Genomic DNA, 113,713 nt, shown 5'->3' with positions numbered 1-113,713 from the left:
ATCGACAAGCGGCTCGACAAGATCGGCAGCGACGAGGCCAAGGCGCTCAAGGGCAAGGCGGCCATCGCCAACGCCCAGCTCGCCTACGAGGCGTACGAGGAAGTCTTCGGCACCGACCGGTGGAAGGCCCTCGCGGCCGCCGGCGCCCAGCCGCAGCGTCCGCTGTGGGCGTCCACCTCCACCAAGAACCCGGAGTACAAGGACACCATCTACGTCGAGGAGCTGGTGGCTCCGGGCACGGTCAACACCATGCCCGAGTCCGTGATCCACGCGTTCGCCGACCACGGTGAGACCCGTGCCGACGCGGTGACCGGCTCGTACGCGGCCGCCAAGCAGGTCTTCGCCGACCTCGGCACGGTCGGCGTCGACCTGCCCGACGTCTTCAAGGTGCTCGAGGACGAGGGCGTCGACAAGTTCGAGGCCAGCTGGAAGGAGCTGCTCGAGGGCGTCGACAAGTCGCTCAAGGCAGCGGCCAAGGGCTCGAGCAACCCGAGCGACGCGGCCTGATGACATGAGAAGGGGACTCGCTGACGCGAGTCCCCTTCGCCTTGTCCCTGCTAAGACACTTGCTCGACACCGAAAACTGGCAGGATGGACCACGTGGGCAATCCGCTGCGTACCGCACAGGACCGCAGGCTTCCCCGGATCCCGGAGCCGTGCGCTCTGGTGATCTTCGGAGTCACCGGTGACCTGTCCCGAAAGAAGCTCATCCCGGCCGTCTACGACCTGGCCAACCGCGGTCTGCTGCCGCCCGGTTTCGTGGTTCTGGGCTTCGCCCGCCGCGACTGGGGCGACGGCGACTTCGAGTCGCTGGCGTACGAGGCGGCGAAGAAGGGCGCCCGGACCCCGTGGCGCGAGGACGTCTGGCAGCGTCTGGCCAGCCAGTTCCAGTTCGTTCCGGGCTCGTTCGACGACGACGCCGCGTTCGACAGCCTGGCCGAGACGCTCGACGACCTGCGCGAGCGCAACGGCATCCCCGGCAACGCCGCCTTCTACTTCTCCATCCCGCCCGCCGCGTTCCCGCTGGTGCTCAACCAGCTCGCCCGCACGGGGATGGCCGACAACGCCAAGTCCGGCGGCTGGCGCCGGGTCGTGGTCGAGAAGCCGTTCGGCAACGACCTGCAGACCGCCATCTCGCTCAACCAGCTGGTCGACGAGGTCTTCACGCCCGGCGACGTCTACCGCATCGACCACTACCTGGGCAAAGAGACGGTCCAAAACATCTTGGCCCTGCGCTTCGCCAACAGCCTGTTCGAGCCGGTGTGGAACTCCAAATACGTCGACTCCGTGCAGATCACGATGGCCGAGGACGTCGGCATCGGCACCCGCGCCGCGTTCTACGACGCGTCCGGCGCCGCGCGCGACGTGCTGCAGAACCACCTGCTGCAGCTGCTCGCCCTGGTCGCGATGGAGGAGCCGACGAGCTTCGACCCCGACGACGTACGGGCCGAGAAGTTGAAGGTCCTCAAGGCGATCGCCATCCCCAAGGACATCTCCCAGGGCTCGGTGCGCGGGCAATACCTGCCGGGCTGGGTCGCCGGCGAGCGCGCGGTGGGCTACCTGGAGGAGAAGAACATCCCGGCCGACTCCACCACGGAGACGTACGCGGCGGTTCGCCTCGGCATCCAGAACAGGCGCTGGGCCGAGGTCCCCTTCTACGTGCGCGTCGGCAAGCGCATGCCGCGCCGGGTGACCGAGATCGCGATCCTCTTCAAGAAGGCGCCGCACCTGCCGTTCGACCCGGCCGACGTGGAGATGCTGGGCCACAACCAGCTGGTCATCCGCGTGCAGCCCGACGAGGGCGTGGTGCTGAAATACGGCTCCAAGGTGCCCGGCACCACGATGGAGGTCCGCGACATCGCGATGGACTTCCAGTACGGCGAGGCGTTCACCGAGTCCAGCCCCGAGGCGTACGAGCGCCTGGTCCTGGACGTGCTGGTCGGCGACCGGACCCTGTTCCCGGACGCCGCCGAGATCGAGCAGAGCTGGCAGGTCATCGACCCGCTGGAGGCCGCGTGGGCGGGCACCAAGCCCGAGCCCTACCGGGCCGGCGAGTGGGGCCCGCGCGCTTCGGACGAGATGCTGGCCCGCGAGGGCCGGGCCTGGAGGCGAGCATGATCGGCTTGTGGGACACCACCGGCAACGAGGTGGTCAAGGCGCTCGCGGCCGAGCGACGCAGCGCCGGCGGGGTGGCCTCCGGGCTCGCCCTGACCCTGGTCGCCGTGGTCGAGGAGAAGAAGGTCCGCGAGGCCGAGGCGGCCGCCACGATCGCCGCCGCCGCGCACCCGTGCCGGCTGCTCATCGTGGTGCGCTCCGACCTCGAGGGCCGCAGCCGCCTCGACGCCGAGATCGTCGTCGGTGGCCGGCTCGGCCCGGCCGAGGCGGTCGTGATGCGCATGTACGGCCGGCTCGCGCTGCACGCCGAGTCGGTGGTCATGCCGCTGCTCGCGCCGGACGTCCCGGTCGTCAGCTGGTGGCATCAGGAGCCGCCGGACACCATCGCCAACGACTTCCTCGGCGTGGTGGCCGACCGCCGGATCACCGACTGCGCGCAGGCGCCCGACCCGGTGGCCGCCCTGCGGCAGCGGGCCGCCGACTACGCGCCCGGCGACACCGACCTCACCTGGACCCGCATCACCCTGTGGCGCACCCTGGTCGCCGGGGCCTTCGACACCACCGAGGAGCGCGTCGTCGGCGCGACCATCGTGGCGCCGAGCAAGGACCCGACGGCCTGGCTGATGAAGGGCTGGCTGCAGTCCCGGCTGGGCATCGTGCCCGAGCTGCAGGCGGCCGAGCGCGCCCCGCGGATGCACTCGGTACAGCTGCTCTGCGCCAACGGCGACACGGTGACGGTGACCCGCGAGGAGAACACCGCGCTGTTCAGCCGCACCGGCCAGGAGGACCGCTACATGCCGCTGCCCAAGCGGCCGGTCGGCGACGAGCTGGCCGAGGAGCTGCGCCGGCTCGACGCCGACCAGATCTACGCCGACGCGCTCGGCGCGATGGCCGGGGTGTCCGGTCTCGACCACCGGCCGCCGATGCGCGTGCACGTGTGGAAGGACCCGGCGCTGGCGGCCAAGGCCGACGAGGAGGGCGCCATGGCGGGCCCGGGCGGATCAGCCGCATAACAAGTTCGTTCAGGGGCCGTCCGCCGAACCGGTGGGCGGCCCATCGTCTTTGACGCGACAGGAGAACCCCCAAGTGAGCAAGACCCTGGTCGTGGTGGTGCCGGACGTCGACACCCTGGCCGCGACGGTGGCGTCCCGCCTGGTCGCAAAGATCGTGGACGCGCAGGCCGAGCGCGGCTCGGCCGGCGTGGTGCTGACCGGCGGCCGCATCGCCAAGCGGGTGCTGGCCGCGCTGCCGGGCCTGCCCGAGGCGGCCGCGGTCAACTGGTCGCAGGTGGACCTGTATTGGGGCGACGAGCGGTTCCTGCCCGCGGGCGACCCCGAGCGCAACGAGACCCAGGCCCGCGAGGCCCTGCTCGACGCGCTGCCGCTCGACCCGGCCCGGGTGCACGCCATGCCCGCCGCGGACGGCCCGGACGGCGAGGACGCCGAGGCGGCCGCCGCCCGGTACGCCCAGGAGCTGCACCTCGGCGGGGCCGACCTGCCCCCGTTCGACGTGCTGATGCTCGGCGTCGGCGAGGACGGCCACGTCGCTTCGCTGTTCCCCGAGCACCCGGTGCTCAACGAGACCGCGAGCACGACCGCGGCCGTCCACAACAGCCCGAAGCCGCCGCCGACCCGGATCACGCTGACCATGCCGGCGATCCAGTCCGCGTACGAGGTGTGGCTGATCGCGGCCGGCCCCGACAAGTCCGACGCGATCGGCCGGGCCCTCAACGGCGACAAGCTGCTGCCCGCGGCGCAGGCCACCGGCACGGTGAAGACCTACTGGCTGCTCGACAAGGCGGCCGCGGCCGCGGTCAACTAGTCCCCGAGCTCGGGTGCACCCCGGATCATAGAATTCCGGGGTGCACCCAGAGATCCGCGCTTACCGGCCCACCGACCTCGACGCCGTCTACGACATCTGCGTCCGCACCGCCGACGCCGGGGGTGACGCGCGCGGGCAGAACAGCTCCGACCGGCTGGTCGGCGACATCTTCGCCGCGCCGTACGTCGTGCTGGAGCCCGAGACCGCCCGCATCCTGGACGACGGGCACGGCAACGCGGTCGGCTACGTCGTCGGCACCACCGACACGGCCGCCTTCGTCAAGCGTTACCGCACCGAGTGGCTGCCCGTGACGGCCGGCCGGTACGGCGACGACCCGCGCGACGAGATGTGGCTGGGCCTGCACCACGACCCCGAGCGCATGCTCGTGCCCGAACTGGCGGGCTATCCCGCGCACCTGCACATCGACCTGTTGCCGGAGTGGCAGGGCCGGGGGCACGGACGCGGGCTGATGTGGTCGTTCCTGGCCGGCCTGCACGCGGCCGGGGCGCCACGGGTGCACCTGGGCGTCGCCCCGGCCAACACCGCGGCGCAGGCCTTCTACGCCCGGCTGGGCTTCCAGACCATCCCGGTGCCGTCCGAGCCGCACGCGCTCTATCTAGGGCGCGAGACGGCCGTCTAGCCGCGTCCGCGACGCTGGCGCAGCTTGGCCAGCGCCTCCTCGAGGATGCGGGCACCGTCCTCGTCGGACCGTCGCTCCTTGACGTACGCCAGATGCGACTTGTAGGGCTCGGCCCGCATCCGGCCCGGCGGCTTCTCGCGGTCGAGGCCGGCGGGCTGGCCGCAGCGCGGGCAGTCCCACGCGTCGGGCGGCGACGCCTCGGCCGCGAACAGGATCTGACTGGCGTGCCCGGCCGCGCAGAAGTAGGTCACCTCCCGCCGTGGGGCGGGCTCACTGCGCTCGTCGGGGCGGACCGGGGACGAGCCGACACGGCTGCCGCGGATCGCACTGCCACTGGACACGGACGCAACTCCTGTCTCGAGGGGCGCTGGTTGTCGAGGGCCGGAAATCAGGCCGAAACAGAACATAAAAACGCCGCGCGCCCGGCAGAACCGGACGCGCGGCAGAGTCTACGACTATTACGCTCCGTAAGAAAGAACGGGGACGTAAGGAAAATCAGGAGCCCGGAAGGGACACCCGCATCCACAGGCCGAGGCCGACGATGCAGGCGAACCAGACGATGCCCACCAGCACGGTGTAGCGATCGAGGTTCTTCTCCGCGACCGAGGAACCGGCCAGGCTGGACGTCACGCCGCCGCCGAACATGCTCGACATGCCGCCGCCCTTGCCGCGGTGCAGCAGGATCAGCAGGGTGAGCAGGAAGCTGGTGAGGACCAGCAACGAGATCAGCGTGTACGCGAACCACATCGGCATGGTCGGGTCATTCCTCTCGAAGGGCACAGGAGCCGTCCAACAATAGCTTGTGCCCGGGCGCGTGGTGCGCCCGGGCACGCGCAGTTGCTAGCGGGCTACGTGCTCGCGGAACCGGGCGATCGAGGCGAACTCCTCGGCGTCCAGGCTCGCGCCCCCGATGAGGGCGCCGTCCACGTCGGGCTTGGCCATGATCGAGGCGATGTTGGCCGCCTTGACCGAGCCGCCGTAGAGCACCCGTACGGCGTCGGCCACCTCGGCCCCGTACGACTTGGCCAGCTGGGCCCGGATCTCCCCGCACACCTCCTGGGCGTCCTCGGGGGTCGCGGTCTTGCCGGTGCCGATCGCCCAGACCGGCTCGTACGCGATCACGATCTGCTTGACCTGCTCGGGCTTGAGCCCGGCCAGGCCGGCGTCGACCTGCGACGTGCAGTGCGCGACGTGCCCGTTCTCCTCGCGGACGGACAGGCCCTCGCCCACGCAGAGGATCGGCGTCAGGTTGTTCGCGAAGGCCGCCTTCACCTTCGCGTTGACCAGCGCGTCGTCCTCGTTGTGGTATTCGCGGCGCTCGGAGTGGCCGGCCAGCACGTAGGTGCAGCCCAGCTTCTCCAGCATCGAGCCGGCGATCTCACCGGTGTAGGCGCCGGACTTGTGCTGCGAGATGTCCTGCGCGCCGTAGACGATGTTCAGCTTGTCGCCGTCGACCGCGGTCTGCACGGTGCGCAGGTCGGTGAACGGCGGCAGCACGGCCACCTCGGTGTCGGTGAGCTGCTGCTCGCTCAGGCTCGCGGCGAGCTTCTGCACCAGAAGGTTGGCCTCGAAGTGGTTGAGGTTCATCTTCCAGTTACCGGCCATGAGGGGCCGGCGAACGTCCGCCATTTACTTCTCCAGTGCTTCGATGCCGGGGAGGGTCTTGCCCTCGAGGTACTCCAGGGAGGCGCCGCCACCCGTCGAGATGTGCCCGAAGGCGCTCTCGTCGAGGCCGAGCGTGCGCACGGCCGCGGCCGAGTCGCCGCCGCCGACGACCGAGAAACCGTCGATCTTGGTGATCGCCTCGGCCACGCCCCGGGTGCCGGCCGCGAACGGGGCCAGCTCGAACACGCCCATCGGGCCGTTCCAGAACACGGTCTTGGCGCCACCGATGGCCTCGGCGAACAGCGCCACCGACTCGGGGCCGATGTCGAGACCCAGCCGGTCGGCCGGGATCTCCGACGCGGGCACGGTCACCGAGTCGGCGTCGGCCGAGAACTCGGTCGCCGCGACCACGTCGACCGGCAGCACGATCCGGCCCTGGGCCTCGGAGAGCAGGTCGCGGCAGGTGCCGACCATCTCGTCCTCGAGCAGCGACTTGCCGACCTCGTGACCCTGGGCCTTGAGGAAGGTGAAGCACATGCCGCCGCCGACGAGCAGCTTGTCGACCTTGGGCAGCAGGGCCTTGATCACCGCGAGCTTGTCGGAGACCTTCGAGCCGCCGAGCACGACCACGTACGGCTGCTCGGGGTTCTCGGTCACGCGCTTGAGAACCTCGACCTCCTTGAGGACGAGTCCACCGGCGTAGTGCGGCAGGATCGCCGGCACGTCATACACCGAGGCGTGCTTGCGGTGCACAGCGCCGAACGCGTCGTCGACGTAGAAGTCGGCGAACGCCGCCAGCTCGCCCGCGAATGCGGCCCGCTCGGCGTCGTCCTTCGAGGTCTCCCCTGCGTTGAACCGCAGGTTCTCCAGGAGCAGCACCTGGCCGTCCTCCAGCGCGCCGACGGCGGCCGAAGCGGAGGCGCCAACGGTGTCGGTCGCGAACACGACCGGCGAACCGAGCAGCTCACCCAGGCGGGTGGCCACCGGCTCCAGCGTGTATTTGGGGTCGGGCGCGCCCTTGGGGCGGCCCAGGTGCGACATCACGATGACGCGGGCGCCCGCGTCACGCAGCGCGATCAGCGTCGGCAGCACCGCGCGGGCGCGGCCGTCGTCGCTGATGACGCCCGGGTTGGCCTTGTCGAACGGGACGTTCAGGTCGGTGCGCACGAGCACGCGCCGACCCGAGACACCCTCGCCGAGCAGGTCGTCGAGAGTCTTCAAGATGATCAGGCTCCGACGAGCTTGACCAGGTCGACGAGGCGGTTCGAGTAGCCCCACTCGTTGTCGTACCAGCCGACGACCTTGACCTGGTTGCCGATGACCTTGGTCAGGCCGGCGTCGAAGATGCAGGAGGCCGGGTCGGTGACGATGTCCGACGACACGATCTCGTCCTCGGTGTAGGTCAGGATGCCCCGCAGCGCGCCCTCGGCGGCGGCCTTGATCGCGGCGTTGACCTCCTCCACCGAGGTCTCCTTGGCGGCCTGGAAGGTCAGGTCGGTGGCCGAGCCGGTCGGGATCGGCACGCGCATCGCGAAGCCGTCGAGCTTGCCCTTGAGCTCCGGCAGCACCAGGCTGACGGCCTTGGCGGCGCCGGTCGAGGTCGGCACCACGTTGAGGGCGGCGGCCCGGGCGCGACGCAGGTCCTTGTGCGGGCCGTCCTGCAGGTTCTGGTCCTGCGTGTAGGCGTGGATCGTGGTCATCAGGCCACGCTCGATGCCGATCGTGTCGTTGAGGACCTTGGCCATCGGCGCGAGGCAGTTGGTCGTGCAGGACGCGTTCGAGATGATCGTGTGCTGCGCGGCGTCGTACAGGTTGTCGTTGACACCCATGACGACGGTGATGTCCTCGTTCTTGGCCGGGGCCGAGATGATGACCTTCTTGGCGCCCTTGTCGACGTGCGCCTTGGCCTTGGTGGCGTCGGTGAAGAAGCCGGTCGACTCGATGACGACGTCGGCGCCCAGGTCGCCCCACGGCAGGTTGTTCGGGTCCTTCTCGGCGAACGCCTTGAAGGTCTTGCCGCCGACGGTGATCTCGTCGGCGGTGGCCTTCACCTCGGAGCCCAGGCGGCCGAGGATCGAGTCGTACTTGAGCAGGTGCGCGAGCGTCGCGTTGTCGGTGAGGTCGTTCACGCCGACGATCTCGATGTCCGCACCCGAGGCGGCAGCCGCCCGGAAGAAGTTGCGGCCGATACGGCCGAAGCCGTTGATGCCAACCCGGATGGTCACAGGTGGATCTCCTCGTTTCGGTCCGCCGGATTATGCGACCGGCGGAGGGTCTGCGTTGCCGACCATGTCGAGGGCCGGCAGAAGGGCGTCCGGTCGCCGCGCCTGAGCTGAGGGAGGCGCCGCGAAAAGACTGGCGGCGCCCAGCGCGGTCGGCCGAGCTGCCGGCACCGTCGCCGTCGGTAAGACCCTATCCGAGAGCCGTCACGAGTTTTCCGAGGGGTCGCAACCCAACCGTGACAGTGTCTCCCCGTTAACCTGCGCTTCTTCTGATTGAAAACCCATTTCCCGTACGCGACGTGGCCGTCACCAAAAGCAACGGGATCGCACCGGGCTCTTCGCCACGCTGGGTGCCACACCGGGCCGTAGCGCAGCTACCGGCCCGGTGGGTGGCTGGGGCGCGCCCTCGAACGCCGGCGGGCCGCCGTCCGGCCCTCAGCAGGCCATCATCTCCGGGGTGACCGCGGCCTCGGTGTCGGGGATGCCCAGGTCGCGGGCGCGCTTGTCGGCGAGGGCGAGCAGACGCCTTATACGGCCGGCGATCGCATCCTTCGTCAGCGGCGGATCGGCCAGGGCGCCCAGCTCCTCCAGCGAGGCCTGCCGGTGCTCCAGGCGCAGCTGACCGGCCGAGGTGAGGTGGTTGGGGGCCTCGTCCGACAGGATCTCGAGGGCCCGGGTGACCCGGGCCGCCGCGGCCACGGCGGCGCGGGCCGAGCGGCGCAGGTTGGCGTCGTCGAAGTTGGCCAGGCGGTTGGCCGTGGCCCGCACCTCGCGCCGCACCCGGCGCTCCTCCCAGGCCAGCACGCTGGCGTGGGCGCCGATCCGGGTGAGCAGCGCGGCGATCGCGTCGCCGTCCTTGATCACGACCCGGTCGACGCCGCGCACCTCGCGCTCCTTGGCGGTGATGCCGATGCGCCGGGCCGCGCCCCGCAGGGCCAGGGCCGCCTCGGGGCCGGGGCAGGTGATCTCGAGCGCGCTCGAGCGGCCGGGCTCGGTCAGGGAGCCGTGCGCCATGAACGCGCCCCGCCAAGCCGCCACCGCGCAGCACACGTTGGCCGAGACCACGTGCGGCGGGAGCCCGCGCACGGGCCGGCCGCGCACGTCGAGCAGGCCGGTCTGGCGGGCCAGCGCCTCGCCGTCCTTGACGATGCGCACGATGTAGTGGCTGCCCTTGCGCAGGCCGCCGGAGGCCAGCACGTGCACCTCGCTGGGGTAGCCGTAGACGTCGGCGATCTCGCGCCGCAGCCGCCGCGCCACCGCGCCCGTGTCGAGCTCCGCCTCGACCACCACCCGGCCCGAGACGATGTGCAGACCGCCGGCGAACCGCAGCAGCGCCGCCATCTCCGCCCGCCGGCAGCACGGCTTGGGCACGTCGACCCGGCTCAGCTCGTCCTTGACCGCTGCCGTCATCGCCATCGTGATGTCACCTCATGCGCCGGATCTGACCATTTTGTACCGATTACGCGTGCTTAACGAGCGGCGCCCAGTACGGGAACCAGGGCGACGCCCAACGACTCAGGATCATGCTTGGGGCGGCCGTCCGCAACGGCCACGGGTGCCAACACCAGACGGGCCCCCAAAGCTTCCGCGGCCCGCCGCACCGGCTCCGGTTCGCCCACCCACCGGCCGTCGGCCAGCACCACGTCGACCCGCAGACCGGGCAGATAGAGGTGCAGGGCGGCCAGGTGGTCGGCCACCGAGAGGCCGAGCGTCTCGTTCTCGGTGGCCAGGTTGAGCGTGACCAGCCGCCGGGCCGGGCTCTTCATGATGGCCTCGGCCAGCTGGGGCACCATCAGGTGGGGCAGCACGCTGGTGAACCAGCTGCCCGGCCCGAAGATCAGCCAGTCCGCCTCGTCGATCGCCGCCACGGCCTGCGCGCAGACCGGCGGGTCGGCCGGGTCGATCCGCACCGCCTCGACGTGACCGTGGGCGACCGCCACGGCGTGCTGACCGCGCACGGTGACGACGTCGTCCGGCCGCTCCGGGTCGGCGCCGCGCATGTCGGCCTCGATGCCGATCGCGTGCCGAGCCATCGGCAGCACCCGGCCCCGCGCGCCGACCATGGCCGCCGCGTGATCGAGCGCCTGCACCGGGTCGCCCAGCATCTCCATCAGGCCGAGCAGCAGCAGGTTGCCGACGGCGTGGCCGACCAGCGGGTCGGGGCCGCCGACGCCGGGGGCCGGGATCTCGGCGAAGCGATACTGCAGCAGCTCGGCCGTGCGCTGGGTGATCTCCCGGTCGTCGGCCAGCGCGGCCAGGGCCTGCCGCAGGTCACCCGGGGGCAGCAGCGCGTCGCGTTCGGCCAGCAGGCGGCCGCTGGAGCCACCGTCGTCGCCCACGGTCACCACGGCCGTGATGTCGAGCTCGAGGCCGTCGGCGGCGCGGCTGCGCAGGGCACGCAACGAGGCGCTCAGCCCGTGCCCGCCACCGAACGCCACCACCCGTACGGGCATCGTCACTCCCGCCCGAGATCGCGGTGCGAGGAATGGGCGGCCAGGCGCATGTCGCGCAGCTGGGCGGTGAGCTCCTCGGAGATCGCGACGCTGCGGTGCTTGCCCCCGGTGCAGCCGACCGCGACGGTCAGATAGCGCTTGCCCTCCCGCTCGAAGCCGGGGGCGGTGGCCGCGATCAGGCTCGCGTACGTCTTCACGAAGTCGCTCGCGCCCTCCTGATCGAGCACGTACGTGCTGACCGCCTCCTCGAGGCCGGTGTGGTCGCGCAGGTCGGGCACCCAGAACGGGTTGGGCAGGAACCGGGCGTCCATCACGTAGTCGGCGTCGGGCGGCAGGCCGTATTTGAAGCCGAACGAGAGCACGGTTATGCGCAGCCGGCGCACGTCCTCGCCGCCGAACAACTCCTCAGTCCGGCGGCGGAGCTGGTTCACGTTCAGGTGGCTGGTGTCGATGATCACATCGGCCTGCTCGCGGGCCTCGGCCAGCAGCTTGCGCTCGGCCGCGATGCCGTCGGAGAGCCGGCCGTCGCCCTGCAGCGGATGCGACCGGCGGACCGACTCGAACCGGCGGATCAGCACGTCGTCCTCGGCGTCGACGAACACGACCCGGGGCGAGAAGCCGCGCTCCCGCAACGCGTGGATGGCGGCGGCCAGGTCGGTCGAGAAGGCCCGGCTGCGCACGTCGAGCACCATGGCCGTACGCCGGGCGGCGCCACCGGCCTGAAAAGCGAGCTGCGCCATGTCGAGCATGAGCGCCTGCGGCAGGTTGTCGACCACATAGAAACCGACATTTTCCAGCGCGCGGGCGACCGTGCTGCGCCCACCGCCGGAAACGCCGGTCACGACCACCAGATCGGTGGTCACCTCGTCACGATCGGTCGCGTCGGACACGAACTCCGGCATCGACTCCGTCAACGCACACGCCTCCCAGCGTCGCTTCGCCCGGCCCCCTGGCGGACACAACATCCTAGGCCGAACCCATCAACCCGATCCTTCCGGACGAGTGTCGTCCATCCGATCGGTGGTCCCCGGCCCGGGTCATCCCAACAACGCCACCCCGCCGCCGGTTCCCCGCACACCCCCGGCCCGGCCGAAGTCACACTCCACCGAGCCCCCTGCCTACCCCCGCGCGCCCGCGGCCGGGCGTGGCCCCTGAGAACGATTCGCGCCCGCCTTCGTCCGCCCGGCGCCACCAGCCGGAGCCGCACCCGGCTCCGCCGCTTCCGCCGGCTCCGCTGTTTCCGCCGGCCCGGCCGTCTTGGCGCCCTCAGGGTTGAGGGCGGCCAGCAACGCCTCGGCCGTGCGGCGCCCCACGCCGGGCACCTCGGTGATCTCCTCAGGGGTGGCCGCCGACAACCGCTTGAGCGAGCCGAAGTGGCGCAGCAGCGCCTTGCGCCGGGTCTCTCCCAGGCCGGGCACGTTGTCGAGCGCCGACGCCGTCATCCGCTTCGAGCGCCGCTGCCGGTGGAACGTGATCGCGAACCGGTGGGCCTCGTCGCGGACGCGTTGCAGCAAATAGAGGGCCTCGGACGTGCGCGGCAGGATGACCGGGAAGTCGTCGCCGGGGAGCCACACCTCCTCGAGCCGCTTGGCCAGGCCGCACAGCGCGACGTCGGTGATGCCGAGGTCGGACAGCACGGCGGCCACCGCGTTGACCTGGGGCTGGCCGCCGTCGACGACCACCAGTTGCGGCGGATAGGCGAACCGGCGCGGGCGGCCGGTGAGCGGGTCGATGCCGGGCAGGTTGTTGGTGGCGACCTCGTCGGCGGCGCTGTCGTCGCCCGGCTCGTCCTCCCCGGCCGGAACTCCGGCGGCAGCGTCGGCCCAGGCGGCGCCGGTCCGGCCGCCCTCGTCGCCGGTGCCCTCCGCCACCGCCCCGGCTTCAAGCGCGGCGCCGGCCCCGGTGTCGGTGTCGGTGTCGGTGCCCAGCATCTCGACGGCGTCGTCGGCCGCGTCGGACTCGGGCTGGTCGCGGGGGGCGTCGGCGCCGGGCTGGGCGCGGAAGCGGGCGAACCGCCGCCGCATCACCTCGCTCATCGCCGAGAGGTCGTCCATGCCGCTGCCGTCGGCGTTGCCGCGCACGGCGAACCGGCGGTATTCACTCTTGCGGGCCAGGCCGTCCTCGAAGACGACCATCGAGGCGACCACGTCGGTGCCCTGGATCTGGGACACGTCGAAGCACTCGATGCGCAGCGGCGCCGAATCGAGCCCGAGCGCCTCGGCGATCTCGTCGAGGGCCTTGCTGCGGGTGGTCAGGTCGCCCGCGCGGCGCAGCTTGTGCCGCTGCAGGGACTCGCCGGCGTTGCGGGCCACCGTCTCCATCAGGGCGCGCTTGTCGCCGCGCTGGGGCACGCGCAGCGCGACCCGGCTCGTGCCGCGGCGCGCGGAGAGCCAGTCGGCCAGGGCCGGGGCGTCGTCGGGCAGGGCCGGCACGAGCAGCTCGCGCGGCACGTCGCTCTCGCCCTCGGACTCGCCGTACATCTGCGTGCAGAAGTGGTGGACCAGGTCGCCGGTGGTCAGGTCCTCCACCTTTTCGACGACCCAGCCGCGCTGACCGCGGACCCGCCCGTCGCGCACGTGGAAGACCATGACGGCCGCCTCGAGCGGATCCTCGGCGAAGGCGACCACGTCGGCGTCGGTGCCGTCGCCGAGCACGACGGTCTGCTTCTCCATCGCGCGGCGCAGGGCGGCGATGTCGTCACGCAGCCGGGCCGCCCGCTCGAACTCGAGCTCCTCGGAGGCGGCCATCATGTCGCGCTCGAGCCGCTTGACGAACGTGTCGGTCTTGCCGCCCATGAAGTCGCAGAAGTCGTCGACGATCTCGCGATGCTGCTCGGCGGTGACCGTGCCGACGCAGGGGGCCGAGCACTTGCCGATGTAACCCAGCAGGCAGGGCCGGCCGATCTGACCGGACCGCTTGAAGACGCCGGCCGAGCACGTGCGGGCCGGGAAGACGCGCAGCAGCAGGTCGAGCGTCTCGCGAATGGCCCAGGCGTGCGAATAGGGCCCGAAATAGCGGACGCCCTTGCGCTTGGCCCCGCGCATCACCTGCAGCCGGGGGAACTCCTCGTTCAGCGTCACCGCGAGGAACGGGTAGGACTTGTCGTCCCGATACTTCACGTTGAACCGCGGGTCGAACTCCTTGATCCAGGAGAACTCGAGCTGCAGCGCCTCGACCTCGGTGCCGACGGTCACCCAGTCCACACAGGCCGCCGTGGTGACCATCTGCTGCGTGCGCGCGTGCAGCGACCACGTGTCGGCGAAGTAGGAATTCAGCCTGTTCCGCAGGTTTTTCGCCTTGCCGACGTAGATGACGCGGCCGGCCTGGTCGCGGAAGCGGTAGACGCCCGGAGCCTCCGGAATGGTGCCGGGTGCGGGGCGATAGCTAGAGGGGTCTGGCACAGGCTCAACAGTAGTGCGGGGGACTGACATGATTACCCGACCGGAGGTCCGTCGCCGCCGCCACGGCTTCGGACCTCCGGCCCGGTCGCGTCACCAAGAGGGCCGGAAAAAGCCCGGATCAGGCGGCGACGATGTTGTCGCCGTCCACCTTGACCTTGGTCTCGGGCAGGGCCTTGTTGGCCGGGCCCGAGGTCGGCTCGCCGGTCTCGATCGAGAACTTGCTGTTGTGGCAGGGGCACGAGATCTGCCCGCCGTCGATCTTGTTGACGTCGCAGCCGGCGTGGGTGCAGACCTTGCTGAACGCCTTGAACTGGCCCGCCGTGGGCTGGGTGATCACGTAGTCGCCCTGGATCACGCCGCCGCCCTCGGGCACGTCACCCACGGCCGCCAGCGTCGCGCCGCCGGAGCCGCCGTTGTTGCCCGAGCCGCTGTCGCTGCCGCCGCCGGGGGCCGCCGCGCTGCCGGCCGGGCCGGGGTTGTTGCTGAAGTCGGTGCCGTTGCTGTTGGTCGACGAGCTCGTGCCGCACGCCGCGAGGACAGCGGTGGCGCCCGCCGCGCCCGCGCCGAGCAGGACCGCGCGGCGCGTCGACGCCGTCTGACGACCGGGCTCCTCAGCGGAGGTCTCGGCGTCGGTCTTGATCTGCACGTCTGTCATCGTGTGTCCTCCAGTGCCTGGTCCGCGCCAATGGTCACGCGGCGTCGCCTCTACATACGCTGCTGCGGCCCACCGGGTTCAGGCGCACCGCGAAATTATCCGCCGTTGCCGCGGCGGTCGATCGTGGTTTGCGGGCTTTCGCCCGGCGCCGCCGCCCGCTGTTAACCCGGACGGCAACGCCCGGTCGAGGCTATGTCCCCGACCGGGCGTCGTAGCTATGTGTCACCTGTGATGTTGCTGAAGAGTCACGCCTGGGAAGCGGCCTTGGCCCGCGACCGCGCGGCCCGCGGCTTGGCGACCGTGCCGTTGGCCGCCGCCTTGGCCGGCGTGGCCTTCCGGGCCGGAGTGGTCTTCTTCGCCGGTGCCGCCGTCCGGGCCGAGGCGCCGTTCGCCTTCGAGGCCCGGGCCACCGCGGCCGGCGCCCCCTGCCCCTCGCCCTCGAGCCCGAGCATGTGCCGCAGGAACTGACCGGTGTGGCTCTCGGGCACCTCGGCCAGCTCCTCCGGCGTGCCGGTGGCCAGCACCAGACCGCCCTTGCTGCCACCCTCGGGACCCATGTCGATCAGCCAGTCGGCGTTCTTGATCACGTCGAGGTTGTGCTCGATCGTGATCACCGTGTTGCCCTTGTCGACCAGGCCGTTGAGCACCAGCAGCAGCTTGCGGATGTCCTCGAAGTGCAGGCCCGTGGTGGGCTCGTCGAGCACGTAGACCGTCTTGCCGGTCGACCGCTTCTGCAGCTCGGAGGCCAGCTTGACGCGCTGCGCCTCACCGCCGGACAGCGTCGGCGCGGGCTGGCCGAGCCGCACGTAGCCCAGGCCCACATCGACCAGGGTCTTGAGGTGACGGTGGATCGACGAGATCGGCTCGAAGAAGCCCGCCGCCTCCTCGATCGGCATCTCCAGCACCTCGGAGATCGTCTTGCCCTTGTAGTGCACCTCGAGCGTCTCGCGGTTGTAGCGCGCGCCCTTGCACACCTCGCACGGGACGTAGACGTCGGGCAGGAAGTTCATCTCGATCTTGATCGTGCCGTCGCCGGAGCAGTTCTCGCAGCGGCCGCCCTTGACGTTGAACGAGAACCGGCCGGGGCCGTAGCCGCGCACCTTGGCCTCGGTGGTCTCCGCGAACAGCTTACGGATGTTGTCGAAGACCCCCGTGTACGTCGCGGGGTTGGACCGCGGGGTGCGGCCGATCGGCGACTGGTCGACGCCGACGACCTTGTCCACTTCCTCCAGGCCGGTGATGCGCGTGTGCCGGCCCGGCACCATGCGGGCGCCGTTGATCTGGTTGGCCAGCACGGTGTAGAGGATGTCGTTGACCAGCGTGGACTTGCCGGAGCCGCTGACCCCGGTGACCGCGATGAACTGCCCGAGCGGGAACGGGACGGTCAGCCCGCGCAGGTTGTGCTCGCGGGCGCCCTGCACGACCAGCTCGCGGCCCGGCAGCTGCGGGCGGCGCCCGGCCGGGGTCGGGATCGACTTGCGGCCCGACAGGTAGGCCCCGGTCGGCGAGTTCTTGTTTTTGAGCAGGCCCTCGACCGAGCCGCTGTGCACGATGTGACCGCCGTGCTCACCGGCGCCGGGGCCGATGTCGACGATCCAGTCGGCCGTGCGGATCGTGTCCTCGTCGTGCTCGACCACGATCAGCGTGTTGCCCAGATTCTTCAGCCGCACGAGGGTCTCGATGAGCCGGTGGTTGTCGCGCTGGTGCAGGCCGATCGACGGCTCGTCGAGCACGTAGAGCACGCCGACCAGGCCGGAGCCGATCTGGGTGGCGAGCCGGATGCGCTGCGCCTCGCCGCCCGAGAGCGTGCCGGCGCCGCGGTCGAGCGACAGGTAGTCGAGGCCGACGTCGACCAGGAACTGCAGCCGGGCGTTGATCTCCTTGAGGACCCGCTCGGCGATCATCTTCTGCCGGTCGTCGAGCTCGATGCTCGCCAGCATCTCGGCGCAGTCGCCGATCGACAGGTTGCAGACCTCGGCGATGCTCTTGCCGTCGATCGTGACGGCCAGCACCTCGGGCTTGAGCCGCGCGCCGCCACACGTCGGGCAGGGCACGTCGCGCATGTACCCCTCGTACTTGTCGCGCGACCAGTCGCTCTCGGTGTCGTTGTGCCGCCGCTCGATCCACTGCACCACACCCTCGAAGCCGGTGTAGTAGGACCGCTCGCGACCGTACTTGTTGCGATATCGGACGTGCACCTGGTCTTCCGACCCGTGCAGGATCGTCTTCTGCGCCCGGGACGGGAGCTGGCGCCACGGGGTGTCGACGCTGAACTTCTCGGCCTTGGCCAGCGCCTCGAGCAGCCGCAGGAAATACTCCTGGGTCTGGCCGCCCGACCAGGGCTGGATCGCGCCCTCGCGGATGCTGCGCTCCTCGTCGGGGATGAGCAGCTCGGGGTCGACCTCTTTCTTGGTGCCGAGGCCGGAGCACTCGGGGCAGGCGCCGTAGGGCGCGTTGAACGAGAACACCCGGGGCTCGAGATCCTCGATGGCCAGGGGGTGGTCGTTGGGGCAGGCCAGGTGCTCGCTGAAGCGGCGCTCGCGGGCCGGGTCGTCCTCCGGCAGGTCGACGAACTCGAGCAGCACGATGCCGGCGGCCAGGCCGAGCGCCGACTCGATGGAGTCGGTCAGGCGCTGCTTGCTGCTGGCCTTGACGCTGAGCCGGTCGACCACCACCTCGATGGTGTGCTTCTCCTGCTTCTTGAGCTTCGGCGGCTCGGTCAGCGGGTGAACCACGCCGTCGACCCGGGCCCGCGCGTAACCCTTGGCCTGCAGCTCGGCGAAGAGATCGACGTACTCCCCCTTGCGGCCGCGGATGACCGGGGCGAGCACCATGAACCGGGTGCCCTCCTCCATCGCCAGCACCCGGTCGACGATCTGCTGCGGCGTCTGCTTGCTGATCCGCTCGCCGCAGACCGGGCAGTGCGGAACGCCCGTACGCGCGAAGAGCAGGCGCAGGTAGTCGTAGACCTCGGTGATCGTGCCGACCGTCGAACGCGGGTTGCGCGAGGTCGACTTCTGATCGATCGACACCGCCGGGGACAGGCCCTCGATGAAGTCGACGTCGGGCTTGTCCATCTGCCCGAGGAACTGCCTCGCGTACGACGAGAGGGACTCGACGTAGCGCCGCTGCCCCTCGGCGAAGATCGTGTCGAACGCGAGGCTGGACTTGCCGGACCCGGACAGACCGGTGAACACGATCATCGCGTCGCGGGGCAGGTCAAGGTTGACGTCACGCAGGTTGTGCTCGCGCGCGCCTCTAATAGTCAAACGGTCGGCCACAGCCAGCCTCTCCGTACAAGTGTTTGAGTCAGAAGAGCCGCGGCCACTCTAGCCATGGGGTACGACAAGTTTTGCCGCCGCGGGCGCCAAGAAGGTGTAGCGCCTGGCACATCGCGCACATTCCCGCAGTTCAGGCGAGGGCAAACTCACTCGGACGAGGGAACCGGAAGAGAGCGTACGTCCCAGACCTGAACTCCGCCGATCAGCTGCGGGCGGCCCAGGGCGGCGGTCAGCGTGTCGAGCTGCGGGCCCTCGTTACGGCCGCCGGGCACCATGATCACCACGGCGGCCCGCCAGAAGATCAGGTCTTCGGTGATGCGGGCCTTGTCACTCTCGCTCAGCTGCGGGCGCTGGCCGAACTCGCGGACGCGCCACAGCAGGTCGGAGGTGAACCGGCGCGGGGCGTTCCAGGAGCCGGTGTGGTCGCCGGGCGGGTTGACCGGGCCCATGAAATAGCCGCGCGGGGTGCGGTAATCCAGGTGTGACAGCGCGGCCCAGCGCATGCCCGTACGCCCGGTGGTGACCTCGGGCAGGGGCACGGTGACCAGGGTGCGGTCGTCGGTCACGTACTGCCTCCAGGTGCCCTGGGTCAGGAACGGCGGCAGCGGGTCGCCCTGGACGACCGGCAGCGGCTTGGGGAACAGCGGCACCAGGGCCAGCACCAGGCCGACCTGCCACAGGCGGCGGCCGCGCGGGGTGAACTCGCGCCGCCGGTCGGTGGCCAGGGCGAGCAGCACGCCGGCGATCGTGGCGGGCACCATGGCGAATCGCGTCACACTGACCAGGTCGATGATCGGCACATGGCTGATCAGGCCGAACGGCAGCGGGATGCCGGTGCGCGAGCCGAACACGACCAGCTCGGGGCCCATCGACATGATCAGCAGCACGAGCGCGGAGATCGCGGCGGCGCGGGCGGCCACCGAGCGCCACAGCACGACCACCGAGGCGGCGATCATCACGAGGCCGATCGGCCCGAAGAACATGTTGTCCTCCGTGCCGCTGACGCTCATCTGCCGGGTCAGCTCGGCGTTGCCGGCCAGCGACTGGCGGGCGAAGCCGGCGATCGACGCGAGGTCGGTCGCATACATGTCGGGGGCGAACGGCTGGCCGTGGTAGTTGCCCTTGGCGAAGAACTGATACCACAACGGGTAGGCCAGCAGGGTCAGCGCGATCAGGGCCGCGACCCCGAGGCCGGCGGCCATCGGCCGGGCCACGCTCCGCGCGCGGGCCGGGGCCATCACCGCGTACGCGATGACGAAGACGCCCAGACCGAGCGCGGTGAACAGCAGGCTCTCCTCGTTGATGAAGACCTGCAGCACGATCAGCAGGCCCAGGATCACCCCGCCACGCCAGGCCCGGCCCGGCTCGCGCAGCCGCAGCGCCTGCCAGACGATGAACGGCAGCACCCACTGGCTGACGAAATTCACGTGGCCGTTGGCGTGGGAGATCATCGTGGGCGCGAACCCGCACCACAGGCCGCCGATCCACGCGGCCAGGCGGCTGCGCACGAGGTGGCGCGAGAGCACCCAATACCAGGCGGCGGCCGTGCCGGCGAGGCCCAGCGTGATCAGCAGCGCCACCGAGAAGCCGGGGCCGAACCAGTGCGTGACCGGGGCCAGCGGCAGGCTCAGGGCCAGGATCGACGTGTTGGCCATCATGTTGACGCCGTCGGGCACGTTGAGCCGGTCGCTGAAGAACGGGTTGTCGCCGTGGAACAGCACCCGCTCGCCGTGGGCCAGCACGAACAGGAACACGCCGTGGTCGTCGTCGTTGCTGGCGAGCACCCGCCCGTTCGGGTCGCGCCAGAGCTGGACGGTGACCAGCAGGGCGAGCACCGCGTAGTTCAGCAGGGACCAGAGATCGGCCCGCGAGCGCCGTGGCACGGGTGTCTCGGACCGGGACTCGGCCTCGGCCTCGACGACTTCCTCCACTGCACGCACCGGAGCATTGTGTCAGAGGGGTCTGTCAGGAACGCCTGCGGCGGTGACCGGCCGCGCCCGCCAGCCGGGCCGCTTGACGTGCCGATTCCACCTCGATCTCCTGCCGGAGCTTGCGCCAGCCGGCCAGCCGCCGCGGCGCCAGCGACCCGTCGGCCGCGGCCGGCACGACCGCGCAGCCGGGCTCGGCGTCGTGCCGGCAGTCGTCGAACCGGCACCCGGCGGCCAGCTCGGTGATGTCGGCGAACGCGCGGCTCAGCCCCTCGGCCGTGTCGAGCAGGCCGACCCCGCGGATGCCGGGGGTGTCGAGCACCGCGCCGCCCTCGGGCAGGAGGACGAGATTGCGGTACGCGGTGGTGTGCCGGCCCTTGCCGTCCACGTCGCGGATCTGCTGTACCGGCATGACCGGGGTGCCGGCCAGGGCGTTGACCAGCGTCGACTTGCCCGCCCCGGAGCGCCCGAGCAGGGCCAGGGTGCGGCCCTTCCCGGCGTACGGGGAAAGCAGTTGAAGGTTTTGACCCCGCCGGACGCTCAGCGCGAGCACCGGGACGCCGGGCGCGATCTCCTCGACCTGGCGGCGGATGGCCTCGGGATCGGCCGAGGTGTCGGATTTGGTCAGCACGATCAGCGGTTTCGCGCCGGACTCCCAGGCCAGGGCGAGCAGGCGCTCGATGCGGGCGTCGTCCGGTTCGGGGTGGATCGGCTCCACCACGGCCACGGTGTCCATGTTCGCGGCGAGCACCTGACCCGTGCTGTCCTTGTCGGAGGTGCGGCGGATCAGACACGTACGCCGGGGCAGCACCGCCTCGGCGGTCACGCGGCGATCGGGCCAATGTCGCAGCACCACCCAGTCGCCGGCGCAGGGCAGCAGGGCGGGATCGCGGGCGGCGCCGAGCAGCACCCCGCCGCTGAGGCTGGCCCGGGTGACCCCGCCGGAGCCGAGCACGGTGCAGACGCCGCGGTCGGCCCGCAGCACGCGGCCCGGGGTGGCGTCGGAACGGTCGTAGGGGCGATATGCGGATGCGAGGGACTCGTCCCAGCCCAGCTGGGACAGCTCGTGTGCCATGGAAACTCGATTCGCCGAACGGGGAGACAGCCGGACCGGCGAGGTCAGGCGGCAGCCTCCGGGTGAAGGGACGCCAAGACGAACAGCACGCTCCCCACCTCCTCCGCGGGATCTGATCGGCGCGTCTCGACCGACGGTACGGCCGCGCCTACGCGAGCGAAAGCGAATTCCGACCCACTAGGGTTCTCCGGGTGACTATGGATCCGCTCGTCATGTTGACCGACGTTGACCGGGCGACCGAAGACCTGCTGCGCACGGCGGCCGACCTCGACCCGGCCGCGGTGGGCACGCCGTCGCGGCTGCCCGGCTGGACGGTCGGCCACGTGCTGACCCACGTGGCCCGCAACGCCGACGCGCTGACCAACCTGCTGACCTGGGCCCGCACGGGCGTCGAGACCCCGCCGTACGCGTCCCCGCAGGCGCGCGACGCGGGCATCGAGGAGGGCGCCGGCCGTCCCCTGCGCGAGCAGCTCGAAGACATCCGGGCCGCGCACGACCGGTTCGCCGACGCCGGGGCGGCCATGCCCGCCGGGGCCTGGGCGTTCCCGCTGCCCTGGCTGGGGCAGTCGGCCGCGGCGGTGCCCTGGACCAGGCTGCGCGAGGTGACCGTGCACCACGTCGACCTCGGCGCGGCCTACACGCCCGCCGACTGGACCGACGCGTTCGCGCTGCGCCTGCTGCGCGAGGTCGCGGCCGGGGCCGGCGCCGACTGGCCCGTCATGCACCTGCGGCCGTACGGCATCGACCACGTGCTGCCGATCGGCGACGGGCCGGAGCCCCCGGTCGTCGGCGGGCCCACCAAGTCGATCGCGGCCTGGCTGACCGGCCGGGGCGACGGCACCGACCTGACCGTCTCGCCCGACGGCGAGCTCCCCAAACCGAAGAGGTGGAAGTAATGGCCTACACCGGAGAAGTCACCAAGGGCGGCGCCCCCGACGTCCGCGAGCTGGGCGGCCTGACCATCACCAAGGTGTCGGTCGGCCCGATGGACAACAACGCCTACCTGCTGCGCAGCGGCGACGAGCAGCTGCTGATCGACGCGGCCAACGACGACGAGACGCTGACCGCCCTGGTCGGCGAGGCCGGCCTGAGCACGATCGTGACCACCCACCGCCACGCCGACCACTGGCAGGCGCTCGAGGACGTGGTCGCGGCCACCGGCGCCGAGTCGCTGGCCCACATCGACGACGCCGCCGAGATCCCCCTGGTCAACCGCACCCTGCGGGACGGCGAGCACATCACGGTGGGCGGGGCCACGCTCGAGGTGATCCAGCTGGTCGGCCACACGCCGGGCTCGATCGCGCTGCTCTATCAGGACCCGAACGGCTCGGCCCACCTCTGGACGGGCGACAGCCTCTTCCCCGGCGGCGTCGGCAACACCCGGAAGAACAAGGCGAACTTCGAGTCTCTGATCACCGACGTCGAACGCAAACTCTTCGACCGCCTCCCCGACGACACCTGGTTCTACCCCGGCCACGGCAAAGACTCCACCCTCGGCGCCGAACGCCCCCACCTGGCCGAATGGCGCTCCCGCGGCTGGTAGCCCCGGTCAGTCGAACGGGTTGACCACGGTGACACCGGTGCGGGACACGTCGGCGACGTTGCGCGTGACCAGGGCCAGGCCGTGAACGCGGGCCGTGGCGGCCATGAGGCCGTCGATGATCGGCGGCGGTTCCGGGGTGGCGCTCATCCGGCCCCACTCCTCGGCGATCTGCGCGGTGACGGGCAGCAGCCGGTCACCGTATGAGGTGGTCAGTCCGCTCAGCCAGCGCTCCAGGACGTCGGCCTGCTTCGGATCACGCGGGCGGACCCGTTCGATGCCGCGCCGGATCTCGCCCACAACCATGGTGCTGAGATAGACGACAGCGCGACTGTGAGCGGCCTGCCACCCCAGAACGCGAGGATTCGGGGAGCTTTTTCGCAGCTCGGAGACGACGTTGGTAGCGAGCAGGAAGGCCACGGTCAGCCGGCCAGGTCGACGTCGCGCGGTTGCTCGGCTGACCGGCCGATCTCCGCGTCGAGATCGATGTCGTCGACCGGGTCTGCGATCAGGTAGTCCATGAGTCCTACCGACTCGCCTCGGAGCCTCCGATACTCGGCGATGTCGATGACGACGGCGACTTCCTCGCCGTGTTTGGTGACGATCTGCGGCTCTCCGTTCTCGGCCGCACGCAGCACTTCACTGAACCGCTGTTTGGCCTCTTGGACTTGCCAACGCATCGGGGCCTCCAAGGTATTGTCTAGACAGACTAGACAATACCTTGCCGGGACCAGACTGAGCGATTCTCTACGACCGGGCGCCGGGGGGCCGATGGGCAGCATATGAGACGTGTGCCGGCCCTGCTCGTGCCCGCGTTCGCGCTGGTGGCCGGGGCGGTGCCGGCGGTGGCGCCCGGCACCGCGGCGGCGCACTGGTCGTATCTGCTGGCCTTCGCGGTCATCGTCGGGCTGGCCTGGGTGCGGTTGCGGACGCTGCGCGGCCCGACCCGCTCCGGGTACGCCCTCATCGTGGGCGCGCTGTCGGTCTGGCTCGCCGGTGACGTGCTCTACGACGTGCTGAGCCGGGTCACCACCCTGGGCGAGGTCAGCCCGTCCGACCTGCTCTGGATCTCGGGATATCCGCTGCTGGCGGCGGGACTGATCCGGCTCACCCAGCTGCGCGCGCCCGGGCGGCTGCGGGAGGGCCTGCTCGACGGGCTCGTGATGGCGATCGTGATGGCCTGGCTGTGCTGGCAGTTCATCATCCTGCCGGCGGCCGAGCACGAGCGGCTGTCGCTGCAGGTGGCGGTGGCCGCGTTCTATCCGTTCGGCGACGTGCTGCTGTTCGCCGCGATCGCCGTGCTGGTGCTGGCCCCGGGCACCAAGCGCGGCCCGACGCCGTACCTGATGGCGGCGCTGGCCCTGACCCTGATCGGCGACGTCGGCATCTCGACGCTGCCCGAGCTGTTCCCCAGCCTGTCCCGCTCGCTGCAGGCCGAGCGCCTCGACGGGGTGCTGCTGCTGGCCAACAGCCTGCTGGTGGCGGCCCTGGTGCATCGCGACGCGGGCCGGATCGCCGACCGGGCCGCCCGGGAGCAGCGGCTGCACCCGGCCCGCGTGGTCTTCCTGGGCGCCGCGCTGCTGGTGCTGCCGACGATGGCCGGGCTGCGCAGTTTCGAGAGCACGCTGAGCCGGGTGTCGCTGATCGTGTCGGTGGTGCTGATGACGACGCTGATCCTGGTGCGGTTCGTGTTCGTGGTGCGCGAGCAGGAACGGATCCGGGCCGCGCTGGCCCATCAGGCCGAGCACGACCAGCTGACCGGGCTGGCCAACCGGCCGGCGCTGCGCTCGCGGCTGGAACTGCTGCTGTCCGGGTCGCGCGAGGACCCGTACGGGCCGGTGTTGTTCTATCTCGACCTGAACGGCTTCAAGCAGGTCAACGACAAGTTCGGGCACGCCGCGGGCGACTTCGTGCTGGTCGAGTTCGCCCGCCGGCTGGTGGCCGCGCTGCGCCCGGGTGACGTGGCCGCGCGGCTCGGCGGCGACGAGTTCGTGGTGCTGGCCGAGGAGGTGCCGGGCGAGCCGGGGGCCCGGGCCCTGGCCGAGCGGCTGCGGGCGCTGGCCGCCGAGCCCGTACGCCGGGGTGAGGAGAGCTATCCGATCGGCGTGAGCGTGGGCTGGGCCGCCGCCGCGCAGCACCCGGAGGCGGAGGCGCTGCTGGCGGCGGCCGACGCCGAGATGTTCGCCGACAAGACCCTCACGGCCGCCCGAACTGCCGCAGCAGGCCTGAGTAGCTCTTCGCCGGCGGCGGCGCTAATTCTCCCCGAGCCGACGTCCGCAGCCCCAGCGTGAGCAGCGACTGCACCAGGACGGTGGCCGCGGCGACCCCGTCGATCACCGGCACGCCGAGCTCGTCGGAGGCCTGAGCGGCGAAGCCGGCCATGCCCGCGCAGCCCAGCACGATCACGTCCGAGTCGTCGTGCTCGAGGGCGTGCCGGGCGAGCGCGACGACCTCCTTGCGCGCGGCCGGGTCCCGATCGAGCTCGAGGACGGGGATGTCGCAGGCGTGCACCCCGCGGCAGGCGCCCGGCGACACGTAGCGCGCGGCCAGGTCGAGCGCGCGTCCCCGCGTACGGGAAAGGGTTGTCACCACGCTGAAACCGCGCCCGACCATCGTCGCCGCATGCATCGCGGCCTCGGCGATGCCGACCACCGGACCGGTCGCCACCTCGCGTGCGGCGTCCAGGCCGGGGTCGCCGAAGCAGGCCAGCACGTAACCGTCGGCCCCCGCCAGCGCGGCCAGGATGCCGGGCACCGCGAGCGCCTCGTCGTAGTGGCTCTCGATCGAGGCCGGGCCCATGGCCGACGTGACCGCCTCGACGACGGTGCCCGGACCGGCCACGGCCCGGGCACTCGCCGCGATCAGCGCGGTCATCGACTCCGTGGTGTTGGGGTTGACGACCCGGATCCTCATGCGCCGCGGGTCCGGCGGGTCAGCCCGAGGTAGACGAGGAAGCCCAGCCCCATCCCGATGAACCAGCTGTACTGAGCCGTGGTGTGCATGCCGGGCCCGCCGGTCCACAGCACCGGGATCATCGCGATCACCGCGCCGACGGCCGTGGCGATGATCGCCGGCGGGTGGTATCCGCGCCGATAGTGGTAGCGGCCCTCGGGCGACATCGTGAACATGGCGTCGACGTCGACCTGCTGCTTGCGGATCAGGTAGTAGTCGGCGATCAGCACGCCGAACAGCGGCCCGATGAAGGCGCCCAGCGTCTCCAGCGTGTAGTGGATGACGTCCGGGTTGTTGTAGAGGTTCCACGGGGTGAGCAGCACCGACCCGACCGCGGCGATCATGCCGCCGGCCCGCCAGCTGATCCGCTGCGGGCTGACGTTGGAGAAGTCGAACGCGGGCGAGATGAAGTTGGCGACGATGTTGATGCCGATGGTGGCGATCGTGAAGGTCAGCGCGCCCAGGGCGATCGCGAACGTGCTGTCGATGCGCGACACCGTCTCGACCGGGTCGGTGATCAGTTCGCCGAAGACCGGCAGGGTCAGCGACGCGGTCACGACGACCAGGATCGCGAAGAACAGGAAGTTCAGCGGCAGGCCGAGCAGGTTGCCCCGCTTGACGGCTTGGAACGACTTGCCGTAGCGGGAGAAGTCGCCGAAGTTGAGCATCGGGCCGGAGAAGTACGAGACGACGAGAGCGATCGCGCCCAGCATGACCGGCACCGCGTCCCAGCCGTGATATTTCACGTCGCCCAGGTTGAGGTCGATCTGATCCCAGCCCGCCTTGTAGATCAGGTAGCCGCAGAGCAGGATCATCACGACGTAGACGGCCGGGCCGCAGAAGTCGATGAACTTGCGGATGGTCTCCATGCCGGTCCAGAACACGGCCGCCTGCAAGACCCAGAGCAGCGCGTACGTGCACCACCCGAGCAGCGGCAGGCCGAGGAAGCCGTACTGGTCGACATCGGCGTACGGGGCCAGGCCGGGCCAGAACTTGAGGACCACGACGTCGAGCGCGGCCGAGGCCAGGTAGGTCTGGATGCCGTACCAGGCGACCGCGATCGCGCCCCGGATGATGGCGGGCACGTTCGCGCCGAGCACCCCGAACGCGGCCCGGTTGATCACCGGATAGGGCACGCCGGTGACCTGGCTCGGCTTGGCCACGAGGTTGCAGAAGAAGTAGACGATCGTGATGCCGACGACCAGCGAGACGAGCACCTGCCAGCTCGACAGGCCCAGCGCGAACAGGCTGCCCGCGGTCACGTAGCCGCCGACGCTGTGCACGTCGGACATCCAGAACGCGAAGATGTTGTACGAACCCCAATGCTGTTTGCGCAGGGGCGCGAGATCCTCGTTCGTCAGACGGGGATCGTACGAGGGTTTGATGACGCCGCTGCCCACCGGCATGCCGGCGGCTTCGACCACGTCCTGGGGCTTGCTCGCTGTGATGTCGGCCATAGCGTGACGCTAGGTATCGGCTGTTTCACATAGATGAGCGGAACTGTATATCTTCCGGCTCGAACAGCCCCGTGTCGTGCGGCAGGGCCCCGATCGCGGTCTGCAGCCGGTGGTGATGGGCGGCGAACACGGTGATCAGCGCCTCGGTGTCGCGCGCGCAGAAGGCGGCCAGCATGCCGGCGTGGTCGGCGTGCAGCTGCTCGCGCTCGGAGCTGTCCAGATGCGACATCGGCTGCAGCGGCTCGGTCTGGTTCCAGGCCAGGTCGAGCATGTGCAGCAGCCGGCGCATCCGGCACGGCCTGATCAGCGCGAGGTGGAAGCGCCGGCTTTCCCGGTGATAAACCCTTCCGTCGTACGCGGTGATGGCCTCGTCCAAGGCCCGCAGCGCCGACCGCGCCTGGTCGTCGTCGTCCGCGCCCGCCCGTTCGACGGCCACCCGCAGCCCGGCCGTCTCCAGTGCCTCCCGCACCAGATAGATCTCCGCGAACTCGTGCGCCGTCATCATGGCCACGCGATACCCGCCGTTGGGCCGGTGATCGACCAGCCCCTCCCCGATCAAGGTCATCAGAGCTTCCCGTACGGGGATCCGGCTCACCCCGAACGCGGCCGCCACCGCGTCGACGGGGATGGCCGACCCCGGCGGCACCTGCCCGTCCAGGATGATGCGGCGCAGCTCGTTCTGCGGGCCGCCCGGGTCGTGCGGTGCTCGTGACCGGTCCGTCAGCAGCGAGATCAGGATCGATCGGCGGCGGGGTCCTGGCATGGCCGGAATCTAGACGGCGTCCGTTACAGGGCCTTTACCACTTCGGTCGATTCCATCGGCAACGAGAACATCGGGAAGTTGTACGCGATGGCGTTGTCGTGCTCCTCGGGCGAGGTGGCGGCCATGCAGTCGGTCAGCGTGATCACCCGATAGCCGTTCTCGTAGGCGCTGCGCATGGTCGATTCGACGCAGCAGTTGGTCAGGAAGCCGCCGAGAATGACCGTGTCGATGCCCTTGCTGCGCAGAATGAAGTCGGTCTTGTCCATCACCGCCGACACGGCCGGATGCAGAACGCCCCCCTCAGAAGTGAACTCGTTCTGATACTCGATCAGCACAACCGCCGTCCTGCCCGGCTCCACCCGCAACGCCTCGCTCATAGCCCTGCCCTTCCGCTGTGGCCCGCATCACTCCCACGCAAGCACTTCCCCTCGACCAGGGCAACCCTTCCGCGCCAGCTCCACCTCACTCGCACGCGCCCCTTGGCCCTTCGCCCGCGTAGGGCAGGCCTCGCTCAGCGCGGCCGGCCCGCCAACCCGCCCGGCCGCGCTCTCAGCCCTCAGCGGAAGGGGAAGTCGAGGCCGGAGGGTCTGATTAGGCTGGAGGGCACTCGGCCTGGGAGGTATGTCGGTGGAGATGCGCCACGATCCGATGCGATGGGGTCAGCCGCAGTCGCCGGAGCCCGCGCAGCCGGGGTTGCCCGGCTGGCTCGAGGAGAAGCTCTTCGACCAGCGGATCGTGATGGTCCGCGGGCAGCTCAGCTCGGAGGCCGCCTCGGGCATCGCCGCGGCCCTGATGACGCTCGACGCGCACGGCCCGGCCCCGGTTCAGCTGCATGTGGCCAGCCCCGGCGGCGAGCTGGGGGCCACGCTCTCGGTCATCGACGTGATCGACTCGATGGCCGCTCCCGTGCAGGCCATCGTCACGTCGCAGGCCGGTGGCGCCGTCGTGGCCCTGCTGGCCGCGGCCGAGCGCCGCGCGGCGTACAGGCATGCCCGGTTCAAGCTCAACGAGCCCCGCTCGGCCGGCGTCACCGGCACCGCCGACGAGGTGGCCCGGGCCGCCGGGCAGCATCTGCGGGAGCTCGAGGAGATCACGCTGCGGCTGGTCGAGGTGACGGGTCAGTCCCGCAGCCGCGTCGAGGACGACATGTCCGCCGGCCGCAGCCTGACCGCGCAGGAGGCCCTGGAATACGGGCTGATCGACGAGATCCTCGGCAAGGCGTAATCCTCGGCAAGGCATGAAAAAACGGGCCCCGGGATCACCCCGGGGCCCGTTCTTCAAAGCCTGGATCAGACGTTGACCTTCACGCCCATGGAGCGGGCGGTGCCGGAGACGATCTGGATCGCGGCGTCGATGTCGTTCGCGTTGAGGTCGGGGAGCTTGCGCTCGGCGATCTCCTTGACCTGCGTCGCGCTCAGCGTGCCCACGGTCTGGGTCAGCGGGTTGGACGCGCCCGACTGGATGCCCAGAGCCTTGCGGATCAGGAAGCTGGTCGGCGGCGTCTTGTAGGCCAGCGTGTGGCTGCGGTCCTCGTAGACCGAGACGATGACCGGGATGATCTCGCCACGGTTCTTCGAGGTCGCCTCGTCGTACTCCACCTTCACGGCACGCATGTTGGCCCCGGTCGGACCAAGCATCTTGCCGAGGTCGACCATCGCGGCGTTACCCGCCTCAAGCGCGAGGGTTACCTCATGAGTCTTTTTCTTGGGCGGCATTGCGTAGGGCTCCTTAGGGTGAGCTGCAAGCTTAATGACGCAGCTCGCCAGCTACTAACACACGACAACCCCGAGACCTTACACTCGCCGCGATAAGCGGGTCAAAATGGGCCTCGGGTACTGCCCACTAGTGTATCTCGACCCTCAGAACTGGTCGCACTCGCACCGGCTCATCAGCGAGCGCACCGCCGCCACGTACTCCGGGTTGGGCAGGGTCTTGGTCTCGGCGGCGGCCTCGATCGCGCCCTGGCCCGCGTTGTAGCCCGAGATCACCACGTTGAGCAGGCACCACGAGGTGTGCGACTTGCACTTGCTCGTGTTCAGGTTGTAGTTCTCCTTGAAGTAGTTCTGCCCCGCCCAGCGCGTGAACCAGGCGATGTAGTTGGCCCCGGCATACGCGTTGTCCTTGTAGTCCTTGGCGTCGTACTCGAGGCCGAACCGGTTGTTGACGAAGTCGACCGTGTCCGGCATGACCTGCATGACCCCGGTGCCGCCGTCACAGTTGTGGATGTTGGTCTGCCAGCCGCTCTCCTGCCAGGCAATGGCCTTGACCAGCGGATAGTTCAACTTCAAAGACGGCGCTTCCGTACGCCAGTAGACGCGCGACGAGGCCGATTTGAGCGCCTTCTTGACCGTCTTCTTGGCGACCGGCTTCGTCTTGTCGTAGTGCGCGCACGCGGGCAGCTCGCTCCAGAACGCGGGCTGGGTCGGCTCGGCGGCTTTCGGGGCTTTTGTCGTCTTTTTAGGCTTCGGCGCGGCAGTGGTGACCGTGGGCGAAGGCGTGGGCGACTCGGTGATCGGCTCGAACTCGGGCTCCGCGGCGACGGCGGTCGTCTCGGACACCACCGGCGCGGCCGCCTCGTTGTCGTCACCGCCGACCAGTCCGCAGCCGCCCACCATGACCAGCGCCGCCAGCGCCGCACCCACCTGCAGTCTTCGTGCCATCAACCCGATCGCCCTCCCCCGTTCGCACTGTTGTGGGGGCACGCTAGCCCTCGTCCGAGCCCGGCCGCTGCACCCTTAAAGCAGGGCTGAAACGTCGATCGAACCCCGACCCGGGACTGCAACCTGGACCGGGGACAATAGAGGTATGCAGACCCGCACCGACCTACGCAACGTCGCCATCATCGCTCACGTCGACCATGGCAAAACCACCCTGGTCGACGCCATGTTGCGCCAGGGCAGCCAGTCCCACGCGCGCGGCGAGATGGCCGACCGCGTCATGGACTCCATGGACCTGGAGCGGGAAAAGGGCATCACCATTCTCGCCAAGAACACGGCGATCAGCTACCAGCCCGCCGAGGGTGACCCCGTCACCATCAACATCATCGACACCCCGGGTCACGCCGACTTCGGCGGTGAGGTCGAGCGCGGCCTCACCATGGTCGACGGCGTCGCCCTGCTCGTCGACGCCTCCGAGGGCCCGCTCCCGCAGACCCGCTTCGTGCTGCGCAAGGCGCTCGCGGCCAAGCTCCCGATCATCCTGATCATCAACAAGGTCGACCGGCCCGACGCCCGCATCAAGGAGGTCGTCGACGAGACGTACGAGCTCTTCCTCGACCTCGACGCCGACGAGCACCAGATCGAGTTCCCGATCGTCTACGCCTGCGCCCGCGACGGCATCGCCTCGCTGACCCAGCCCAAGGACGGCACCGTCCCGGAGGACTCGACCGACCTCGAGGTGCTGTTCAGCACGATCCTCGAGACCATCCCCGCGCCCACCTACACCGAGGGCGCCCCGCTCCAGGCGCACGTCGTCAACCTCGACGCCTCGAACTTCCTCGGCCGGCTCGCGCTGTGCCGGGTGCACGAGGGCACGATCCGCAAGGGCCAGACCGTGGCCTGGTGCAAGACCGACGGCACGATCAGCAACGTCCGCATCTCCGAGCTGCTGATCACCGAGGGCCTCGACCGCAAGCCCGCCGAGAGCGCGGGCCCGGGCGACATCATGGCCGTGGCCGGCATCGCCGACATCATGATCGGTGAGACGCTGGCCGACGCCGACGACCCCCGGCCGCTGCCCCTGATCACGGTCGACGAGCCGGCCATCTCGATGGTCCTCGGCACCAACACGTCGCCGCTGGTCGGCAAGGTCAAGGGGGCCAAGGTCACGGCCCGCATGGTCAAGGACCGCCTCGACCGCGAGCTGATCGGTAACGTCTCGCTGCGGGTCCTGCCGACCGAGCGCCCCGACGCGTGGGAGGTGCAGGGTCGTGGCGAGCTCGCGCTGGCCATCCTGGTCGAGCAGATGCGCCGCGAGAACTACGAGCTCACCGTGGGCAAGCCCCAGGTGGTCACCAAGACGATCGACGGCAAGCTGCACGAGCCGGTCGAGCGCCTGACGATCGACGCCCCCGACGAATACATGGGCGCCATCACCACGCTGCTGTCCACCCGCAAGGGCCGGATGGAGGAGCTGATCAACCACGGCACCGGCTGGCTGCGCATGGAGTGGCTGGTCCCCGCCCGCGGCCTGATCGGCTTCCGCACGGAGTTCCTGACCGAGACCCGCGGCACCGGCATCATGCACCACCTGTTCGAGGACTACGAGCCGTGGTTCGGCGAGCTGCGCACCCGCAACAACGGCTCGCTGGTGGCCGACCGGGCCGGCGTGGTCACCCCGTTCGCCATGATCAACATCCAGGAGCGCGGCTCGCTGTTCGTCGAGCCGACCACCGAGGTCTACGAGGGCATGATCATCGGTGAGAACTCCCGCGAGGACGACATGGACGTCAACATCACCAAGGAGAAGAAGCTCACCAACATGCGCGCGGCCAGCGCCGACAACACCGAAAAGGTGATCCCGCCGCGCAAGCTCTCCCTGGAGCAGGCCCTCGAGTTCTGCCGCGAGGACGAGTGCGTCGAGGTCACCCCGGCCGCGGTCCGCATCCGCAAGGTCGTCCTCGACCAGCAGACCCGTGGCCGTGCCGCCGCCCGCCGCAAGCACCAGCAGTAACAGCCGGCACAAGAACGGCGGCCGCAGCACTTTCGCTGCGGCCGCCGTTTTTGCTTTTGGGCGTTACCACTCACTCACGTCGCCGCGGCGCGGTGAGCGCCCTGGACGCGCCAGCGGCCAGCTCACCGTGTCGTGGTCCCCGCGGGAGCGACGGTCCGTACCCACCACCCCGCCGGGACATCGAATTTAAGACTTTGAATCTACTAGTTCGCGTTTGCGGTCGCGGGACGATTTCATCAGGCTCAGGATCGTGGCGATGCCCAGGGTGCCGATGATGACCAGCAGCGAGAGCCAGATCGGGATCTCGGGGGCCCAGTGGACGCCGTCGCCGCCGTTGATGAAGTCGAGGTTGTTGGTGTGCAGGGCCTCGAGGAACAGCTTGACGCCGATGAAGGCGAGCACCGCGGCCAGGCCGTAGTTGAGGTAGACAAGGCGTTCGAGCAGTCCGCCGAGCAGGAAGAACAGCTGGCGCAGGCCCATCAGCGCGAACACGTTGGCCGTGAAGACCAGATACGGCTCTTTGGTGATGCCGAAGATCGCGGGAATCGAGTCGAGCGCGAACAGCAGGTCCGTCGTGCCGATCGCGATCATGACGATCAGCATCGGCGTGAACAGCCGCTTGCCGGTCTCGGTGACCACGGTCATCCGGCCGCTGTCGAACGACGACGACACCGGCAGGGCGCGCTTGGCCCACCGGATCAGCACGTTCTCCTTGAAGTCCTCCTCGTCGTTCTCACCCTCCTTGAGCAGGGTGATCGCGGTGTAGACGAGGAACGCGCCGAAGATGTAGAACACCCACGAGAACTGCGAGATCAGCGCGGCGCCGGCGGCGATGAACAGGCCGCGCATCACCAGGGCCAGCACGATGCCGATGAGCAGCACCTTCTGCTGGAACTGCCGCGGCACGGCGAACCGAGCCATGATGATCATGAAGATGAAGAGGTTGTCGACGCTCAGCGAGTATTCGGTCAGCCAGCCGGTGTAGAACTCCGCGGCCGGCCCCGCTCCGGCGAAGAACCAGAGACCACCGCCGAACGCCAACGCGAGGGCGATGTAGAAAGCAACCCAGCCGCCCGACTCTTTCATCGAGGGCTCGTGCGGTCGCCGGCCGATGATCAGAAGGTCGATCGCCAGCACCACAACGACGGCAACCAGGGTGACGATCCACACCCAGGCGGAAATGTTCAACTATGACCTCCGGCAGACACGGTTCGGCGCTGCGCCCGCACCGGGGGTTATCGGCGGGAACAGCGACGTGCGACTGTCGGAGGTCTCTTCCGCCACCTGCTCGCGCGGGTGACCGCCGGCCCCGGGCACGCCCTCAGGGGGTGGGCGTTCCGTGTTGACGAGACCGACACGAGGGAATACTCCCCTCCTACGGCAGCCATTGTGTCGCATCGAACGACCCAACGGCAGAGCACCCCGGGAAACCGTGTCGAGGCTCTCGCCCCAACACCCCCTAAATGCTCACCTCCACGTTACCCCGCGGCCTCCCGCCCATCCCCACTCAAGACCTTCACTCCTCTTCCCTCTTCCAGCCGTCTCCCAATTCAGGCGGCTCCCTCCCGGCCGCTCCCTCTTCTGGCCGCTCCCTCTTCCAGCTGCTCCCCTCTTCTGGCCGCTCCTTCTTCTGGCCGCTCCCTCTTCCAGCTGCTCCCCTCTTCCGGCCGGCTCCCTCCCGGCCGCTCCCCTCTCCCAACCGCTCCCTCTCCCAGCCGTTCGCGCTCTCTTGGCGTCCTAGGAGGCTAGTTCGGTTGGGTCTGTGGCAGGCTCCAGGCATGGTTCTCGAGGTCGCCCTGATCGACATCACGCCCGGCTCCGAAGACGCCTTCGCCGCCGCCTACACCATGGCCCACCCGATCCTGGCGACCACGCCCGGCTGCCGCTCGGTGCGCATGACCCGCGGCATCGAGTCGGCGTCGAGGTTCGTGCTGCTGGTCGAGTGGGACGACGTCGAAGCCCACGAGCAGAACTTCCGCGGCACCGAACGCTTCAACCAGTGGCGCGGCTGGATCGGCCCGTACTTCGCCAAGCCCCCGCTCGTCGAGCACTACCTCGACGTTCCCGCAGGCGAGCGCCCCGGCCCGGACCACAACTTCTTCACCGACTGACCGAACGGGGCGGCAACAGCAGTCAGTCCGTGGCGGGGTCTCCGCTGGTCAGGCAGTAAATGCCGCCCGCCGGGTCGCGGAACGTCGACCAGTGCGGCCACTCCCCCACAAACGTCGCCCCCAGAGACTCGTGCCAGCGGCGCCCCGCGGGAATGTCGGAGCACGAGACGTCCAGGTGCACCGAGGCCGCCCGGTCCGAGCCGAGCCGCTGAAACAGGAACCGCACCGGGATCGGGGGCCGCGGCTGCAGGCGTACGAACTCGTCTTCCTGCTCGCCCCCGTCGAGCTCCCACTCGGTCAGCGTCTGCCAGAAGCGCACTTCACGGTCGTACGCCGAAGGGGCCAAGTCGAAGCAGAGCTGGTGCGGCCGCAGCGTCACCCCGTCCGGCCCGCCGTACGGCCGCGGCCGTACGTGTTGATCACGCCAGGTCGCCGTGCAGAAGGGCAGCCCGGCCGGGGAGCTGAGCGTCTGCCAGTCGCCGTGGTCGGCCCGCACCGTGGCGCCCGCCGACAGGGCCCGGCCGTTGAAGCCGGCGAGGTCGTCGACCCAGATGTCCGGGTGGTGACCGCCGGGCCCCGAGCGGACGCCCTGGATCTCGAGCCAGTCGTCGCCCGCCGCCGTGTGCAACCGTACGAACCCCGGGTCTTTCTGCGGTGCGGGCGTGGACCCGGTGACCGTCGCCCAGAACGTGACGGCCTCGTCGAGCTTCCCGAGAGGCCGATCGAGAAAAGCGTCCACCCAGCGAATCATGCAGGGCGCGTACCCCGATCGGGGCCGATCAGACGGGTCGCTGGTAACGGGCCCGCAGCCCCCGCTCCTCGAAGCCCAGCCGTCGGTAGAGCGCCGCCGCCCCCGGGTTGTTGATGTTGACGGTCAGCCAGGCGTGGTCGGCCTTGCCCGCGGAGCGCATGCGGTTCAGCGACTCGGTGATCAGGGCCGCCGCGAGGCCCCGGCGCCGGGCGAAGGGGGCCACGCCGGCCTGCACGATCCAGCCGCGAGCGGCCACGACGAAGCCGGCGTCGCCCAGGTCGGGCAGCGTCACGAGCAGGGAGCAGCCGGGCAGGAAGTCGTCGTCCTCCTCGTTCTCGGCGATCCACTCGTCGGCCGGGTCGCCCGGGAAGCCGGGCCGGTCGCGGAACGACTCGTGATACGTCGCGTGGAACCGCCGGGCGACGTCGGGGCCGTCCCAGGCCGTGACGGTCACCCCCGCGGGCCAATCGACCGGCGGCAGGTCGAGGTCGTCGATGCGCATGACGTCCTCGGCGAAGGTCTGCCGCAGCCCCCGCGACTCGAACAGCTCGGCCGCGTCATCGGTCATGGTCTCGGACTCGACGGTGACGACGCCGCCACCGGTCGCGGCCGCGGCGGCCAGGGCCAGTCCGCGGTCGAGGACCTCGGCGCCGAGCCCGCGCCCCCGCGCGTCAGGGTCGACCAGGCCGGTGAAGAACGGCCCGGGCCGGACGGCCCCGGCGGCGAGCAGGGAGCCGTCCCCCGCTCGGAGGCCGAAGGCCGAAGCCCAGCGCCGCCCCAGGAACGCCGGGTCGGTCGCCAGCGGCATGCCGCCGTCGGCCGCGTAACACCGCTCGGCCAGGGCCAGCAGCTCCGGGGGCAGGCCGGTCAGCTCGGTCCACGTGGTCTCGCCGGTCGAAGTCATCCGGCCACATTAGCCACGGGCACCGGGCACCGGGCACCGGGCGGATCGAACTATTTCACCCCCGCAGCGTCCATGCCCCGCAACTCCTTCTTGAGCTCGGACATCTCGTCACGGATCCGGGCCGCCAGCTCGAACTGCAGCTCACGCGCCGCCCCGAGCATCTGCTCGTTGAGATCCTGGATGAGCTGGGCCAGCTCGGTGCGGGCCATGCCCTTGGCGGCCGTCGCCCCGGCCGCGGCGCGACCCTTCGACCTGGTCTCGGGCACCGGCGCCTTGCCGCGCGAGATCTGCCGGCCACCGCCGCCGACCATCGGGCTGACCGCGGCGTCGGTATCCTCCGCCTCGCGATAGATGTCGTCGAGGATGTCGTGGATCCGCTTGCGCAGCGCCTGCGGGGTGATGCCGTTGGCCTCGTTGTGCGCGATCTGCTTGGCCCGGCGCCGGTCGGTCTCCTCGATGGCGTCACGCATCGACGGGGTCATCTTGTCGGCATACATGTGAACCTCGCCCGACACGTTTCGGGCGGCGCGGCCGATCGTCTGGATCAGCGACCGGCCGGAGCGCAGGAAGCCCTCCTTGTCGGCGTCGAGGATGGCGACCAGCGACACCTCGGGCAGGTCGAGACCCTCGCGCAGCAGGTTGATGCCGACGAGCACGTCGTAGTCGCCCTTGCGCAGCTCTTTGAGCAGCTCGACGCGGCGCAACGTGTCCACCTCGGAGTGCAGGTAGCGCACGCGGATGCCGTTCTCGAGCAGATAGTCCGTCAGGTCCTCGGCCATCTTCTTGGTCAGCGTCGTGACCAAGACCCGCTCGTCGCGCTCGGTGCGCAGCTTGATCTCGTGCATGAGGTCGTCGATCTGGCCCTTGGTCGGCTTCACGACCACCTGCGGGTCGATCAGGCCGGTCGGGCGGATCACCTGCTCGACGAACTCGCCCTGGGCCTGCTGCATCTCCCACGGGCCGGGGGTGGCCGACAGGAACACCATCTGGCCGACCCGCTCGAGGAACTCGTCGAACCGCAGCGGGCGGTTGTCGGCCGCGCTGGGCAGCCGGAAGCCGTGCTCGATCAGGATGCGCTTGCGGGACGCGTCACCCTCATACATGCCGCCGATCTGCGGGATCGTCACGTGCGACTCGTCGATGACCGTGATGTAGTCGTCGGGGAAGTAGTCGAGCAGGGTGAACGACGGCTCGCCGGGCGAGCGGCCGTCCATGTGCATCGAATAGTTCTCGATACCGTTGCAGAAGCCGACCTGCCGCATCATCTCGACGTCGTACTGCGTGCGCATGCGCAGCCGCTGCGCTTCGAGCAGCTTGCCCTGCCGCTCGAACTCGGCCAGCCGCTCCTCGAGCTCGGCCTCGATCTGGCGGATCGCCCGCTCCATGCGCTCGGGGCCGGCCACGTAGTGCGACGCCGGGAAGATGACCAGCTGGTCGACCTCGCGGACGATCTCGCCGGTCAGCGGGTGCAGGTAATACAGCTTCTCGATCTCGTCGCCGAACAGCTCGACGCGGACCGCGAGCTCCTCGTAGGCCGGGATGATCTCGAGCGTGTCGCCGCGGACCCGGAACGTGCCCCGCTGGAAGGCCATGTCGTTGCGCGAGTACTGAATGTCGACCAGGCGGCGCAGCACCTGGTCACGGTCGACAACGTCGCCCACCTTGACCTTGACCGAGCGGTCGAGATATTCCTGCGGGGTGCCCAGGCCGTAGATCGCGGAGACGGTCGCCACCACGATCGTGTCGCGCCGGGTCAGCAGCGACATCGTGGCCGAGTGCCGCAGCCGCTCGACCTCCTCGTTGACCGACGAGTCCTTCTCGATGTAGGTGTCGGTCTGGGCGATGTAGGCCTCGGGCTGGTAATAGTCGTAATAACTGACGAAGTATTCGACGGCATTGTTGGGCAGCAGCTCGCGGAACTCCTTGGCGAGCTGCGCGCACAGCGTCTTGTTGGGCGCGAGCACGAGCGCGGGCCGCTGCAGCTTCTCGATCAGCCACGCGGTCGTCGCGCTCTTGCCCGTGCCGGTCGCGCCGAGCAGCACCGTGTGGCGATCGCCGCTCCGGACCCGCCGGTCGAGCTCGGTGATGGCCGCCGGCTGGTCACCGGCCGGCTGAAATTCGCTGACGACCTCGAAGCGGCCGTCGAGTCGTGGGATGTCGAGCGCCATGGAAACCACCGTACGTCGAGGGTCTGACAAGTTCTGGCCGCCGCCGCGGAGCCCGCGTGCGGTGGGTGCACATTCGGCCCCGCCCGGCGCCATTGTTAGGCGTTGCGTGGCCCGCCTAACCTGTTCGGGTAGGCCGCTCGCGGCGGCCGCCCGGCATCGAGCGGGATCATCACACGATCCCCTCGCCCGGCCCGTGGTTGTTGCGCCCCGGCTCACGGCGAGCGCACCCGCTGGTGGTCGCGCTATGCGCAGACCGGCCGCCGCGAGCGCCCTTCTTTCAACCCCACGATCAAAACCAGCATTCCGTACGCGTCGTCGCGCGCCGTAGCACATCCGGCTGGCAATTTTGCGGTTGTCCACAGCCGCTGGTTATCCACAGGGCACCCGTTCAAGATCGGCCCAGCCGACTAAAATCGCTGGTGGAGGGGGTCCCCCGGTGAGGGCGGGCCCGGAGTTTGCGGTGATCTTGGGGCGGAGGGCCGGGTCAGGGGGTCGGCTGCCATCCGGTGGCCTCGGCCCAGTCGTCGGCGGCCACGGCCTCCTCGTCGAACCAGGGTTCCTTTGCGTCGCCGTATGCGTAGCGGTCGTGGTGTTCGGCCGCCCAGCGTTCCTTGGCCGCCGCGTAGCCGTCGCGGGCCTCGGGCACCGAGCGCAGGTGGTCGCGCATCAGCAGGGCGAACCGCCAGCCGGGCGAACCGGTCACCCGGACGTGCAGATTCACCGTGCGGCCGGGGTCGCAGGAGCCGTGCAGGCGCTTGGGCCACGTCTGGCCGGGCAAACCGCGGGCGTTGTCGTACCACTCCCCCGAGCGGCGCGGGAAGCCGGCCGCGCCCAGCCGGTCGGCCAGGGCGTCGGCCTCGTCGAGGGTCCGCACGGCCAGCATCAGGTCGACGATGTCCTTGGCGGGCAGGCCGGGCACGGCGGTCGAGCCGATGTGCGACACCGGGTGCCCGGCGGGCAGGACGTGCTCGATCCGGGCGATCAGGCGGGCGGCCTGGTCGGGCCACGCCGGGTCGGCGCCGGCGATGTGCAGCGTGCGGTCGGACCGGGCCGAGCAGCCGGTGCGCAGATTTTCCTCGTACGGCTTGAGGCGCTGCTTGTGGAGCCGGTCGACTCGCGCGTTGAGGTCGTCGAGGGTGCCGTCGTTGGTCAGCAGCACGTCGGCCGCGCGGCGGCGGTCGGCGTCGGCGGCCTGCGCGGCGATGCGGGCCTCGGCCTGCTCGGCGGTCATGCCCCGGGTCTCGACGAGCCGCCGGATGCGCTGCCCACGGTCGGCCTCGACGACGATGACCAGGTGATACGACGGGGCCAGCCCGGTCTCGACCAGCAGCGGCACGTCGTTGACGACGATCGCGTCGGCGGGGGCGCCGTGGGTCAGCGCGGCGGTCCGAGCCCGTACGCGGGGGTGAATGATCTTTTCGAGCGTGCGGCGGGCCGTGTCGTCGCCGAAGACCTCGGCCGCGAGCGCCGGGCGGTCGAGCTCGCCCTCCGCCGTGAGCACGCCCGGCCCGAACGCCGCCGCGATCTCGGCCAGCCCCTCCGTGCCGGGGGCCACCACCTCGCGAGACAGCACGTCGGCGTCGATGATCACCGCGCCGCACTGCGCCAGCCGCCGCGCCACCGCGCTCTTGCCCGCCCCGATGCCGCCGGTCAGCCCCACTCGCAACACCCGCTCAGTATCCCGGGAGGGACGACCGAAAGCACCCCCGGAGCGGAGAACGGCGAAGGCCGCCCCGACCGGAGTCGGGACGGCCCTCAGAAGACCAGAGCTAGCTTCAGCTCTTGCCGCCGGCGAGCTTCTCGCGCAGAGCGGCGAGCGCCTCGTCGGTGGCCAGGGTGCCGGACGGCTCCTCCGACGCGCGCGCCGGGGCCGACGAGCTCGAGGAGCTCGTCGAGGTGGAGGTCGACGACGAGGTGGTCGCGCCGCCGGCCGGAACCGGGTTGAGCGCGGCCTCGGCGTCGGCGTCGCGGGACGCCTGCACCTGCTTGGTGTGGGCCTCCCAACGCTCGCGGGCGTCGGCGTACTGCTTCTCCCAGGCCTCGCGCTGCTTGTCGAAGCCCTCGAGCCACTCGCCCGTCTCGGGGTCGAAGCCCTCCGGGTAGATGTAGTTGCCCTCGGCGTCGTACGTCGCGGCCATGCCGTAGAGGGTCGGGTCGAAGTGCTCCTCCCCCTCGACGAAGCCCTCGTTGGCCTGCTTGAGCGACAGCGAGATCCGGCGACGCTCGAGGTCGATGTCGATGACCTTGACCAGGACGTCGGAGCCCACCTGGACGACCTGCTCGGGCAGCTCGACGTGCCGCTCGGCCAGCTCGGAGATGTGCACCAGGCCCTCGATGCCGTCGTCCACCCGGACGAAGGCGCCGAACGGGACCAGCTTGGTGACCTTGCCCGGCACGATCTGGTTGATCGCGTGGGTGCGGGCGAACTGACGCCACGGGTCTTCCTGGGTCGCCTTCAGCGACAGGGAGACGCGCTCCCGGTCGAGGTCGACGTCGAGCACCTCGACCTCGACCTCCTGGCCGACCTCGACAACCTCGGAGGGGTGGTCGATGTGCTTCCAGGAGAGCTCGGAGACGTGCACCAGACCGTCGACGCCGCCGAGGTCGACGAACGCGCCGAAGTTGACGATCGAGGACACGACGCCCTTGCGGACCTGGCCCTTCTGCAGCTTGTTGAGGAACTCGGTGCGAACCTCGGACTGCGTCTGCTCGAGCCACGCCCGGCGGGACAGGACCACGTTGTTGCGGTTCTTGTCCAGCTCGATGATCTTGGCCTCGAGCTCGCGACCCACGTAGGGCTGGAGGTCGCGGACACGACGCATCTCGACCAGGGAGGCCGGCAGGAAGCCACGGAGGCCGATGTCGAGGATGAGGCCACCCTTGACGACCTCGATGACGGAGCCGCGAACGACGCCGTCGTCCTCCTTGATCTTCTCGATGGTGCCCCAGGCGCGCTCGTACTGAGCCCGCTTCTTCGAGAGGATCAGACGGCCTTCCTTGTCCTCCTTGGTGAGGACGAGGGCTTCGATGTGGTCACCGACCGACACCACTTCCGCGGGGTCCACGTCATGCTTGATCGACAACTCGCGCGAGGGGATGACACCCTCGGTCTTGTAGCCGATGTCGAGCAGGACCTCGTCCCGATCGACCTTGACGACGGTGCCTTCGACAATGTCGCCGTCGTTGAAGTACTTGATGGTCTCGTCGATGGCGGCGAGGAATGCTTCCTCGGACCCGAGATCGTCGACGGTGACCTTGTTGGCGCTCGAGGTGGCCTCGATGCTGCTCGTCATGTGGACTGTTGCTCCGAACGGATGGATTCGTGGTGTCTCTCGCGCTCCGCGGAACTGCCGGCGGGCACGGCACGAACAACATCGGAAGGACCGGGCAACCCAGAAGGACCAGAATCCTTGCAGTCGATCATGTCGAGACCGACGACCACGGAACCTGCTCCCTGCCGAGGCACACGATCCGCGAGCGCATCGACTAGCTTACCGTGCGCATTACCACAGGTTGCAAGCCCTCCTGACGACCGAGGCGCAATGTTCGGCCCAAACCTCGCAGCATGCCCGTAATGTCCGGAATCGTGACGTCGGCACGCCGTGCCGTACCGTGTCCGGGTGACCGAGATCAACCCGTCGGGGTCCGACGCGCCCCTCCGGCGGGCGATCACCGACGCCGAGAGCCGGGTCGCCAGCCGGGGCTGGTGGGACGCCGACGCCGACGACTACCAGGCCGAGCACGGCGGCTTCCTGGGCGATCTCGACTTCGTGTGGTGCCCCGAGGGGCTGCGTGAGGCGGACGCCCGGCTGCTCGGCGACGTGCGCGGCCGGCGGGTGCTGGAGCTCGGCGCGGGCGCGGCGGCCGGGGCCCGCTGGCTCGACGGGCAGGGCGCCGAGGTGGCGGCCCTCGATCTGTCGGCCGGGATGTTGCGGCACGCACGCGAGGCCGAGACCCGTACGGGGGTGCGGGTGCCCCTGGTTCAAGCCGACGCGCTGGCCCTGCCGTTCGCGGACAGCGTATTCGACATCGTCTGCACGGCCTTCGGGGCGATCCCGTTCGTGGCCGACTCGGGCGCCGCCATGCGCGAGGTCGCGCGCGTCCTGCGTACGGGGGGCTCGTGGGTCTTCTCGATCACTCACCCGATGCGCTGGATCTTCTGGGACGAGCCCGACGAGACCGGCCTGATCGCGCGCAATTCCTACTTCGATCGCACGCCCTACGTCGAGACAGACGAAAAAGGCGTTCCCTCGTACGTCGAACAGCACCGCACCCTGGGCGACCGGGTGCGCGAGCTGGTGGCCGCCGGGTTCGTCCTGCGCGACCTGATCGAACCGGAGTGGCCGGCCGGGCACGAGGAGATCTGGGGCCAGTGGAGCCCGCTGCGGGGCCGGCTGTTCCCGGGCACCGCGATCTTCGTGGCCGACCTCCGCTGACCGCTCCTTCTGCAGGTCACCCGCCCGTGACCGACCCCGACCGGCCGTTTCCGCCGTCGGCTCCCGGGTATCCGGCTGTCATGGCTGACGCGAAGAAAAGCCTCAAAAAGGGCGACGACGTGACCTGGAAGAGCCACGGGCAGAACGTCCACGGCGAGGTCGAGCAGAAGATCACCAAGCGCACCGAGACGGCGGGCCGCACGGTCGACGCCTCCCCGGACGAGCCGCAATACAAGGTCAAGAGCGACAAGACCGGGCGCGAGGCGGTTCACAAGCCCGAGGCGCTGAAGAAGAATGGCTGAGCAGGACACGTACGCCGAGTTCAAGGACGCCGTGAACATGACGGCGGGCGAGCTGAAGAAGTGGCTCGAGACCGACGAGGCCAAGGACGTGGGCCAGAAGTCGTCGGCGGGCGGCGAATCGGTCGGCCACGACTCGGGCCGCAAGATCGTCAAGATTTTGGGCACCAAGAAGGCCGACCTCACCGACGCCGACGAGGCACACATGCGCAAGGTCGTCGGCTATGTGCACCGGCACCTCGCGCAGCGCCCCCAGGGCGACGTCGAGGACACGAAGTGGCGCTACTCCCTGATGAACTGGGGCCACGACCCGCTCAAGAAGTAGGGCTCAGACGGGGATGCCGGTCTCGAGCAGGGTGCCCATCACGGCCAGGGCGGCCGGGATCATGCGGTAATAGACCCACGTTCCGCGTCGGTCGCTGTCGACCAGGCCGGCCTCGCGCAGCACCTTGAGATGATGCGAGATCGTCGGGCCGGTCAGATGGAACTCGCCGGTCAGGTCGCAGACGCAGACCTCGCCGCCCCGGGCCGAGGCGATCATCGACAGCAGCCGCAGGCGAACCGGGTCGCCCAGGGCCTTGAACATCGGCGCGAACGCGTCGGCCTGAGCCGAGTCGAGCGGTTCACGGGTGAGCGACCCGTTTCCGCTGCCGGAAATCCCCATAGCTTGGCTCCCCATGGCCACACCCTTGCAAAGCCCCGCAACCACGGCCCGATCCAGCCCGGTCACGGTGCGCATCCCCTGACGGCCGTGGCGAACACGACCGCGCCGAGCGTACGCCAGAAGCCGCTCCGGCCGCGATCCGCCGGAAGGGCTCCCCTTTAGACTGAGCCGCATGGGGGAGAACGGCACGCGGCAGGGCATCAAGGAATTCGCGCAGGTGGCGACGATGTGGCTCGGCTTCGGCGAGCCGGACACTCCCGGGGCCGTGCCGGCACGACCGGGCGCACTGTTCATGATCGTGCAAACCGTCGCCGCCGTGGCCGTCGGCGCCGTGGTCGCGGTGATCCGGGCCACGCTCACCGATCGCGAGCTGCCGGCCAGTTTCCCGCTCCCCTATTTGCTGCTGGCCATCCCGCTGGCGATCGCCGTCGCCCGCCACCCCGCCGCGTCCCCGATCCCCCTGACCGCGGCCCTGCCGTCGGGCGCGCTGGTCGCCGTGCTCGCCCTCATCGCCCTGCCCGGCGACGGCTTCTGGCACTGGTTCGCCGCGTTGTCCGCCGCGGCCCTCGTCGCAGGCGCCGCCTTCGGAGCAGTGGCCGACCGCCGCTCCCGCACGTAGGCAACACGCGACCCGAAGCAAGCCCCCGCCCGGTACACGGTGAATGGGCCGGCCAAGACGGGGGATGAGCCGGCTCGGCCAAAAGCGTGAGTGGGGTTGGGCCGGTCGAGAGCGTGAGTCGGGGTCGCCCAGCCGAGGACGCAGGTGGGCCGCCCGGGCATTGCGGGCGGCCCTCAATGCGTCAGTGGTCGGCGCCGTTCCAGTCCTGGCCGTGGCCGACCGAGACTTCGAGGGGCACGGACAGCGGATAGGCGCCGCCCATCTCGCGGCGGACCAACTCCTCCAGGGGCTCCCGCTCCCCCGGCGCCACGTCGAAGACCAGCTCGTCGTGGACCTGCAGGAGCATGCGGGACTTGAGGCCGGTCTCCTTGATGGCCTTGTCGACCCGCAGCATCGCGATCTTGATGATGTCGGCCGCGGAGCCCTGGATCGGGGCGTTGAGGGCCATGCGCTCGGCCATCTCGCGGCGCTGGCGGTTGTCGCTCGACAGGTCGGGCAGGTAGCGCCGGCGGCCCAGGATGGTGGCCGTGTATCCGTCCTGCACGGCCCGGCGGACGACGGCCTGCAGGTAGTCGCGGACGCCGCCGAAGCGCTCGAAGTATTCGTCCATCAGGCCCCGGGCCTCTTCGGTGGGGATGGTGAGCTGGTTGGACAGGCCGAACGCGCTCAACCCGTAGGCCAGGCCGTAGTTCATCGCCTTGATCTTGCGGCGCTGGTCGGGCACGACCTCCTCGACCGGCACGTGGAAGACCGACGAGGCGGTGGCCGCGTGGAAGTCGAACGCCGAGTTGAACGCCGCGATGAGCGCCTCGTCGCCGGAGAGGTGCGCCATGATGCGCATCTCGATCTGGCTGTAGTCGGCCGTCAGCAGCTGCTCGAAGCCCTCACCGACGACGAACGCGCGCCGGATCCGGCGGCCCTCCTCCGTACGGATGGGGATGTTTTGCAGGTTGGGGTCGGTCGACGAGAGCCGGCCGGTGGCGGCGACGGTCTGGTTGAACGTGGTGTGGATGCGCCCGTCGTCGGAGACCGACTTGAGCAGGCCGTCGACGGTCGACTTGAGCTTGGCCACGTCGCGGTGGCGCAGCAGATGCTCGAGGACCGGGTCACCCGTCTGGGCGAACAGGCTCTGCAGCGCGTCGGCGTCGGTCGTGTAACCCGACTTGATCTTTTTGGTCTTGGGCAGGCCGCGCTCGTCGAACAGGATCTGCTGCAGCTGCTTGGGCGAGCCCAGGTTGAACTCGCGGCCGACCACCTCGTGCGCCGCCTGCTGGGCCGATTTGACCTCGGCCGCGAAGTGCGCCTCGAGCTCGGAGAGGTAATGCGTGTCGGCCGCGATGCCCAGGTGCTCCATCTCGCCCAGCACCTCGGAGAGCGGCTGCTCCACCTCCATCAGCAGCTGCTGCGACTCGCCGCCGTCGCGCGACAGCTCCTCGGTGAGCACGTCGGCCAGGTCGAGCGTGGCCCGGGCGCGCAGCATCACGTTCTGCTCGGCGGCGCCGTCGGTCTCGCCGCCGAGGCCGGAGAGCAGGTCGAGCTGGCCGGTCTCGGGCTCCTCGACGCGCAGCTCGCGCTTGAGGTAGCGCAGGGCGAGGTCGGTCAGGTCGTAGGCCCGCTGGTCGGGCTTGGCCAGATAGGCCGCCAGGGCGGTGTCGACGCGGACACCGGCCAGGGTCCACCCGTGGGCGCGGATCGCCAGGGTGGCCGGCTTGGCGTCGTGCAGCACCTTGGGCCGCGCGGGGTCGGCCAGCCACTCGGCGACCGCGCGCCCGTCGGCCTCGTCGAGCGCGGCCGGGTCGAACCACGCGGCCGGCCCGTCGCCGGTGGCCACGGCGACGCCGGTGAGCGCGCCCGTGCCCCGGCCGAACGTGCCGGTGACGGCGATGCCGACCGGGGCCGCGGCGGCGTGCTGGGTGAGCCAGCCGGCGACCTGCCCGGCCGCCAGGATCTGGCCCTCGAGGTCGAAGCCGGACTCGGCCTCGGGCTCGACGGCGTCGAGATACGAATAGAGCCGCTCGCGCAGCACCCGGAACTCGAGCGCGTCGAACACCTGGTGGACGGCCTCGCGATCCCAGCCCTGCCAGCGCACGTCCTCGGGGCGGATCTCGAGCTCGAGGTCGGTGCGCAGGGCATTGAGGCGGTAGTTCTGCATCACCCCGGCCAGGTGGGCCCGCAGGTTGTCGCCGGCCTTGCCCTTGATCTTGTCGGCGTTGGCGACGACGCCGTCGAGGCCGCCGAACTCGGTGATCCACTTGGCCGCCGTCTTGGGGCCGACGCCTGGAACGCCGATCAGGTTGTCGCTGGTCTCGCCGACCAGGGCCGCCTTGTCGCGATAGAGGTGGGGCGGGACGAGCTGCTTCTCCTCGACCAGGGCCGGGTTCATCCGCCAGACCTCGGAGACGCCGCGGCTCGGATAGAGCACGGTGGTGTGCTCGTCGACCAGTTGCAGGGCGTCGCGGTCGCCGGAGGAGATGAGCACCTCCATGCCTGCCGCGCGGCCCTGGGTGGCCAGGGTGGCGATGACGTCGTCGGCCTCGAAGCCGGGCTTCTCCACGTAGGGGATGCGCAGCGCGTCGAGGATCTCCTTGACCAGGCTGACCTGGCCCTGGAACTCGGGCGGCGTCGCCGAGCGGCCGGCCTTGTACTCCGGGTAGATCTCCGTGCGGAAGGAGACGCGGGAGACGTCGAACGCGACCACGATGTGCGTGGGCTTCTCGTCGCGCAGCATGTTGATCAGCATCGAGGTGAAGCCGAACACGGCATTCGTGTGCTGACCGGTCTGCGTGCTGAAGTTCTCCTTGGGCAGCGCGTGGAACGCGCGGTAGGCCAGGGAGTGGCCGTCGAGCAGCAGCAAACGGGGGGTCTGGGCGTCGTCGCTCACGTTCGAGAACTCTAGTCGGGGGGTCCGACAATAAGCCGGACCGCCCCGCCTGCTTAGAGCACCTTGCTGAGGAATGCCCTGGTTCGCTCATGCTGCGGGTTGGCGATGACCTCGCGGGGCGCACCCTGCTCAACCACCACGCCCCCGTCCATGAAGATCAGGCTGTCGCCCACCTCGCGGGCGAAGCCGATCTCGTGGGTCACGACGATCATCGTCATGCCCTCGGCGGCCAGGTCCTTCATCGTGTCGAGCACCTCGCCCACCAGCTCGGGGTCGAGCGCGCTGGTCGGCTCGTCGAAGAGCATCAGCTTGGGCCGCATGGCCAGGGCCCGGGCGATGGCGACCCGTTGCTGCTGGCCGCCGGAGAGCTGCCCGGGGTAGTTGCCGATCTTGCTGCTCAGCCCGACCCGTTCGAGCAGGGCGGTCGCGCGCTCGCGGACCTCGGCCTTGCTCTCCCGCTTGACCCGGCAGGGCGCCTCCATGACGTTGTCGAGCACCGTCATGTGCGGGAAGAGGTTGAACCGCTGGAAGACCATGCCGATCGACCGGCGCTGCTTGGCCACGTCCTTCTCGCCCAGCTCGTGCAGCTTGCCGCCGCGCTCGCGATAGCCGACCAGGTCGCCGTCGACGAGGATCCGCCCGGCGTTGATCTTTTCGAGGTGGTTGATGCAGCGCAGGAAGGTCGACTTGCCGGAGCCCGAGGGCCCCAGCACGCAGCACACCTCGCCCGGCTTGACGACCAGGTCGATGCCCTTGAGCACCTCGAGCGAGCCGAACGACTTGTGCACGTTGTCGGCCCGCACCATCTCGGCCGTCGAGTCGGTCATGATGCCTCCCCGGTGGTGATCTTGCCGCCCTGCTCGACCTCGATGTTGCGCAGCCGCTGCTTGGCCCGGGCGCTCGCGCCGTAGCCCCGGCCGTAGTGCCGCTCGATGAAATACTGCCCGATCATCAGCACGGTGCAGATGATCAGATACCAGATCACGGCCGCGACCAGCACGGGGAAGACCACGAAGGTGCGGGCCGAGATGTTGTTGAGCTGGAACCACAGCTCGCCCGCGACCGGCACGAAGGCCACCAGCGAGGTGTCCTTGACCATGGCGATCGTCTCGTTGCCGGTGGGCGGCACGATCACCCGCATGGCCTGCGGCAGCACGATCCGGCGGAGCACCTGGAAGCGGCTCATGCCCAGCGCGACCGCGGCCTCGCTCTGCCCGGTGTCGACCGACTGCAGGCCGGCCCGCACGATCTCGGCCATGTAGGCGGCCTCGGACAGGCCCAGGGCCAGCATGCCGGCCACAAAACCGGCAAGCAGGTCGACGGCCCGGATGCTGTAGAACTGGCCGTTGAAGTCGTCGATGCCGAACAACTTGCCGATCTGCTCGTCGAACGGCAGGCCGAAGCCGATCCGGCTCCACAGGATGTTCAGGTTGCCGAAGAGGATGGCCAGGATCAGCCGGGGCACCGCCCGGAAGAACCAGGTGTAGACGAAGGCCACCGACGACAGGATCCGGTTCGGTGACAGCCGCATGACGGCGAGGACGGTGCCGAGCCCGATGCCGATCGCCATCGAGGTGACGGTCAGCAGCAGGGTGCCGCGCAGGCCCTCGAGAACGGGGCCGGTGAACATGACCCCGCGCTTGCCCTCTTCGTAGCTGACGAAGATGTACGACCAGCGGAAGTTGTCGTTGGTCAGCAGCAGGTGCACGAACATCGCGAAGAGCACCGCGATGACCGCGATCGACACCCAGCGCAGGGGGTGCCGCACGGGCACGGCCTTGATCGCTTCAGGCCGTGCCCGTTCGGTGGTGGACTGCTCGCTCATCTAGCGGGTCAGACCGACGGGTTCACTTCGGGCGTGGTGATCGCACCCGCGGTGACGCCCCACTTGTCGAGGATCGTCTTGTAGGTGCCGTCGGCGATCAGCGCCTGCACGGCCTCGCCGATCACGTTCGCGAACGCTTCCTGGTCCTTGGCCACGACATAGCCGTACGGGGCCGAGTCGTAGATGTCGCCGACCAGCGCGAGCGTGCCGTTGGTCTGCTTCACCGCGTACGCCACGATCGGCGAGTCGGCCAGCATGGCCTCGTCCTTGCCGGTGTTGACGGCGTTCGTGGCGTCCGACTGCTTCTGGTACTGGTCGATCGTGATCTTGGCCTTGCCGGCGTCGGTGCACTTCTTGGACCGGGCCTCAAGGTCCTCGACCTGCACGGTCGCGGTCTGCACGGCGACCTTCTTGCCGCAGACGTCGTCCGGGTTGATCGTCACGCCGGTCTTGGCGGCCCACTGGGTGCCCGCCGAGAAGTAGGAGACCATGTTGACCTCCTTCAGCCGGTCCGCGTTGATCGTGAACGACGAGACGCCGACCGCGTACTTGTCGCTGCTCACGCCCGGGATGATGCTGTCGAACGTGGCCGAGGTCCACTCGGTGGTCAGGTTCAGCTTCTGCGCGACCGCGTTGAACAGGTCGACGTCGAACCCGATGACCGTCTTGCCGTCGCTGTCGAGGTATTCGTTCGGCGCGTACGACGAGTCGGTGCCGATGCTGAGCTTGCCCGTGGCCTTGATGTCGGCCGGGACCTTGTCGGCGAGCGAGGTGTCGGCGGACGCGCTGGGCGCCGGGGCGCCGCTCGAGCCGGAGTCCTCCGACTCCGAGCCGCAGGCGCCCATCGACAACGTCAGCGCGGCCGCGGCGGCCAGGCCGAGGATCGCCCGGCGGCCGGGGGTGGTGCGCAACATGTTTACTCCCGAGTTCAAAGAGATCGTTTTTAAGCGACGCCCAGGTAGGCGTCCTTGACCGCCGGGTCGTTGAGGAGCTCCCTGCCGGTGCCCTCCTTCACGATCCGCCCGGTCTCCAGAACGTACGCTCGGTGGGCCCGTGAGAGGGCCTGCTGAGCGTTCTGTTCCACCAGCAGTACGGTCGTGCCCTGCTGGTTGATCTCCACGATGATGTCGAAGATCTGCTGGATCAGCATCGGCGCCAGACCCATCGACGGCTCGTCGAGCAGCAGCAGCTTGGGCCGGCTCATCAGGGCCCGGCCGACCGCCAGCATCTGCTGCTCACCGCCGGAGAGCGTGCCGCCCGTCTGCTTCTCGCGCTCCTTGAGCCGCGGGAACAGGGTGAAGGCACGCTGCAGATCCTCGTTGATCTCGGTCCGGTTGCGCCGCGTGTAGGCGCCCATCTCCAGGTTCTCCCGGACCGTCATGCCCGGGAAGATGCCCCGGCCCTCGGGCGACTGCGAGACGCCGCGGATCACCCGCAGGTCGGCCCGCAGCTTGGTGATGTCCTGGCCGTCGAACTTGATCGTGCCCTGGGACACCGGCCGCAGGCCGGAGATGGCCCGCATCGTGGTCGACTTGCCGGCGCCGTTCGCGCCGATCAGCGCCACGACCTCGCCCTCCCCGACGGTGAGGCTGATGCCGTGCAGGGCCTGGATGCGCCCGTAGGCCAGCGTCACGTTGTCGATCTCAAGCAGCATCGGTGGGCACCCCCAGATAGGCGGCGACGACCGCCGGGTTGTCCCGCACCTCGGCGGGCGTGCCCTCGGCGATCTTCTTGCCGAACTCCAGCACGACGATCCGGTCGGTGACGCCCATGACCAGGCGCATGTCGTGCTCGATGAGCAGCACCGTCACCCCGGTGTCACGGATCTTGCGGATGAGCTGGAGCAGCTCCTCCTTCTCGGCCGGGTTGAAGCCGGCGGCCGGCTCGTCCAGGCAGAGCAGGGTCGGGTTGGTGGCCAGCGCCCGCGCGATCTCCAGGCGGCGCTGCTCGCCGTAGGAGAGGTTGCGGCTGACGTCGCCCGCCCGGTGGGCGATCCCGACGAAGCGGAGCAGTTCGAGCGAGCGCGCCCGGCCCGACTTCTCCTCCTGCCAGAACCGCGGCAGCCGGAACAGCGCGCTGATCACGCTCGTCTTGTGATGGGCGTCCGCGCCCACCATGACGTTCTCCAGCGCGGTCATCTCGGGGAACAGCCGCACGTTCTGGAACGTGCGGGCGATGCCGCCCCGGGTGATCTCGTGCTTCTTCTTGCCGACCACCGACTCGCCCTGGAAGCGGATCGTCCCGCTGGTCGGCCGGTAGACGCCGGTCATCGCGTTGAAGCACGTGGTCTTGCCGGCGCCGTTGGGGCCGATGAGCCCGAAGATCTCGCCCTTGCGCAGCGAGAAGCTGACGTCGTTGAGCGCGACGACGCCGCCGAAGCGCAACGTCACGTGGTCGACCTCGAGCAGCACTTCCTCACCCCGTACGGGGGAAGGGTTGGGCTCGTCGAGCTTGCCACCCGTCGGCGCGGGCTCGTCCACGGGGCGCGCGTTGGCCCGGTCGAGCTCCTCCGGAGTCTCCTGATGCGGCTCACTCATTGGGGAGCCACCTCCTTCTCCCGGTCCTTGAGCTCCATCGCGCGGCGGCGGCTGGGGATCAGACCCTGCGGCCGCAGCACCATGATGATGATGATCACGAGACCGAACAGCGCGAACCGGTATTCGTAGAGGTCGGTGTCGCCGAGCGAGATGCCCCGCAGCCGGTCCGGGATGTACGAGATCAGCGCACCACCCAGGATCGCACCGGCCATGTTGCCGGAGCCACCCATGACGACGCCGGCCAGCACCAGGATCGAGAACTGCAGCACGAACGTCTGCGAGTTGATGAAGCCCTGCTCACCGGCGAACAGCACGCCGCCCAGGCCACCGATGAACGCGCCGATCGCGAACGCCCACAGCTTGTACTTGATCGTGCGCACGCCCATGATCTCGGCGGCTTCCTCGTCCTCGCGGATGGCCAGCCACGAACGGCCGACCCGGCTCCGGTCGAGGTTCCGCACACCCAGGATGACCAGGATGATGACCACCAGGCCGAGCCAGAAGTACGGCACCGCGTCGGTCACGCCGAAGATCGGTTCCCCGTTCCAGGTGCCCGGCGGGTGCGGGATGCTCGCGAAACCACGATCGCCGCGCAGCGTCGTCGTGCTCGTCGCGAAGATCCGGATGATCTCGGCGAAGCCCAGCGTCACGATGGCCAGATAGTCGCCTCGCAGGCGCAGCGTCGGCCAGCCCAGGATGAGGCCGGCCACCATGGTCAGCGCCAGCGCCACCGGCACCGCCATCAGCCACTTCCAGCCCGTGTCGGCGTAGAGGACCGAGTCGGGGGAGGTCAGCAGGGCCGTGCCGTACGCGCCGACCGCGAAGAAGCCGACATAGCCCAGGTCGAGCAGACCCGCGTAGCCGACCACGACGTTCAGGCCCAGTGCCAGCAGCACGTAGTAGGACATGTTGAACAGGGCGCTCGGCCAGTCGATGCCCTCGGTGACGATCTGCGGGCCGATCAGCGGGATGTCACCCGCGTACGGCAGCAGGAACGCCAGCACCAGGGCGATCGCGATGACGATCCATTGCACCCAGGCGGGCTGCCGGCCGTACCAGCCCCGGACTCCGCCGTTGCTGCGGAAAGACGCCTTCTCGCTCATGCTCGAGCCCTTCCCAGCGATTCACCCAGCAGGCCCGTCGGGCGGAACAGCAGGATGACCACGAGCAGCACGAACGACGCCGCGTGCAGCCACTGCGAACCGAACAGACCCGCCGCGTAGTTCTGCAGAACGCCGAGCAGCAGGCCGCCGAGCAGTGCGCCCCGCAGGTTGCCGATGCCGCCCAGCACCGCCGCCGCGAACGCGTCGATGCCGAGCAGGAAGCCCGCGTCGTACCGCGTCACGCCGATCTTGAGGTCGTACATCACCGCCGCGATGCCCGCCATCAGGCCGCCCAGCAGGAAGACGAGCGCGATCACCCGGGACTTGTTGACACCCATCAGCGCCGCGCTGTCCGGGTTCTGCGACACCGCGCGGATGCCCCGGCCCAGGCGCGAGCCGTTGATGAAACGATCCAGCACGAACATCATCACCAGCGCCAGCACGATGATGAGGAGCTGCAGGTTCGTTACCGTCGTGTCGCCGATCGTGAAGAGCGGCTTCGCCTGGATGATCGGCGGGACACCCCGCTGGTTGCGATGGGTGAGCACACCGGTCAGCTCGGAGATGAACAGCGACGCGCCGATCGCGGTGATCAGGAAGGCGAGCGGCGGCGCGTTACGCCGGCGCAGCGGCCGGTAGGCCACCACCTCGACGGCGAGGGCGGTCACACCCGACGCGATGATCGCCACGACCAGGCCGATCACCAGGTAGAGCAGCATGCCGCCGACGGAGGGGGCCGCCGAGTTCTGGTCGAGGCCGAAGAAACCCCACACGATCAGGCACGCGTAGGTGCCCATGAGGAAGACCTCGGAGTGGGCGAAGTTGATGAGCCGCAGAACACCGTAGACCAGCGTGTAGCCCAGGGCGAACAACGCGATGATCGCGCCCTGGGCCAGACCCGTCACGGTGAGCGGCCCGAAATTATCAATCAGACCGGAAAAATCCACAGAGGGGCTCCAAAACGACGAGGTCGGTGTGGCCGGAGATCATCCGGCCACACCGGCCCTACAGAGAGTTAGTGCTGACCGATCAGGAGGTCTTGATCTCCACGTCGGCCTTGGAGTCGCCGGAGTTGTCGAACTTGAACGCCCACACCTTGATCAAGCTGGGGTCGAGCTCACCGGTCTCGGTGAACTTGTAGGTGTTGGCGATGCCCTTGTAGTTCACGGTCTTCAGGTAGTCGTTGAGCTTCTGCGGGGTGTTGTTACCCGCGTCGATGCCCTGAAGGAAGATGTTCGCGGCGTCGAACGCGACGTCGGAGTACGTGCCCGCGTCCTGGTTCCACTTCGCCTTGTAGTCGTTGACGAAGGTGCCGCCCGCCGCCTCCGGCGGGGAGCAGGGGCAGGTCACGATGGTGCCGACCGCGGCCGCGACGCCCGACGCCTTGGACAGGCCCGGGTCCTTCATGCCGTCGCCGCCGACGAGCGTGCCCTTCCAGCCGGCCGCAGTGAGCTGCTTCCGGATGATGCCCGCGTTGGTGTAGTAGCCGCCGTAGAACAGCGCCGTGGCGCCGCTCGAGGAGACCTTCTGCACCAGCGCCGAGAAGTCGGCCTGCTTGCCGTCACCCTCGGTCTTGTCCGACTGGACGACCAGCGAGCCGAGCGTCGACTTCACGACGTCGGCCAGGCCGGCGCCGTACGCCGACTGGTCGTCCGCCACGAAGACCTTCTGCGCCTTCAGGTTGTCCTTGATGTACGCCGCGGCGGCCGGGCCCTGCGCGTCGTCGTTGGCGACGGCGCGGTGGAACACCTTCCAGCCCTTCGACGCCAGCGAGACGCGCGTCGCGGACGGCGTGATCGTGGGGATGCCGGCCGACTCGAAGATCGGGTCGGCGGCCTCGGACTCGCCCGAGAAGGGCGGGCCGACGATGCCGAGGATCTTCTTGTCCGCCACCAGGCTGCGAGCGACACCGGGGGCGACCGAAGCCTCACCCTGGGAGTCGAACTTCGCGACCTCGATGCACGTCGAACCCTTGGCCTTGTTGTACTGGTCGATAGCCAGCTCGAAGCCCTGCTCGATGTTCACACCGAGGTTGGCGGCCGAGCCGGTCAGAGCGCCGAAGAACGCGAGCTTGTAGCCGCAGTTCCCCTCGCTCGCGGTGTCGTCGCTGCTCGATCCGCTATTGCAAGCAGCAGCACCGGCGATGAGCCCGATGATGGCCACCCCGCCGATGGCTCGTGCGAGAACCTGCCTCAAGGTTGGAACCCTCCTCCATACGAACCCACCGAGCCACTGCCGGCCGATTGGCACTTGCGCGCGCCAGAGACCTTCCGTGCCCCGTTATGGGGCGGGACGTTATCCCAGGTTCATGGCCTGCTGAAAGAGTTCACTCGGGCTTTCACCGAACCGTTACGTCCGTTGACCCGCAGGCATGAGGAGGTGTTACAACCAAGCGCGAAACTTGATCAACTATTGGCCGGTTGCGTGCCGCCGGCTTCCTGACCCTCGGCCAGGATCCGATCGGCGACTTCACGCATAGTCATGCGGTGGTCCATCGCTGTGCGCTGAATCCACTTGAACGCCTGCGGTTCGGTCATCTGATACTTGGTCATCAACTCGCCCTTGGCCCGCTCGACCGACTTGCGGGTCTCGAGCCGGTCGGTCAGGCCGGCCACCTCGGACTCGAGAACGGCGATCTCGGAGTACCGCGAGAGGGCGATCTCGATCGCGGGCACGAGGTCCGACTTCTGGAACGGCTTGACCAGATAGGCCATCGCGCCGGCCGCGCGGGCCCGCTCGACGAGGTCGCGCTGGCTGAAGGCAGTCAGAATGACGACAGGAGCGATCCGGCCCCCGGCGATCCGCTCGGCGGCCGCCAGCCCGTCCATGATCGGCATCTTGATGTCGAGGATGACCAGGTCAGGGCGCAACTCCTCGGCCAGGCGGACGGCGGTCTCGCCGTCGCCGGCCTCACCGACGACGTCGTAGCCCTCCTCGACGAGCATCTCGGCCAGGTCGAGTCGGATGAGCGCCTCGTCCTCGGCGATCAACACCCGCTTGCGCTCGGCACCAGCCTGCGAGTCGGCCACGGAACTCCTACCCCCAACGTTCCCGATGTCGCGACACCCCGGTATGCGGGTGTCGCCCCCCTAAGCCTAGTGGGTACGCTGTCCCCTGCTTGGATCAGCGTGACCTTGTCTCGCGACGGTCCGGCCCGCCGGGGTGGTGGAATGGCATACACGGGTCACTCAAAATGATTTGCTCGAAAGGGCATGCGGGTTCGACTCCCGTCCCCGGCACCACTGCAACTCTTTCCTTACTTTGCTGACGGCACATTTCCGCTCTGTTTCGGGCGGCGAAATCCGCGCGCCCTCGGCAAAAGCTCCGACCATTACATCATTAGGCCGGGAGTCGTCGCCGCAGAACAATCGAAGGCTCACAGAGCCTCCGAGCTTCAAAGCCGCAGAGGCGCCGGTGCCCGCGAGTCCACACGATCGAGTGCTTACCGGGCACGTTCGGGCACATGCGTTCCGTAACATTGATCAAGAAAATGCGAGACTCAATCACGATCCGTGCTGAGGGATTGGTCACCGCTCGGGCTGGGGGCGGCCGGCTCGGACGGGGTTTCGGTAAAGGACGGCGTGCCGGTCGGAGACGGGGACGGGGACGAGCTGCGCGACTCGCTCGGCTCCGGGCTCGGCGACGACGACGGCGAGGCCGACCGATGCAGCCGGTCGCAATAGTCCTTGATGTCCTCCTCGCCCCCGGCCGCGTCGGTCAGCTTGCGCCGGTCCTCCCGGCTCAGCGAGCGCTCCGGGGTCCCGCGCCACGCCTCGCACCAGGAGAGCGCGGTGACGTCGAGCGAGGGCCTGGGCCCGGGTCCGGGCCGCGTGGAGGAGGAAGGGTGGGGGGAGCCTGTTCCCGGCGCAGGTACGCCCAGCGCCGAGAACAGGCGATGCGCGTGCTGCTGGGCGCCCTCGGGGAGGTTGCCGGTGCGGGCGGCGACGGCGGTCCCGGCGAGTATCAGGAGAGCCAGGCCGCTCGTGACGGGCACGAGAGCGGCCCGGAGACTCGCCGTTCGGCGGCGTCGGACGCTGCGGGCAGCACGCTTGCGATGCGCGGCGAAGGCGGCCAGCATCTCCTTCTCGCCGGCCAGCTCCTCCGGGGTGCCGGGGGCGCGGGCCGCCTCGAGAAGGGCGGCCAGGCCGGGGTGATCGTCGCCGGGCGGGTGGCTGGCGGCGATCATGTCGGCCCGGTCGCGACCGATGCGGGAGTGCCGTCGCGAACGCAGTGCACGTAGGAGAGCGCGCAAGGAGTGCATCCTGTTACACCCCCTGCCGGGTGCGGATCTGCGGGTGCGTGGCCAGCCGGCGCAGCCCGCGCATGGTGGCGATGCGGACGGCCCCGGGCTTCTTGCCGAGGATGTCGGCCGTCGTGGCGACGTCGAGCCCGGCCACGACCCGGAGCATCACGGCCTCGGCCTGGTCCCGCGGGAGGTTCGCGATCATGCCGATGGCCCAGGCCGTGGAGGCGCCCTGGGCCGCCTCGGCGGCGGCGTCCGGGGCGGCCTCGGCCCGCGGTTCGGCGGTCTCCCGCGTACGGGAGGAACGCCTTTGCTCGTCGATGCCCCGGTGCCGGGCGATGCGGAAGAGCCAGCCCCGGAAGGAGCCCAGATCGCCGCTGAAGCGGTGCAGGTCGCGGATGACGTGCAGCCACGTCTCGCTGGCGGCGTCCTCGGCGTGCTCGCCGGCCAGCACGCGCAGATAGCGCAGGACGTTGGGGTGCAGGGCCCGCCAGAGCGTGGCGAACCCCCGCGCGTCGCCGTCTTGGGCGGCGCGCAGGGCGATGGCGAGTTCCTCGTCGGGCACGGCTCTCCGGGGGTGGGGGCGGCCCGTCTTGTACCCCGCTGTGAATCTGCGCGAACCTCCCGTTCGAGCCCCGGCCGGATGTTGTCATGGCAGGGACACCTTCCTGGAGGCCTCATGCTGTGGTCCGGTTCCTCGCCCCTCTCCGTGATGCGGGAGAGCATGTGGGGGTTTCTGCTGTTCGCGGGCGTGGCGTGGCTGGCCGTCGGGTGGAGCGTGCTGCGGCTGGAACCGGCCGACGTCGTGGGTGTCACAGGTCCGGTCATTTTCTTCGGGGCGCTGTGCGAGATCGTCCGCGCGCTGGCCGGCACGAAGACGTGGTGGATCAACGCGGCGATGGCCGTGCTGTTCGCCGGCACCGGCGTCGTCGTGCTGCTGGACCGGGACTCGACGTACACGACCCCGGCCTCGCTGATCGGGTGGTTCCTGATGGTGCGGGGCGCGGTCGACATCGCCGTGGCCACCATGAACCGGGGCACCGACCGCACGTGGGGCCTGCTGGTGGTCGTCGGCGGGCTGCAGGCCGGGCTCGGCTTCTACGCCGCAAGCCCATTTGCCCGTACGGCCGATCCGGTGATCGTCACTCTCGGCGCGCTCGGTGTGCTGCGGGCGATCGCCGACCTGGTGACCGCGCTGCGGCTGCGCGAGATCGCGGCGGCCCGGCACGACGTGCTGCGGCTCACGCCGGAGCGGGAGGCCGGGATGACCGGATATGCGGCGGGGATGTCGGATTACGAGACGCAGCCGGCGGCGCGGCACCGCGCGGACGCCGAACTGCAGGAGCAGGTGGAAAAGCTTTAGTCTCCCCGGCCCCGCCGGGCCGGGATCCGCACTCGGCCAGTCGCCGGGCCGGGATCCCCTCGGCGGGGCTTCCTGCTACTTGCGCTCGCCGACTCGCCGCAGCAGGCCCTCCTGGACGGCACTGGCGATGTGCCGGCCGTCCTCGGTATACATCCGGCCGTTGGCCAGGCCGCGGCTGCCGCTGGCGGACGGGCTGGCGCAGTCGTAGAGGAACCACTCGTCGGCCCGGAACGGCCGGTGGAACCAGAGCGCGTGGTCGAGGCTGGCCCCGATCACCCCGCCGGGGCCCCACACCTCGCCGTGCACCGAGAGCACCGAGTCGAGCAGCGACAGATCGGACGCGTACGTCAGGGCGCAGGCGTGGATCAGCGGGTCGTCGGGCAGCTTGCCGTCGACACGCATCCACACCCGCTGCTGGTCGCTGGCGTTGCGGTCGCCCGGCGGCACCCAGCCCGGATCGTTGACGTAACGCACGTCGACGGCGCGGGGCGCGGCGTTGAAGGCGGCCTTGCGGCTGGGGTAGCGGCGCACCCAGTCGGCCATGGTCTGCACCTCGTCGGGCCCGGGCACCTCGAGCGGGGCCGGGGTGTGGTGATCGAGCCCCTCCTCGAGCACCTGGAACGAGGCCGACATGAAGAAGATCGTCTTACCGTGCTGCTGGGCGGTGGAGCGTCGCACCGAGAACGAGCGCCCGTCGCGGATCGTCTCGACGGTGAACTGGATCGGCTCGGTCGGGTCGCCCGGGCGCACGAAATAGCCGTGCAGCGAGTGGACGAAGCGCTCCGGGTCGACCGTGCGACCGGCGGCGACCAGCGCCTGCCCGGCGACCTGGCCGCCGAACACGCGCTGGGCGCCGGTCTGCGGGCTCTCCCCCACGAAGGTCGCCGCCTCCAGCTGCTTGAGGTCGAGCACCTCGAGCAGCTGGTCGACGGCGGCCTGTCCGCTCAGCGGTCGGGTCACAGCTCGTTCGGGGTCAGATCGCCGAGCCGGTGCACGCGCAGGGTGTTGGTGGAGCCGGGCGCGTTCGGCGGGGAGCCGGCCACGACGACCACGTAGTCGCCCGGCTTGGCCAGGCCGAGACCCAGCATCTTCGAGTCGACCTGCCGGAACATGTCGTCGGTGTGCTGCACGAAATCGGTCAGGAACGTCTCGACGCCCCAGCTCAGCGCCAACTGGTCGCGCACCTCGGGGACCGGGGTGAAGGCGAACAGCGGAAGCTCGCAGTGCAGGCGGGCCAGCCGGCGGACGGTGTCGCCGGTCTGCGAGAACGCGACGAGCGCCTTGGCCCCGATGTTGCGGGCGATCTGCGACGCCGCGACCGTGAGCGCGCCGCCGTGGGTGCGCGGGTCGTGCTGCAGCCGCGGGACCGGGATCGAGCCGGCCTCGGTGGTGGTGACGATCTTGGCCATCGTGCTCACGGTGAGCACCGGGTACTTGCCGACCGAGGTCTCGCCGGAGAGCATCACGGCGTCGGTGCCGTCGAGCACGGCGTTGGCCACGTCGGAGGCCTCGGCGCGGGTCGGGCGCGAGTTCTCGATCATCGAGTCGAGCATCTGGGTGGCCACGATGACCGGCTTGGCGTTCTCGCGGCAGAGCTGCACGGCCCGCTTCTGCACCAGGGGCACCTGGTCGAGCGGGAGCTCGACGCCGAGGTCGCCGCGGGCCACCATGACGCCGTCGAACGCGAGGACGATCGCCTCGAGGTGCTCGACCGCCTCGGGCTTCTCGACCTTGGCGATGACCGGGACGGTACGACCCTCCTCGGCCATGATCTCGTGGACGAGCTTGATGTCGTCGGGCGAGCGCACGAAGGAGAGCGCGACCAGGTCGACACCGAGGCCGAGGGCGAAGCGCAGGTCCTCCGCGTCCTTGTCGCTGAGCGCCGGGACGCTGACGGCGACGTTGGGCAGCGAGACGCCCTTGTTGTTGCTGACCGGGCCGCCCTCGACGACCAGGCAGCGGATGTCGGTGTGGTGGTCGACCGCGGTGACCTCCACGGCGACCTTGCCGTCGTCGATCAGCAGGCGGTCGCCGGGCTTGACCTCCTGCGGCAGCTTGGTATAGGTGCAGGAGACCCTGTCCTTGGTGCCGAGGATGTCCTCGCTGGTGATGGTGACGAGGTCGCCGGTGTTCCAGACGTGCGGGCCGTCGGCGAACTTGCCGAGGCGGATCTTCGGCCCCTGCAGGTCGGCGAGGATCGCGACGGCCCGGTCGGCCTGCTCGCTGGAGCTGCGCACGAGGTCGTACACCTTCTGGTGGTCCTCGTGGGTCCCGTGGCTGAAGTTCATGCGGGCCACGTCCATGCCGGCCTCGACAAGACCGAGCATGCGCTCGGGCGAGGCGGTCGCGGGCCCCATGGTGCAGACGATCTTTACACGGCGTGTCACGGCCATCAGGCTAGTCTCTCTTTCTCATCGGCCTGGCGGCCGACCCCCGTACGCGGGGTGAACTGCGTCTGTCGGGCGACGGCGGGCTGCCTGGGTCTCTCCTGATGAACCCGGCGCGCGACACCGTGCAAACCTGGCGGGCTTCAACGACCGCGCCCTCAGCTTATCGGCATGCCCGCAACACAATGACGAACGGGCTCACCCGAGGGCGAGCCCGTTCGCACAGAATCCGTCAGACGCCGATCGGCTGGGCCGACGCGGCCACCGGAGCAGGCAGTTCGCCCGCCGCGCCCAGGTAGTCGTGGATCGCCGCGGCGGCCGAGCGGCCCTCGGCGATCGCCCAGACGATCAGCGAGGCGCCGCGGTGCATGTCGCCGGCCACGAAGACGCCGGGGGCCGACGTCTGCCACGTGTGGTCGGCGTCGAGCACGCCGCGCCGGTTGCGCTCGATGCCGAACTGGTCGAGCAGCGGCTGCTTCTCGGTGCCCTCGAAGCCGATCGCCAGCAGCACCAGCTCGGCCGGCAGGTCGCGCTCCGAGCCCGCGGCCACCGTGACGGTGCGGACGCCGTCGATGCGCTCCACCGTCACGTCGGCCACCCGTACGGCCTTGACGTTGCCCTGGCCGTCGTCGACGAACTCCTGCACGGCCACGCCGAAGACGCGCTCGCCGCCCTCCTCGTGCGCGGGGTAGTTGCGCAGGATGACCGGCCAGGTCGGCCACGGGTGCTGCTCGGCGGCCCGGATCGACGGGGGCAGCGGGTACTGGTCGAGCTGGATCACGTTGGCCGCGCCCTGCCGGTGGGCCACGCCCAGGCTGTCGGCGCCGGTGTCGCCGCCGCCGATGATGACCACGTTCTTGCCGGCCGCGTCGACCGGCGTGGTCTCCTGCAGCCCCGCGACGACCCGGTTGGCCGGCACGAGGTGCTCCATGGCCAGGTGGACGCCGTTGAGGTCGCGGCCCGGCGTCTCGGGGGCGTCCCGGCCGGCCAGGGCTCCGGCCGCCAGCAGCACGGCGTCGAAGCGGTCGCGCAGGTCGTCGGCGGTGACGTCGACACCCACCTCGACCCCGGTCTCGAAGACGACGCCCTCGGCGGCCATCTGGGCCAGCCGCGCGTCCACCACGTCCTTCTCGATCTTGAAGTCGGGAATGCCGTAGCGGAGCAGGCCGCCGATCCGGTCGTCGCGCTCGTAGACCGTCACCGCGTGCCCCGCGCGGGCCAGCTGCTGGGCCGCGGCCAGGCCGGCCGGGCCGGAGCCGACCACGGCCACCTTCTTGCCGGTGGCCGCCGGGGCCGGCTGCGGGCGCACGTAGCCGAGGTCGAACGCGTGGTTGGCGATCTCGACCTCGACCTGCTTGATGGTGACCGGGTCGTCGGCGATGCCGAGGACGCAGGCCGCCTCGCAGGGCGCCGGGCAGAGCCGGCCGGTGAACTCGGGGAAGTTGTTCGTCGCGTGCAGCGCCTCGGCCGCCGACTCCCATGCCCCCGTACGCACCAGGTCGTTCCAGTCCGGGATGCGGTTGCCCAGCGGGCAGCCCTCGTGACAGAACGGGATGCCGCAGTCCATGCAGCGGGTGGCCTGGTCGCGGATCAGCTCCTCACCGGCGGGCGGATAGACCTCCCGCCAGTCCTGGATCCGGACCGGCACCGGGCGGCGCTTGGGCAGCTGCCGCTCGTAGCGAAGAAATCCGTTCGGATCAGGCACCCTTGACCCCCATGACCGCCTCGGCGACGTTGCGACCGGCGGCTTCGGCGGTCCTGATCAGTTCCATCACGCGCTTGTAGTCGCGCGGCACCACGGCGGTGAACCGCTCGACGGCCGCGGGCCAGTCCTTGAGCAGCCGCTCGGCGACGCCCGAACCGGTCTCGGCGGCGTGCTTCTCGACGAGTGTGCGCAGGGTGTCCTGCTCCTCGTCGGTCAGCGGGGCCAGGTCGACCAGCTCCGGGTTGACCCGGGCCGGCGCCAGGTCGAGCACGAACGCCTTGCCGCCGCTCATGCCGGCCGCGAAGTTGCGCCCGGTCGGGCCGAGCACGACGACCGTGCCGCCCGTCATGTATTCGCAGCCGTGGTCGCCGACGCCCTCGACGACGGCCTGGCCGCCCGAGTTGCGGACGGCGAACCGCTCCCCCGCGCGCCCCCGGAGAAACACCTCACCGGCGGTCGCCCCGTACAGGATGGTGTTGCCCGCGATGATGTTGTCCTCGGCCACGAACGGCGCGTTCTCGTCGGGCCGCACGACGACCCGGCCGCCGGACAGGCCCTTGGCCACGTAGTCGTTCGTGTCGCCGATCAGCCGCAGGGTCACGCCCCGGGGCAGGAAGGCGCCGAACGACTGCCCGCCCGTGCCCCGCAGGGTGAACGCGATGGTGTCCTCGGGCAGGCCGGCGCCGCCGTAGCGACGGGTCACCTCGCCGCCGAGCATCGCGCCGACGCTGCGGTTGTCGTTGCGGATCGCGACCTCGGCCGCGACCGGGACGCCCTCGGTGAGGGCCGGACCGGCCAGCTCGATCAGCTTGTTGTCGAGCGCCTTGGAGAGCTCGTGGTCCTGCGCGACGATGCCGCGGCGGGCCGTGCCCTCGGGCAGCTCGGGCACGAACAGGATCGGCGACAGGTCGAGCCCCTTGGCCTTCCAGTGGTCGACCGCGGGCGCCACGTCGAGCACCTCGGCGTGCCCGATGGCCTCGTCGATGCTGCGGAAGCCCAGCTCGGCCAGGATCTCCCGGACCTCCTCGGCGAGGAACAGGAAGAAGTTCTCGACGAACTCGGGCTTGCCGGTGAAGCGCTCGCGCAGCACCGGGTTCTGCGTGGCGATGCCGACCGGGCAGGTGTCGAGGTGGCAGACGCGCATCATGATGCAGCCGCTGACGATCAGCGGGGCGGTCGCGAAGCCGAACTCCTCGGCGCCCAGCAGGGCCGCCACCACCACGTCGCGGCCGGTCTTGAGCTGACCGTCGACCTGCACGGTGACCCGGTCGCGGAGCTTGTTGAGCAGCAGCGTCTGCTGGGCCTCGGCCAGGCCCAGCTCCCACGGGGAGCCGGCGTGCTTGAGCGAGTTGAGCGGGGAGGCGCCGGTGCCGCCGTCGTGCCCCGAGATCAGGATGACGTCGGCTTTGAGCTTGGCCACGCCCGCGGCCACCGTGCCGACGCCGATCTCGCTGACCAGCTTGACGTGCACCCGCGACATCGGGTTGACGTTCTTGAGGTCGTGGACGAGCTGCGCCAGGTCCTCGATGGAGTAGATGTCGTGGTGCGGCGGCGGCGAGATCAGGCCGACGCCCGGGGTGGCGTGCCGGGTCTTGGCGATCCACGGCCACACCTTGTTGCCGGGCAGCTGACCGCCCTCGCCGGGCTTCGCCCCCTGCGCCATCTTGATCTGCAGGTCGTCCGCGTTGACCAGGTATTCGCTGGTCACGCCGAACCGGCCGGAGGCGATCTGCTTGACCGCGGAGCGGCGCTCGGGGTCGTGCAGGCGCTCGACGTCCTCGCCGCCCTCGCCGGTGTTGGACTTGCCGCCGAGGCGGTTCATCGCGATGGCGAGCGTCTCGTGCGACTCCGCGGAGATCGATCCGTACGACATGGCGCCGGTGGCGAAGCGCTTCACAATGTCAGAAGCGGGCTCGACTTCGTCCAACGGAACCGGTGTGCGGTCCTTGAAAGTGAACAGCCCGCGCAGCGACCCGGCCTCGGCGGCCAGCCCGTCGACCTTCTCCGTGTATTTGCGGAAGACGTCGTACTGCTTGGAGCGCGTGGCGTGCTGCAGCAGGAAGACCGTCTCGGGGTTGAAGAGGTGGATCTCTCCCTCGCGCCGCCACTGGTATTCGCCGCCGACCTCGAGCCGCCGGTGCGTGCGCTCGGCCGGGTTGGCCGGGTACGCCTTCTCGTGCCGCGCCTTGACCTCGGCGTGGATGTCGGCCAGGCCGGAGCCGCCGATCCGCCCGTTGGTGCCGGCGAAGTAGCGCTGCAGCAGCCGGTTGTCGAGGCCGACGGCCTCGAAGACCTGGGCGCCGCAGTACGACGACACCGTCGAGATGCCCATCTTCGACATGATCTTCAGGACGCCCTTGCCGAGCGCCTTGACGTAGTTGCGGACCGCCGCCTTGGGGTCGAGCCCGGCCAGCGGGCCGGTCGCGATCAGGTCGTCGACCGACTCGAAGGCCAGATACGGGTTGACCGCGGCGGCGCCGTAGCCGATCAGCACGGCCGCGTGGTGCACCTCGCGGCAGTCGCCCGACTCGACGACCAGCGCCACCTGTGTGCGGGTCTGCTCGCGGACCAAGTGCTGGTGGACCGCGGCCGTGAGCAGCAGCGACGGGATCGGCGCGAGGTCGGCGTTGGAGTCGCGGTCGCTCAGCACGAGGATCCGGACGCCGTCCTCGATCGCCTCGGAGACGTGCCGGCAGATCTGGGTCAGGCGGGCCTTGATGCCGGCCGCGCCGTCGCGCAGCGGGTAGAGACCCGAGACGCGGACCGCCTTGAAGCCGGGCAGGTCGCCGTCCTCGTCGATCGAGAGCAGCTTGGCCAGCTCGTCGTTGTCGATCACCGGATAGGGCAGGACGATCTGGCGGCAGGACGCCGGGCCCGGGTCGAGCAGGTTGCCCTCGGGGCCGATGGTGGCCGACAGGCTGGTCACCAGCTCCTCGCGGATGGCGTCCAGCGGCGGGTTGGTGACCTGCGCGAACAGCTGGTGGAAGTAGTCGAACAGCAGCCGGGGGCGGGTCGACAGCGGCGAGATCGGCGTGTCGGTGCCCATCGATCCGAGCGGCTCCGCACCCGTACGGGCCATCGGCGCGATGAGGATCTTGAGCTCTTCCTCGCTGTAGCCGAACACCTGCTGGCGGCGGGTCACCGAGTCGTGCGTGTAGATGACGTGCTCGCGCGGCGGCAGGTCGTCGAGGTGGATCAGGCCCGCGTGCAGCCACTCGTCGTACGGCTGGGCGGCGGCCAGCTCGGCCTTGATCTCGTCGTCGTGCACGATCCGGCCCGCGGCCGTGTCGACCAGGAACATCTTGCCGGGCTGGAGGCGGCCCTTGGCCACGACCGACGACGGCTCCAGGTCGAGCACGCCGGCCTCGGAGCCGAGCACCACGAGCCCGTCCGACGTGTGCCACCAGCGGCCGGGGCGCAGGCCGTTGCGGTCGAGCACGGCGCCGATGAGCTCGCCGTCGGTGAACGCGACGCTGGCCGGCCCGTCCCACGGCTCCATCAGGCTGGCGTGGAAGCGGTAGAAGGCGCGCCGCTTCGGCTCCATGCCCGGGTCGTTCTCCCACGCCTCGGGGATCATCATCAGCATGGCGTGCGGCAGGCTGCGCCCGGACAGGTGCAGCAGCTCGAGCACCTCGTCGAAGCTGGCCGAGTCGGACGCCTCGGGCGTGTTGATCGGGAACAGCCGCTTGAGGCTGCCCGGCAGCACCTTCGACTTGAGCAGCGCCTCGCGGGCGGCCATCCAGTTCTTGTTGCCGCGGATGGTGTTGATCTCGCCGTTGTGCGCGATGAACCTGTATGGGTGGGCCAGCGCCCAGGCCGGGAACGTGTTGGTGGCGAAGCGGGAGTGCACGAGCGCGATCGCGCTGGACACCCGCTCGTCGACCAGGTCGGGGAAGAACGCCGGCAGCTGGTCGGGCGTGAGCATGCCCTTGTAGGTGATCGTGCGCGAGGACAGCGACGGCAGATACATGCCGACGCCACGCTGCGTCGACTCGCGCTCGGCCTGCTTGCGGATGGTGAAGGCCACCCGGTCGAGCTCGATGCCGCCGAGCTGCTCGCCGGCCGGGCCGGCGGGCGTGTCGGTCAGCCGGTGCGCGGCCAGGAAGACCTGGACGATCGCGGGCCGGGCGTCCTCGGCGGTCTGGCCCAGGCCCTCGGGCTGCACCGGGACGTCGCGCCAGCCGAGGATGTCGCCCCCCTCGACGAGGGCGTACTTCTCGAACACCTTTTTGGCGCGGGCGCGCTCCTCGGCGTCGGTCGGCACGAAGGCCAGGCCCGTGACGTAGTGACCGGCGGCGGGCAGCTCGAAGCCGGCGACCGCGCGGTAGAACTCGTCCGGAACCTGGATCATGATGCCGGCGCCGTCGCCGGTGTTGTACTCGGCGCCACGCGCGCCCCGGTGGTCGAGGCGAATCAGCGCCGACAGACCCTTGGCGACCACATCATGCGAGCGTCGTCCGTAGAGGTCGGCCACGAAGGCCACACCGCAGGCGTCGCGCTCCTGAGTGGGGTCGTAAAGCCCCTGGGGGTGCGGAAATGCCACCGGGCCTCCTGTCGTCGCTGGTGTTACAGATCAAGGTCGGGACGACGTCGGCCCTGCAAAGTCTCTAGAGTCTACGGTAAGGGATACCGATCTCCGCCAGTTCGGATGGATCACACTTCGCGCGGGACCAATCCCCCGTCGCGGCATAAACGGGTAGCCGAACATCCGCTGCAGTTGGGTAGTCTCGCGCGGTGGCGCAACAGGATACCGACGTCTTCGTCAGGCTCGAGCGTTTTTACGACGCCCTCCCTCGACCCTACGCACGAGCCGAGGAAATCGGCGGACTTGTGCTGTTCGTCCGCGAAGGCGAGGGCTGGCCCTACTATGCCCGGCCCCTGCTCGGCGCCGGCACTCCCTCCGCGGCCGATATTACTGCGGTCCGGCAGCGGCAGCGCGAGCTGGGCGTCCCCGAATCCTTCGAGTGGGTTCACGAGACCACTCCCGACCTGCTCGCGGTCGCCCGCTCGGCCGGGCTCGACGTGCTGCTGGCGCCCCTGCTCGTGCTCGACCCGGCCGCCCTGGTGCCCGACCTGCCGGTCGACCGGGGCACGGTCCGCTTCCTCGACCCCGACGGCCCCGCCTTCGCCGGCGAGCTGGCTGCCTCGCGCGCCGTGGCCCAGCTCGGCTTCGGCGCGCCCGCCGTGCCCCCGTCGCCGCTGCACGGCACGCTGCTGACCGCGCCCGCCGGGCCCGCCGAGCGGGACGCCGCCGTCACCTCGCTCAGCGCCGAGCTCGTGGCCAGCCAGCAGGAACGCAGCTCGTCCGGCGACTACTTCACCGCGGTGGTCGACTCCCCCGACGGCCTGCTGGCCACCGGGGCCGCCATGCGCTCGGGCGACGTCGTCGAGGTGGCGGGCGTGGCCACGCTGCCCGCGGCCCGCCGCCGGGGGTACGCGTCGCAGCTCACCGCCGCACTGGCCCGCCGCGCGCTGGCCGAGGGGGCCACGCTGGTCTTCCTGTCGGCGGGCGACGACGACGTGGCCCGGCTCTACACCAAGGTGGGATTCCGCCGGATCGGCACGGCCTGCATCGCCGAGCCCGCCGCGGCGCCGCTGTAACGACCTATTCCGGCGGCGTCCAGTCCGGCAGCATCCGCGGGCGCATGTGGCTCAGCGCGGCGTCCCGGGCGCGCAGGGCCAGGCGGCCCCGGGCCTGCACCACAGCCGACATGCGCCGGGTCTGCCGGACGACGCTGGTCGTGCGCGGATGCCGCAGCCGGCCGTATTCCTCGATCGCCGCGCACAGCCCCGCGCCCGGCGCCACGCCGGTCACCAGCGAGCTCAGGGTCGCGGCGTCCTCGAAGGCGAGGCACGCGCCCTGGCCCAGGTGGTGCGGCATCGCGTGGGCCGCGTCGCCGAGCAGCACGACGCCGCCCGGGCCGGAGGGGAACCCGTACGAGCGGGGCAGTGGCCGCAGCTCGCGGACCTCCTGCGGCACCAGGTCGTCGGCGTGGGTCGCGGCCAGCAGCTCGCCCACCGGCGGGTGCCAGCCGGCGAACCAGCGCCGCAGCAGGGCCAGCTGGGTCGCGGGCGGCTCGGGCCGGGGCGCGCCGGCCGCCGTGGCCACCCAATAGACGCCGCCGTGGCCCGCCGCCCGCTCGCCCAGCGGGATCGACACGAACCGGTAGCCCGCGCCCAGCGTCTCGCCCCCGGCGGCCTGCTCGGCCGGCAGCTCGGGGAGCCGATAGGCCGGGATCACGGCCTGCCACGCGGCGAAACCGGACCCGACCGCGGCCGCCTCGGGGGCCAGGGCCCGCCGGATCGTGCTGTCGATGCCGTCGGCCGCGACGACCAGGTCGGCCTCGATCTCGGTGCGGCCGTCGCTCACGACGGGTCGCTGCCGCCGGCCCGTGCGGATCGTGGTGACGCCGAAGCCCGTGCGGATCTGCACCTGGTCGCCCAGGCCGGCCACGAGCGCGTCATAGAGGTCTTCGAGATGCACGGCGGCCGGGGCCGGGCCGGCGCCCGCGCCGCGCGGGGCGACCAGCCACTGACCGTCCGGGCGGCGCACCCCGCCGTCGGGCAGCGGGGCCGCGATCGCCGACCAGCCGCCCTCGGGGTCGATCGCCTCGAGGGCGCGCCGGCCGTTGGGCCACAGCACCAGGGCCGTGGGCGGGGCGGCGACCCGCTCGCCCCGCTCGAGCAGCACGACCTGCCAGCCGCAGCGGGCGAGGGCGCCGGCGGTGGCCAGCCCGGCCATGCCCGCGCCCACCACCACGGCGGTGCGCACTAGCGTTCGTCTTTACGAGACTCTTGCTCGACGTCGCCGCCGGAGGAGCCGTCGGGGCCGGAGCCGGCGGCCGCGCCAGTGGCCAGCACCGCCGCCTCGACCCCGGCCGGGCCGGCGGGATCGCGCTCGACCGGGTGCCCACCGGCGGCGATCTCCTCCGCCATGTCCTCGGGGGTGTCGGGCGGCAGGATCCCCGTACGGCGGTAGGCCTGGAACCGCGCCTCGCTGACCACCTGATAGCCCTTGGGCGCGACCTCGCGCGACTCGGCGGCCGCGGACACGTCGACCTGCGAGACGTCGCTCGCGGCGGCGGGCTCGGGGGCGGTCTCGGGGGCGTCGTCGGGCACCACGTACGCCCGGGGTCCACGCACGACCAGGAAGTAGATCAGCGCGCCCAGGAACACGATGATCGAGGTGAACACGTTGAGCCGGATGCCGAACAAGTGGTTGGCCTCGTCGACCCGCAGCGCCTCGATCCAGCCCCGGCCCAGCGTGTACGCCATCACGTAGAGCGCGAAGGCCCGGCCGCGGCCGAACTTGAACTTGCGGTCGGCCAGATAGACCAGCAGCGCGACCCCGAGGTTCCAGAGCAGCTCGTAGAGGAACGTCGGGTGATAGAGATCGGGCAGCGTCACCGCCTGCCCGTCGATCACCGTGGCGTGCCCGGGGTTCGACCTGTCCATGTCGTGGACCTCGAGCCCCCAGGGCAGCGTGGTCTCCTTGCCGTAGAGCTCGTTGTTGAACCAGTTGCCGACCCGGCCGATCGCCTGGCCCACCGGCAGGCCGACCGCGAGCGAGTCGGCCACCACGCCGAACGGCAGGCCGAGCTGGCGGGCGCCCAGATAGGCGCCGAGGGCGCCGCCGAGCACCGCGCCCCAGATGCCGAGGCCGCCCTCCCAGATGTAGAAGGCGCGGATCGGGTCACCGCCGGCGCCGAAGTAGTCCTGCGGCGAGGTGATCAGGTGATAGATGCGCGCGCCGACGATGCCGAACGGCACCGCCCACACCGCGATGTCGAGCGAGGCCCAGCGGGCCACACCCCGGCTGCGCAGCCGATATTCCATGATCAGGCAGGACGCGACGATGCCCAGGACGATGCAGATCGCATACGCCCGGACGGGCAGGCCGAGCACGTGCCAGACCGACGTTGTCGGACTCGGGATCGCGGCGAGGTTCACGGGTGCACACGCTACCGCTTCATCGGGCCGGGTTTCGCACTCCCTCGGCCAGTTCCGAGCTCAGGTTACGCAGTCGTGACAGACCGGTGGCCCGGTCGGGGGCATCGAGCACACACCGGATCAGCGCGCTGCCGACGATCACCCCGTCGGCGAACCCGGCGACCTCGGCCGCCTGCGTGCCGGTGCCGACCCCGAGGCCCACGCCGACCGGCATGTCGGGGTTGGCGTGCCGCACGCGTTCGACCAGCGCGGGCGCCTGCGACGAGACCGCCGTACGGGCGCCGGTGACGCCCATCAGCGCGGTGGCGTAGACGAAGCCGCGGCACTGGGCGACCGTCATCGCGATCCGCTCGTCGGTCGAGGACGGTGAGACCAGGAACGTCCGGTCGATCCGGTGCTCGTCGGCGGCGGCGATCCACTCGCCGGCCTCGTCCGGGATCAGGTCGGGCGTGATCATGCCGGTGGCGCCGGCCGCGGCCAGGTCGCGGGCGAACGCGTTGACCCCGTACTTCTCGACGGGGTTCCAATACGTCATCAGCACGACCGGGGCCCCGGTGCGCGCGACCGCCTCGATGATCCGCAGCGTGTCGCGGGTGCGCACGCCCCGGCCGAGCGCGATGTCGCTGGCCTTCTGAATGACCGGGCCGTCCATGACCGGGTCGGAGTAGGGCAGCTCGACCTCGATCACGTCGCAGCCGGCCTCGTGCATCGCGATCATCGAGGCGATGCTGTCCTCGACGGTCGGGAAGCCGGCCGGCATGCAGCCGATCAGCAGCGCCCTGTCCTCGGCGCGGGCCTTGTGGAAGATCTCCGCGATGCTCACGAGTTCTCTCCTGGGACCAGGGTCTCGACCGGGTCGAGGATCCCGAAGTAGGCGCCCGCGGTGTGCACGTCCTTGTCGCCGCGGCCCGACAGGTTGACCACGATCGTCGGCGTGCGGCCGAGCTCCTCGCGCAACTGCGGCGCGATCCGGGCCGCACCCGCGAGGGCATGGGCGCTCTCGATGGCCGGGATGATGCCCTCCGTACGGCAGAGCAACTGGAACGCGGTCATCGCCTCGGCGTCGGTGACCGGCTCGTACTCGGCCCGGCCGGTGTCGTGCAGCCAGGCGTGCTCGGGGCCGACGCCCGGGTAGTCGAGACCGGCCGAGATGGAGTGCGACTCGACGGTCTGCCCGTCGTCGTCCTGCAACACGTACGTCCGGGCGCCGTGCAGCACGCCGGACGAGCCGCCGGTGATGGACGCCGCGTGCCGGCCGGTCGCCACGCCCTCGCCGCCGGCCTCGAAGCCGTACAGCTGGACGCTCTCGTCCCCGACGAACGCGTGGAAGATGCCGATCGCGTTGGACCCGCCGCCGACGCAGGCCGCCACCGCGTCGGGCAGGCGGCCGAGCTGGTCGAGGCACTGCTGCCGGGCCTCGATGCCGATGCCGCCCACGAAGTCGCGGACGATCTCGGGGAACGGGTGCGGGCCGGCCGCCGTGCCGAGCAGGTAGTGCGTGGTGTCGACGCTGGCCACCCAGTCGCGCAGGGCCTCGTTGAGGGCGTCCTTGAGCGTACGGGAGCCGTTGGTGACCGGGACGACCGTGGCGCCGAGCATGCGCATGCGGGCCACGTTGAGCGCCTGCCGCTCGGTGTCGGTCTCGCCCATGTAGACGACGCACTCGAGGTCGAGCAGGGCCGCCGCGGTCGCGCTGGCCACGCCGTGCTGACCGGCGCCGGTCTCGGCGATCACGCGGGGCTTGCCCATCCGCTTCGCGAGCAGGGCCTGGCCCAGCACGTTGCGCACCTTGTGGGCGCCCGTGTGGTTCAGGTCCTCCCGCTTGAGCAGGATCTCCGCCCCGACGGCCTGGGACAGGCGCTCGGCGCGATAGAGCAGCGACGGAGTACCGGCGTAGTTGAGGAGCAGATCCTTGAACTGCGCCTGAAACTCCGGATCTGTCTTGGCCGTCCGATATGCCGCGTCGAGCTCATCAAGCGCCCGGACGAGCGCCTCCGGCACGAACCGGCCGCCGTACCGCCCGAAATGACCCGACAAGTCGGGCATGGTGGGCGCGCTCATCGCACCGGCCGCGGGGTCGCGGGGTGGTTCCCGGCGTTGACCAGCTCGGCCACCGCGTCCCGCGGCGACTTCTGGGTCACCAGGCCCTCGCCCACCAGCACAGCATCGGCGCCGGCCGACGCGTACCGGATCAGATCGTGCGGCCCGCGCACGCCCGACTCGGCGATCTTCACGACGTTGTTGGGCAGGCCGGGCGCGATGCGCTCGAAGACCGCCCGGTCCACCTCGAGGGTGCGCAGGTCACGGGCGTTGACCCCGATGACCTTGGCGTTCGCCTCGAGAGCGCGATCCGCCTCCTCCTCGTTGTGCACCTCGACGAGCGCGGTCATGCCGAGCGACTCGATGCGCTCGAGCAGGCCGACGAGCACGTTCTGCTCGAGCGCCGCCACGATCAGGAGCACCAGGTCGGCGCCGTGGGCCCGGGCCTCGTGCACCTGATAGCTCGAGACCACGAAATCCTTGCGCAGCACCGGGATCTGCACCGAGGCACGGACCGCCCGCAGGTCGTCGAGCGACCCGCCGAACCACCGGCCCTCGGTGAGCACGCTGATGCACCGGGCGCCACCCGCCGCGTACTCCCCCGCCAACTCGGCCGGGTCGGGGATGTCGGCCAGCGCGCCCTTCGACGGCGACGACCGCTTGACCTCAGCGATCACCGCCACGCCGGGCTTGCGTAACGCCGCATAGGCGTCGATGGCCGGCGGCGCCGCCGCGGCCGCCTCCCGAACCTGCTCCAACGGCACCTGCGCCTGCCGGGCCGCCACGTCCTCGCGCACTCCGGCGAGGATCTCCTCCAGCACGTTCTGCGGTCCGCCAGAACCCGCTTCCGCCTGCTGATCGGATGTCACGAAACGACTCCCCTCTCCGGGTGTCCTCCGCCCGATGCTAGGAGGTCGCGGTCGCGCAAGGCCCCCCGGGGTATGGCGCGCCTCACGAACCGGGTTGGGGCATAATGCCGCCTGCCCACCCGCGATCTGTCACTTCGGTCACAGCAGCCTCCCACGGTCCGGCTCGTTGTGCAGGGCGACCTCATCTGATCGGTGGATCCCACGGCGCGTTGACACGACCGTCACGCACCGGAAATAGGGTCCGGCCATGATGAGAGCGAGGCAAACTGGTTCGGGCGCCGCCGAGCGTCCACCAGACAAGAGCGATCGATGTGGAGTTTCCCGTGGCCGCCACCGCCCAGCCGGACGTTCCCGCCGGCTTCGCCAACGCTTCCCGCGCCCTCGTCGCCGCCGCCGCCGACCTCGTGCTCGGCGTCCAGCGCCGCGTGATCGGTGACGCGAACATCCGTACCGCCCGCGACAACGCCTGGGCCGCGACCCTCGAGGACCGTGCCCGCAACGAGGCCCGCGCCGAGCTCACCCGTGAGGTGGCCGCCCTGGTCGCCCACCGCTCCTCGCGCCGCCGCCTCGCCAAGACCCGATAAACCCCTCATCCCGTACGCGTCGTGGCAGTTCGCAACCGCATCGCGGTCGTCCCGGGCCCTTGGCGCGGTCGCGCTCGCGCCCGCTGACACCGCCCGCCGACCAGGCCGTCTGCCTCTTGGTCCCGGACCGCCCGCTGCAAGGTCTCTTACCCCTCAGCCCCGGCCGTCAACACCGGGGCGGGCCTCACACCGTCGGGTCGTCGCCCCGGTCGAGGGAGTCCCAGGCCGCGCGGCTGTCCACCGGCTTGTTCAGCCCGGCGTCCTCCCGTGACGCCACTGCCGGCTTGCGGTCGTAGCGGGCCGACATCCGCGGCCACGTGTGACCCAGCCGGGCGGCGGTCACCCCGCCCAGCGCGACGATCACTCCCCCGAGGACGCAGGCGATCGGCCAGACCGTTCCCCCGGCGCCCGCCTCCCCGGTGTCGAGCCCGGCCCGGCCGGCGATCGCGCTGATCGCCACCCCGACGCCGGCCAGCGTGATCAGGCCGCCCAGCGCCCGCCGCAGCCAGCCGTGCGTGGCCAGCAGGGCACCCGCACCGGCCAGCCCGACCAGGGCCAGCCCCATCACCCAGGGCGCGACGTCGACACCGGCCCGCACCGTCCGCAAGTCCGACATTTCAGGCCGTGGAGTGATTTCCACCGACCAGGTGCGCGTCGCCCCGTAGGCCGCGATGCCCGCCCCGGCCAGGCAGGCCACGATCGCCAGCAGATAGGCCCGCCTGGCGCCGCTTTTGTCATCGGCCGTCGTGCGGGCCGGGCCGGCCGGGTCGTCGCCTGTTTTGCCGGCCGCTGTCGGGGCCGGGCCGGCCGGGTCGTCGCTTGGTTTGCCGGCCGCTGCCGGGGCCGGGCCGGCCGGGTCGCTCATCGGGCCGCGCGCAGCGTCTCGGCCGAGGCGATCGCCGCCAGCACCGCCGCCGCCTTGTTGCGGGTCTCCTGCTCCTCGGCGGCCGGGTCGGAGTCGGCCACGATCCCGGCGCCCGCGCCGACGTAGGCCACGCCGTCCTTGAGCAGCGCCGTGCGGATCGCGATCGCCATGTCCATGTCGCCGGCGAACCCGAAATAGCCTACCGTGCCGCCGTACAGCCCGCGCCGGGTCGGCTCCAGCGACTCGATGATCTCCATGGCGCGCACCTTGGGCGCCCCCGACAGGGTGCCCGCCGGGAACGTCGCGGCCAGCGCGTCGAACGCCGTACGGTCGTCGCGCAGCTCGCCGATGACCGTCGACACGATGTGCATGACATGGCTGTACCGCTCGATCCGCGCGAACTCGGGCACCTCGACCGAGCCCGCCCGGCACACCCGGCCCAGGTCGTTGCGGCCCAGGTCGACCAGCATCACGTGCTCGGCCCGTTCCTTGGGGTCGGCCAGCAGCTCGGCCGCGAGCGCGTTGTCCTGCTCGGGCGTCGCGCCCCGCCACCTCGTACCGGCGATGGGGTGCAGCAACGCCCGGCGGGCGCCCTGCTCGTCGGCGCTGACCTTCAGATGCGCCTCGGGCGAGGAGCCGACGATGTCGAAATCGTCGAAGCGCAGCAGATACATGTACGGGCTCGGGTTGGTCGCCCGCAGCACCCGATAGACGTCGAGCGGGTCGGCGTCGGTCGGCCGCTCGAACCGCTGCGCCACGACGATCTGGAAGCACTCGCCGGCCCGGATCGCCTCCTTGGCCTCCTCGACCGCCTTCTGATACTCCCCCGGCGCGGTGCGGCTGACCGGCTCCCCGGCCGGCCGGCGCTCCACCGTGGAGATCATCGGCGGCGTGGGCCGGGACAGGGCCGTGGTCATCGCGTCGAGCCGCCCGACCGCGTTGTGATAGGCCGCGAGCCGGGCCCGATCGTCGGCGTCGTCGGCCAGCACGGCGTTGGCGACCAGGATGGCCGAGCCGTCGTAGTGGTCGAGCACCACGAGGTCGGTCGCCAGCATCATGCCCAGCTCGGGCAGCGCCAGATCGTCACCGGCCGACGAGGGCAGGCGCTCGAAACGGCGTACGAGGTCGTAGCTCAGATAGCCGACCATGCCGCCGGTCAGCGGGGGCAGATCGCCGGGCGCGGGCCCGTCGGCCAGCGCGGCCACGGTCTCGCGCAGCGCCACCACCGGGTCGCCGTCGAGCGGCACCCCCGCGGGCGGCGCGCCCAGCCAGTGCGCCTGACCGTCCCGCTCGACCAGCGTGGCCGCGCTGCGGACACCCACGAACGAGTAACGCGACCAGGCCGCACCGGACGGCCCGGCGCCCTGCTCGGCCGACTCGAGCAGGAAGGTGCCCGGGCCGCCGGCGAGCTTCGTGTAGACGCCGACCGGGGTCTCGCCGTCGGCCAGCAGCCGCCGGGTCACCGGCACCACGCGCTGCCGCTGCTTCAGGAAGCCGGCCTCGTCGGGAACCACAGCTCCGCTGGTCATCGCTCCGCCGCCTCCGTCGCCCCGGTCGCCGCGCCCGCGGCCGTCGTCGCCTCACCGGCCGTCGTCGTCTCGCCGGCCGTCGTCGTCACCGGCAGCTCGTCGAAGAAGCAGGTGTGCTCGCCGGTGTGGCAGGCCGCGCCGACCTGATCGACGGTCACGAGAAGCGCGTCCCCGTCACAGTCGAGGGCGACGCTGCGCACGTACTGGAAGTGGCCGGACGTGGCGCCCTTGACCCAATACTCCTCGCGGCTGCGGGACCAGTAGGTCGCCCGCCCGGTGGTCAGCGTGCGATGCAGCGCCTCGTCGTCCATCCAGGCCAGCATGAGCACATCGCCGCTGCCGTGCTCGCGCACGATCGCCGCCACGAGGCCGTCGGAGGTGCGCTTGAGCCGGTCGGCGATCGCGGGATCCAGGTCGGTCTTCACTACCACGCGACGATTCTCCCCCATCCACCGCGCGCGACTCCCGCCCGCCCGACCCCGCCCGGCACTCCCAGCCCCACCGCCGCACCGAGCTGGCTGGTTTCCGACAGTTGGGGCCGGCCGCGCCGCGCGGCACCACCTGACCGGGACGGCCCGAGGACCGCACGAGATGACCTTCCGTGGTCGACGTCCGGGTGGCGGCCAAACGGGGTGGGACGGCCGCAGATGCTCTCCGTGACGGTCTGGCGGGGCTGTCAGCGGGCGGGCGTTGCGGGGCCGCGGCGGCGGCGGTCCCGCCGTGGGGGCGAAGCGGCTGGGTACGGCGCCGACGCGGCCCACGATCCGGGCACGGGGGATGCCTCTTGCAGCGCGGGACGGTACCGTCGTGCTGCGTTGCACCCAGTCAGGGGTGTTCACAGCCGCCTCCCCAGAGGGTTACCGCAGCTCAAGTCCGCGGGTGGCGGAGCCGGAGCGACGGGAGTCTCAAACCGATGGAGCCGACGTCCAACCCCGACAACAGTCGGTCGTCGCGCGGGCTCGCCCGTTTCTGGCCAGTGAACCGCGACACCGAGGACGAGGGCGTTGCGCCCGGTTCGCCGGGGATGCCGGGCACTCTTTCGGGTGAAACCGAGATGGTTCCGCTGGGCTCGCGGCGCACCGTGGACGGTCTGGGCCTCGCCGGGCCGATCAGCGGACCGCCTGACAACGAGCAGGTCTCCGGCCCGCCGCACGCCGGCCAGACGAGCGCTCCGCCGCACGCCGCCCAGACGAGCGCGCCGCCGCATCCCGGCCAGATCAGCGGACCACCGTTCCCGGGGCAGACAAGTGGACTGCCGCACCCGGGCCAGCTCGGCGGACCGCCGCGCCCGGGCCAGGTCAGTGGCCTGCCGCTGCCGGGCCAGGTCAGCGGACCACCGCGGCCGGGGCAGATCAGCGGGCCGCCGCATCCGGGACAGATCAGCGGGCCGCCGCGCCCAGGACAGGTCAGCGGGCCGCCGCAGGCGGGGCAATACAGTGAGCCGCCGCACATCGGCATTCCGGTCGGGCAGCCGGCGGCGAATCGGCAGGCGCAGATGCCGCTGGCACCGCCCGGACGTGGACGGACCGGCACGCCCATGACTCCGTACGCGTCAGGTGTGCCGGGGCAGGGCGACTCCCACGGCCCGGCCTTTGACGGCCCCCGGCCCACGGGAGTGCCCGGACCGAACGGGCCGACCGGCTCCACCGGCGCGGGTGACCAGCGCGGCTTTGAGGGCGTCCGTGGCCCTGGTGGCACGCACGGGTTGGCGGGTGACTACGGAGCACGCGGGGCGAGCGGATCGCGCGGCGCGGGGGATCCGGGCGGCGCAGGGGATCCGCTGGGCTCCGGCGGTTCACTCGGCGGAAACGGCCGGTTCGGCGGCGGCGCGGGCGATCCGCTCGGCGGGAACGGAAACGCTCCGGTCAGCGGCGGCGGCTCGACCGACCCGCTGGGTGCGACCCGGCACGCTCCGCTCGGCAGCGGCGCGAACGACCCTCACGGCGTACGGGGAAATGGTCCGCTCGGCAGCAGCGCGAACGACCCCCTCGGCGTACGGGGAAATGGTCCGCTCGGTGGCAGCCCGAACGATCTCACCGGTGGGAATAAGCCCGACGACAACCGGCCGCTCGGTGGCGGCCCACGTGATCCTGCCGAAGGAAAGGTCATGAGCGACAACCAGGCGGACGGTGAGTCCGGGCGCGGGCCGCTCGGCTCTGATGACAACCGGCCCCTCGCCGGCGGTCCGAACGACCCGTTGGGCCGGGCCGGCAGCAGCCCGTCCGAGGACGGCAACCGGCTGTTCGGCGCGGGCAACCAGGGTGGCGCCCACAGCGCCGACACCCCGGTCGCCGGCGCGTCGCGTCAGGTCAGTGGGCCGCCGCTGCCGCATCAGGTCAGTGGGCCGCCGCAGCCGATCAGTGGGGCCCCGCGGCAGGCCGGCGAGGCGCCGGAGCGCGATTCTGATCACTCCCTCGACGCGACTGACGAGGGCCGGAACCGGGCATCCGTAGAGTCCGGCCGGGGCAACCCCTGGGACCGGGAATTCGGCGGCTTCGGCCTGGGCGGGCGCAACAACCGGTTCCTGTTCGGTGGCCGCAACCCGGCGGAGTCGAAGCCCGGCCTCAACGGCCACGGCCATGGCCCCGGCGAGACGAACGGGCGGGCGGCCGGGCCTGAGCACGGGGAAGCGCATGACGAGAACGGGCGTGATGACATGAACGGACGGGCTCCCGACACCGGGCCGGCCGCCACGGGCACCGACGAGACCGCCGGACGCCGCGCCGCCCCGGACGACATCGACGCCCGCCGGGCGGCCGCGGGCTGGGCCTCCGTGCCCACCTCGACCCACCCCGTCGTCGGCCCGACCTCGTCGCCGCCGGCCTCGACTGCCCCGACCTCGAACGCCCCGACCTCGAGCGTCCCGGTCTCGGCGGCGCCGGTGTCGGCCCACCCGGTTTCGCCGGGCCCGGTCTTCGGGGCGGGCTACGGCCAGCCGCCGTCGTACGCGCCGGCTCTGCCCGACCCTGACGCCGGCCCGGTCTCGGGGGTGCCTGCCCCGCGCTCGGCGGCCAGCATCCCGGTGCCGGTCGCGAAGCCGCAGACCAGCGAGGCCCCGCCGCAGCCGGCCGAGCCCGGCCCTGGGTCCGTCGCCGGGTCCATCGCCGGATCCATCGCCGGGCCGGAACTACGCCGCTCGGCCAGCCTCGAGGACGCCGAGCCGGTGCGCCGGGGCCGCCGCGCCGCTCCGGAGGAGGAGCCCGCCGAGGAGAAGCCCGCGGCGGAGCCGGTGGCCGCCGACGAGGTCGCGCTGCGCCCGGGTGACGTGGCCGCGGGGCACATCGCGTTCTGGGACGACGACGCGGTCCGCCACTTCCGGGCGGCCTGGCACGAGGTCAAGGCCGAGTTCGTCGACGACCCCGAGACGGCCCTGACCCGGGCCCACGACCTGCTCACGGACGCGGTCAACGAGCTCACCGAGGCGCTGCTGGCCGAGCGGGACGAGCTGGACCCGCTGCGCGGCAACGGCAAGCCCGACACCGAGAGCATGCGGATGGCGATGCGCGGCTACCGGGAGTTCCTGGATCGCATCCTGAGCCTGTAAAGAAGACGACCCCCAGCGATGGGGGTCTTTTTCTGCCCGCGGAATTCATCTAGTGTTGAGTTCAACGAGCGATGAATTCCGAGGAGGGCACGATGGACAACGCCATCGAGGTGCGCGACCTCGTCGTGGAGCGCGGCCGGCGACGAGTCCTGCACGGCATCACCTGCACCATCCCGCGCGGCTCGGTGACCGGGCTGCTCGGCCCGAGCGGCAGCGGCAAGACCACCCTGATCAGGGCGATCGTCGGCGTCCAGTTCGTCCGGTCGGGCGCGGTGACGGTGCTGGGCCGGCCCGCGGGCAGCGCTCCCCTGCGGCGCGAGCTGGGTTACGTCACGCAGGCGCCGAGCGTCTACGCCGACCTCTCCGTACGGGAGAACGCGCGCTACTTCGCAACCCTGCTCGGCCTGCACGCGGCGGAGGCCGACCGCGCGATCGCCGACGTCGGCCTGTCGGGCGCCCGGCATCAGCTGGTCGGCAACCTGTCCGGCGGCCAGCGCAGCCGGGCGTCGCTGGCCTGCGCCATGATCGGCGAGCCGAAGCTGCTGGTGCTCGACGAGCCGACCGTCGGGCAGGATCCGGTGCTGCGGGCCGACCTGTGGGGCCGCTTCCACGAGCTGGCCGACGCGGGCACGACGCTGCTCGTGTCGAGCCACGTGATGGACGAGGCGGGCCGCTGCGACCGGCTGCTGCTGATCCGCGAGGGCCGGCTGATCGGCGACGACACCCCGGCCGCCATCCGCGCGTCGGCGGGCACCGACGACCTGGAGGAGGCCTTCCTCCGGCTGATCCGCGAGCAGGAGAAGGTGGCGGCATGAGCGCGCGGATCACGTTCGCGACGGCGGCGCGGGTGCTGCGCCAGCTGCGGCACGACCGCCGGACCGTCGCGCTGCTCATCGTCGTACCGGCGCTGCTTTTGGCTCTGCTCTATTTCATGTACGACGGCGCCGGCGGCACGTTCGACCGGATCGCCCTGATCATGCTGGGCGTCTTCCCGTTCGTGATCATGTTTTTGGTGACCAGCATCGCCATGCTCCGCGAGCGCACGACCGGAACGCTGGAGCGCCTGCTGACGACTCCGCTCGGCAAGATCGACCTGCTTTTCGGGTACGGGTTGGCCTTCGGACTCGCAGCGGCCGTCCAGGGTGCGGTCGCGACCGGGGCGGCGTACTGGCTGCTCGGTCTGGAAACCCGCGGCAGTGCCGGGCTCGTCGTGCTCATCGCGGTCGTCAACGCCGTGCTCGGGGTGGCGCTCGGCCTGTTCTGCAGCGCCTTCGCCCGCACCGAGTTCCAGGCCGTACAGTTCCTACCGGTGGTCGTCGTGCCGCAGCTGCTGCTGTGCGGGCTGTTCGTGGCGCGCGGGCAGATGGCCGGCTGGCTCGAGGGGATCAGCGACGCGCTGCCCCTGACGTACGCGGTGGACGCGCTGGCCCAGGTGGGTGTCTCGGCCGACCCGACCACGACGATGTGGCGTGACCTGGTGATCGTGGCCGGCGCGACGGTGGTGGCGCTGGTGCTGGCGGCCGCGACCCTGCGGCGGCGGACCCCCTAGGAGAGCTCTTGGCAAGGCGCAGCGGGCGGCGTCCCGGCAACCAGGACACGCGCGAGTCCATCCTGGAGGCCGCCCGGGCCGGCTTCGCCGAGAAGGGGTACGACAAGGCGTCGATCCGGGCCATCGCGGGCGACGCCGGGGTCGATCCGGCCCTGGTGCACCACTATTTCGGCACCAAGGAGAAGCTTTTTCTGGCGGTGATGAACGCGCCGATCAATCCGGCCGAGCTGGTGCCGCAGGCGCTCGCCGGGCCCCGCGAGCAGGCCGGTGAGCGGCTCGTCCGGATGGCCCTGGGCGTGTGGGACTCCCCGGCGGGCACGGCCGCGCTGGCCGTCTTCCGCTCGGCGCTGAGCAACGAGTGGACGGCGCGGCTGCTCCGCGACTTCGTGGTGACCCAGGTGCTGCGCCGGGCGGTCCATGAGATGGCGTTCGACCCGGCCGAGGCCGACATGCGGTCGGCCCTGGTCGCCACGCAGATCGCCGGCACGATCATGGCCCGCTACGTGCTCAAGATCGAGCCACTGGCCAGCGCCGACATTGACACCCTGGCCGCGGCGATCGGCCCCAACATCCAGCGGTTCCTCACCGACCCGATGCCCGAGGTCTTCAAGACCGAATAGAACTGTCACCAGAATCACGCGCCGCCGCCTGTGGATAACTCGGTTCGTCCCTTTTGCGGCGCGTATTTTCTGGCCAGCCCCCTGGGTGCGGTGGGGAGGGCCTATTGGGGTGATCTAGTCGGTGCAGCGGTGGCAGAGCACCGGGTGCAGCAGGTGCGCGAGGTCGTGGCGGTCGGCGACCGGGCGCGGGAAGGCGAGCCGCGCCAGCTTGTCGTCGAGGCGGACCATGAAGCCGTAGCGGTCCATCCGCACCACCCGCGGCTCGGCGACCGGCTGGAACGTCTTGCCCAGCTGCCGCCGGACGTAGGCGCTCATCTCGGCCTCGTGATGATCGGCCAGGTCGGCGATCAGGTCGAACTCGATGCGGCAGAGCGGGTCGGGCGTGGCCTCGGCGAAGTCGTCCACGTCGACGTCGCGCAGGTTCTCGTTGCGCTCGTAGCGCACCTCGGCGACGTCCATGCGGTGCAGCACCTGGCCCTCGCCGACGTCGAGCAGGTCGCCCGAGGCGTCGATCTCGGCGTAGTCGAGCGCGGCCGATCGAGCCTCGTCACCCTCGAGTACGGTGGCCCAGCCGGAGATCCACACGCGGCCGAGCGCGGGCGAGCCCGCCATCGGCGGCACGTCGGAGATGTCGAGCACCATCGCGGTGTCGTCGTTGCCCTCCTGCGGGCGCAGGGCGGCGGCGAAAGCACCGTCGCGCGGCGACAGCAGGAGCACCCGGCCGTTCGCGTCGGTGACGTGCCGCACGGGCAGTGGTCCCGGACGGCACGCGATGTGCGCGACGCCGGGGAGGTGGCCGGCGGCGAGCGTGCGCGCGATCTCGGCGTGGGTGGGCTGCATGGAAAGTACCTCCGGGCCTACGTTAGGCTTGCCTTAGTAAGGTGAGGCTAACCGTAACACCAGCCTCAAGCGCAAGAGACTCTCGGAGACTTCATGAACAACTCCCGACCGAAGGCCAAGCTCTCACGAGCTCTCGGCATCCCGCTGACGCCGAAGTGCGTGAAGTACTTCGAGAAGCGGCCGTTCCCGCCGGGTGTGCACGGGCGTTCCCGTCGCAAGGCCTCGGACTACCAGGTTCGTCTGCTCGAGAAGCAGCGCCTGCGGCACCAGTACAACATCAGCGAGTCCCAGATGCGGAAGGCGTACGACGACGCCCACCGCGCCGAGGGCAAGACCGGCGAGACGATGGTGGCCCTGCTCGAGCGCCGCCTCGACGCGACCGTCGTGCGTGCCGGGCTGGCCCGCACGATCTACCAGGCCCGCCAGCTCGTCGTGCACGGCCACTTCACGGTCGACGGCAAGAAGGTGGACCGCCCCGGTTACCGGCTCAAGCCGGGCCAGGTCGTCGAGGTGCGCGAGAGCAGCCGCACCAAGCCGCCGTTCGAGCTGGCCAAGGCGGGCGCCCACCTGGACGGGCCGACCGCGCCCTACCTGTCGACAGTGGTCGAGGACCTGCGCATCACCGTGCTGCGGATCCCCGAGCGCTCGGAGATCCGCGTCCAGTGCGACGAGCAGCTGGTCGTCGAGTTCTACGCCCGCTGATCAGCGGGTCTGCTCCAACCAGCTCGCGTAGAGCTTGGCGTAGATCGAACCCTCCTGGGTGACCAGTTCGGAGTGCGGGCCGCGTTGAACGACGCGGCCCGCATCCACGACCAGCACCTCGTCGGCGGACTGGGCCGTCGACAGCCGGTGCGCGATGGCCACGGTGGTGCGGCCGCGGGTCACGGTGTCGAGGGCCCGCTGCAGGCGCACCTCGGTCGCGGGGTCGACGGCGCTGGTCGCCTCGTCGAGCACCAGCAGGTCGGGGTCGGCGACATAAGCCCGTACGAGGGCTACAAGCTGGCGCTCCCCCACGCTCAGGGCCTCGCCGCGCTCGCCTACTGGGGTTTCGAGCCCGTTCGGCAGTCCCGCCAGCCAGTCGGCCAGGCCCAGCTCGACGAAGGCGTCGCGGAGTTGCTCGTCGGTCAGGGACGGCTCGGCGAAGCGGATGTTCTCGGCGATCGTGGCGTCGAACAGGAAGCCGTCCTGCGGCACCATCACCACGCGGGACCGCAGGGCCGCGAACTTCACGTCCCGCAGCGACGTGCCGCTGAGCTGGACCTCACCCTCGACGGGGTCCATCAGGCGGGTGAGCAGCTTCGCGAACGTCGTCTTGCCCGAGCCCGTCTCCCCCACCACGGCGACCTTGGTTTGCGCCCTCAGCGTCAGGTCGACGTCGGCGAGCACGATCGGGCCGCCGGGATAGCGGAACGAGACGTCGGAGAACCGTACGGACAGGGGGCCGGCCGGCAGGTCGACGCCCACCTCGTCCGGGTCCTTGACGTCGGGTTCGAGGTCGAGCACGTCGAGCACGCGCCGCCAACCGGCCACCGCATTTTGCGCCTCGTTGAGCATGTCGGTGGCGATCTGCACGGGCTGGATGAACAGCGTGACCAGGAACAGGAACGCGGTCAGCCGGCCCACGGTGAGGCCGCCGTCGACGCCGATCAGCACGCCGACCACGACCACCGCGGCCAGGGCCAGGCCCGCGCCCAGCTCGCCGCTGGAGAAGCTGGTCACACTCGTGCGCAGGGCACGCTGCTGGGACACCCGGAGCCGGTCGATCGAGGTGTCCAGGCGCTTCTCGGTGCGGCCGGCCACCCCGTACGCCCGGATGACCATGGCCCCGACGACGCTCTCGGCGATCGCGCCCAGCATCACGCCGGTGCGCTCGCGGACGGCCCCGTAGACCTCGGCCAACCGCTTCTGGAAGAGCCGGATGATCGCGATGGCCGGGCCGAACGCGAGCAGCACCACGATGGTGAGCTGCCAGGAGTAGACGAACATCACGATCGTCGAGACCAGCAGCTGACCGCTGGCCAGCAGCAGTTGCACGCCGCCGGTCTGCAGGAAGATCGAGATCTGGTCGACGTCGCTGGTCACCCGGGACACCATCGTGCCGCGCCGCTCGGACTGCTGGTGCAGCATCGACAGGTCGTGGATGTGCCGGAACGTGCGCCCGCGCAGCGAGCCCAGCGCGGTCTCGCTGACCGTGAACAGGCGCCGGGTCATCAGATAGCCGGCCAGCGTCGAGATCATCAGCGCGAGGAACGTGAACGCGACGACCACGACGACGAACTGCAGGTCGGGGCCACCCTCGGCGCGGATGCCGTGGTCGATGCCCTGCTGCACGGCGATCGGCACGGCGACCCGGCCGGACATCTGCACCACGGCCAGCGCGATCGTGCCGGCCAGCCCGGGGCGCAGCTCGGGCGAGAGCGACAAACCCCGCTTGATGGTGGCGAAGGTCCCCTCGCTCACGCCTCGACCCTTTCCGATTCCGATTTCTCGTACGCCGTAACCAGGTCCACATATCCCGGATGAGCCGCCAGGAGCTCGGTGTGGGTGCCGGTGGCGACGACCTTGCCCTGCTCCAGATAGACGACCTCGTCGGCCAGCGCGATCGTGGCCCGCCGATAGGCCACGACCAGGATCGACGCCCCGGTGTCGCGGCCGCGGAGCGCGGCCAGGATGTCGGCCTCCACCCGCGGGTCGACGGCGCTGGTCGCGTCGTCCAGCACAAGCAGCCGCGGCTGCCCGGCCAGGGCGCGGGCCAGCGTGAGCCGTTGCCGCTGCCCGCCGGAGAGCGAGGCGCCGCGCTCGCCGACCGCCGTCTCGAGCCCCTCGGGCAGCTTCGCGACGAACCCGTCGGCCTGGGCCAGCCGCAGCGCCGACCAGGCGGCCTCCTCGTCGAGGCCCTCCCGCTCGAGGGTGACGTTGCCCCGCACGGTGTCGTCGAAGACGAACGGCAGCTGCGGCACGAGGGCGGAGGCGCTCGTCAGCGCGGCCTCGCTGAGCTCGGGCAGCGGCGTCCCGTCGAGCGTGACGCGGCCCTCGTCCGGGTCGACCAGGCGCACGGCCAGCGACGCGATGGTCGACTTGCCGGAGCCGGTCGCGCCGACCAGCGCCACGGTCTTGCCCGGGGGCACGGTGAACGAGACGTCGTGCAGGACCAACGGCCCATCCCCGTACGCGAAATCGACCTGCTCGAAACGCAGCGTGGCCGGACCCGACGCGGGCGCGGTGGCCGAACCGTAGGCGAGGTCGCCCTCGGCCGCCAGCACCGCCTGCACCCTGTCCCACCCGGCGACGCTGCGGGGCAGCTCGCCGAGCACCCAGCCGATCGCGCGCACCGGGAAGGCCAGCACCGTGAACAGGAACGCGACCGTGACGACCTCGGCCACCGTGACCGCCCCGCTCTGCAGCCGCCAGGCCCCCAGCAGCAGCACCGCCAGGGTGCCCACGCTGGGCAGCGAATCCATCAGCGGGTCGAACAGGCCGCGGAGCCGGCCGACCGAGATCAGCGAGTCGCGCAGCTCGTCGACGAACACCTTGAAGCGGCGGGACTCGTCCTCCTCGCGGCCCATGGTCTTGACCACCAGCGCGCCGTCGAAGCTCTCGTGGGCGACCGCGCTGACCTTGGCCCGCATCTGCTGCGCCTTGATCTGCCGGGGCGACATCAGGCGGGCGTAGAAGGTGTTGAGGGCGAACAGCATCGGGAAGAGCACGACGCCGACCATCGCGAGCACCCAGTCGGTGAGGAACAGCGCGCCGACCGCGGCGAAGATCATCACGATCGTGCCGACCGCGAACGGCAGCGGCGCGATCGGCACCCAGGCCGCCTCGACGTCGGAGTTCGCGTTGGACAGCAGGGTGCCGGTGGCGTGCTTCTGATGCCAGGACGGCGGCAGCGAGAGATAACGCCGGGTCACCGCGCGGCGATAGCGGGCCTGCAGGCGGAACTGCATGTAACCCGCGCCGAGCCGGCGGCCGAAGATGGTGGCCACGCGCAGCGCGCTGAGCCCGAGGAAGGCCGCGGCGATCAGCGCGAGCGTGCCCGTGCCGGCCGAGCCGCTGGAGAACGCGGGGACCACGACATGCCCGATGACATAGCCGACCACGTACGAGTTGGCGATGACGAGAATGCCGAACAGGCTGCTGCCGGCGGTCCCGATCGCGAACAGGCGGGGCTCCGCCTTGATCGCCTGGCCCAGCACCCACAGACCCCGTACCAGCACATCGCGGCTGGACCTGGTGCTCAAAATTCCTACCTGACTGGTAAGTGTTCGCCGACGGTTCCGGCCTTACATCTCCATCCTGCCGGGCGGGCCGCCGCCGTTCACCTTCGTAACATGTGTCTACGATCACGTTTGTGACCGCCTATGCCCAGCGCGAGCGGCGACTGCTCGCCGACCTGCTCCTTCGTCTCGGTCCCGACCAGCCCACCCTGTGCGACGGATGGACGACTCGCGATCTTGCGGCGCATCTGGTCGTGCGCGACAGGCGCCCCGACGCGGCGGCCGGCGCGATGATCAAGCCACTGCACGACCACGGCGAACGGGTGCGGCTGCGCACCGCGGCCCGCCCGTACGAGGAGGTCGTGCACGAGGTGCGCACGCCGCCCTGGTGGAGTCCCGTCAGCAACCCTCTCACCGACGAGCTGGCCAACACCATCGAGTTCTTCGTGCACCACGAGGACGCGCGGCGCGGGCAGCCGGACTGGGAGCCGCGTCCCCTGGAACCGGGCCTAGAGGCCGCACTCTGGCGAAACGTGCAGCTCACCGGCAAGCTGGTGCTGCGGCGGGCGGGCGTCGCGGTCACGGTCAGCTCGGACGGGTACGGGTCGTTCGCCGTCGGCGAGAGCCCGGCAACCACTCTTTCGGGGCGGCCCGGGGAGCTCGCGATGTACCTCACCGGGCGGACGGACGCGGCGCGCGTCGAGATCGACGGTGACGGCCTGGAGGGCGTACGGCTGGGCCTGTGAATTGGCCCAAATGATCGGCCCCGCATTGGACCAAACGTCAGGCCAATGCGGGCCTAGCGTGGGGTCATGGCTCAGAACTCCGGACTCTCCCTGGCCCAGGGCACCGCGCTCTGCGTCGGCGCCGTCCTCGGCACCGGCGTGATCTCGATGCCGGCCCTGGCCGCCGAGGTCGCCGGTCCCGCCTCGCTCGTCGCCTGGCTCGCCCTGATCGTCCTCTCCGCGCCGCTCGCCCTGACCTTCGCCGCGCTCGGCGCCCGGCACCCGGACGGCGGCGGCGTCTCCACCTACGTCCGGCTCGCGTTCGGCCCGCGCGTGGGCGCCGCGATCGGCTGGACCTTCTTCTTCGCCGTGCCGCTGGGCGCGCCCGCCGCGGCCGCGTTCGCCGGGGGTTACGTGGCCGACATCATCGGGGGCGGCCACGTCACCGTCCTGCTCACGTTCCTGGCGATCGTGTCCGCGGTGTTCGCGATGAACTGGTACGGCGTGCGGGTCTCGGGCCGGGTCCAGCTGGTGCTGACCGGGGTGCTGGCCGCGCTGCTGCTGATCACCGTGCTGACCGCGCTACCCCATGCGAACTGGGACAACCTGACCCCGTTCGCGCCGCACGGCTGGTCCGGCGTCGGCTCGGCGGCCGCCGTGCTGGTCTGGGGCTTCGCCGGCTGGGAGGCGGTGTCGTCGCTGGCCGCCTCGTATCGCGACCCGCGCCGGGACGTGCCCCGGGCCACCGCGATCGCGGTCGTGCTGGTCGGCCTGCTCTACCTGGCCGTCGCGGTGACCAGTGTGCTCGTGCTCGGCCCGGCCCTCGGCACGAGCCCGGCGCCGCTGGCCGACCTGCTCGCGGCCGGGGTCGGCGGCCCGGTGCGGATCCTCACCGCGATCGTGGCGGTGCTGCTCACCGTGGGCGCGGTCAACGCCTACCTGGCCGGGGCCTCGCAGCTCGGGGCGGCCCTGACCCGCGACGGCGCGCTGCCGGTGTGGATGGGCCGCACGCCGCGCCGGGCCCTGCTCACCGTCTTCCTGCTCAGCCTGGCCTCGGCCGCGCTGCCGCTCAGCCTGCACACCTCGCTGCTGCTGGTCACCGGGTGCTTCACGCTGGTCTACGTGATCGGGTCGGCGGCCGCGCTGCGCCTGCTGCCCGCCGGGCCGTGGCGGGTCGTGGCCGGGATCTCGTTCGTCGCGGTGGCCGGGCTGCTCTGGCTCAACGGCGCGCCGGCCCTGCTGAGCCTGGTGATCGTGGCGGCGTCGCTGGCCTATCAGGCCTGGCGTTCCAGGACGTCCGCGAACACGGCCATCCCCTCGTCGATCAGTGCGGAGTCGGTGGCGCCGAACCCGAAGACGAACCCGGTCAGCGCGGGCGTGGAGGCCGAGTAGGCGCGCAGGTCGTCGACGACCAGACCGGCGCGGGCCGCCGCGGACACCACCGCGGTCGAGTCGGCGCCGGTCAGCGCGGTCAGGTGCAGCCCGGCGGCCGAGGGCAGCACGTCGAGCCCCGGCATCGCGGCCAGCGCCTCGGCGATCCGGGCGTGCCTTTCCCCGTACGCCCGGCCGGCCCTGCGGACGTGCCGCGCGAGCAGCCCCTCGTCGAGAAAACGGGCCAGCGCCGCCTGCACCGCCGGTTGCCCGTAGCCGTCGCCGAGCTGGCGCGCCGCGACCAGGGCGTCGCGCAGGCCCGGGGTGGCGAGCACGAAGCCCGTACGGAGGGCCGGCAGCATGCTCTTGGAGAACGTGCCCACGTAGAGCACGCGACCGGCCGTGTCGAGGCTGTGCAGCGGCTCGAGGGGACGGGCCGAGAAGCGGAACTCGCTGTCGTAGTCGTCCTCGACGATCGCCGCGGGCCGCGTGCGGGCCCAGTCGAGCAGCTCGCGGCGGCGGGCCAGGCTCATCGCGCGGCCGAGCGGGAACTGGTGCGACGGGGTGGTGTGGACGAGCCGGCAGTGCGCGGGCAGGTCCGCGACGACCAGGCCCTCGTCGTCGACCCGGACGCCGGTCACCTTCGCGCCGATCGCGGCCAGGATGCGGCGGGCCGGCGGGTAACCGGGCTCCTCGACCGCGACCACGTCGCCCGGCTTGACCAGCACGCGGGCGATCAGGTCGAACGCGTGCTGGGCGCCGTTCGTGACGATCACGTCGGCGGCGGTGGTGCGGACGCCGCGGGAGACGCCCAGGTAACGGGCTACGGCTTCGCGCAGCCCCGGGTGTCCGGCCGGATCCCCGTACGTGCCGGGGTTGTTGGCCCTCAGGCGGAGCTCGGCGGTGATCAGGCGGCGCCAGGCGTCGAACGGGAAGAGGTTGGCGTCGGGGATTCCGCTTCGGAAGTCGTAGCGGGGTTCTGTCGTTGCGCCGCTTGTTTCCAGCGGGCTGAAGGTCCAGCCTTCGCGAGGCCTGATCGGATCCGTTGCACTCCTTCGATGCGTCCGTTTTACCGCTTTGATCGCGACAAAGGTGCCCGCTCCGACTCTGGTTTTGAGATAGCCCTCTGCGGCCAGGCGCTCGTACGCGGTGGCGACGCTGCCCCGGGCCACGCCCAGGTCGGCCGCGAGTGCCCTGGTCGGAGGCAGTCGCTCCCCCGCCGGAAGCCGGCCGTCGACGATCGCCGTGCGTAACGCGCGATAGACCGCGGCCGTCTTCCCGTCGGCGCCGTCGAGCCGAATGATCAGGTCCACGTGTTCATTCTGCGCACTATGGCCCAATCGATATGCGGCGATCGGGCGAGTCCCCGCTTACGCTCGGCCTAGCTGTATCGACATCCATCTCTTCAAACCCCAGTCGGCTCAGAGAGGATCAGCATGGCGACTCCCCGCATCGTGGCCGCCGGCCTGCTCGCCGTCGTCACCGCCGTCGTGGCTTCCGGCACCCCAGCCGTGGCCGCCCCCGCCACCGGAGACATCCGCCTCGCCGGAACCGCGAACGCGATCGCCGGCAGCTACATCGTGGTGATGAAGCCCGGCGCCTCGGTCACCACCGGCCTCAAGCGCAGCCTGCCCGTGATCAACGGGTACGAGGCGTCCATGTCGGAGGCCCAGGCCAAGAAGCTCGCGGCCAGCCCCGGCGTCGCGTACGTCGAGCAGAACCAGACCATCTCGCTCAACGCCACGCAGAGCAACGCGACGTGGGGCATCGACCGGATCGACCAGCGGAACCGGCCGCTGAGCACGACCTACACCTATCCGGTGACCGCGTCCAACGTGACGGCGTACATCATCGACACCGGCATCCGGTACACGCACAACGAGTTCGGGGGCCGGGCGCGGGCGGGCTACGACGCCGTCGGCAGCGGCGCGGTCGACTGCAACGGCCACGGCACGCATGTCGCGGGCACGGTCGGCGGCACCACGTACGGGGTGGCGAAGGGTGTGCGCCTGGTCGGCGTGCGCGTGCTGAACTGCTCGGGCAGCGGCACCACGGCCGGCGTCATCGCGGGCGTCAACTGGGTGACTCAGAACGCGGTCAAGCCGGCCGTGGCCAACATGAGCCTGGGTGGCGGCGTAAGCACCACACTCGACAACGCGGTCGCGGCGTCGATCAACAGTGGGGTGACGTACGCCCTCGCGGCCGGCAACTCGACCGCCAACGCCTGCAACTCGTCGCCGTCGCGGGTCGCCGCGGCCATCACGGTCGGCGCCACGACCAGCACGGACGCCCGGGCCAGCTACTCGAACTACGGCACCTGCCTGGACATCTTCGCGCCCGGCTCGTCGATCACGTCGGCCTGGTACAACTCGAACAGCGCGACCAGCACGATCAGCGGCACCTCGATGGCCAGCCCGCACGTGGCCGGCGCGGCGGCGCTCGTGCTCTCCCGCAACACCGGCTACACCCCCGCCCAGGTGCGCGACAGCCTCGTCACCAACGCCACCACCGGGGTCGTGACCAACCCGGGCACCGGTTCCCCGAACCGCCTGCTCTTCGTCGTTCAGTAGTTTTCGCGGGGCGTTCGGGCTTTCCCGGACGCCCCGCCCTCTCACGGGCGGCGGGGATCGAATGCAGTACATATTCTCCAAGAGGTGAACTCCGCCGGGACCAGCCTGTGGCGCAACCGCGAGTTCACCCTGCTGTGGACCAGCCAGTGCCTGTCCGACCTGGGCGGGGCGATCGCCCTGCTGGCCATCCCGCTGCTGGTGCTCGAGGTGACCGGCTCGGCCGTGCAGGCGGGCGCGGTCGGCACCGCGGCCCAGGCCACCAAGCTGCTCTGCCGCCTCCCGGCCGGGGTGCTGGCCGACCGGGTCAACCGCCGCCACGCGATGCTGGCCTGCGACATCGTGCGGTTGCTGGCCTTCGTCGGCCTGGCCCTCGCCGTAGCGCTCGACCAGGCCGCTCTCCCCGCGATCATCGTCGTGGCGGTGATCGACGCGGTCTGCGGCTCGCTGTTCAACACCACCGAGCACGCCTCGCTGCGCAGCATCGTGCCCGCCACCCAGCTGCCCGACGCCGTCGCCCGCAACGAGGCCCGCAGCTACGGCACCTCACTGGCCGGGCCACCGCTGGGCGGGCTGCTCTTTGGGATCGCCCACGCGCTGCCGTTCCTGGGCAACGCCGTGTCGTACCTGGCCTCGCTGATCGGCGTGGCGCTGATCCGCAAACCGCTGCAGACGGCCCGCCCCGACCATCCCCCCAGCCACACGAAAGCCCTGCTGGAAGGCATCCAGTTCGTCTTCGGCAACCCGTTTCTGCGGGCCGTGCTGCTGATCGCGGCCCCGCTCAACTTCGCCCTGTACGGGTCGATCTTCACCATCATCGTCACGCTGCAAAGCCACGACGTGGCCCCCGGCGTGATCGGCCTGACCGAGACGATCGTCAGCGCGGGCGGCCTGATCGGCGCCCTGGCCGCCCCCGCCCTGCTGCGCCGCCTGTCGTTCGCCGCCCTGATCCGCGGCCTGGGCTGGGCCGCCACCCTGTTCCTGACGGTCAGCGCCCTGCTCACGATGAGCGTCGCCGCGGCCGTGCCGGTGGCCCTGGCCATCCTCGTGGGCCCGGCCTGCAACGCGGCCCTGTTCGGCTACCAGGCGGCCATCACCCCCGACCACCTGCAGGGCCGAGTGCTGAGCGTCATCTTCCTGGTCGCCATGTCCGCCGCCGCCGCTGCCCCGTTGCTGGCGGGGGTGTTCGTCACCGTCTGGACGCCTACCGCTAGCGTGCTGCTCTTCGCGGGGGCCGTTTCGGCGTCGGCGCTTACTGCCACGTTCTCGCCGGCGATCCGCAACATGCGCCCGATCGAGGAATCCGTACCGGCCTAGCTTTTGCTCCGGTTTTGTACTCGGCTTTGGCCCTGCCGCCGGCTCTGGTGTCTCGCCCTGACCTCGCCTCAGCGCCGGTCCCTCTTGCCCCGACCTCACCTCAGCACTGGCCCGTCTCGCCCTGACCTCACCGCAGCGCTGGCCCCTCTCGCCCTGACCTCACCTCAGCGCCGGTCCCTCTCACCCTGACCTCGCCTCAGCGCCGGTCCCTCTTGCCCCGACCTCGCCTCAGCGCTGGTCCTGTCCTCGGCTTCCGCCCTGCCGCCGCAAACCTCGAGTTCGCTCGCAGCGTCCCGGTCGTCGGTCCGCAGTCTGGTCGCTTCCTGGCCCAGGCTTCGGCTTCGACGCCGGACCTGGCTTTGACGCCGACTAAGCACCTAGCTCTGCCCCCTGCCCGCCCGCGCCTGCCCCGGCCCGCGCCTGCCCCGGCGCCCGTGCCTGCCCCGGCGCCCGTGCCTGCCCCCGCGCCCGCGCCTGCCCACGCCCGTGCCTGCCCGCGCCTGCCCGCGCCCGTGCTTGCCCGTGCTTGCCCGTGCCCGTACCTGCCCATGCCTGCCCGTGCCCGTGCCTGCCCAGGCCCGTGCCTGATCCCGCCCGTGCCGGACCCGACTCCGCCCCCGACTCAAGATCAACGCCGGAATAGGACCCGCCCTCCACCGGGGGCCTCCGCCACCGCCCATTGTCGTCGCTTCGGCAGATCTTGGAGTGGGTGCCTGTGGATAAGTCGGCGCTGTGGATAACCCCGACCCGCGCATCGGTCCTAGTCGATATCCACAATCTCGGGATACCCACAGGGCAGCCGTGAAGATCGCGGAATCTCGATAGAATGGCCAGTGGACGGGGGCCCCCGGTGGAGGGCGGGCCTCTGGGTTGGGCCTGATCTTGGCGGGGCGGCGGGCCGAAGCGCTACGGGCCGGACTGACGCAGCGCGCGGCAACTGAGACCGTCAGAGGCCGTCGATTCAGTGCGCCCGCCGACGAAACTCCAGCTTCAGCGACCAGAGACTTCAGCGCCCGTCCGCCAGCCGATGGCTGTATTCACGAACGGCGGCGTTGTAAGTCTGCTCGTCCAGATCCCACTCGGCGTCCCCCGGCGAGGCCGCCCGGTTCAGCTGGGTCTGCAGCGTCATCACCGCGGACGACAACCCGCTGAAGGGCCGGCTACGCCACAACTGCTCCCCCGCCGGCGCCACCTCGACCAGATCATCCTCGACCAGCAGGAGCCCCGCACCGGCCAACCGCCGTACGGATTCTTCCAGTTCGGCCCGACTGGGGACGCTGTGGTGCAGGAAGTCGGCGGCCGCGAGCACGTCGGCCAGGCTCGCGCCGGCCATGGGCAGGGCGGCGTGCAGGGCCCGGTCGCGTTCGAGGCGTTCGGCTATGACCGCGGACACGAAGATCCAAGCGTCGTTCCATTGCCAGTCGCCAGCCCCCATGCGGCAATGATGCCGTGACTGCCGGGCGCCGGGAAGCGAATGTGTCGCGATGATCACAAAGCTGTGACCGATGATCTTGGGTGCTAAACCGAATCAGATGGGCAAATCGCTCAGTCCAATCAGGACACAAGCCACCGATGAGTGAACGTGAGGGTCAGTGCGCGAGCGCCTGCGCCTCAGGGGCCCGGGTGCGGACGGTGCACCACGGCAGGAAGACGTGCACGAGCGGGCCGATGGCGAGAGCGTACGCCAGGGTGCCGATGCCGACGGTGCCGCCGAGCAGGAAACCCACCCCCAGGACGACAAGCTCGATGGTGGTGCGCACGAGCCGGATGGAGAGCCGCGGGAAGCGTCCGACGATGCCGGTCATCAGGCCGTCGCGCGGGCCGGGGCCGAAGCGGCTGCCGATGTAGAGGCCGGTGGCCAGCCCGTTGAGCAGGATGCCGCAGACCAGGTAGCCGATCCGGGCCGGGATCGTGCCGCCCGCGGGCAGCACGGCCAGGGCGCCGTCCACCGCGAAGCCGACGACGACCAGGTTGGCCAGCGTGCCGAAGCCGGGCTTCTGCCGCAGCGGGATCCACAGCAGCAGGATCGGGATGCCGAGCAGGATCACGACCCAGCCGAAGCTGATGCCGGTGACCTCGGACAGGCCCTGGTGGAACACGTCCCACGGGTTGAGGCCGAGCGCCGACTCCACCATGAAGGCCATGCTGACGCCGTAGAGCACGAGCCCGGCGAAGAGCTGGACTATGCGACGGGTGAGACGACGATCTCCGTTGCCACTCGGTTCCATGAATGCCACTCTGAGGGCCAATTGTGCGAAGCTGAAGAGCCAATTCCCCGGAGGTGGATGTGACCACGACGATACGCGGGGGCCAATTGGCACGCCTGCTCGGTCAGTGGCACTCCCTGCCGGGGCGGCATCGCAGCCCGGACTACGCCGCCCTCGCCGCGGCGGTGCGGGGTCTGCTCAGCGACGGGCGGCTGCCCTTGGGCGTACGGTTGCCGGCCGAGCGCGAGCTGGCCGAGTCGCTCGCCGTGAGCCGCACGACGGTCAGCGCCGCCTATCGCACCCTGCGCGAGACCGGCCACCTCACGAGCCGCCGCGGCGCCGGCAGCTGGACCACGCTCCCCCACGGCCACCGGGTCGCGACCTCGGGGCTGTGGGCCGCGGGCGACGACCACGACATGATCGACCTGGGGGTGGCCGCGTCGGCCGCGCCCGGCGAGCTCGTCCCGGCCGCCCGGGCCGCCGCCGACGACCTGCCGCGCTATCTGGGCAGCGCCGGCTATCACCCGACCGGCCTGATGGAGCTGCGCGACGCCGTGGCCGAGGGCTATCGCAAGCGCGGCGTGGCCACCTCGGCCGAGCAGATCCTCATCACGGCGGGCACCCAGCAGGCCCTCGACCTGGTGCTGCGGCTCTCGGTGCCGGCCGGCTCGCCCGTGCTGGTGGAGGCGCCGACCTATCCGAACGCGCTGGCCGCCCTGGCCGCCCGGCGGGCCCGGATCAACACGCACGGGCTGGACGCCGAGACCGGCTGGGACGGCGAGATGCTGCTGGGCGCGCTGCGGCAGACGCGGCCCCGGCTCTCGTACGTGATCCCGGAGTTTCACAACCCGACCGGGCATCTGATGTCGGCCGACCTGCGCGAGCGCCTGGCCGCCACGGCCCACGCCACCGGTACGGAGCTGGTGGTCGACGAGTCGTGGGTCGACCTGGCGCTGGAGGGGCAGGAGATGCCGCCGCCGGTGGCCGTGTTCGACCGGCACTCGCGGGTGGTGTCGATCGGCGGCATGAGCAAGGGCTACTGGGGTGGTCTGCGGATCGGCTGGGTGCGGGCGTCGGCCCCGCTCGTGCAGCGCCTGGCCGCGATCCGGGTCGGCGTCGACATGGCCAGCCCGGTGCTCGAGCAGCTCGTCGCCGTGCGGCTGCTCGACCAGGCCGCGCAGGTGCTCGGCGAGCGGCGGCTGCGGCTGCGGGAACGGCGGGACGTGCTGGCCGCGACCCTGCGGCGGCTGCTGCCGGAGTGGAGCTTCGTGCTGCCGCGGGGCGGGGCGTCGCTGTGGGCGGAGCTGGACGGGCCGATCTCGAGCGCGCTGGCCCGGGCCGCGGAGGATGTCGGCGTACGGCTGGCGCCTGGTCCTCGTTTCGGTCTTGACGGCACGCTCGAGCGCTTCCTGCGGCTGCCGTTCACGCTGCCGGGGGAAGACCTGACCGAGGCCGTACGCCGGATCGCCTCGGTGCGGCACGACCTGGACCGGGCGTCCGTCCCGTCGTGGCGCACACCCTCCGTGATCGCCTAGACGACCCAGGCCCCGGAACGCATGACCACGCGGCCCGGAATCTCGTCGAGTTCCCGCCACGCCTGGATCCGCTCCGGTCGCAGCACGAGGAACACGTACGCCTCCCCGGCCGTACGGGGATCCCAGTCGTTCTGGTCGGCGTAGGCGGCGCCCTCGTCGTGTGCCTCGGCGACCGGGAGGGTGGCCTCGAGCACCGCGTCGATCACGACGACGTCGCGGGTCGGGCCGAAACCCACCCGGGCCCGGCCGTTCGCCTCGAGGTTGCGCGCGGTGGGCGACGTGCGGCTCGTGGCCAGCAACAACCGCTCGCGGAACCAGCCCAGGGTGAGCGGCACCAGATAGGGCTCGTCGCCGCCGGCGGTGGACACCCATGCGTCGGCTACCGGACTACCCAGTCTGGTGAGTACGTCCGCTTTGCGCTGTTCGAGGGACCGCGGAACCTCAGGCATCGTCGTAGCCTAAGGCCTGCTTCACAACCGGGGTGGGGAGCGAGGATGAACGAGCTCGACGTGCTGGCCGCCCGCTTCGAGCGGGATCGGCCCCACCTGCGTACGGTCGCTCAGCGCATCCTCGGCTCGGCCGACGAGGCGGACGACGCGGTGCAGGAGGCGTGGGTGCGCCTCAGCCGCAGCGACACCGGCGACGTGGGCAACCTGACCGGCTGGCTCACCACCGTCGTGTCCCGCATCTGCCTCGACATGCTGCGCTCACGCACGTCGCGCCGGGAGGATCCGGCCGAGCTGCCCGAGGATCTGCCGGTCGCCGCGCCGGGGCCGGAACACCACGCGATCCAGTACGACGCCATCGGGCCCGCGCTGATGCTGGTGCTCGACACGCTGGGGCCGAGCGAGCGGCTGGCCTTCGTGCTGCACGACACGTTCGGCGTGCCGTTCCCCGAGATCGCCGCGATCGTCGGGTGCTCGCCGGCCGCGGCCCGTCAGCTGGCCAGCCGGGCCCGGCGGCGGGTGCAGGGCCAGCCGGCGGAGGGGGCCGGCGATCCGGTCCGCCGGCGCGAGATCGTGGAGGCGTTCCTGGCCGCGGCGCAGGGCGGCGACTTCGACCGGCTGCTCACGCTGCTCGATCCCGAGGTGGTGCTGCGGGCCGATCCGGCGTCCGTCCGGATGGGGGCCAACGCGCTGGTCAACGGCGCCGCCGGGGTGGCCGGGGTGTTCAACGGGCGGGCCCACGCGGCGACGGTCGCGCTGCTCGACGGCGTACCGGGGCTGGTGTGGATGGCCGACGGGAAGGTCCGGGTGGCCTTCCTGCTCTCATTCGACGACGAGGCGGGCTGGATCGCCGGCATCGAGCAGGTGGCCGACCCGTCCCGCATCGCCGCCGTCGAGATCGCCGCATAAAACCGAAAGACCGGTTCCCTCGTACGGGGAAACCGGTCTTCGGCTTGTGCGGTGTGCTCAGATCTGGGCGAGTGAGCCCGCGTACATCTTGTCGATCTGCTCGGCGAAGTTGGACTCGACCGAGCGGCGCTTGATCTTCATCGAGGGCGTGATCTCGCCGGCCTCGATGCTGAGGTCACGCGGGAGGATCGCGAACTTCTTGATCGTCTCCCAGCGGTTGAGCTTGGCGTTGAGCTCGTCCACGTAACCCCCGACCATCTTCTCGGTCTCGGGCGCGGCGACGATCTCCTCGTAGCTCTTGCCCGCGAGGGGCCCGTTCGCCGCCCAGCCCTTGATCGCGTCCTCGTCGAGCGAGATCAGCATGGTGACGAAGTTGCGGGCCTGGCCGACCACGACCGCCTGCGACGTGTACGGACACACGGCCTTGAACTGGCCCTCGATGGCGCTGGGGGCGATGTATTTGCCGCCCGACGTCTTGACCAGGTCCTTCTTGCGGTCGGTGATCTTGAGGAAGCCGTCCGCGTCGACCTCGCCGATGTCCCCCGTACGCAGGAAGCCGTCCTCGGTGAAGGCCTCGGCGGTCTCCTTGGGCAGGTCGTGATAGCCCCGCATGACCGGCTTGCCGCGCAGCAGCACCTCGCCGTCCGAGTCGATCTTGCACTCGAGGTCGCCCAGCGGGAGGCCCACCGTGCCGATCTTGAGCTTGTCGAGGCGGTTGACGAAGTTGGCCGCGCTGCTCTCCGTCAGGCCGTAGCCCTCCATGATCGGCAGGTTGGCGGCGGCGAAGAACTCGGCGATCTCGCGGCTGAGCGGCGCCGAACCGCTGACCAGCACGCGCAGCCGGCCGCCGAGGCGCTCCTGCAGCTTCGAGAAGACGAGCCGCTCGGCCACGGCGTACTTCAGCTTGAGCCCGCCGGGTAGCGGCTTGCCGGCCTGCTCGAGCTCGACCTTCTGCTTGCCGGTGGCCACGGCCCAATGGAAGATCTTGACCTTGGCCCCGCTGCCGGACAGCGCCGTGGTGACGGTCTTGTTGTAGACCTTTTCGAAGATGCGGGGCGCGGCGCACATCAGCGTCGGCTTGACCACCGAGAGCATGTCGACCAGCTTGTCGACGCGGCCGTCGACATAGGTCGGGACGCCCACGTGGATGATGCCGCAGAGCAGCGTCTTGCCGAACGAGTGCGACAGCGGCAGCCACAGGTATTGCAGGTCGGTCGACTCGAAGAGGCCGAGATCCTGCTGGGCCACGCCCTCCCACGTCCAGCCCGCGTGCAGCAGCTGCACACCCTTGGGGCGGCCGGTGGTGCCGGAGGTGTAAATGAGGGTGGCGAGATGCTCGGGGCCGATGCTCTCGACCACCTCGTCGATCAGGGTGGGCTTCTCGCGCAGGACGGCGGCGCCCCGCTCCTCGAGCTCGGCCAGCGTCATCTGCGGCGGGGTGGCGCCCGCGTCGGCCGGGCCGTCGAGAAGCACGACGTTCGTGACGTCGGTGTCGACCCCGGCGATCTTGAGGGCCTGCTTCGCGTTCTCCGCGATCAGCACCTTCGACCCGGAGTTGGAGATGATGTAGCTCGCGTCCTCGGGCTCGGTCGTCGGGTAGACCGTCGTGGTGGCCGCGCCGGCGCAGTTGATGCCCAGGTCGGCCAGGACCCACTCGAAGCGGGTGCCGGAGAGGATGGCCACCCTGTCCTCGAGGCCGACACCGAGGTCGCGCAGGCCCGCCGCGATCGCCGAGGCCCGCTCGCCGACCTGCGCCCACGTGAACCAGACCATGCCCGTGTCATCGGCATTCGGCACGGCGAACGCCTGGCCGTTGGGGGTGGCGGCCACACGCTTGAAGAACATGTCGGGGATCGACCGGTAGGGAACCTCAACTGCCATCGGCGCCGCCTTATGTCCAGATTTCGCGGGGGAGTTAACTTCGGAGTAACCGTGAGGGTATTGGCACGGCGGCGGGAGGGCTAGTGCCGCCCCGGCACCGGCCGCGACCGGGGATCATCCCGTCAAGTCTATCGACCGCCACTCCGCCCCGTCTCACGACGTGAAACGTGCCCGGTGGGCAGCACGGCCATGATCCCGTACGGGGAATGGGCGGGTTTGACCGTTGCTGTGACCGGGGCCACTTCCCGCGTTTTCTCAGTACATTCCCAGTCAATGTAAGTCGCCGGCCTGTGGATAACCCGGTTTCCGGCGGTGGCTCGGCGGTAGGGTTCCCGATCGTTCCCCCAGGGCGGGGGGTCTGATGGTGGTGGGTCAACTATGGGACCCCTACAAACACAGATACCTAATAGGCGAAGATCTCGTTCAATACGTGCAGCGTCTCCGCCGACGGCCGGCCCGACTCGTCGAGCGAGTTCGCGCAGTTCGAGAGCCCCTTCCACAGGGCCCAGCCTCGCCCCCGCAGCCAGGAGTCTTCGTCGATGGCCAGCCGATCCCGGAACGCCTCGCGCCCGGCCGCCGTCAGCAGCGTCCAGGCCACGGCGTAGTCACAGGCCCGGTCGCCCACCCCGCACGTGCCGAAGTCGATTACTGCGCCCAGTTCCCCGTTGAGGAGCAGGATGTTGCCCGACGCCACATCGCCGTGGAACCAGCGCACCTGCCCGTCCCACGGCACCTCCATCGCCTGCTTCCAGATCTCCCGGGCCCGCCCCACGTCGATGACGCCGTCCAGCGAAGCCAGGGCGTCCGAGGCCAGCCCGTCGAAGACCCGCAGCGGCCCGCCCCGGAACCAGTTGTGGGTCCCCGGCTCCGGGCCGGAAGCAGGGTCGACGCTTTGTAGCGCGCTCAGGAAAGAGGCCAGGTCGAGCGCGAACCGGATCGGGTCGGCGATGTCGGCGGCGCGGGCGGGTGTGCCGGGGAGCCATCGGTAGACCGACCACGGGAACGGATATCCCTCGCCGGGCGCGCCCAGGGCCAGCGGCACCGAGATCGGCCGCGGGAGGAGCGGGGCGAAGACCGGCAGCCAGCGATGCTCCTTCGCCACGGCCTGCGCGTATTCGGCCGCGCTGGGCAGCCGCAGGGACATCGAGGGGCCCAGGTGAAAGGTCAGGTTGTCCCAGCCGCCGTTGGCCACAGGGCGGATGGGCAGGCCGGACCACTGCGGGAACTGGGTGTCGACCAGCCGCCGGGCCAGCTCCACGGGAACGCCGAGCCGCTGAGGCGCGGGGCCGAGACTCATCGAGCCGGCTCAGCGAGGAAGCGGACCGGCTCAGGGAAAGAAGCCAGCTCCGCGATCCGGGCCCATGCGGGCGAGGCGGCCGCGACCGGGTCGGGCGGCAGGTCCTCCACGGGCGGGCGCGACGCGTACCAGGAGCGGGTCCGCGCGGCCAGGCCGGGCAGCCGCGGGTCGTCGCGATCGGGCTCGGGCAGCAGGCCGCGGTCGTGATAGACGCGGACGGCCTTGACGGTGACGCCCGCGAACGCCGCCAGTTTGCCGATCGTCAGGAGACGCGCCATGGTCCGCATCGTGTCAGACCCGCCGGGTCATGCGCCCGCCCGACAAGCGATACGCGGCATTGTCGTGATAAGACACGAGATAGTACGGCGGGAGGCCCTCCAGCGGGATCCCGTCGAGCGCGAACACCCCGTCGCCGACCGGCACAAACCGCATCGGCGTAGTCATGATCTTGGTGATGCGGAAAGCGTCGGACCCTGCCCCAGGGTCAAGGTCAAGGACCGATTTCAGCGTACGGGTGTGCCGGTCGCTCGCAGCGAATCCTTGACCTCGCCGATGGTCAGCTCGCCGAAGTGGAAGACGCTGGCCGCGAGCACCGCGTCGGCCCCGGCCGTGACCGCGGGCGGGAAGTGCTCGACCTTGCCCGCGCCGCCGCTGGCGATCACCGGGATGTCGACCACCTTGCGGACGGCGGCGATCAGGTCGAGGTCGAACCCGGCCTTGGTGCCGTCGGCGTCCATCGAGTTGAGCAGGATCTCGCCGGCGCCCAGGTCGGCGACCCGCGAGGCCCACTCGATCGCGTCGAGCCCCGCGCTGCGCCGCCCGCCGTGCGTGGTGACCTCCCACCCGCTGGGCTGCTCGGCGGAGCGCCGCACGTCGAGCGAGAGCACGAGCACCTGGTTGCCGAACCGCTCGGCGATCTCGCGGATCAGCTCAGGCCGTCCGATCGCGGCCGTGTTGACCCCGACCTTGTCGGCGCCGGCCCGCAGCAGCACGTCGACGTTCTCGACCGAGCGCACGCCGCCGCCCACCGTCAGCGGGATGAAGACCGATTCCGCCGTACGCCTGACGACGTCGAGCATCGTGCCGCGGTCGTCGGACGACGCCGTCACGTCGAGGAAGGTCAGCTCGTCGGCGCCGGCCTCGTCGTACGCCGCGGCCAGCTCGACCGGGTCGCCGGCGTCGCGCAGGTCGACGAAGTTGACCCCCTTGACCACGCGTCCCGCGTCCACGTCGAGGCAGGGGATCACGCGCACGGCAACCGTCATGCTTCTACCCTAACCAGCCCGGGAACTGGCTTTTTGGCCAGTCCCAGCAGGATGCCGCCGATCACCAGCACTCCCCCGGCGACGTCCACGGCGTGGATCCGCTCGCCCAGGAAGATCGCGGCCGAGGCCATGCCGAAGAACGGGACGAGCATCGAGAACGGGGCGACGGTCGAGGCGCCGTACGCGTTGAGCAGGTTGCCCCAGACCGCGAAGCCGACCAGCGTCGAGATCAGCCCGACGTAGAGCAGGGCCACGAGCGCGGACAGGTCGAACGAGCGCAGCGCGGCCAGGTCGGCCGACGGCCCGTCGACCAGCAGCGACAGCACGATCAGGGGGCCCGAGGCGACGGCGCTGACCCAGACCATGAAGCGCAGGGTGTCGGGCGGGGACGCCTTGCGGGTGGCGACGTTCGACAGCCCCCAGCAGGCGGCCGCGCCCACGACCAGCAGGAACGCCCCGAACGCGGCACCCATCCGGGTCGCCACCAGGCCCACCCCGGCCGCCGCGACGACCAGGCCGGCGATCTGCACCGGGCGCGGGCGCTCGCGCAGCAGCAGCACGGCGAAGACCACCGTGAAGACGGCCTGGCTCTGCAGCACCAGCGAGCTCAGCCCGGCGGGCATGCCGGCCGCCATACCCGCGAAGAGCAGCGAGAACTTGGTGACGCCGAGGATCAGGCCGACCGCGATGATCCAGCGCCACGGCACCTGGGGCCTGCCGACGAACAGCACGGCCGGGAACGCGGCCAGCGTGAAGCGCAGCGCGTTGAACAGCAGCGGCGGGAAGTGGTCGAGACCGACGTCGATCATGACGAAGTTGAAGCCCCAGATCGCCATGACGGCGACGGCCAGCCCGATGTCGCGTGGTCTCATGGGCCCAGCTTGGGCCGTTCAACCGTTAAGCACTATCGAATACTGCTACATCGAAGTTGTAGCCTGACTGCATGATTGACCTGGGTCGCCTGCGAGCCCTGCACGCCGTGGCCAGCTACAAGACGGTGCTGGCGGCGGGCGAAGCGCTGCATTGCACGCCGTCGGCGGTGTCGCAGCAGCTGGCCAAGCTCGAACGCGAGACGGGGGCCACACTCGTCGAGAAGGACGGCCGGCGGCTGCGGCTGACCGAGGCCGGCCAGGTGCTGGCCCGGCACGCCGAGAAGGTGCTGGCCACCGTCGACGAGGCCGAGGCGGCGCTGGCCGCGCATCGCGACACGGTCACCGGGCGGCTCACGGTGGCCGCCTTCGCCACGGCGTGCCGCGCCCTGCTGCCGTACGCGCTGCATCGCCTGGCCTCGGAGCACCCGCAGCTGAGCACCGGGCTGGTCGAGGTCAACCCGCACGAGGGTCTCGAGGTGCTGCATCGTGGGCACGCCGACCTGGCCGTGCTCGACGACTGGCCCGAGGTGGCGCTGCGCTACCCCACCGGCGTCACACACGTCGAGCTGGGCTGGGACGTGGCCGACCTGATCGTGCCGAGCGGGCACCGGTTCGGCGACACGGTCACGCGCTCGAAGCTGACCGGCGAGCGGTGGATCGCGGCCCCGGCGGGCGACGTCTGCCACCAATGGCTGCTGCGTGCGATCCCCGGCGTGCAGCCCGACTTCCACGTCGGCGAGTTCGAGACCCAGCTGACCCTGATCGCGGCCGGGCTGGGCGTCGCGGTCATCCCCCGGCTGGCCCGATCAAAAGAGCTTCCCCCGGGCGTACGGGTTGTGAAAGTCACGCCCGAGCCGAAGCGCCGGGTCGTGGTCGCCTGGCGCGAGGCCTCCGCGGCCCGCCCGGCGATCGGGGCGGCCGTGGAGGCCCTGCGGCAGTCGTGGATCAGGGCTGCGACAGCACGTCCAGCGCCTGCCGCACCGTGAACGCGCCCGCGTAGAGCGCCTTGCCCGCGATCACACCCTCGACCCCGACCGGCTCGAGGGTGGCCAGGGCGCGCAGATCGTCCAGGGTGGACACCCCGCCGCTGGCGATGACCGGCTTGTCGGTGGCGGCGCACACCTCGCGCAGCAGGTCGAGGTTGGGGCCGCGCATCGTGCCGTCCTTGGTGATGTCGGTGACGACGTAGCGGGACGCGCCCGCCTTGTCGAGCCGGGCCAGCACCTCGTAGAGGTCGCCACCGTCGCGGGTCCAGCCGCGGGCCGAGAGCGTGCGGCCGCGCACGTCGAGGCCGATCGCGACGCGGTCGCCGTACTCGGCCACGACCCGGTCGCACCACTCCGGATCCTCCAGCGCGGCGGTGCCGATGTTGACCCGCGCGCAGCCGGTGGCCAGGGCCCGGGTCAGCGACTCGTCGTCGCGGATGCCGCCGGACAGCTCCACCTTGACGTCGAGCCGGCCGACGACGCTCGCCAGCAGCTCGGCGTTCGAGCCGCGCCCGAAGGCGGCGTCGAGGTCGACCAGGTGCACCCACTCGGCGCCGTCGTTCTGCCAGGCCAGCGCGGCGTCGAGCGGGTCGCCGTAGGTCGTCTCGGAGCCGGCGGCGCCCTGCACGAGACGGACGGCCTGACCGTCCGCGACGTCGACGGCGGGCAGCAGCTCAAGCGTCATTTCTTCTCCTGTTATCCGGCCTTGCGGCCTAGTACGACAACCACGAGGGCCGGCGCGGCGAGGACGAGCACCGCGGTCAGCACGATCCGCAGCGACATCTCGGGCACGAAGAGCCAGACCGCGGCGACGGCCACCGCGGGCACGAGCACGATGCCGATCCGCTCGCCCCGGCCGCGGCGATGCAGCCGACCGGCGTTGCGGGTCTGCGGGGTCAGGCGCTTGACCAGCTGACGCCGCCGCTGCCGCCGCGCCACCTTGCGGGCGCGGGCGGCCTTCTCCTTCTCATGCACGGCGAGGCGTTCCTCGCGCCGCCGCGCGCGCTCCTTCGACATGTCCTAGAGACCGGCGACCCAGTTGCGCAGCAGCGCATAGCCGGCGTCGCCCGACTTCTCGGGGTGGAACTGGGCGGCGCTGAGCGGACCGAGCTCGACGGCCGCGGCGAACGGCCGGTCGTGGCTGGCCGTGGTCACCTTGGCTTCGTGCAGCGCATCAAGATCGTTGGCCGCGTACGAGTGGACGAAGTAGAACCTCGTGTCCTTGCCGACACCGCGCATCAAGATCGAATCGCCGGGCACGTCGACCGTGTTCCAGCCCATGTGCGGGATGCGCTCGGCCGACAGCTTGGCCACCACGCCGGGCAGCAGGCCCAGCCCCTTGGTCTCGACGCCGTGCTCGACCCCGGCCTCGAAGAGGATCTGCATGCCCACGCAGATGCCCAGCACCGGACGGCCCGCGGCGACCCGGGCCGCGATCATCGGGCCCGCGTCGATCTCCTCGATGCCGGCCATGCACGCCGCATAGGCCCCGACACCCGGCACGACCAGCCCGTCGGCCTCGGCGGCGGCGGTCAGGTCGCTGGTCACGGTGACGTCCACCCCGGTACGGGCGACGGCCCGCTCGGCCGAGCGCAGATTGCCCGAGCCGTAGTCGAGCACCACCACGCTCGTCATCAGACCGACCACAGGATGCCGCCGGCCGTGGCCACGGCGGCGAGCACCCCGACCAGGCCGATGCTGAACTTCGTGGCGCCCGAGCGGACCAGCTGGATCACGCCGCCGACGAGGAAGCCCGCGATCAGGAACAGCACGATCGCCATCACAGCACGCCCTTGGTCGACGGCAGCTGGCCGGCGTTGCGCGGGTCGATCTCGACGGCCTGCCGCAGCGCCCGCGAGAACGCCTTGAACTGGGTCTCGACGACGTGGTGAGCATCCGGCTTGCCGCCGTCGCGGGCCGCGCGGAGCACGCTGACGTGCAGCGTGAGCTTGGCCGCGTGGCCGAACGACTCGAAGATGTGCCGGGTCATGCTGGTCGGATAGACCGGGCCGATATACGGCGCCAATTCGGGCTCGTCGTGCACGATGTACGGCCGGCCGGACAGGTCGACGGCGGCCCGCACGAGCACCTCGTCCATCGGGATGGTGGCCGAGCCGTAGCGCCGGATGCCGGCCTTGTCGCCGAGCGCGCGCGAGAAGGCCTCGCCCAGGGTGATGGCCGTGTCTTCCATCGTGTGGTGCGCGTCGATCTCGAGGTCGCCCTCGGTGCGCACCGTGAGGTCGAAGCCGCCGTGCCGGGCGAGCTGGTTGAGCATGTGGTCGTAGAAGCCGACGCCGGTGCTCAGGTCGCTCTTGCCGGTGCCGTCGAGGTCGATCTCGACGAGCACCTTGGTCTCGTTGGTGACGCGCTCGATGCGCGCGGTGCGGCTCACTTCAAGGCCTCCAAGCTGAGCTTGTTTAAGAACGTGTCGGTCTCAGCCGGGGTTCCCGCGGTCACACGCAGCCAGCCGGGCAGGCCGACGTCGCGGATGAGCACACCGCGGTCGAGCAGGCGCTGCCAAGCGATTTTCTGATCGCCGCCGACCTCGAACAGCACGAAATTGGCGTCGCTGTCGGCCACCTTCATGCCGCGGTCGCGGAGCGTGGTGACGATGCGGTCACGCTGCTCCTTGATCGCCTCGACGGTGGCCAGCAGCGCGTCACGCTGGGCCAGGGCGGCCCGCGCGGCGGCTTGCGTGAGGGCGGACAGGTGATAGGGCAGCCGCACCAGCTGCACGGCGTCGACCACGGCGGGATCGGCGGCCAGATAACCCAGGCGGCCACCGGCGAAGCCGAACGCCTTGCTCATCGTGCGGGTGACGACCAGACGCGGGTGGCCGGGCAGCACGGTCAGCGCGCTCGGCACGCCGGGGCGGGCGAACTCCGCATACGCCTCGTCGACGACGACCATGCCCCGGGCCGCCTCGAGCACGGCCGCGACCACCTCGGGGTCGAGCGCCGTGCCGGTCGGGTTGTTCGGCGAGCACAGGAAGATCAGATCGGGGTCGTGCTCCTCGATCTGGGCCAGCGCGGCCGCCGGGGTCAGCCCGAAGTCGGGGTCGCGCAGCGCGCCCACCCAGCGGCTGCCCGTGCCCTGGGCCAGCAGCGGATGCATCGAATACGACGGGCCGAAGCCCAGCGCCGTGCGGCCGGGACCGGCGAACGCCTGCAGCAGCTGCTGCTGGATCTCGTTGGAGCCGTTCGCCGCCCACGTGTTGGCCCCGGTCAGGCCGTGCCCGAGATAGCCGGCGAGGTCGGCCCGCAGCGCCACGGCGTCGCGGTCGGGATAGCGGTTGAGCTCGCGCAGCTCGGCCTGCACGGCCTTGGCGATCGCGTCGACCACCGGGTCGGGCAGCGGATACGAGTTTTCGTTCGTGTTGAGCCGGACCGCGACGTCGAGCTGCGGGGCCCCGTACGGGGTCTTGCCTCTCAGATCGTCGCGGATCGGCAGGTCGTCGATGGTGGTCACGACTCGAACCTCGCCCTCACCGCGTCGCCGTGCGCGGGCAGGTCCTCCGCGTTGGCCAGGGCGACCACGTGACCGGCGACGTCGCGCAGCGCGTCCTCGGTGTATTCGACGACGTGCACGCCGCGCAGGAACGACTGCACCGAGAGGCCGGACGAGTGGCGCGCGCAGCCACCGGTGGGCAGCACGTGGTTGGAGCCGGCCGCGTAGTCGCCCAGCGACACCGGCGACCACGCCCCGACGAAGATCGCGCCGGCGTTGCGGACCCGCAGCGCCCACTCGCGGGCGTCACGCGTCTGGATCTCGAGGTGCTCCGCCGCGTAGGCGTCGACGACCCGCAGGCCCTGCTCGAGATCGTCGACCAGCACGACGCCGGACTGCTCGCCGGAGAGCGCGGTCTGCACCCGGGCGGCGTGCTTCGTGCTCGTGACCTGGCGCACGAGCTCGGTGTCGACCGCCGCGGCCAGCGCCTCGGAGTCGGTGACCAGCACGCTCGCGGCCAGCGGGTCGTGCTCGGCCTGGCTGATCAGGTCGGCCGCGAGGTGCCGCGGGTCGGCCGTGTCGTCGGCCAGGATCGCGATCTCGGTCGGGCCGGCCTCGGCGTCGATGCCGACCCAGCCCCGCAGCAGGCGCTTGGCCGCGGTGACCCAGATGTTGCCCGGGCCGGTGATCACGTCGACCGGCTCGCAGCGGTCGCCCTCGTCGGCGCCCTCGGAGCCGTAGCCGAGCATGGCGATCGCCTGGGCCCCGCCGACCGCGTAGACCTCCGTCACGCCGAGCAGCGCGCACGCCGCCAGCACCCGGGCGTCGGGCAGGCCGTTGTTCTCCTTCTGCGGCGGGCTGGCCACCACCAGCGAGTCGACCCCGGCCACCTGCGCGGGCACCACGTTCATGACCACGGTGGACGGATAGACGGCGAGGCCACCGGGCACGTAGAGCCCGACCCGGCGCACCGGGATCCAGCGCTCGGTGACCGTGCCGCCGTCGACGACCTGGGTGGTCACGTCGCTGCGGCGCTGGTCGGCGTGCACCTTGCGGGCGCGTTCGATGACCACTTCCAAAGCGGCCCGTACGTCCGGTTCGAGCGTCTCGGCCGCGGCGGCGATCGCGGCCGCGGGCACCCGGAGCCGGTCGAGCGTCACACCGTCGAACTGCTGGGTGGCGTCGCGGATCGCAGAGAAGCCATGCTGATGGACCGCCTCGACGACCGGGCGAATCTGCTCGACGGCCACGGAGACGTCGAGCTGGGCACGGGGCAGCAGGCCTCGCGGGTCCCGGGAGGAGCCGCGCAGGTCGATCCGATTCAGCACGCCGCCAATTCTAGGCGGAGGCCCCGACAGAACCGGCGTCGCCGCAGGCCGGCCCGAGGCGTGGGATGAGGAACACCACCCGGCGTGGTGACGCGGACGCGACGGGTTGACCATGAGGGGCCGACCGATAGGCTGAACCCGTGAGCAATCGGTTGCCGGTGTTCCCGCTGGGTACGGTGCTCTTCCCCGGCCTGGTGCTGCCCCTGCACATCTTCGAGGAGCGCTATCGCACGCTCGTGCGCGAGCTGGTGGCCAGCCCCGAGGACGGCCCGCACGAGTTCGGGGTGGTCACGTTGCGCCGCGGGGCCGAGGCGCCCGCGCCCGAAGGGGCCGACGGCCCGGCACCCGAGGCGGCCCCGATCGTGGTCGACGACCTCTACCCGACCGGCTGCACGGCCGAGTTGCGGCAGGTCACCGAGCTCGACGACGGCCGCTACGACATCATCACGGTCGGCCGGCGGCGGTTCACGCTCAAGGACGTGCGCCAGGGTGACGAGCCTTACCTGACGGCCGACGTCGAGTGGCTGCCCGACGAGTCGCCCGACGACCTGGCCGAGCTGCTGGCGCCGCGGGCCCTGGCCGCCTTCCGGGGCTATCTGGAGCTGCTGCGCCCCGACTCCGAGGTGCTCGACGCCGTCCCCGGCGACGCGACCGTGCTCTCCCACCTGATCGCGGCGACGGCCCAGCTCACCACCGACGAGCGCCAGCTGCTGCTCTCGGCGCCCGACACGGCGACCCGGCTGCGCACCGAGCTCAAGCTGCTCAACCGCGAGGCGGGCCTGCTGGCCCGGGTGCGGGCGGTGCCGGTGCCGCTGAGCGACCTGGCCCGCCCGGCCAGCCCCAACTAGCCGGCTCGTCTTCCCGCCCGACCGCGATCCGGCCCGCCCGGCACCCACGCGGCGCGCCCGGTCTAGCCGAGCCGCGATCCGGCGCTACCCGCGCGGCTCGGCCGGCCGCTCGGCGTGCGGATAGCCGTCGCCCGGGTCGCCGCCAGGAGGGTAAGGGCCGCCCCCGTTCGGGTCGGGATAACCGGAGGGCTCGTAGCCGGCGTCGGGATTGTTGGGGCCGTAGCCCGGCTTGGCGCCCGGCTGGTCGAGGTCGGGGTCGTTGGACCAGCCGGCCATCAGCGTCAGCACCACCGCCGCGGCGAAGGCGGGCACCAGCGTCGGGCCGAGCGAGTGCACCTCGGGCGGCGCCATGTAGGTCGCGCCCTGCTGCGCCGTCTCGATCCAGCTCTCGTAGTCGGCGCGGCCCATCAGCTCGCCCACCCGCGGGGCCACCAGCCAGCCCGCCCCGAGCGTGCCCAGCACGACGCTGAGCAGCAGGAACGGGCCGCGGTCGCGGCGCAGCACGAACCACGCGAGAAGCGCCACGAGCAGGCCGAAACCGAGGCCGAGCAGCGTGAACCAGCCGTCCGCGGCGACGAACTCCTCCGGCGACGGGTCGTTGATCACGACCCCGCCCTGGCCGGCGTCGATCACCGGCACCGAGGGGGCCAGCGCGCGCCAGAGCAGGCCCAGCGGCCCGCCCAGCACGACGATCACCAGGAAGCTGACGACGGCGACGGCGAGCGTGCGCTTCCAGGGCCGGTGCGACGACATCCCCATGTTCCACGCCCGGCCGAAGCGACCCCGCTGCTCCCCCGGCCCCGACGGATGGGCGAGCCCATAGCCCCCATGATCCGCCCCGCCGTAACCGGGTGCGCCGCTCTCCGGCTCGCCGTAACCGCCGTCGGGCGTGCCATAACCCACGGCGCCGGCCGCCTCCGGGCGCTCGCCGGGCTGATGCGGCGCCGGTTCCTGACTCGCGTTCACCCTACGATCCTGCCAGGTGTCGCGCGCCGCCGTGCGCCGTGCTCGGTCACGAGCGTCAGCCCACCGCGGACGGGCCGAGGATCATCTTGAGGTCGGCCCGCAGCGCCGGGGTCGGCGCGACCCGCACCGCGCCCAGCCGCAGCACCGTCGTGCGGCTGCCGTTCTGCAGGTGGACGTGCACCTCGGAGTCGCCCGGGTGGCTGGTCAGGATCTCCTTCAGCTCCGAGACCAGCGGCGGCGTGCACCGGGTGATCGGCATGGTCAGCGTGACCGGCTTGCTGTCGGGGTTGGTGCTGATGTCGGGCAGCGACATGTCCATCGCCATGATGCGCGGGGTGTCGTCGCGCCGGTCGACCCGGCCCTTGACCACCACGATCGCGTCCTCGGCGATGAACTGGCCGATCACCTCGTACGTGTTCGGGAAGAACAGCGCCTCGACGCCGCCGGCCAGGTCTTCCAGGGTGGCCGAGGCCCAGGCGCGGCCCTGCTTGGTGATGCGGCGCTGCACACCGGTGAGGATGCCGGCCAGCGTGACGACCTGGCCGTCGGGGACCGAGCCCTCCTCGTTGAGCGCGGCGATCGTCGTGTCGGCCGCGTTGTGCAGCAGCTGCTCGAGACCGGCCAGCGGGTGGTCGCTGACGTAGAGGCCGAGCATCTCGCGCTCGAACGCCAGCTTGTCGCGCTTGTCCCACTCGGAGTCGCCGATCGGGGGCATGGCCACCGTGGCCGCGCTGCCGCCCTCGGTGTCGCCGAACGCCCCGAACAGGTCGAACTGGCCGGCCGCCTCGTTGCGCTTGACGTCCGCGTACGCGTCGATGGCCTCGGCGTGCACGGCGAGCAGGCCCTTGCGGCTGTGGCCCATCGAGTCGAACGCGCCCGCCTTGATCAGGGATTCAATCGTCTTCTTGTTGCAGGCGACGGCGTCCACCTTGGACAAGAAGTCGTAGAAGTCCTGATATTCGCCCTTCTCGGTGCGGCAGCGGGCGATCGCCTCGACGACGTTGTTGCCGACGTTGCGCACCGCGGCCAGGCCGAACCGGATGTCCTTGCCGACCGGGGTGAACGGGCCCGCCGACTGGTTGACGTCGGGCGGGAGGACCTGGATGCCCATGCGCCGGCACTCGGCCAGATACATCGCCATCTTGTCCTTGTCGTCGCCGACGCTGGTCAGCAGACCACCCATGTATTCGGCCGGGTAGTGCGCCTTGAGATAGGCCGTCCAGTAGGAGACCAGCCCGTACGCCGCGGAGTGGGCCTTGTTGAACGCGTAGCCCGCGAAGGGGACCAGCACGTCCCACACCGCCTGGATCGCCTCGTCGGAGTAGCCGTGCTCGCGGCAGCCGTCGCGGAACGGGATGAACTCCTTGTCGAGGATCTCCTTCTTCTTCTTACCCATGGCCCGGCGCAGCAGGTCGGCCTGGCCCAGGCTGTAGCCGGCGAGGATCTGCGCGGCGCGCTGCACCTGCTCCTGATAGACGATCAGCCCGTACGTCGGTTCGAGGATCTCGCGCAGCGGCTCCTCGAGCTGCGGGTGGATCGGCGTGATCTCCTGCAGCTTGTTCTTGCGGAGCGCGTAGTTGGTGTGCGACTCGACGCCCATCGGGCCCGGGCGATACAGCGCCAGGACGGCCGAGATGTCCTCGAAGTTGTCGGGCTTCATCAGGCGCAGCAGCGAGCGCATCGGCCCGCCGTCGAGCTGGAAGACGCCGAGGGTGTCGCCCCGGGCCAGCAACTCGTACGCCGGTTTGTCGTCGAGCGGCAGCGCCAGCAGGTCGAGGTCGAGGTCGTGGTTGAGCTTGATGTTCTTGACCGCGTCGTCGAGGATCGTCAGGTTGCGCAGGCCCAGGAAGTCCATCTTGAGCAGGCCGAGCGTCTCGCACGTCGGGTAGTCGAACTGCGTGATGATGACGCCGTCGGAGGCGCGCCGCATCAGCGGGATGTGGTCGATGATCGGCTCGGCCGACATGATGACGCCGGCGGCGTGCACACCGGTCTGCCGGATCAGGCCCTCGATGCCGCGCGCGGTGTCGATCACCTTTTTGACGTCGGGATCGGTCTCGTAGAGCGTGCGGACCTCGCCGGCCTCGCTGTAGCGCTTGTGCTCCTTGTCGAAGATGCCCGACAGCGGGATGCCCTTGCCCATGACGTCGGGCGGCAGCGCCTTGGTGATCCGGTCGCCGACCGCGAACGGATAGCCCAGCACGCGGGCCGAGTCCTTGATCGCGGCCTTGGCCTTGATCGTGCCGAAGGTGGCGATCTGGGCGACCTTGTCGTCGCCCCAGCGGTCGGTCACGTATTTGATGACCTCGCCCCGGCGGCGCTCGTCGAAGTCGATGTCGACATCGGGCATCGAGATGCGCTCGGGGTTGAGGAACCGCTCGAAGATCAGGCCGTGCGGCAGCGGGTCGAGGTCGGTGATGCCCATCGCGTACGCGATCAGGGAGCCCGCCGCCGAGCCACGGCCCGGGCCGACCGCGATGCCGTTGCGCTTGGACCACTGGATGAAGTCGGCGACCACGAGGAAGTAGGCCGGGAAGCCCATCGAGATGATCACGCCGAGCTCG

At 70.7% G+C, this 113,713-nt stretch carries 104 protein-coding genes, 1 tRNA gene and 1 pseudogene (2 of these 106 cut by a window edge); 32 read left to right on the top strand and 74 right to left on the bottom strand.

Going from position 1 to position 113,713, the window contains the following annotated elements:
* The 5 genes from tal to JKJ07_RS20560 all read left to right on the top strand — a co-directional run.
* Positions 1-507, top strand: partial view of a transaldolase gene (gene tal / locus JKJ07_RS20580; RefSeq protein ID WP_202993199.1) — the final stretch only. It extends 630 nt beyond the left edge of the window; 507 of the gene's 1,137 nt are visible here — the last part of the coding sequence; the start codon falls outside the window, past its left edge; its stop codon occupies positions 505-507.
* Positions 508-600: 93 nt separating this feature from the next.
* A complete protein-coding gene (gene zwf / locus JKJ07_RS20575; RefSeq protein ID WP_202993338.1) occupies positions 601-2,118 on the top strand; it encodes a glucose-6-phosphate dehydrogenase in 1,518 nt (505 codons plus the stop codon).
* Positions 2,115-3,128, top strand: coding sequence for a glucose-6-phosphate dehydrogenase assembly protein OpcA (locus tag JKJ07_RS20570; protein WP_202993198.1), 1,014 nt, complete (start codon positions 2,115-2,117; stop codon positions 3,126-3,128). Before zwf ends, JKJ07_RS20570 begins: the two co-directional genes overlap by 4 nt.
* Positions 3,129-3,201: 73 nt before the next feature.
* Entirely contained in the window at positions 3,202-3,936 is a 735-nt protein-coding gene (gene pgl, locus JKJ07_RS20565) for a 6-phosphogluconolactonase (protein ID WP_202993197.1), read from the top strand.
* Positions 3,937-3,976: 40 nt separating this feature from the next.
* Entirely contained in the window at positions 3,977-4,576 is a 600-nt protein-coding gene (locus tag JKJ07_RS20560) for a GNAT family N-acetyltransferase (RefSeq protein ID WP_202993196.1), read from the top strand.
* Here the strand turns inward: JKJ07_RS20560 and JKJ07_RS20555 are convergent.
* From JKJ07_RS20555 to rsgA, 13 genes are all read right to left on the bottom strand, one after another.
* Complete coding sequence (locus tag JKJ07_RS20555; protein WP_202993195.1) at positions 4,573-4,917, bottom strand: RNA polymerase-binding protein RbpA; 345 nt, start codon at positions 4,915-4,917, stop codon at positions 4,573-4,575. The genes JKJ07_RS20560 and JKJ07_RS20555 overlap by 4 nt on opposite strands.
* Before the next feature lie 154 nt (positions 4,918-5,071).
* Positions 5,072-5,329, bottom strand: a complete 258-nt coding sequence (gene secG, locus JKJ07_RS20550; RefSeq protein ID WP_202993194.1) for a preprotein translocase subunit SecG — start codon at positions 5,327-5,329, stop codon at positions 5,072-5,074.
* Positions 5,330-5,416: 87 nt separating this feature from the next.
* Positions 5,417-6,205, bottom strand: coding sequence for a triose-phosphate isomerase (gene tpiA, locus JKJ07_RS20545; protein WP_202993193.1), 789 nt, complete (start codon positions 6,203-6,205; stop codon positions 5,417-5,419).
* Positions 6,206-7,408 (bottom strand): phosphoglycerate kinase, encoded by a 1,203-nt coding sequence (locus JKJ07_RS20540; protein WP_202993337.1) that lies wholly within the window; start codon positions 7,406-7,408, stop codon positions 6,206-6,208.
* A complete protein-coding gene (gene gap / locus JKJ07_RS20535; RefSeq protein ID WP_202993192.1) occupies positions 7,408-8,406 on the bottom strand; it encodes a type I glyceraldehyde-3-phosphate dehydrogenase in 999 nt (332 codons plus the stop codon). Before gap ends, JKJ07_RS20540 begins: the two co-directional genes overlap by 1 nt.
* Positions 8,407-8,838: 432 nt before the next feature.
* A complete protein-coding gene (gene whiA / locus JKJ07_RS20530; protein ID WP_202993191.1) occupies positions 8,839-9,819 on the bottom strand; it encodes a DNA-binding protein WhiA in 981 nt (326 codons plus the stop codon).
* 53 nt (positions 9,820-9,872) lie between these two features.
* Complete coding sequence (locus JKJ07_RS20525) at positions 9,873-10,856, bottom strand: gluconeogenesis factor YvcK family protein (RefSeq protein WP_202993190.1); 984 nt, start codon at positions 10,854-10,856, stop codon at positions 9,873-9,875.
* A gap of 2 nt (positions 10,857-10,858) precedes the next feature.
* Positions 10,859-11,758, bottom strand: coding sequence for an RNase adapter RapZ (gene rapZ / locus JKJ07_RS20520; protein ID WP_202993189.1), 900 nt, complete (start codon positions 11,756-11,758; stop codon positions 10,859-10,861).
* Between the two features lie 216 nt (positions 11,759-11,974).
* Positions 11,975-14,257, bottom strand: a complete 2,283-nt coding sequence (gene uvrC, locus JKJ07_RS20515) for an excinuclease ABC subunit UvrC (RefSeq protein ID WP_202993188.1) — start codon at positions 14,255-14,257, stop codon at positions 11,975-11,977.
* Positions 14,258-14,375: 118 nt separating this feature from the next.
* Positions 14,376-14,912 (bottom strand): Rieske (2Fe-2S) protein, encoded by a 537-nt coding sequence (locus JKJ07_RS20510; protein WP_202993187.1) that lies wholly within the window; start codon positions 14,910-14,912, stop codon positions 14,376-14,378.
* A gap of 245 nt (positions 14,913-15,157) precedes the next feature.
* On the bottom strand, positions 15,158-18,193 hold the full coding sequence (gene uvrA / locus JKJ07_RS20505; protein ID WP_202993186.1) for an excinuclease ABC subunit UvrA: 3,036 nt from the start codon (positions 18,191-18,193) through the stop codon (positions 15,158-15,160).
* Positions 18,194-18,339: 146 nt separating this feature from the next.
* Positions 18,340-20,133, bottom strand: a complete 1,794-nt coding sequence (locus JKJ07_RS20500) for a DUF6311 domain-containing protein (protein ID WP_202993185.1) — start codon at positions 20,131-20,133, stop codon at positions 18,340-18,342.
* A 25-nt stretch (positions 20,134-20,158) separates the two neighbouring features.
* Entirely contained in the window at positions 20,159-21,196 is a 1,038-nt protein-coding gene (rsgA, locus tag JKJ07_RS20495; RefSeq protein ID WP_202993184.1) for a ribosome small subunit-dependent GTPase A, read from the bottom strand.
* Positions 21,197-21,387: 191 nt separating this feature from the next.
* On the opposite strand from rsgA, the gene JKJ07_RS20490 reads away from it, so the two are divergent.
* Both JKJ07_RS20490 and JKJ07_RS20485 read left to right on the top strand, forming a co-directional pair.
* Complete coding sequence (locus JKJ07_RS20490) at positions 21,388-22,092, top strand: maleylpyruvate isomerase family mycothiol-dependent enzyme (protein WP_202993183.1); 705 nt, start codon at positions 21,388-21,390, stop codon at positions 22,090-22,092.
* A complete protein-coding gene (locus tag JKJ07_RS20485) occupies positions 22,092-22,739 on the top strand; it encodes an MBL fold metallo-hydrolase (RefSeq protein ID WP_202993182.1) in 648 nt (215 codons plus the stop codon). Before JKJ07_RS20490 ends, JKJ07_RS20485 begins: the two co-directional genes overlap by 1 nt.
* Before the next feature lie 6 nt (positions 22,740-22,745).
* On the opposite strand, the gene JKJ07_RS20480 is transcribed toward JKJ07_RS20485, so the two are convergent.
* Both JKJ07_RS20480 and JKJ07_RS20475 read right to left on the bottom strand, forming a co-directional pair.
* Positions 22,746-23,156, bottom strand: a complete 411-nt coding sequence (locus JKJ07_RS20480; RefSeq protein WP_202993181.1) for a type II toxin-antitoxin system VapC family toxin — start codon at positions 23,154-23,156, stop codon at positions 22,746-22,748.
* A gap of 2 nt (positions 23,157-23,158) precedes the next feature.
* Complete coding sequence (locus JKJ07_RS20475; RefSeq protein ID WP_202993180.1) at positions 23,159-23,416, bottom strand: type II toxin-antitoxin system Phd/YefM family antitoxin; 258 nt, start codon at positions 23,414-23,416, stop codon at positions 23,159-23,161.
* Positions 23,417-23,518: 102 nt separating this feature from the next.
* Here JKJ07_RS20475 and JKJ07_RS20470 point away from each other — a divergent pair, with 102 nt between their 5' ends.
* On the top strand, positions 23,519-25,027 hold the full coding sequence (locus JKJ07_RS20470; protein WP_202993179.1) for a GGDEF domain-containing protein: 1,509 nt from the start codon (positions 23,519-23,521) through the stop codon (positions 25,025-25,027).
* On the opposite strand, the gene JKJ07_RS20465 is transcribed toward JKJ07_RS20470, so the two are convergent.
* From JKJ07_RS20465 to JKJ07_RS20450, 4 genes are read right to left on the bottom strand one after another with little or no spacing between them, the layout of a single operon-like run.
* Positions 24,933-25,649, bottom strand: a complete 717-nt coding sequence (locus JKJ07_RS20465; RefSeq protein WP_202993178.1) for an aspartate/glutamate racemase family protein — start codon at positions 25,647-25,649, stop codon at positions 24,933-24,935. The two genes, JKJ07_RS20470 and JKJ07_RS20465, sit on opposite strands and share 95 nt — an antisense overlap.
* Positions 25,646-27,145, bottom strand: a complete 1,500-nt coding sequence (locus JKJ07_RS20460) for an NCS1 family nucleobase:cation symporter-1 (RefSeq protein ID WP_236029347.1) — start codon at positions 27,143-27,145, stop codon at positions 25,646-25,648. The genes JKJ07_RS20465 and JKJ07_RS20460 overlap by 4 nt, the downstream gene beginning before the upstream one ends.
* 25 nt (positions 27,146-27,170) lie before the next feature.
* Positions 27,171-27,908, bottom strand: coding sequence for a GntR family transcriptional regulator (locus tag JKJ07_RS20455; RefSeq protein ID WP_202993177.1), 738 nt, complete (start codon positions 27,906-27,908; stop codon positions 27,171-27,173).
* Positions 27,909-27,931: 23 nt separating this feature from the next.
* Positions 27,932-28,285 carry a cysteine hydrolase family protein gene (locus JKJ07_RS20450; RefSeq protein WP_202993176.1) on the bottom strand — a complete coding sequence of 118 codons (354 nt, stop codon included), beginning with the start codon at positions 28,283-28,285 and terminating at the stop codon, positions 27,932-27,934.
* A gap of 256 nt (positions 28,286-28,541) precedes the next feature.
* Between JKJ07_RS20450 and JKJ07_RS20445 the strand changes: the two genes are divergently transcribed.
* Positions 28,542-29,132 carry an ATP-dependent Clp protease proteolytic subunit gene (locus JKJ07_RS20445; RefSeq protein ID WP_236029627.1) on the top strand — a complete coding sequence of 197 codons (591 nt, stop codon included), beginning with the start codon at positions 28,542-28,544 and terminating at the stop codon, positions 29,130-29,132.
* Positions 29,133-29,197: 65 nt separating this feature from the next.
* Here JKJ07_RS20445 and JKJ07_RS20440 read toward each other — a convergent pair whose 3' ends face one another.
* Both JKJ07_RS20440 and JKJ07_RS20435 read right to left on the bottom strand, forming a co-directional pair.
* Positions 29,198-29,623, bottom strand: coding sequence for an uL11 family ribosomal protein (locus JKJ07_RS20440; RefSeq protein ID WP_202993174.1), 426 nt, complete (start codon positions 29,621-29,623; stop codon positions 29,198-29,200).
* A 144-nt stretch (positions 29,624-29,767) separates the two neighbouring features.
* The gene (locus JKJ07_RS20435; RefSeq protein WP_202993173.1) at positions 29,768-30,568 is read right to left on the bottom strand and encodes a lytic transglycosylase domain-containing protein; all 801 of its coding nucleotides are present in this window, start codon (positions 30,566-30,568) and stop codon (positions 29,768-29,770) included.
* A 145-nt stretch (positions 30,569-30,713) separates the two neighbouring features.
* Here JKJ07_RS20435 and typA point away from each other — a divergent pair, with 145 nt between their 5' ends.
* A complete protein-coding gene (gene typA / locus JKJ07_RS20430; RefSeq protein WP_202993172.1) occupies positions 30,714-32,579 on the top strand; it encodes a translational GTPase TypA in 1,866 nt (621 codons plus the stop codon).
* A gap of 186 nt (positions 32,580-32,765) precedes the next feature.
* Here the strand turns inward: typA and JKJ07_RS20425 are convergent, their stop codons facing one another.
* Entirely contained in the window at positions 32,766-33,767 is a 1,002-nt protein-coding gene (locus JKJ07_RS20425; protein WP_202993171.1) for a TerC family protein, read from the bottom strand.
* Positions 33,768-34,357: 590 nt separating this feature from the next.
* On the opposite strand from JKJ07_RS20425, the gene JKJ07_RS20420 reads away from it, so the two are divergent.
* Positions 34,358-34,690, top strand: coding sequence for an antibiotic biosynthesis monooxygenase family protein (locus JKJ07_RS20420; RefSeq protein ID WP_202993170.1), 333 nt, complete (start codon positions 34,358-34,360; stop codon positions 34,688-34,690).
* A gap of 22 nt (positions 34,691-34,712) precedes the next feature.
* On the opposite strand, the gene JKJ07_RS20415 is transcribed toward JKJ07_RS20420, so the two are convergent.
* The 5 genes from JKJ07_RS20415 to rpsA all read right to left on the bottom strand — a co-directional run bounded on the left by JKJ07_RS20415 (position 34,713) and on the right by rpsA (position 41,806).
* Positions 34,713-35,441: a VOC family protein gene (locus tag JKJ07_RS20415; RefSeq protein WP_202993169.1), complete on the bottom strand. Its 729-nt coding sequence runs from the start codon at positions 35,439-35,441 to the stop codon at positions 34,713-34,715.
* Between the two features lie 28 nt (positions 35,442-35,469).
* Entirely contained in the window at positions 35,470-36,345 is an 876-nt protein-coding gene (locus JKJ07_RS20410; protein WP_202993168.1) for a GNAT family N-acetyltransferase, read from the bottom strand.
* A 50-nt stretch (positions 36,346-36,395) separates the two neighbouring features.
* Positions 36,396-38,513 carry an excinuclease ABC subunit UvrB gene (gene uvrB / locus JKJ07_RS20405; protein WP_202993167.1) on the bottom strand — a complete coding sequence of 706 codons (2,118 nt, stop codon included), beginning with the start codon at positions 38,511-38,513 and terminating at the stop codon, positions 36,396-36,398.
* A gap of 484 nt (positions 38,514-38,997) precedes the next feature.
* Positions 38,998-40,182, bottom strand: coding sequence for a dephospho-CoA kinase (coaE, locus tag JKJ07_RS20400; protein WP_202993166.1), 1,185 nt, complete (start codon positions 40,180-40,182; stop codon positions 38,998-39,000).
* 106 nt (positions 40,183-40,288) lie between these two features.
* Entirely contained in the window at positions 40,289-41,806 is a 1,518-nt protein-coding gene (gene rpsA / locus JKJ07_RS20395) for a 30S ribosomal protein S1 (RefSeq protein WP_202993165.1), read from the bottom strand.
* Between the two features lie 327 nt (positions 41,807-42,133).
* Here rpsA and JKJ07_RS20390 point away from each other — a divergent pair, with 327 nt between their 5' ends.
* Genes JKJ07_RS20390 through JKJ07_RS20380 form a run of 3 tightly spaced genes read left to right on the top strand, consistent with a single transcriptional unit; the run spans position 42,134 to position 43,573 of the window.
* Positions 42,134-42,949 (top strand): class I SAM-dependent methyltransferase, encoded by an 816-nt coding sequence (locus tag JKJ07_RS20390; RefSeq protein ID WP_307834331.1) that lies wholly within the window; start codon positions 42,134-42,136, stop codon positions 42,947-42,949.
* A 26-nt stretch (positions 42,950-42,975) separates the two neighbouring features.
* Complete coding sequence (locus JKJ07_RS20385; protein ID WP_307834330.1) at positions 42,976-43,251, top strand: hypervirulence associated TUDOR domain-containing protein; 276 nt, start codon at positions 42,976-42,978, stop codon at positions 43,249-43,251.
* Complete coding sequence (locus JKJ07_RS20380; RefSeq protein WP_202993163.1) at positions 43,244-43,573, top strand: DUF3140 domain-containing protein; 330 nt, start codon at positions 43,244-43,246, stop codon at positions 43,571-43,573. Before JKJ07_RS20385 ends, JKJ07_RS20380 begins: the two co-directional genes overlap by 8 nt.
* Positions 43,574-43,576: 3 nt before the next feature.
* On the opposite strand, the gene JKJ07_RS20375 is transcribed toward JKJ07_RS20380, so the two are convergent.
* Positions 43,577-43,927 (bottom strand): ArsR/SmtB family transcription factor, encoded by a 351-nt coding sequence (locus tag JKJ07_RS20375; RefSeq protein WP_236029346.1) that lies wholly within the window; start codon positions 43,925-43,927, stop codon positions 43,577-43,579.
* Positions 43,928-44,084: 157 nt separating this feature from the next.
* Between JKJ07_RS20375 and JKJ07_RS20370 the strand changes: the two genes are divergently transcribed.
* Positions 44,085-44,531: a hypothetical protein gene (locus JKJ07_RS20370; protein WP_202993162.1), complete on the top strand. Its 447-nt coding sequence runs from the start codon at positions 44,085-44,087 to the stop codon at positions 44,529-44,531.
* A gap of 181 nt (positions 44,532-44,712) precedes the next feature.
* Here JKJ07_RS20370 and polA read toward each other — a convergent pair whose 3' ends face one another.
* From polA to JKJ07_RS20320, 10 genes are all read right to left on the bottom strand, one after another.
* On the bottom strand, positions 44,713-47,412 hold the full coding sequence (gene polA / locus JKJ07_RS20365; RefSeq protein ID WP_202993161.1) for a DNA polymerase I: 2,700 nt from the start codon (positions 47,410-47,412) through the stop codon (positions 44,713-44,715).
* A gap of 53 nt (positions 47,413-47,465) precedes the next feature.
* On the bottom strand, positions 47,466-48,239 hold the full coding sequence (locus tag JKJ07_RS20360; RefSeq protein WP_307834329.1) for an amino acid ABC transporter ATP-binding protein: 774 nt from the start codon (positions 48,237-48,239) through the stop codon (positions 47,466-47,468).
* On the bottom strand, positions 48,236-49,237 hold the full coding sequence (locus tag JKJ07_RS20355) for an amino acid ABC transporter permease (protein ID WP_202993160.1): 1,002 nt from the start codon (positions 49,235-49,237) through the stop codon (positions 48,236-48,238). Before JKJ07_RS20355 ends, JKJ07_RS20360 begins: the two co-directional genes overlap by 4 nt.
* A gap of 8 nt (positions 49,238-49,245) precedes the next feature.
* Entirely contained in the window at positions 49,246-50,151 is a 906-nt protein-coding gene (locus JKJ07_RS20350; protein ID WP_202993159.1) for an ABC transporter substrate-binding protein, read from the bottom strand.
* A 29-nt stretch (positions 50,152-50,180) separates the two neighbouring features.
* Positions 50,181-50,891 carry an ABC transporter ATP-binding protein gene (locus JKJ07_RS20345; RefSeq protein WP_202993158.1) on the bottom strand — a complete coding sequence of 237 codons (711 nt, stop codon included), beginning with the start codon at positions 50,889-50,891 and terminating at the stop codon, positions 50,181-50,183.
* Positions 50,881-51,774, bottom strand: a complete 894-nt coding sequence (locus tag JKJ07_RS20340; protein WP_236029345.1) for an ABC transporter ATP-binding protein — start codon at positions 51,772-51,774, stop codon at positions 50,881-50,883. Before JKJ07_RS20340 ends, JKJ07_RS20345 begins: the two co-directional genes overlap by 11 nt.
* Positions 51,771-52,877, bottom strand: coding sequence for a branched-chain amino acid ABC transporter permease (locus JKJ07_RS20335; RefSeq protein ID WP_202993157.1), 1,107 nt, complete (start codon positions 52,875-52,877; stop codon positions 51,771-51,773). The genes JKJ07_RS20340 and JKJ07_RS20335 overlap by 4 nt, the downstream gene beginning before the upstream one ends.
* Complete coding sequence (locus tag JKJ07_RS20330) at positions 52,874-53,824, bottom strand: branched-chain amino acid ABC transporter permease (RefSeq protein WP_202993156.1); 951 nt, start codon at positions 53,822-53,824, stop codon at positions 52,874-52,876. The genes JKJ07_RS20335 and JKJ07_RS20330 overlap by 4 nt, the downstream gene beginning before the upstream one ends.
* 82 nt (positions 53,825-53,906) lie before the next feature.
* Entirely contained in the window at positions 53,907-55,073 is a 1,167-nt protein-coding gene (locus tag JKJ07_RS20325) for a branched-chain amino acid ABC transporter substrate-binding protein (RefSeq protein ID WP_202993155.1), read from the bottom strand.
* A 209-nt stretch (positions 55,074-55,282) separates the two neighbouring features.
* Complete coding sequence (locus tag JKJ07_RS20320) at positions 55,283-55,906, bottom strand: ANTAR domain-containing response regulator (protein WP_202993154.1); 624 nt, start codon at positions 55,904-55,906, stop codon at positions 55,283-55,285.
* A 127-nt stretch (positions 55,907-56,033) separates the two neighbouring features.
* Here JKJ07_RS20320 and JKJ07_RS20315 point away from each other — a divergent pair.
* Positions 56,034-56,119 (top strand) — tRNA-Leu (locus JKJ07_RS20315).
* Positions 56,120-56,376: 257 nt separating this feature from the next.
* On the opposite strand, the gene JKJ07_RS20310 is transcribed toward JKJ07_RS20315, so the two are convergent.
* Both JKJ07_RS20310 and JKJ07_RS20305 read right to left on the bottom strand, forming a co-directional pair.
* Positions 56,377-57,138, bottom strand: a complete 762-nt coding sequence (locus tag JKJ07_RS20310; protein ID WP_202993153.1) for a hypothetical protein — start codon at positions 57,136-57,138, stop codon at positions 56,377-56,379.
* Positions 57,139-57,142: 4 nt separating this feature from the next.
* Positions 57,143-57,685: an RNA polymerase sigma factor gene (locus tag JKJ07_RS20305; RefSeq protein ID WP_202993152.1), complete on the bottom strand. Its 543-nt coding sequence runs from the start codon at positions 57,683-57,685 to the stop codon at positions 57,143-57,145.
* Positions 57,686-57,799: 114 nt separating this feature from the next.
* On the opposite strand from JKJ07_RS20305, the gene JKJ07_RS20300 reads away from it, so the two are divergent.
* Complete coding sequence (locus JKJ07_RS20300) at positions 57,800-58,483, top strand: hypothetical protein (protein ID WP_202993151.1); 684 nt, start codon at positions 57,800-57,802, stop codon at positions 58,481-58,483.
* A 75-nt stretch (positions 58,484-58,558) separates the two neighbouring features.
* Here the strand turns inward: JKJ07_RS20300 and JKJ07_RS20295 are convergent, their stop codons facing one another.
* The 4 genes from JKJ07_RS20295 to gltB all read right to left on the bottom strand — a co-directional run bounded on the left by JKJ07_RS20295 (position 58,559) and on the right by gltB (position 67,118).
* A complete protein-coding gene (locus tag JKJ07_RS20295) occupies positions 58,559-59,443 on the bottom strand; it encodes an acyl-CoA thioesterase (RefSeq protein WP_202993150.1) in 885 nt (294 codons plus the stop codon).
* Positions 59,440-60,876: a pyruvate kinase gene (gene pyk / locus JKJ07_RS20290; protein WP_202993149.1), complete on the bottom strand. Its 1,437-nt coding sequence runs from the start codon at positions 60,874-60,876 to the stop codon at positions 59,440-59,442. The genes JKJ07_RS20295 and pyk overlap by 4 nt, the downstream gene beginning before the upstream one ends.
* Positions 60,877-61,102: 226 nt before the next feature.
* A complete protein-coding gene (locus JKJ07_RS20285; RefSeq protein WP_202993148.1) occupies positions 61,103-62,575 on the bottom strand; it encodes a glutamate synthase subunit beta in 1,473 nt (490 codons plus the stop codon).
* On the bottom strand, positions 62,568-67,118 hold the full coding sequence (gene gltB, locus JKJ07_RS20280) for a glutamate synthase large subunit (RefSeq protein ID WP_202993147.1): 4,551 nt from the start codon (positions 67,116-67,118) through the stop codon (positions 62,568-62,570). The genes JKJ07_RS20285 and gltB overlap by 8 nt, the downstream gene beginning before the upstream one ends.
* A gap of 191 nt (positions 67,119-67,309) precedes the next feature.
* Here gltB and JKJ07_RS20275 point away from each other — a divergent pair, with 191 nt between their 5' ends.
* Entirely contained in the window at positions 67,310-68,176 is an 867-nt protein-coding gene (locus tag JKJ07_RS20275; protein ID WP_202993146.1) for a GNAT family N-acetyltransferase, read from the top strand.
* A 4-nt stretch (positions 68,177-68,180) separates the two neighbouring features.
* Here the strand turns inward: JKJ07_RS20275 and JKJ07_RS20270 are convergent, their stop codons facing one another.
* From JKJ07_RS20270 to trpC, 5 genes are read right to left on the bottom strand one after another with little or no spacing between them, the layout of a single operon-like run.
* Complete coding sequence (locus JKJ07_RS20270) at positions 68,181-69,347, bottom strand: FAD-dependent oxidoreductase (protein ID WP_202993145.1); 1,167 nt, start codon at positions 69,345-69,347, stop codon at positions 68,181-68,183.
* On the bottom strand, positions 69,347-70,525 hold the full coding sequence (lgt, locus tag JKJ07_RS20265) for a prolipoprotein diacylglyceryl transferase (RefSeq protein WP_202993144.1): 1,179 nt from the start codon (positions 70,523-70,525) through the stop codon (positions 69,347-69,349). The genes JKJ07_RS20270 and lgt overlap by 1 nt, the downstream gene beginning before the upstream one ends.
* A gap of 19 nt (positions 70,526-70,544) precedes the next feature.
* Positions 70,545-71,348 (bottom strand): tryptophan synthase subunit alpha, encoded by an 804-nt coding sequence (gene trpA / locus JKJ07_RS20260; protein ID WP_202993143.1) that lies wholly within the window; start codon positions 71,346-71,348, stop codon positions 70,545-70,547.
* Positions 71,345-72,586, bottom strand: a complete 1,242-nt coding sequence (trpB, locus tag JKJ07_RS20255; RefSeq protein WP_202993142.1) for a tryptophan synthase subunit beta — start codon at positions 72,584-72,586, stop codon at positions 71,345-71,347. Before trpB ends, trpA begins: the two co-directional genes overlap by 4 nt.
* On the bottom strand, positions 72,583-73,386 hold the full coding sequence (gene trpC / locus JKJ07_RS20250; protein ID WP_202993331.1) for an indole-3-glycerol phosphate synthase TrpC: 804 nt from the start codon (positions 73,384-73,386) through the stop codon (positions 72,583-72,585). The genes trpB and trpC overlap by 4 nt, the downstream gene beginning before the upstream one ends.
* A gap of 371 nt (positions 73,387-73,757) precedes the next feature.
* Between trpC and JKJ07_RS20245 the strand changes: the two genes are divergently transcribed.
* Positions 73,758-74,018, top strand: coding sequence for a hypothetical protein (locus tag JKJ07_RS20245; RefSeq protein ID WP_202993141.1), 261 nt, complete (start codon positions 73,758-73,760; stop codon positions 74,016-74,018).
* Between the two features lie 184 nt (positions 74,019-74,202).
* On the opposite strand, the gene JKJ07_RS20240 is transcribed toward JKJ07_RS20245, so the two are convergent.
* From JKJ07_RS20240 to hisI, 3 genes are read right to left on the bottom strand one after another with little or no spacing between them, the layout of a single operon-like run.
* Positions 74,203-74,883 (bottom strand): Trp biosynthesis-associated membrane protein, encoded by a 681-nt coding sequence (locus tag JKJ07_RS20240; RefSeq protein WP_202993140.1) that lies wholly within the window; start codon positions 74,881-74,883, stop codon positions 74,203-74,205.
* On the bottom strand, positions 74,880-76,412 hold the full coding sequence (locus JKJ07_RS20235) for an anthranilate synthase component I (protein ID WP_202993139.1): 1,533 nt from the start codon (positions 76,410-76,412) through the stop codon (positions 74,880-74,882). Before JKJ07_RS20235 ends, JKJ07_RS20240 begins: the two co-directional genes overlap by 4 nt.
* Positions 76,409-76,861, bottom strand: coding sequence for a phosphoribosyl-AMP cyclohydrolase (hisI, locus tag JKJ07_RS20230; RefSeq protein WP_202993138.1), 453 nt, complete (start codon positions 76,859-76,861; stop codon positions 76,409-76,411). Before hisI ends, JKJ07_RS20235 begins: the two co-directional genes overlap by 4 nt.
* A gap of 605 nt (positions 76,862-77,466) precedes the next feature.
* On the opposite strand from hisI, the gene JKJ07_RS20225 reads away from it, so the two are divergent.
* The 4 genes from JKJ07_RS20225 to JKJ07_RS20210 all read left to right on the top strand — a co-directional run bounded on the left by JKJ07_RS20225 (position 77,467) and on the right by JKJ07_RS20210 (position 82,125).
* Complete coding sequence (locus JKJ07_RS20225; RefSeq protein WP_202993137.1) at positions 77,467-79,956, top strand: hypothetical protein; 2,490 nt, start codon at positions 77,467-77,469, stop codon at positions 79,954-79,956.
* A gap of 92 nt (positions 79,957-80,048) precedes the next feature.
* Positions 80,049-80,771, top strand: a complete 723-nt coding sequence (locus tag JKJ07_RS20220; protein ID WP_202993136.1) for an ABC transporter ATP-binding protein — start codon at positions 80,049-80,051, stop codon at positions 80,769-80,771.
* Positions 80,768-81,505 (top strand): ABC transporter permease, encoded by a 738-nt coding sequence (locus JKJ07_RS20215; protein ID WP_202993135.1) that lies wholly within the window; start codon positions 80,768-80,770, stop codon positions 81,503-81,505. The genes JKJ07_RS20220 and JKJ07_RS20215 overlap by 4 nt, the downstream gene beginning before the upstream one ends.
* An 8-nt stretch (positions 81,506-81,513) precedes the next feature.
* Complete coding sequence (locus tag JKJ07_RS20210) at positions 81,514-82,125, top strand: TetR/AcrR family transcriptional regulator (RefSeq protein ID WP_202993134.1); 612 nt, start codon at positions 81,514-81,516, stop codon at positions 82,123-82,125.
* Between the two features lie 114 nt (positions 82,126-82,239).
* Here JKJ07_RS20210 and JKJ07_RS20205 read toward each other — a convergent pair whose 3' ends face one another.
* Complete coding sequence (locus JKJ07_RS20205; protein WP_202993133.1) at positions 82,240-82,965, bottom strand: DUF2470 domain-containing protein; 726 nt, start codon at positions 82,963-82,965, stop codon at positions 82,240-82,242.
* A gap of 93 nt (positions 82,966-83,058) precedes the next feature.
* Here JKJ07_RS20205 and rpsD point away from each other — a divergent pair, with 93 nt between their 5' ends.
* The gene (gene rpsD / locus JKJ07_RS20200) at positions 83,059-83,667 is read left to right on the top strand and encodes a 30S ribosomal protein S4 (RefSeq protein ID WP_202993132.1); all 609 of its coding nucleotides are present in this window, start codon (positions 83,059-83,061) and stop codon (positions 83,665-83,667) included.
* On the opposite strand, the gene JKJ07_RS20195 is transcribed toward rpsD, so the two are convergent.
* Together JKJ07_RS20195 and JKJ07_RS20190 are read right to left on the bottom strand one after the other, a co-directional pair.
* Entirely contained in the window at positions 83,668-85,425 is a 1,758-nt protein-coding gene (locus tag JKJ07_RS20195; protein ID WP_307834328.1) for an ABC transporter ATP-binding protein, read from the bottom strand.
* A complete protein-coding gene (locus JKJ07_RS20190; RefSeq protein WP_202993131.1) occupies positions 85,422-87,206 on the bottom strand; it encodes an ABC transporter ATP-binding protein in 1,785 nt (594 codons plus the stop codon). Before JKJ07_RS20190 ends, JKJ07_RS20195 begins: the two co-directional genes overlap by 4 nt.
* Before the next feature lie 110 nt (positions 87,207-87,316).
* Here JKJ07_RS20190 and JKJ07_RS20185 point away from each other — a divergent pair, with 110 nt between their 5' ends.
* Both JKJ07_RS20185 and JKJ07_RS20180 read left to right on the top strand, forming a co-directional pair.
* Complete coding sequence (locus JKJ07_RS20185) at positions 87,317-87,928, top strand: TIGR03085 family metal-binding protein (protein WP_202993130.1); 612 nt, start codon at positions 87,317-87,319, stop codon at positions 87,926-87,928.
* 66 nt (positions 87,929-87,994) lie between these two features.
* Positions 87,995-89,299, top strand: coding sequence for an APC family permease (locus JKJ07_RS20180; protein ID WP_202993129.1), 1,305 nt, complete (start codon positions 87,995-87,997; stop codon positions 89,297-89,299).
* Here the strand turns inward: JKJ07_RS20180 and pdxR are convergent.
* Positions 89,182-90,591 carry a MocR-like pyridoxine biosynthesis transcription factor PdxR gene (gene pdxR, locus JKJ07_RS20175; protein WP_202993128.1) on the bottom strand — a complete coding sequence of 470 codons (1,410 nt, stop codon included), beginning with the start codon at positions 90,589-90,591 and terminating at the stop codon, positions 89,182-89,184. The two genes, JKJ07_RS20180 and pdxR, sit on opposite strands and share 118 nt — an antisense overlap.
* Before the next feature lie 123 nt (positions 90,592-90,714).
* Between pdxR and JKJ07_RS20170 the strand changes: the two genes are divergently transcribed.
* A complete protein-coding gene (locus JKJ07_RS20170; protein ID WP_202993127.1) occupies positions 90,715-91,848 on the top strand; it encodes a S8 family peptidase in 1,134 nt (377 codons plus the stop codon).
* Positions 91,849-91,932: 84 nt separating this feature from the next.
* Entirely contained in the window at positions 91,933-93,162 is a 1,230-nt protein-coding gene (locus tag JKJ07_RS20165) for an MFS transporter (RefSeq protein ID WP_202993126.1), read from the top strand.
* 1,006 nt (positions 93,163-94,168) lie between these two features.
* Here the strand turns inward: JKJ07_RS20165 and JKJ07_RS20160 are convergent.
* Together JKJ07_RS20160 and yczE are read right to left on the bottom strand one after the other, a co-directional pair.
* Complete coding sequence (locus tag JKJ07_RS20160; protein ID WP_202993125.1) at positions 94,169-94,597, bottom strand: hypothetical protein; 429 nt, start codon at positions 94,595-94,597, stop codon at positions 94,169-94,171.
* A 154-nt stretch (positions 94,598-94,751) separates the two neighbouring features.
* Positions 94,752-95,390, bottom strand: a complete 639-nt coding sequence (yczE, locus tag JKJ07_RS20155) for a membrane protein YczE (protein WP_202993124.1) — start codon at positions 95,388-95,390, stop codon at positions 94,752-94,754.
* A 59-nt stretch (positions 95,391-95,449) separates the two neighbouring features.
* Here yczE and yczR point away from each other — a divergent pair, with 59 nt between their 5' ends.
* Positions 95,450-96,904 (top strand): MocR-like transcription factor YczR, encoded by a 1,455-nt coding sequence (gene yczR, locus JKJ07_RS20150; RefSeq protein WP_202993123.1) that lies wholly within the window; start codon positions 95,450-95,452, stop codon positions 96,902-96,904.
* Here the strand turns inward: yczR and JKJ07_RS20145 are convergent.
* A complete protein-coding gene (locus JKJ07_RS20145; RefSeq protein WP_202993122.1) occupies positions 96,901-97,353 on the bottom strand; it encodes a pyridoxamine 5'-phosphate oxidase family protein in 453 nt (150 codons plus the stop codon). The genes yczR and JKJ07_RS20145 overlap by 4 nt on opposite strands.
* 45 nt (positions 97,354-97,398) lie before the next feature.
* Here JKJ07_RS20145 and JKJ07_RS20140 point away from each other — a divergent pair, with 45 nt between their 5' ends.
* Complete coding sequence (locus JKJ07_RS20140) at positions 97,399-98,259, top strand: sigma-70 family RNA polymerase sigma factor (RefSeq protein ID WP_202993121.1); 861 nt, start codon at positions 97,399-97,401, stop codon at positions 98,257-98,259.
* Between the two features lie 57 nt (positions 98,260-98,316).
* Here JKJ07_RS20140 and JKJ07_RS20135 read toward each other — a convergent pair whose 3' ends face one another.
* From JKJ07_RS20135 to JKJ07_RS20110, 6 genes and pseudogenes are all read right to left on the bottom strand, one after another.
* Positions 98,317-100,140: an AMP-dependent synthetase/ligase gene (locus tag JKJ07_RS20135; RefSeq protein WP_202993120.1), complete on the bottom strand. Its 1,824-nt coding sequence runs from the start codon at positions 100,138-100,140 to the stop codon at positions 98,317-98,319.
* Between the two features lie 403 nt (positions 100,141-100,543).
* Positions 100,544-101,437 (bottom strand): aminoglycoside phosphotransferase family protein, encoded by an 894-nt coding sequence (locus JKJ07_RS20130; RefSeq protein WP_202993119.1) that lies wholly within the window; start codon positions 101,435-101,437, stop codon positions 100,544-100,546.
* A 170-nt stretch (positions 101,438-101,607) separates the two neighbouring features.
* Positions 101,608-101,715: pseudogene (locus JKJ07_RS49975) on the bottom strand (MerR family DNA-binding transcriptional regulator); the annotation flags it as partial.
* A gap of 13 nt (positions 101,716-101,728) precedes the next feature.
* The gene (locus JKJ07_RS20120) at positions 101,729-101,881 is read right to left on the bottom strand and encodes a hypothetical protein (RefSeq protein WP_202993117.1); all 153 of its coding nucleotides are present in this window, start codon (positions 101,879-101,881) and stop codon (positions 101,729-101,731) included.
* Positions 101,882-101,940: 59 nt separating this feature from the next.
* Entirely contained in the window at positions 101,941-102,702 is a 762-nt protein-coding gene (gene hisF / locus JKJ07_RS20115) for an imidazole glycerol phosphate synthase subunit HisF (protein WP_202993116.1), read from the bottom strand.
* Positions 102,699-103,574 carry an EamA family transporter gene (locus JKJ07_RS20110; protein ID WP_202993115.1) on the bottom strand — a complete coding sequence of 292 codons (876 nt, stop codon included), beginning with the start codon at positions 103,572-103,574 and terminating at the stop codon, positions 102,699-102,701. Before JKJ07_RS20110 ends, hisF begins: the two co-directional genes overlap by 4 nt.
* Positions 103,575-103,645: 71 nt before the next feature.
* Here JKJ07_RS20110 and JKJ07_RS20105 point away from each other — a divergent pair, with 71 nt between their 5' ends.
* Positions 103,646-104,560: a LysR family transcriptional regulator gene (locus JKJ07_RS20105; protein ID WP_202993114.1), complete on the top strand. Its 915-nt coding sequence runs from the start codon at positions 103,646-103,648 to the stop codon at positions 104,558-104,560.
* Here JKJ07_RS20105 and priA read toward each other — a convergent pair.
* From priA to hisD, 7 genes are read right to left on the bottom strand one after another with little or no spacing between them, the layout of a single operon-like run.
* Positions 104,520-105,245 carry a bifunctional 1-(5-phosphoribosyl)-5-((5-phosphoribosylamino)methylideneamino)imidazole-4-carboxamide isomerase/phosphoribosylanthranilate isomerase PriA gene (gene priA / locus JKJ07_RS20100; protein ID WP_202993113.1) on the bottom strand — a complete coding sequence of 242 codons (726 nt, stop codon included), beginning with the start codon at positions 105,243-105,245 and terminating at the stop codon, positions 104,520-104,522. The two genes, JKJ07_RS20105 and priA, sit on opposite strands and share 41 nt — an antisense overlap.
* 11 nt (positions 105,246-105,256) lie before the next feature.
* Positions 105,257-105,577, bottom strand: a complete 321-nt coding sequence (locus tag JKJ07_RS20095; RefSeq protein ID WP_202993112.1) for a hypothetical protein — start codon at positions 105,575-105,577, stop codon at positions 105,257-105,259.
* A gap of 3 nt (positions 105,578-105,580) precedes the next feature.
* Positions 105,581-106,195, bottom strand: coding sequence for an imidazole glycerol phosphate synthase subunit HisH (hisH, locus tag JKJ07_RS20090; RefSeq protein ID WP_202993111.1), 615 nt, complete (start codon positions 106,193-106,195; stop codon positions 105,581-105,583).
* Positions 106,195-106,341 (bottom strand): CG2302 family histidine operon protein, encoded by a 147-nt coding sequence (locus tag JKJ07_RS20085; RefSeq protein WP_202993110.1) that lies wholly within the window; start codon positions 106,339-106,341, stop codon positions 106,195-106,197. Before JKJ07_RS20085 ends, hisH begins: the two co-directional genes overlap by 1 nt.
* Complete coding sequence (hisB, locus tag JKJ07_RS20080; protein ID WP_202993109.1) at positions 106,341-106,952, bottom strand: imidazoleglycerol-phosphate dehydratase HisB; 612 nt, start codon at positions 106,950-106,952, stop codon at positions 106,341-106,343. Before hisB ends, JKJ07_RS20085 begins: the two co-directional genes overlap by 1 nt.
* On the bottom strand, positions 106,949-108,028 hold the full coding sequence (locus JKJ07_RS20075) for a histidinol-phosphate transaminase (protein WP_202993108.1): 1,080 nt from the start codon (positions 108,026-108,028) through the stop codon (positions 106,949-106,951). Before JKJ07_RS20075 ends, hisB begins: the two co-directional genes overlap by 4 nt.
* Positions 108,025-109,335, bottom strand: coding sequence for a histidinol dehydrogenase (hisD, locus tag JKJ07_RS20070; protein ID WP_202993107.1), 1,311 nt, complete (start codon positions 109,333-109,335; stop codon positions 108,025-108,027). Before hisD ends, JKJ07_RS20075 begins: the two co-directional genes overlap by 4 nt.
* Positions 109,336-109,475: 140 nt before the next feature.
* Here hisD and JKJ07_RS20065 point away from each other — a divergent pair, with 140 nt between their 5' ends.
* The gene (locus JKJ07_RS20065; protein WP_202993106.1) at positions 109,476-110,183 is read left to right on the top strand and encodes an LON peptidase substrate-binding domain-containing protein; all 708 of its coding nucleotides are present in this window, start codon (positions 109,476-109,478) and stop codon (positions 110,181-110,183) included.
* Between the two features lie 84 nt (positions 110,184-110,267).
* Here JKJ07_RS20065 and JKJ07_RS20060 read toward each other — a convergent pair whose 3' ends face one another.
* Positions 110,268-111,149 carry a hypothetical protein gene (locus JKJ07_RS20060; protein WP_202993105.1) on the bottom strand — a complete coding sequence of 294 codons (882 nt, stop codon included), beginning with the start codon at positions 111,147-111,149 and terminating at the stop codon, positions 110,268-110,270.
* 55 nt (positions 111,150-111,204) lie between these two features.
* Positions 111,205-113,713, bottom strand: partial view of a DNA polymerase III subunit alpha gene (dnaE, locus tag JKJ07_RS20055; protein ID WP_202993104.1) — the 3' portion only. The gene runs 1,025 nt beyond the window's last position; only the last 2,509 of its 3,534 coding nucleotides appear in the window; its start codon lies beyond the right edge, outside the window — the gene reads right to left on this strand; its stop codon occupies positions 111,205-111,207.

The sequence above is a fragment of the Paractinoplanes lichenicola genome (assembly GCF_016785085.1).
In the GTDB taxonomy this organism is placed as follows: Bacteria; Actinomycetota; Actinomycetes; order Mycobacteriales; family Micromonosporaceae; genus Actinoplanes; species Actinoplanes lichenicola.
The sequence above is the reverse complement of the archived record's forward strand: the minus strand, read 5'-3'. Positions and strand labels throughout refer to the sequence as shown.

Excerpts from the sequence above, each read along its gene's own strand:
- JKJ07_RS20570 (WP_202993198.1), top strand. The coding sequence starts at position 2,115 with ATGATCGGCTTGTGGGACACCACCGGCAACGAGGTGGTCAAGGCGCTC.
- secG (WP_202993194.1), bottom strand. The coding sequence starts at position 5,329 with ATGCCGATGTGGTTCGCGTACACGCTGATCTCGTTGCTGGTCCTCACC.
- tpiA (WP_202993193.1), bottom strand. The coding sequence starts at position 6,205 with ATGGCGGACGTTCGCCGGCCCCTCATGGCCGGTAACTGGAAGATGAAC.
- whiA (WP_202993191.1), bottom strand. The coding sequence starts at position 9,819 with ATGGCGATGACGGCAGCGGTCAAGGACGAGCTGAGCCGGGTCGACGTG.
- JKJ07_RS20525 (WP_202993190.1), bottom strand. The coding sequence starts at position 10,856 with ATGCCCGTACGGGTGGTGGCGTTCGGTGGCGGGCACGGGCTGAGCGCC.
- rapZ (WP_202993189.1), bottom strand. The coding sequence starts at position 11,758 with ATGCCGGAGTTCGTGTCCGACGCGACCGATCGTGACGAGGTGACCACC.
- JKJ07_RS20510 (WP_202993187.1), bottom strand. The coding sequence starts at position 14,912 with ATGACAGACGTGCAGATCAAGACCGACGCCGAGACCTCCGCTGAGGAG.
- rsgA (WP_202993184.1), bottom strand. The coding sequence starts at position 21,196 with ATGGCACACGAGCTGTCCCAGCTGGGCTGGGACGAGTCCCTCGCATCC.
- JKJ07_RS20485 (WP_202993182.1), top strand. The coding sequence starts at position 22,092 with ATGGCCTACACCGGAGAAGTCACCAAGGGCGGCGCCCCCGACGTCCGC.
- JKJ07_RS20475 (WP_202993180.1), bottom strand. The coding sequence starts at position 23,416 with ATGCGTTGGCAAGTCCAAGAGGCCAAACAGCGGTTCAGTGAAGTGCTG.
- JKJ07_RS20470 (WP_202993179.1), top strand. The coding sequence starts at position 23,519 with ATGAGACGTGTGCCGGCCCTGCTCGTGCCCGCGTTCGCGCTGGTGGCC.
- JKJ07_RS20465 (WP_202993178.1), bottom strand. The coding sequence starts at position 25,649 with ATGAGGATCCGGGTCGTCAACCCCAACACCACGGAGTCGATGACCGCG.
- JKJ07_RS20460 (WP_236029347.1), bottom strand. The coding sequence starts at position 27,145 with ATGGCCGACATCACAGCGAGCAAGCCCCAGGACGTGGTCGAAGCCGCC.
- JKJ07_RS20455 (WP_202993177.1), bottom strand. The coding sequence starts at position 27,908 with ATGCCAGGACCCCGCCGCCGATCGATCCTGATCTCGCTGCTGACGGAC.
- JKJ07_RS20450 (WP_202993176.1), bottom strand. The coding sequence starts at position 28,285 with ATGAGCGAGGCGTTGCGGGTGGAGCCGGGCAGGACGGCGGTTGTGCTG.
- JKJ07_RS20445 (WP_236029627.1), top strand. The coding sequence starts at position 28,542 with ATGCGCCACGATCCGATGCGATGGGGTCAGCCGCAGTCGCCGGAGCCC.
- JKJ07_RS20440 (WP_202993174.1), bottom strand. The coding sequence starts at position 29,623 with ATGCCGCCCAAGAAAAAGACTCATGAGGTAACCCTCGCGCTTGAGGCG.
- JKJ07_RS20435 (WP_202993173.1), bottom strand. The coding sequence starts at position 30,568 with ATGGCACGAAGACTGCAGGTGGGTGCGGCGCTGGCGGCGCTGGTCATG.
- typA (WP_202993172.1), top strand. The coding sequence starts at position 30,714 with ATGCAGACCCGCACCGACCTACGCAACGTCGCCATCATCGCTCACGTC.
- JKJ07_RS20420 (WP_202993170.1), top strand. The coding sequence starts at position 34,358 with ATGGTTCTCGAGGTCGCCCTGATCGACATCACGCCCGGCTCCGAAGAC.
- JKJ07_RS20415 (WP_202993169.1), bottom strand. The coding sequence starts at position 35,441 with ATGATTCGCTGGGTGGACGCTTTTCTCGATCGGCCTCTCGGGAAGCTC.
- JKJ07_RS20410 (WP_202993168.1), bottom strand. The coding sequence starts at position 36,345 with ATGACTTCGACCGGCGAGACCACGTGGACCGAGCTGACCGGCCTGCCC.
- uvrB (WP_202993167.1), bottom strand. The coding sequence starts at position 38,513 with ATGGCGCTCGACATCCCACGACTCGACGGCCGCTTCGAGGTCGTCAGC.
- rpsA (WP_202993165.1), bottom strand. The coding sequence starts at position 41,806 with ATGACGAGCAGCATCGAGGCCACCTCGAGCGCCAACAAGGTCACCGTC.
- JKJ07_RS20380 (WP_202993163.1), top strand. The coding sequence starts at position 43,244 with ATGGCTGAGCAGGACACGTACGCCGAGTTCAAGGACGCCGTGAACATG.
- JKJ07_RS20375 (WP_236029346.1), bottom strand. The coding sequence starts at position 43,927 with ATGGGGAGCCAAGCTATGGGGATTTCCGGCAGCGGAAACGGGTCGCTC.
- JKJ07_RS20370 (WP_202993162.1), top strand. The coding sequence starts at position 44,085 with ATGGGGGAGAACGGCACGCGGCAGGGCATCAAGGAATTCGCGCAGGTG.
- JKJ07_RS20360 (WP_307834329.1), bottom strand. The coding sequence starts at position 48,239 with ATGACCGACTCGACGGCCGAGATGGTGCGGGCCGACAACGTGCACAAG.
- JKJ07_RS20355 (WP_202993160.1), bottom strand. The coding sequence starts at position 49,237 with ATGAGCGAGCAGTCCACCACCGAACGGGCACGGCCTGAAGCGATCAAG.
- JKJ07_RS20350 (WP_202993159.1), bottom strand. The coding sequence starts at position 50,151 with ATGTTGCGCACCACCCCCGGCCGCCGGGCGATCCTCGGCCTGGCCGCC.
- JKJ07_RS20345 (WP_202993158.1), bottom strand. The coding sequence starts at position 50,891 with ATGCTGCTTGAGATCGACAACGTGACGCTGGCCTACGGGCGCATCCAG.
- JKJ07_RS20340 (WP_236029345.1), bottom strand. The coding sequence starts at position 51,774 with ATGAGTGAGCCGCATCAGGAGACTCCGGAGGAGCTCGACCGGGCCAAC.
- JKJ07_RS20335 (WP_202993157.1), bottom strand. The coding sequence starts at position 52,877 with ATGAGCGAGAAGGCGTCTTTCCGCAGCAACGGCGGAGTCCGGGGCTGG.
- JKJ07_RS20310 (WP_202993153.1), bottom strand. The coding sequence starts at position 57,138 with ATGCACTCCTTGCGCGCTCTCCTACGTGCACTGCGTTCGCGACGGCAC.
- JKJ07_RS20300 (WP_202993151.1), top strand. The coding sequence starts at position 57,800 with ATGCTGTGGTCCGGTTCCTCGCCCCTCTCCGTGATGCGGGAGAGCATG.
- pyk (WP_202993149.1), bottom strand. The coding sequence starts at position 60,876 with ATGGCCGTGACACGCCGTGTAAAGATCGTCTGCACCATGGGGCCCGCG.
- trpB (WP_202993142.1), bottom strand. The coding sequence starts at position 72,586 with ATGAGCGCGCCCACCATGCCCGACTTGTCGGGTCATTTCGGGCGGTAC.
- JKJ07_RS20240 (WP_202993140.1), bottom strand. The coding sequence starts at position 74,883 with ATGAGCGACCCGGCCGGCCCGGCCCCGGCAGCGGCCGGCAAACCAAGC.
- JKJ07_RS20235 (WP_202993139.1), bottom strand. The coding sequence starts at position 76,412 with ATGACCAGCGGAGCTGTGGTTCCCGACGAGGCCGGCTTCCTGAAGCAG.
- hisI (WP_202993138.1), bottom strand. The coding sequence starts at position 76,861 with ATGGGGGAGAATCGTCGCGTGGTAGTGAAGACCGACCTGGATCCCGCG.
- JKJ07_RS20225 (WP_202993137.1), top strand. The coding sequence starts at position 77,467 with ATGGTTCCGCTGGGCTCGCGGCGCACCGTGGACGGTCTGGGCCTCGCC.
- JKJ07_RS20220 (WP_202993136.1), top strand. The coding sequence starts at position 80,049 with ATGGACAACGCCATCGAGGTGCGCGACCTCGTCGTGGAGCGCGGCCGG.
- JKJ07_RS20215 (WP_202993135.1), top strand. The coding sequence starts at position 80,768 with ATGAGCGCGCGGATCACGTTCGCGACGGCGGCGCGGGTGCTGCGCCAG.
- JKJ07_RS20205 (WP_202993133.1), bottom strand. The coding sequence starts at position 82,965 with ATGCAGCCCACCCACGCCGAGATCGCGCGCACGCTCGCCGCCGGCCAC.
- rpsD (WP_202993132.1), top strand. The coding sequence starts at position 83,059 with ATGAACAACTCCCGACCGAAGGCCAAGCTCTCACGAGCTCTCGGCATC.
- JKJ07_RS20180 (WP_202993129.1), top strand. The coding sequence starts at position 87,995 with ATGGCTCAGAACTCCGGACTCTCCCTGGCCCAGGGCACCGCGCTCTGC.
- JKJ07_RS20170 (WP_202993127.1), top strand. The coding sequence starts at position 90,715 with ATGGCGACTCCCCGCATCGTGGCCGCCGGCCTGCTCGCCGTCGTCACC.
- JKJ07_RS20160 (WP_202993125.1), bottom strand. The coding sequence starts at position 94,597 with ATGGGGGCTGGCGACTGGCAATGGAACGACGCTTGGATCTTCGTGTCC.
- yczE (WP_202993124.1), bottom strand. The coding sequence starts at position 95,390 with ATGGAACCGAGTGGCAACGGAGATCGTCGTCTCACCCGTCGCATAGTC.
- JKJ07_RS20145 (WP_202993122.1), bottom strand. The coding sequence starts at position 97,353 with ATGCCTGAGGTTCCGCGGTCCCTCGAACAGCGCAAAGCGGACGTACTC.
- JKJ07_RS20140 (WP_202993121.1), top strand. The coding sequence starts at position 97,399 with ATGAACGAGCTCGACGTGCTGGCCGCCCGCTTCGAGCGGGATCGGCCC.
- JKJ07_RS20135 (WP_202993120.1), bottom strand. The coding sequence starts at position 100,140 with ATGGCAGTTGAGGTTCCCTACCGGTCGATCCCCGACATGTTCTTCAAG.
- JKJ07_RS20130 (WP_202993119.1), bottom strand. The coding sequence starts at position 101,437 with ATGAGTCTCGGCCCCGCGCCTCAGCGGCTCGGCGTTCCCGTGGAGCTG.
- JKJ07_RS20120 (WP_202993117.1), bottom strand. The coding sequence starts at position 101,881 with ATGACTACGCCGATGCGGTTTGTGCCGGTCGGCGACGGGGTGTTCGCG.
- hisF (WP_202993116.1), bottom strand. The coding sequence starts at position 102,702 with ATGACGGTTGCCGTGCGCGTGATCCCCTGCCTCGACGTGGACGCGGGA.
- JKJ07_RS20110 (WP_202993115.1), bottom strand. The coding sequence starts at position 103,574 with ATGAGACCACGCGACATCGGGCTGGCCGTCGCCGTCATGGCGATCTGG.
- JKJ07_RS20105 (WP_202993114.1), top strand. The coding sequence starts at position 103,646 with ATGATTGACCTGGGTCGCCTGCGAGCCCTGCACGCCGTGGCCAGCTAC.
- priA (WP_202993113.1), bottom strand. The coding sequence starts at position 105,245 with ATGACGCTTGAGCTGCTGCCCGCCGTCGACGTCGCGGACGGTCAGGCC.
- JKJ07_RS20095 (WP_202993112.1), bottom strand. The coding sequence starts at position 105,577 with ATGTCGAAGGAGCGCGCGCGGCGGCGCGAGGAACGCCTCGCCGTGCAT.
- hisH (WP_202993111.1), bottom strand. The coding sequence starts at position 106,195 with ATGACGAGCGTGGTGGTGCTCGACTACGGCTCGGGCAATCTGCGCTCG.
- JKJ07_RS20085 (WP_202993110.1), bottom strand. The coding sequence starts at position 106,341 with ATGGCGATCGTGCTGTTCCTGATCGCGGGCTTCCTCGTCGGCGGCGTG.